The sequence below is a fragment of the Sphingobacterium ginsenosidimutans genome (assembly GCF_039536865.1).
In the GTDB taxonomy this organism is placed as follows: domain Bacteria; phylum Bacteroidota; class Bacteroidia; order Sphingobacteriales; family Sphingobacteriaceae; genus Sphingobacterium; species Sphingobacterium detergens.
The window spans coordinates 197,325-312,667 of record NZ_BAAAZK010000008.1; the positions used below are offsets into that span (position 1 = coordinate 197,325).

The 115,343-nt window shown below is 40.8% G+C and carries 81 protein-coding genes and 1 tRNA gene (1 of these 82 only partly in view); 40 read left to right on the top strand and 42 right to left on the bottom strand.

The window, feature by feature from the left end:
* Window positions 1-18 precede the first annotated feature (18 nt).
* A tRNA-Met gene (locus ABFX33_RS21295) sits at window positions 19-91 on the bottom strand.
* 115 nt (window positions 92-206) lie between these two features.
* On the opposite strand from ABFX33_RS21295, the gene era reads away from it, so the two are divergent.
* Window positions 207-1,085 (top strand): GTPase Era, encoded by an 879-nt coding sequence (gene era / locus ABFX33_RS21300; protein WP_223581911.1) that lies wholly within the window; start codon window positions 207-209, stop codon window positions 1,083-1,085.
* A gap of 51 nt (window positions 1,086-1,136) precedes the next feature.
* On the opposite strand, the gene uvrC is transcribed toward era, so the two are convergent.
* The 4 genes from uvrC to ABFX33_RS21320 all read right to left on the bottom strand — a co-directional run bounded on the left by uvrC (window position 1,137) and on the right by ABFX33_RS21320 (window position 7,467).
* A complete protein-coding gene (gene uvrC / locus ABFX33_RS21305) occupies window positions 1,137-2,993 on the bottom strand; it encodes an excinuclease ABC subunit UvrC (RefSeq protein ID WP_346088104.1) in 1,857 nt (618 codons plus the stop codon).
* A 173-nt stretch (window positions 2,994-3,166) separates the two neighbouring features.
* Window positions 3,167-5,437 carry a transglycosylase domain-containing protein gene (locus ABFX33_RS21310; RefSeq protein WP_346088106.1) on the bottom strand — a complete coding sequence of 757 codons (2,271 nt, stop codon included), beginning with the start codon at window positions 5,435-5,437 and terminating at the stop codon, window positions 3,167-3,169.
* A gap of 286 nt (window positions 5,438-5,723) precedes the next feature.
* Window positions 5,724-6,203, bottom strand: coding sequence for a 2-C-methyl-D-erythritol 2,4-cyclodiphosphate synthase (ispF, locus tag ABFX33_RS21315; protein ID WP_223581907.1), 480 nt, complete (start codon window positions 6,201-6,203; stop codon window positions 5,724-5,726).
* A 445-nt stretch (window positions 6,204-6,648) separates the two neighbouring features.
* The gene (locus ABFX33_RS21320) at window positions 6,649-7,467 is read right to left on the bottom strand and encodes a glycogen/starch synthase (protein ID WP_120260175.1); all 819 of its coding nucleotides are present in this window, start codon (window positions 7,465-7,467) and stop codon (window positions 6,649-6,651) included.
* 148 nt (window positions 7,468-7,615) lie between these two features.
* On the opposite strand from ABFX33_RS21320, the gene panC reads away from it, so the two are divergent.
* The 7 genes from panC (at window position 7,616) to ABFX33_RS21355 (ending at window position 14,161) form a co-directional block, all read left to right on the top strand.
* Window positions 7,616-8,464 carry a pantoate--beta-alanine ligase gene (panC, locus tag ABFX33_RS21325; protein ID WP_346088108.1) on the top strand — a complete coding sequence of 283 codons (849 nt, stop codon included), beginning with the start codon at window positions 7,616-7,618 and terminating at the stop codon, window positions 8,462-8,464.
* A 24-nt stretch (window positions 8,465-8,488) separates the two neighbouring features.
* Entirely contained in the window at window positions 8,489-8,839 is a 351-nt protein-coding gene (panD, locus tag ABFX33_RS21330) for an aspartate 1-decarboxylase (protein ID WP_104383850.1), read from the top strand.
* A 109-nt stretch (window positions 8,840-8,948) separates the two neighbouring features.
* Complete coding sequence (locus tag ABFX33_RS21335) at window positions 8,949-9,311, top strand: hypothetical protein (protein ID WP_346088111.1); 363 nt, start codon at window positions 8,949-8,951, stop codon at window positions 9,309-9,311.
* A gap of 363 nt (window positions 9,312-9,674) precedes the next feature.
* Window positions 9,675-12,011, top strand: a complete 2,337-nt coding sequence (locus tag ABFX33_RS21340) for a TonB-dependent receptor plug domain-containing protein (protein ID WP_346088113.1) — start codon at window positions 9,675-9,677, stop codon at window positions 12,009-12,011.
* Between the two features lie 44 nt (window positions 12,012-12,055).
* On the top strand, window positions 12,056-12,523 hold the full coding sequence (locus ABFX33_RS21345) for a thioredoxin family protein (RefSeq protein ID WP_346088115.1): 468 nt from the start codon (window positions 12,056-12,058) through the stop codon (window positions 12,521-12,523).
* 75 nt (window positions 12,524-12,598) lie between these two features.
* On the top strand, window positions 12,599-13,276 hold the full coding sequence (locus ABFX33_RS21350) for an FKBP-type peptidyl-prolyl cis-trans isomerase (protein WP_346088117.1): 678 nt from the start codon (window positions 12,599-12,601) through the stop codon (window positions 13,274-13,276).
* Between the two features lie 204 nt (window positions 13,277-13,480).
* Window positions 13,481-14,161 (top strand): FKBP-type peptidyl-prolyl cis-trans isomerase, encoded by a 681-nt coding sequence (locus ABFX33_RS21355; RefSeq protein ID WP_346088119.1) that lies wholly within the window; start codon window positions 13,481-13,483, stop codon window positions 14,159-14,161.
* A 127-nt stretch (window positions 14,162-14,288) separates the two neighbouring features.
* On the opposite strand, the gene ABFX33_RS21360 is transcribed toward ABFX33_RS21355, so the two are convergent.
* From ABFX33_RS21360 to ABFX33_RS21375, 4 genes are all read right to left on the bottom strand, one after another.
* Window positions 14,289-14,954 (bottom strand): hypothetical protein, encoded by a 666-nt coding sequence (locus tag ABFX33_RS21360; protein WP_346088121.1) that lies wholly within the window; start codon window positions 14,952-14,954, stop codon window positions 14,289-14,291.
* Between the two features lie 39 nt (window positions 14,955-14,993).
* Complete coding sequence (locus ABFX33_RS21365) at window positions 14,994-17,339, bottom strand: porin family protein (RefSeq protein WP_346088123.1); 2,346 nt, start codon at window positions 17,337-17,339, stop codon at window positions 14,994-14,996.
* Window positions 17,340-17,631: 292 nt separating this feature from the next.
* Entirely contained in the window at window positions 17,632-18,312 is a 681-nt protein-coding gene (locus tag ABFX33_RS21370) for a hypothetical protein (protein WP_346088125.1), read from the bottom strand.
* Window positions 18,313-18,567: 255 nt separating this feature from the next.
* On the bottom strand, window positions 18,568-19,326 hold the full coding sequence (locus ABFX33_RS21375) for a hypothetical protein (protein WP_346088127.1): 759 nt from the start codon (window positions 19,324-19,326) through the stop codon (window positions 18,568-18,570).
* Between the two features lie 840 nt (window positions 19,327-20,166).
* Here ABFX33_RS21375 and ABFX33_RS21380 point away from each other — a divergent pair.
* Both ABFX33_RS21380 and ABFX33_RS21385 read left to right on the top strand, forming a co-directional pair.
* Complete coding sequence (locus ABFX33_RS21380; RefSeq protein ID WP_346088129.1) at window positions 20,167-21,810, top strand: NAD+ synthase; 1,644 nt, start codon at window positions 20,167-20,169, stop codon at window positions 21,808-21,810.
* Between the two features lie 261 nt (window positions 21,811-22,071).
* Window positions 22,072-22,644 carry a DUF4136 domain-containing protein gene (locus ABFX33_RS21385; protein WP_346088131.1) on the top strand — a complete coding sequence of 191 codons (573 nt, stop codon included), beginning with the start codon at window positions 22,072-22,074 and terminating at the stop codon, window positions 22,642-22,644.
* An 85-nt stretch (window positions 22,645-22,729) separates the two neighbouring features.
* On the opposite strand, the gene ABFX33_RS21390 is transcribed toward ABFX33_RS21385, so the two are convergent.
* Window positions 22,730-23,773 carry a GntR family transcriptional regulator gene (locus ABFX33_RS21390; RefSeq protein WP_310446392.1) on the bottom strand — a complete coding sequence of 348 codons (1,044 nt, stop codon included), beginning with the start codon at window positions 23,771-23,773 and terminating at the stop codon, window positions 22,730-22,732.
* Window positions 23,774-24,044: 271 nt separating this feature from the next.
* On the opposite strand from ABFX33_RS21390, the gene rbsK reads away from it, so the two are divergent.
* The 4 genes from rbsK to ABFX33_RS21410 are packed head-to-tail and all read left to right on the top strand — an operon-like array spanning window position 24,045 to window position 29,220.
* The gene (gene rbsK / locus ABFX33_RS21395) at window positions 24,045-24,962 is read left to right on the top strand and encodes a ribokinase (RefSeq protein WP_346088133.1); all 918 of its coding nucleotides are present in this window, start codon (window positions 24,045-24,047) and stop codon (window positions 24,960-24,962) included.
* Window positions 24,963-25,001: 39 nt separating this feature from the next.
* A complete protein-coding gene (locus tag ABFX33_RS21400) occupies window positions 25,002-26,858 on the top strand; it encodes a beta-L-arabinofuranosidase domain-containing protein (RefSeq protein WP_346088135.1) in 1,857 nt (618 codons plus the stop codon).
* Window positions 26,859-26,899: 41 nt separating this feature from the next.
* Window positions 26,900-27,901 carry a GRP family sugar transporter gene (locus ABFX33_RS21405; RefSeq protein WP_346088136.1) on the top strand — a complete coding sequence of 334 codons (1,002 nt, stop codon included), beginning with the start codon at window positions 26,900-26,902 and terminating at the stop codon, window positions 27,899-27,901.
* Between the two features lie 20 nt (window positions 27,902-27,921).
* A complete protein-coding gene (locus ABFX33_RS21410) occupies window positions 27,922-29,220 on the top strand; it encodes an acetylxylan esterase (protein ID WP_346088138.1) in 1,299 nt (432 codons plus the stop codon).
* Window positions 29,221-29,497: 277 nt separating this feature from the next.
* On the opposite strand, the gene ABFX33_RS21415 is transcribed toward ABFX33_RS21410, so the two are convergent.
* The 15 genes from ABFX33_RS21415 to rhaT form a co-directional block, all read right to left on the bottom strand.
* Window positions 29,498-31,615: a right-handed parallel beta-helix repeat-containing protein gene (locus tag ABFX33_RS21415; protein WP_346088139.1), complete on the bottom strand. Its 2,118-nt coding sequence runs from the start codon at window positions 31,613-31,615 to the stop codon at window positions 29,498-29,500.
* A gap of 50 nt (window positions 31,616-31,665) precedes the next feature.
* Window positions 31,666-32,940, bottom strand: coding sequence for a M28 family metallopeptidase (locus tag ABFX33_RS21420; protein ID WP_346088140.1), 1,275 nt, complete (start codon window positions 32,938-32,940; stop codon window positions 31,666-31,668).
* The gene (locus tag ABFX33_RS21425; RefSeq protein WP_346088142.1) at window positions 32,930-34,741 is read right to left on the bottom strand and encodes a CocE/NonD family hydrolase; all 1,812 of its coding nucleotides are present in this window, start codon (window positions 34,739-34,741) and stop codon (window positions 32,930-32,932) included. The genes ABFX33_RS21420 and ABFX33_RS21425 overlap by 11 nt, the downstream gene beginning before the upstream one ends.
* A 68-nt stretch (window positions 34,742-34,809) precedes the next feature.
* The gene (locus ABFX33_RS21430; RefSeq protein ID WP_346088143.1) at window positions 34,810-36,279 is read right to left on the bottom strand and encodes a glycoside hydrolase family 28 protein; all 1,470 of its coding nucleotides are present in this window, start codon (window positions 36,277-36,279) and stop codon (window positions 34,810-34,812) included.
* A 13-nt stretch (window positions 36,280-36,292) separates the two neighbouring features.
* The gene (locus tag ABFX33_RS21435; RefSeq protein WP_346088144.1) at window positions 36,293-37,018 is read right to left on the bottom strand and encodes a glycosyl hydrolase family 28 protein; all 726 of its coding nucleotides are present in this window, start codon (window positions 37,016-37,018) and stop codon (window positions 36,293-36,295) included.
* Between the two features lie 10 nt (window positions 37,019-37,028).
* On the bottom strand, window positions 37,029-38,513 hold the full coding sequence (locus ABFX33_RS21440) for a glycoside hydrolase family 28 protein (protein ID WP_346088146.1): 1,485 nt from the start codon (window positions 38,511-38,513) through the stop codon (window positions 37,029-37,031).
* Window positions 38,514-38,516: 3 nt separating this feature from the next.
* Window positions 38,517-41,381, bottom strand: coding sequence for a glycosyl hydrolase (locus ABFX33_RS21445; RefSeq protein ID WP_346088147.1), 2,865 nt, complete (start codon window positions 41,379-41,381; stop codon window positions 38,517-38,519).
* A gap of 10 nt (window positions 41,382-41,391) precedes the next feature.
* Window positions 41,392-42,222 carry a sugar phosphate isomerase/epimerase family protein gene (locus ABFX33_RS21450; RefSeq protein WP_346088149.1) on the bottom strand — a complete coding sequence of 277 codons (831 nt, stop codon included), beginning with the start codon at window positions 42,220-42,222 and terminating at the stop codon, window positions 41,392-41,394.
* The gene (locus ABFX33_RS21455; RefSeq protein WP_346088151.1) at window positions 42,216-43,037 is read right to left on the bottom strand and encodes a phytanoyl-CoA dioxygenase family protein; all 822 of its coding nucleotides are present in this window, start codon (window positions 43,035-43,037) and stop codon (window positions 42,216-42,218) included. Before ABFX33_RS21455 ends, ABFX33_RS21450 begins: the two co-directional genes overlap by 7 nt.
* Before the next feature lie 174 nt (window positions 43,038-43,211).
* Window positions 43,212-44,798, bottom strand: coding sequence for a RagB/SusD family nutrient uptake outer membrane protein (locus ABFX33_RS21460; protein ID WP_346088153.1), 1,587 nt, complete (start codon window positions 44,796-44,798; stop codon window positions 43,212-43,214).
* A 136-nt stretch (window positions 44,799-44,934) separates the two neighbouring features.
* Window positions 44,935-48,411: a SusC/RagA family TonB-linked outer membrane protein gene (locus ABFX33_RS21465; RefSeq protein WP_346088155.1), complete on the bottom strand. Its 3,477-nt coding sequence runs from the start codon at window positions 48,409-48,411 to the stop codon at window positions 44,935-44,937.
* Between the two features lie 108 nt (window positions 48,412-48,519).
* Window positions 48,520-49,884, bottom strand: coding sequence for an FGGY-family carbohydrate kinase (locus ABFX33_RS21470; protein ID WP_346088157.1), 1,365 nt, complete (start codon window positions 49,882-49,884; stop codon window positions 48,520-48,522).
* 12 nt (window positions 49,885-49,896) lie between these two features.
* Window positions 49,897-51,171, bottom strand: a complete 1,275-nt coding sequence (locus tag ABFX33_RS21475) for a sugar isomerase (protein ID WP_346088158.1) — start codon at window positions 51,169-51,171, stop codon at window positions 49,897-49,899.
* Between the two features lie 80 nt (window positions 51,172-51,251).
* Window positions 51,252-53,369: a bifunctional aldolase/short-chain dehydrogenase gene (locus ABFX33_RS21480; RefSeq protein WP_346088160.1), complete on the bottom strand. Its 2,118-nt coding sequence runs from the start codon at window positions 53,367-53,369 to the stop codon at window positions 51,252-51,254.
* Window positions 53,370-53,384: 15 nt separating this feature from the next.
* Entirely contained in the window at window positions 53,385-54,461 is a 1,077-nt protein-coding gene (gene rhaT / locus ABFX33_RS21485) for an L-rhamnose/proton symporter RhaT (protein WP_346088162.1), read from the bottom strand.
* Window positions 54,462-54,612: 151 nt separating this feature from the next.
* Here rhaT and ABFX33_RS21490 point away from each other — a divergent pair, with 151 nt between their 5' ends.
* The 18 genes from ABFX33_RS21490 to ABFX33_RS21575 all read left to right on the top strand — a co-directional run bounded on the left by ABFX33_RS21490 (window position 54,613) and on the right by ABFX33_RS21575 (window position 76,180).
* The gene (locus ABFX33_RS21490; protein WP_346088163.1) at window positions 54,613-55,236 is read left to right on the top strand and encodes a 3'-5' exonuclease; all 624 of its coding nucleotides are present in this window, start codon (window positions 54,613-54,615) and stop codon (window positions 55,234-55,236) included.
* Window positions 55,233-57,158 carry a DUF294 nucleotidyltransferase-like domain-containing protein gene (locus ABFX33_RS21495; RefSeq protein WP_346088165.1) on the top strand — a complete coding sequence of 642 codons (1,926 nt, stop codon included), beginning with the start codon at window positions 55,233-55,235 and terminating at the stop codon, window positions 57,156-57,158. Before ABFX33_RS21490 ends, ABFX33_RS21495 begins: the two co-directional genes overlap by 4 nt.
* Before the next feature lie 189 nt (window positions 57,159-57,347).
* Window positions 57,348-57,998, top strand: coding sequence for a hypothetical protein (locus tag ABFX33_RS21500; protein WP_223581846.1), 651 nt, complete (start codon window positions 57,348-57,350; stop codon window positions 57,996-57,998).
* Window positions 57,999-58,365: 367 nt separating this feature from the next.
* Entirely contained in the window at window positions 58,366-59,868 is a 1,503-nt protein-coding gene (gene atpD, locus ABFX33_RS21505; protein WP_108634878.1) for a F0F1 ATP synthase subunit beta, read from the top strand.
* A 109-nt stretch (window positions 59,869-59,977) separates the two neighbouring features.
* Window positions 59,978-60,226, top strand: a complete 249-nt coding sequence (gene atpC / locus ABFX33_RS21510) for an ATP synthase F1 subunit epsilon (protein WP_028071934.1) — start codon at window positions 59,978-59,980, stop codon at window positions 60,224-60,226.
* Between the two features lie 395 nt (window positions 60,227-60,621).
* A complete protein-coding gene (locus ABFX33_RS21515; RefSeq protein WP_346088168.1) occupies window positions 60,622-61,512 on the top strand; it encodes a branched-chain amino acid transaminase in 891 nt (296 codons plus the stop codon).
* On the top strand, window positions 61,496-63,196 hold the full coding sequence (gene ilvD / locus ABFX33_RS21520) for a dihydroxy-acid dehydratase (protein ID WP_346088169.1): 1,701 nt from the start codon (window positions 61,496-61,498) through the stop codon (window positions 63,194-63,196). Before ABFX33_RS21515 ends, ilvD begins: the two co-directional genes overlap by 17 nt.
* 103 nt (window positions 63,197-63,299) lie before the next feature.
* Window positions 63,300-65,042 (top strand): biosynthetic-type acetolactate synthase large subunit, encoded by a 1,743-nt coding sequence (ilvB, locus tag ABFX33_RS21525; protein WP_120260206.1) that lies wholly within the window; start codon window positions 63,300-63,302, stop codon window positions 65,040-65,042.
* Window positions 65,043-65,050: 8 nt separating this feature from the next.
* The gene (ilvN, locus tag ABFX33_RS21530) at window positions 65,051-65,641 is read left to right on the top strand and encodes an acetolactate synthase small subunit (protein WP_070570155.1); all 591 of its coding nucleotides are present in this window, start codon (window positions 65,051-65,053) and stop codon (window positions 65,639-65,641) included.
* 4 nt (window positions 65,642-65,645) lie between these two features.
* Window positions 65,646-66,107 carry a DinB family protein gene (locus ABFX33_RS21535; protein ID WP_257087126.1) on the top strand — a complete coding sequence of 154 codons (462 nt, stop codon included), beginning with the start codon at window positions 65,646-65,648 and terminating at the stop codon, window positions 66,105-66,107.
* 116 nt (window positions 66,108-66,223) lie between these two features.
* The gene (ilvC, locus tag ABFX33_RS21540; RefSeq protein WP_257087125.1) at window positions 66,224-67,705 is read left to right on the top strand and encodes a ketol-acid reductoisomerase; all 1,482 of its coding nucleotides are present in this window, start codon (window positions 66,224-66,226) and stop codon (window positions 67,703-67,705) included.
* 179 nt (window positions 67,706-67,884) lie between these two features.
* Window positions 67,885-69,282: a 3-isopropylmalate dehydratase large subunit gene (leuC, locus tag ABFX33_RS21545; RefSeq protein WP_346088171.1), complete on the top strand. Its 1,398-nt coding sequence runs from the start codon at window positions 67,885-67,887 to the stop codon at window positions 69,280-69,282.
* 105 nt (window positions 69,283-69,387) lie between these two features.
* Window positions 69,388-69,978, top strand: a complete 591-nt coding sequence (leuD, locus tag ABFX33_RS21550) for a 3-isopropylmalate dehydratase small subunit (RefSeq protein ID WP_223581826.1) — start codon at window positions 69,388-69,390, stop codon at window positions 69,976-69,978.
* Window positions 69,972-71,450 carry an ATP-binding cassette domain-containing protein gene (locus ABFX33_RS21555; RefSeq protein WP_346088173.1) on the top strand — a complete coding sequence of 493 codons (1,479 nt, stop codon included), beginning with the start codon at window positions 69,972-69,974 and terminating at the stop codon, window positions 71,448-71,450. Before leuD ends, ABFX33_RS21555 begins: the two co-directional genes overlap by 7 nt.
* Before the next feature lie 122 nt (window positions 71,451-71,572).
* Window positions 71,573-72,646: a 3-isopropylmalate dehydrogenase gene (gene leuB / locus ABFX33_RS21560; RefSeq protein WP_120260213.1), complete on the top strand. Its 1,074-nt coding sequence runs from the start codon at window positions 71,573-71,575 to the stop codon at window positions 72,644-72,646.
* Window positions 72,647-72,712: 66 nt separating this feature from the next.
* The gene (locus ABFX33_RS21565) at window positions 72,713-73,876 is read left to right on the top strand and encodes a 2-isopropylmalate synthase (protein ID WP_223581820.1); all 1,164 of its coding nucleotides are present in this window, start codon (window positions 72,713-72,715) and stop codon (window positions 73,874-73,876) included.
* A gap of 224 nt (window positions 73,877-74,100) precedes the next feature.
* Complete coding sequence (ilvA, locus tag ABFX33_RS21570; RefSeq protein ID WP_346088175.1) at window positions 74,101-75,348, top strand: threonine ammonia-lyase IlvA; 1,248 nt, start codon at window positions 74,101-74,103, stop codon at window positions 75,346-75,348.
* Between the two features lie 316 nt (window positions 75,349-75,664).
* Window positions 75,665-76,180, top strand: coding sequence for a DUF2911 domain-containing protein (locus tag ABFX33_RS21575; RefSeq protein WP_120260216.1), 516 nt, complete (start codon window positions 75,665-75,667; stop codon window positions 76,178-76,180).
* A gap of 118 nt (window positions 76,181-76,298) precedes the next feature.
* Here the strand turns inward: ABFX33_RS21575 and ABFX33_RS21580 are convergent, their stop codons facing one another.
* The 8 genes from ABFX33_RS21580 to ABFX33_RS21615 form a co-directional block, all read right to left on the bottom strand.
* Window positions 76,299-78,203 (bottom strand): sodium:solute symporter family protein, encoded by a 1,905-nt coding sequence (locus ABFX33_RS21580; protein ID WP_346088177.1) that lies wholly within the window; start codon window positions 78,201-78,203, stop codon window positions 76,299-76,301.
* 42 nt (window positions 78,204-78,245) lie between these two features.
* Entirely contained in the window at window positions 78,246-79,151 is a 906-nt protein-coding gene (locus ABFX33_RS21585) for an endonuclease/exonuclease/phosphatase family protein (protein ID WP_346088179.1), read from the bottom strand.
* Window positions 79,152-79,297: 146 nt separating this feature from the next.
* Window positions 79,298-80,509 carry a glycoside hydrolase family 130 protein gene (locus tag ABFX33_RS21590; protein ID WP_346088606.1) on the bottom strand — a complete coding sequence of 404 codons (1,212 nt, stop codon included), beginning with the start codon at window positions 80,507-80,509 and terminating at the stop codon, window positions 79,298-79,300.
* A 29-nt stretch (window positions 80,510-80,538) separates the two neighbouring features.
* The gene (locus ABFX33_RS21595; protein ID WP_346088181.1) at window positions 80,539-82,350 is read right to left on the bottom strand and encodes an aryl-sulfate sulfotransferase; all 1,812 of its coding nucleotides are present in this window, start codon (window positions 82,348-82,350) and stop codon (window positions 80,539-80,541) included.
* A gap of 189 nt (window positions 82,351-82,539) precedes the next feature.
* A complete protein-coding gene (locus tag ABFX33_RS21600) occupies window positions 82,540-84,165 on the bottom strand; it encodes a RagB/SusD family nutrient uptake outer membrane protein (protein ID WP_346088183.1) in 1,626 nt (541 codons plus the stop codon).
* Between the two features lie 52 nt (window positions 84,166-84,217).
* Window positions 84,218-87,232, bottom strand: a complete 3,015-nt coding sequence (locus ABFX33_RS21605) for a SusC/RagA family TonB-linked outer membrane protein (RefSeq protein WP_346088184.1) — start codon at window positions 87,230-87,232, stop codon at window positions 84,218-84,220.
* 482 nt (window positions 87,233-87,714) lie between these two features.
* A complete protein-coding gene (locus tag ABFX33_RS21610) occupies window positions 87,715-88,584 on the bottom strand; it encodes an AraC family transcriptional regulator (RefSeq protein WP_120260223.1) in 870 nt (289 codons plus the stop codon).
* A gap of 426 nt (window positions 88,585-89,010) precedes the next feature.
* Window positions 89,011-91,413 (bottom strand): S9 family peptidase, encoded by a 2,403-nt coding sequence (locus tag ABFX33_RS21615; RefSeq protein ID WP_346088186.1) that lies wholly within the window; start codon window positions 91,411-91,413, stop codon window positions 89,011-89,013.
* A 357-nt stretch (window positions 91,414-91,770) separates the two neighbouring features.
* Here ABFX33_RS21615 and ABFX33_RS21620 point away from each other — a divergent pair, with 357 nt between their 5' ends.
* From ABFX33_RS21620 to nrdF, 4 genes are all read left to right on the top strand, one after another.
* Window positions 91,771-92,004, top strand: coding sequence for a thioredoxin family protein (locus ABFX33_RS21620; protein WP_257087106.1), 234 nt, complete (start codon window positions 91,771-91,773; stop codon window positions 92,002-92,004).
* 35 nt (window positions 92,005-92,039) lie between these two features.
* Window positions 92,040-92,447, top strand: a complete 408-nt coding sequence (gene nrdI / locus ABFX33_RS21625; protein WP_120260225.1) for a class Ib ribonucleoside-diphosphate reductase assembly flavoprotein NrdI — start codon at window positions 92,040-92,042, stop codon at window positions 92,445-92,447.
* On the top strand, window positions 92,407-94,512 hold the full coding sequence (gene nrdE / locus ABFX33_RS21630; RefSeq protein ID WP_346088188.1) for a class 1b ribonucleoside-diphosphate reductase subunit alpha: 2,106 nt from the start codon (window positions 92,407-92,409) through the stop codon (window positions 94,510-94,512). The genes nrdI and nrdE overlap by 41 nt, the downstream gene beginning before the upstream one ends.
* Before the next feature lie 133 nt (window positions 94,513-94,645).
* Window positions 94,646-95,632 carry a class 1b ribonucleoside-diphosphate reductase subunit beta gene (nrdF, locus tag ABFX33_RS21635; protein ID WP_257087099.1) on the top strand — a complete coding sequence of 329 codons (987 nt, stop codon included), beginning with the start codon at window positions 94,646-94,648 and terminating at the stop codon, window positions 95,630-95,632.
* 203 nt (window positions 95,633-95,835) lie between these two features.
* On the opposite strand, the gene ABFX33_RS21640 is transcribed toward nrdF, so the two are convergent.
* The 9 genes from ABFX33_RS21640 to ABFX33_RS21680 form a co-directional block, all read right to left on the bottom strand.
* Window positions 95,836-96,729 carry an alkaline phosphatase family protein gene (locus ABFX33_RS21640; protein ID WP_346088190.1) on the bottom strand — a complete coding sequence of 298 codons (894 nt, stop codon included), beginning with the start codon at window positions 96,727-96,729 and terminating at the stop codon, window positions 95,836-95,838.
* Between the two features lie 212 nt (window positions 96,730-96,941).
* Window positions 96,942-98,582, bottom strand: a complete 1,641-nt coding sequence (locus ABFX33_RS21645; RefSeq protein ID WP_346088192.1) for a RagB/SusD family nutrient uptake outer membrane protein — start codon at window positions 98,580-98,582, stop codon at window positions 96,942-96,944.
* A 19-nt stretch (window positions 98,583-98,601) separates the two neighbouring features.
* Entirely contained in the window at window positions 98,602-101,670 is a 3,069-nt protein-coding gene (locus ABFX33_RS21650; RefSeq protein ID WP_346088194.1) for a SusC/RagA family TonB-linked outer membrane protein, read from the bottom strand.
* Window positions 101,671-102,171: 501 nt separating this feature from the next.
* Window positions 102,172-103,734 (bottom strand): RagB/SusD family nutrient uptake outer membrane protein, encoded by a 1,563-nt coding sequence (locus ABFX33_RS21655; protein ID WP_346088195.1) that lies wholly within the window; start codon window positions 103,732-103,734, stop codon window positions 102,172-102,174.
* A 17-nt stretch (window positions 103,735-103,751) separates the two neighbouring features.
* Window positions 103,752-106,928 (bottom strand): SusC/RagA family TonB-linked outer membrane protein, encoded by a 3,177-nt coding sequence (locus ABFX33_RS21660; protein ID WP_346088196.1) that lies wholly within the window; start codon window positions 106,926-106,928, stop codon window positions 103,752-103,754.
* 391 nt (window positions 106,929-107,319) lie between these two features.
* Window positions 107,320-109,035 (bottom strand): GMC oxidoreductase, encoded by a 1,716-nt coding sequence (locus tag ABFX33_RS21665; RefSeq protein ID WP_346088198.1) that lies wholly within the window; start codon window positions 109,033-109,035, stop codon window positions 107,320-107,322.
* Between the two features lie 7 nt (window positions 109,036-109,042).
* Window positions 109,043-109,531 (bottom strand): gluconate 2-dehydrogenase subunit 3 family protein, encoded by a 489-nt coding sequence (locus ABFX33_RS21670; RefSeq protein ID WP_346088199.1) that lies wholly within the window; start codon window positions 109,529-109,531, stop codon window positions 109,043-109,045.
* A gap of 87 nt (window positions 109,532-109,618) precedes the next feature.
* Window positions 109,619-110,278 carry an HAD family hydrolase gene (locus tag ABFX33_RS21675; RefSeq protein WP_346088200.1) on the bottom strand — a complete coding sequence of 220 codons (660 nt, stop codon included), beginning with the start codon at window positions 110,276-110,278 and terminating at the stop codon, window positions 109,619-109,621.
* 36 nt (window positions 110,279-110,314) lie between these two features.
* Entirely contained in the window at window positions 110,315-110,950 is a 636-nt protein-coding gene (locus tag ABFX33_RS21680; RefSeq protein WP_346088202.1) for a hypothetical protein, read from the bottom strand.
* A 360-nt stretch (window positions 110,951-111,310) separates the two neighbouring features.
* Here ABFX33_RS21680 and ABFX33_RS21685 point away from each other — a divergent pair, with 360 nt between their 5' ends.
* The 4 genes from ABFX33_RS21685 to ABFX33_RS21700 form a co-directional block, all read left to right on the top strand.
* A complete protein-coding gene (locus ABFX33_RS21685; RefSeq protein WP_257097262.1) occupies window positions 111,311-111,922 on the top strand; it encodes a fumarylacetoacetate hydrolase family protein in 612 nt (203 codons plus the stop codon).
* A gap of 9 nt (window positions 111,923-111,931) precedes the next feature.
* Window positions 111,932-113,656 carry a M23 family metallopeptidase gene (locus tag ABFX33_RS21690; RefSeq protein ID WP_346088204.1) on the top strand — a complete coding sequence of 575 codons (1,725 nt, stop codon included), beginning with the start codon at window positions 111,932-111,934 and terminating at the stop codon, window positions 113,654-113,656.
* Between the two features lie 129 nt (window positions 113,657-113,785).
* On the top strand, window positions 113,786-114,253 hold the full coding sequence (bcp, locus tag ABFX33_RS21695; protein ID WP_120260235.1) for a thioredoxin-dependent thiol peroxidase: 468 nt from the start codon (window positions 113,786-113,788) through the stop codon (window positions 114,251-114,253).
* 90 nt (window positions 114,254-114,343) lie between these two features.
* A protein-coding gene (locus ABFX33_RS21700; RefSeq protein ID WP_346088206.1) for a glycine--tRNA ligase crosses the window boundary here: on the top strand, window positions 114,344-115,343 show its 5' portion. It continues 470 nt past the right edge of the window; 1,000 of the gene's 1,470 nt are visible here — the first part of the coding sequence; its start codon is at window positions 114,344-114,346; its stop codon lies beyond the right edge, outside the window.

Consider the following 115,343-nt stretch of genomic DNA (forward strand, 5'->3'; position numbering starts at 1 on the left):
ACCGGCTCTTTCCTTTAGTAGCGGGGACCAGACTCGAACTAGTGACCTTCGGGTTATGAGCCCGACGAGCTACCAACTGCTCCACCCCGCAATATATTTTTGAACAAAATTGCTTTTTTCTTTTGAAAAAACAAGATTATGATCCTTCCGAATTGGAGTACAAAGATATATTTTGTTTCTTTGTAATCCTAATAAAATTTAGAAAAATGTCACATAAAGCAGGATTCGTAAGTATCATCGGAAAGCCAAATGCTGGTAAGTCCACCCTAATGAACGCTTTAGTAGGTGAAAAGATGTCTATCATCACACCTAAAGCGCAAACGACAAGACACCGCATTATCGGTATTGTAAACGATGAAGACCATCAAATTGTGTTTTCCGACACACCGGGCGTCATCAAACCAAACTATTCTCTACAGGAATCAATGATGAACTTTGTCCAGGGATCGCTTATTGATGCGGACATTATTTTATTTGTGACTGATATCCACGAGAAATACGATGAGAATGACGTATTGGAAAAACTGCGTAAGACGAACTCTCCAGTAGCTGTCCTGATCAACAAAATAGATAAATCTTCTGAAGAAGAAGTAAAAGCCAAAATCGAGTTCTGGCAAGAGAAACTAAATCCAGATACGATCTTTGCTATTTCAGCCAAATTGGATCATAATGTAGCGGCTGTCATGCAGTACATCAAAGATAAGTTGCCGATCCATGAAGCTTACTACGAAAAAGATGAACTGACAGACAAGTCCATGCGCTTCTTTGTTTCTGAGATGATCCGGGAGAAAGTATTCAAATTATACGACAAGGAGATTCCTTACAGTACCGAAGTCATTGTTACATCCTACAAAGAGGAAGCAAATATCACCCGCATCGCCGCAGAGATTATTGTCGAACGTGATTCACAAAAAAACATTATTATAGGCAAAGCTGGTGCAATGATTAAGAAAGTAGGTACCTATGCCCGTCAGGATATCGAAGAATTTATTGACGGAAAGGTTTTCTTGGAACTCTTCGTTAAGGTAATCCCTGATTGGAGAAGCAAAAAGAACTACCTTAAACGTTTTGGCTATGACGATTAATTGAGTATTGAGATAGTAGAATTGAGTATTGAGATTTTGGTTGTGCAAGTCTTAGCTCGATAAGCTCGTTTCACTAAAATATACACGAAGTGCTTTAATCTGTTTCAGATTAAGCACTTTTTTTAGGTCCTCATCTGAAGCTTCTTTCACCCTTTTTACCGATTTAAATTCAGTCAATACTTTTTCCACGGTTGTCTTTCCGATTCCAGGAATATTTTCCAGTTCAGAGACAAAGGTCTTCCGACTACGCTGATTACGGTGAAAAGTGATCCCAAAGCGGTGAGCCTCATCACGCAGATGCTGGATTATTTTTAAGGTTTCCGACTTTTTATCTAAATACAGCGGATATTGGTCTCCGGGATAGAAAAGTTCTTCCAGTCGCTTGGCGATACCGATAACTGTTACTTTACGTTCTATCCCCAATAAACGCAAACTCTTCAATGCCGCACCTAATTGCCCTTTACCGCCGTCGATAATAATCAATTGAGGCAATGGCTGATCTTCGTCCAATAATCTCCTGTAACGCCTAAAAACTGCCTCCTCCATGGTCGCAAAATCGTTTGGCCCCTCCACTGTTTTCACATTAAAATGTCTATAATCTTTTTTTGAAGGCTTTGCATCTTTAAATACCACGATAGCCGATACAGGATAATTTCCCTGGATATTGGAGTTATCAAAACATTCGATATGCTGTGGCAACACATTCATGCGAAGATCTTTCTGCATCTGTTTTAAAATACGTTCCGTACGAATATCCGGATTCAGCTTTTCATATTGCAACAGGCGTTCTTTTCTGAAAAAAGCCACATTTTTCTGAGACAGTTCCAACAACTTTTTCTTCTCGCCCAGTTTGGGAATCGTAAAACGTATCCGCTCATTTTCCTCGATATCCAATTCAAACGGAACAATAATCTCCCGCGACAGGCTTTTGAACCGTTCCCGTATTTCAGGTATCGCCAGTGACAGCAATTCCTGCTCGCTCTCGTCCAAACGGCGCTTCATTTCCAGCGTCTGTGTCTGAATAATAACACCATTCATTACCTTTAGATAATTTACAAAGGCATATCCGTCGTCTGAGGCGATACTAAATACATCCACATTGGTAATCGAAGAATTAACTACGGTCGATTTACTCTGATAATTATCCAGTTTATCGAGTTTCGCTTTAATCAATTGTGCTCGTTCAAAATCCAGTGAAGCTGCTGCTGCTGCGATACCTTCCTTTAACCTATTGGTGACGACAGAAATCTTACCATTTAAAATATCCTTAATATCGCTCAAATTTTGATCATAATCTTCCTCAGACTGATAGCCTTCACAAGGCCCTTTACAATTCCCAATCTGATATTCAAGACAAATCTTAAATTTTCCCTTTCGGATATTCTCCTGCGTAAGCGCAAGGTTACATGTCCGAAGCGGAAATAACTCACGGATCAGATCCAGTACGATATGCATCATACTTACAGAAGGATACGGCCCATAATAACGGGAGCCGTCCTTAATGTATTGCCTGGTCCAAAAAACACGAGGAAAGGGTTCGTTCTTGATGACAATCCATGGATAGGTCTTGTCATCTTTGAGCATAACATTATATTTTGGCTTATGTTTCTTGATTAGTGAATTCTCAAGCAACCAAGCATCAATTTCGGTATCTACTATAGTAAAAGAAATACGATTGATCTTACGAACCAAAACACGGGTCTTACCATTCAACTGATTTTCATTGACAAAATATGACCCTACTCGGTTACGAAGGTCTTTCGCCTTACCGATATAGATCAATTCATCATGTTTATCAAAATATTGATAGACTCCCGGTCGATGAGGTATCTTCTTTAATTCTTCTCTATAGTCAAATGTCAAAACTTTAAAATTAAAAGTAAAAAACGAACACAGCCTATAAGCCATAGGCTTATCGAACTAGCGCCCTTATGCTTTAATCTTTGAAAAACAAGCTTGTATAACCAAAGTCTCCATACTCAGATCTGAAAAGTCAAAACAAGAAAGTGAAAACAGCTTGTAAGTCTCAGGTTTGTCCAACCAAAATCTCAATACTCAATTCTACTATCTCCATACTAAAATTAAAATCCCAAACGATCATCCTTGAGTTTCGGATCCTCCTTGCTACTTGAGTCTGTAGATCCATCTTCGACATCAGAGCCACCACCGCCCCAATACTGGTTACAGTCAATGACACGGGTCAGTCCACCCTGAGGTTGTTCGAAATCACCTTTTGTATATTTTAAATTTGAATCTTTATAGACTTTTTGCATAAAGAAAGCAAACACCGGCATCGCTGCAGCAGCCCCCTGCCCATATTCCATTCGGTCAAAACTGATTCCCCGATCTTCTGCCCCTGTCCAAACACCGGTGACCAGTTCTGGTGTGATACCAATAAACCAGGCATCGGAGTTATCATTGGTTGTACCCGTTTTACCGCCAATCGGATTGGTGAGGTTATATTTCCATTGAATACGTCGAGCCGTACCCTGAGATACCACTTTTTTCAGCATATCCACAATAATATAAGCAGATTCGCTATTCAGGGCTTTCACTACTTTCGGCGCCTTATCATAGATAGGTGTGCCATTTTTATCTTCAATACGTAAAATCGCTGTTGGTTCGATCCAGGTTCCCTGGTTAACGAAAGCAGAATAAGCACCAACCATATCAAAAACAGATGCTTCGTACGCCCCTAAAGAGATGGAAGGATAATTCGGCACGTCACTCGTTATACCCATACGTTTAGTCAATGCAGCTACCTCTGCCGCTCCTACTTCATGTACCAGGTAAGCTGTCGCAAAATTTTGTGAATAAGCTAATGCCTTCGCTAAAGTAATCGGATTTCCTCCCTGTGCATTTCCTCTTGGCGTCCAACCATTGTAAGTTTGTTGGTAATTCGGAATACTATAACAAGGTGAATAACCATTATCGATAGCGACCGCATAAGTAAACGGCTTAGCTGTGGATCCAACTTGTCGTGTCCCCATTTTAACCTGATCGTATTTGAAATGGTCAAAATCAATACCGCCGACCCAAGCTTTAATATGCCCTGTTTTTGGCTCCATGGACATCATTGCATTCCTTAGCATCAACTTGTTGTACTTAATAGAATCCATTGGGGTCATCATCGTATCCTTACTGCCCTTCCAGGTAAAGATATTCATCGGAACCTTCACATTAAAGGCTTTTTTGATCTCATCATCGTTCAATCCCTCCTCGCGCAAAATGCGGTAACGATCAGAACGTTTCATTCCACTGATCAACAACTTCGCTTTATCACCTTTGAACGGATCTCTATTTTTCCACTGCGCCGAAAACTTTGATTGTAGCTGCTTCATCCATTCCTTTTGGGCATCCTCAGCATACTGTTGCATCGACATATTGATGGTCGTATAGATCTTTAATCCATCACGATCTAAGTCATAAGGTGTACCGTCAGCTCTGACGATCTTAAGATTAGCAAATTCTTTCTTAATCTGATCTTTTAATACCGCCCTGAAATAAGGGCCTAATCCCTCACCATAGTTTGCGATCTTGAGTTCTAGTCCGAGTGGTTTCTCCTTTGCATTAGATGCTTCTTCCGCTGAAATAAAATTGGCGGCAACCATATTATTTAATACCGTATTACGACGTGTTTTTGATTTCTCAGGAAATCTCACCGGCGAATAGGCACCAGGGCCTTTCAGCATCCCGACCAAGAGTGCAGCCTGGTCAGCAGTCAGCTTATCTGGCGTAGTATTGAAATAGGTCCGCGCAGCAGATTTTATCCCAAACGTATTGTATGCACCAAAATCCACTGTATTAAAGTACATCGTAACGATTTCGTCCTTAGTATAATTTCTTTCCAGGCGAACCGCTGTCACCCACTCTTGAAATTTCTGAATGATACGTTTTAGAAAGTTTTTCTGACGGCCATCAGAAAAAAGATTAAGCGCCAACTGTTGTGTTATCGTACTTCCCCCTTGCTTATTGCCCGTCAGCGTATGGAAAATAACCGTAAACGTACGGGAATAATCTATCCCTGAATGATCATAAAACCGTTTATCCTCTGTAGATACGAGCGCTTTAACCAGATACGGCGATAATTCACTGTATTTAACATTCGACCGGTTCTGTACATAATAAGTCCCTAATACTTTATGATCATCCGTAATGACTTCAGACGCTAAATTGCTTTTTGGATTTTCCAAATCGCTAAACGAAGGTAATTTTCCGAATAACCCAAGACGTATACTCAATATAAATAGGAATCCAAGGGCTACAATGCCAATGATGATCTTCCAAAAATTGAACGTATATCGTTTAATATCGCCTTCAGTAAGTTGATTTTTTTTTGATACTCGTTTCATCTATTTACTAAATTTCATGTGCAAATATTATTCACCTATGCTTGTTTTCATTGGCATTTATGAATGTGCTGCATTTTGTATTTAAAGGCTACATGGAATATCCAATCTTTTGATCCGTATGTATCTTTTTTAATTGGATATTTCGCTATTCCCTCTTACATAGACCTCAATATGATTTTAATGTCCACTCTATCAGATAGTGTGCCAAAGAATGCTTCATGGCAAAGGTATTACTAATTCATTCAAAAGTGTACATTAAACCATGAAAATGTTTGCCTATCCGACATTAAACACGTTCAATTAAGCAGACAGCGTAGGCGACAACCCCCTCTTGCCGACCAATGAAACCCATTGTTTCGTTGGTCGTTGCCTTAATGGAGATATCATCTATATCTAGACCGGTCACTTCCGCTAATTTGATCTTCATTTGAGGAATATAAGGTTTGATCTTGGGTGCTTCAAGGCAAAGCATGGCATCAATGTTACCGAGTTGGTATCCTTTGGCCTGAATCAACCCCATACACTCTTTCAACAACAGCAAGCTACTAATCCCTTTCCAACGCATATCTGTATTGGGAAAATGATACCCGATATCTTCCAAGTTTGCTGCGCCCAAAATGGCATCACAGATAGCATGCACCAACACATCAGCATCCGAATGACCAAAAGCTCCAGCATGATGCTCCAATTGTACACCACCAACAATAAATGGGTGTCCTTCTTTTATCTGATGAACATCAAACCCAAATCCTACCTTAATTTTCATTGTTATAATTATATTATGAGCATACGTTTTTCAACGTAATAAATAAACTCGTTCTATGCCGTTTATCCTGTAATAGCATACTAGCATACTTTCCATCTTAAGCTGGTTATTTGCCCCAAGGGCCTATCTACGCTTATGACGCTTCGTTGCTACGAAGATACCATTTTAGTGCCGATATTTTGAACTGGAGTTTTATTATCGGGCATTGTGTCCCTGTAAGAATACGAAGCGTTAAGAAATGTATTAAAATCACCAAAGACCAGGAAAATCGACCATAAGTTCTTTCCGACCAATAAACCAAGCCTAGCAAGCTCATGGATATCTCAATAATAAAATGCAATAAAAACAGACAATTCAGAAAAAGCAAAAGGACTATTTCATCGGAAATAGCCCTTTTTAATAATTTATTGTCTGTTTGTTTTACGCAGATCCTCAAGAAAAGGGTCTATGCTTCCACTTCTTCAGGCGCGAACTGATCATACACCTCTCCGAAAGCATCATAGTCCTGATCACCGTTAGGCTCAAAAACCTGAATATCTTTGGATCTCGCGAAATCAACAATCTCAGTATTGACATTTTCATCAGCTACGACAACCATATCCGTAAAATGTAATGCACCTTTATAGATTGCTTCATAACTACCATCGCCGTACACTTGTGCATCTGCAGCTTTAAAAGCACCCTCTGGTGCCATTTCAGCATACTTTGAACCCAATGTGCCTTTAAATTCTTCGTTAAACAAAGAATACATCACTTTTGCATCCTTAAATGTAGGATCATCTTTATACGTTGTTTTCACGTAAGCAGGTACCAAAGCAGAGAACCAGCCATGACAGTGTACTACATCGGGCGACCAGCCTAATTTCTTAACAGTTTCTAACGCTCCTTTACAGAAGAACACCGAACGCTCATTATTGTCTGCAAAGAATTCGCCATGCTCATCACTAAAAACTTTTTTACGCTGAAAGTAGTCCTCGTTATCCAAGAAATACACCTGCATCCGAGCTGCAGGCAGTGAAGCTACTTTAATAATTAGCGGATTATCATTATTATCCACAACAATGTTCAAGCCTGAAAGACGAATCACCTCATGCAATCTATTTCTACGCTCATTGATATTCCCAAAACGAGGCATCAAGATACGGATTTCAAAACCCTTCTCTTGCATCGCTTGAGGCAGTTGACGTGTAATTTCAGAAATTTTGGTTAATTCGAGGAAAGGCGACATCTCGTGAGTAATAAACAATATCTTCGTTTTTGCCATCTCCAGTTATTTTTATTTATTATTTTCGAACAGTAAAATCGGTCTACAAAGGTACAAAAAAAATACTTACCATGCAATTTACTATCAATCATCGTTTTATATTCCCAAAATAATATGCAACTTTGCGAACAAAAAACTATTCAGCAAAGTGGAAATTTTCAAAACGAAAGCATCCCTCCAAGCACATCTCCAAAAAGCACGCTCGGCAGGTAAAAAGATAGCCTTGATCCCCACCATGGGAGCACTTCATGAAGGACATTTATCGTTATTAGATTATGCGAAACCCATTAGTGATATTCGTGTTTGTAGCATTTTTGTTAATCCTACACAGTTTAATGACCCCAAAGACCTAGAAAAATATCCGCGTCCAATTGAAAATGACATCAAGCTTTTGGAATCCGTCGATTGTGACATTTTATTTATGCCAAGTGTAGAAGAAATGTATCCCGACCAAGATGAAAATTGGCATATTGATCTTGGTGAATTGGATCAAATCTGGGAAGGTGAAAAACGTCCGGGTCATTTTCAGGGTGTAACACAAGTGGTCTATAAATTGTTCACCTTAGTACAGCCCGATATCGCCTGTTTTGGACAGAAAGACTTCCAACAAGTGATGGTCATCAAACGCATGATCGAGATCAAAGATCTTCCGATCCAGTTGGCAATCTGTCCCATCATCAGGGATCAACATGGCTTAGCACTGAGTTCACGGAATATGCGCCTGAGCGAAGAAGGAAAAACAAAAGCTCTGGCACTTTCCCGTTCATTACAATATGTGAAAGATCATATTTCGGACAATGCCGGATTACAAGAAATTAAGAATAATGCTTTAGCGATTTTGACAGATACGGCGGGAGTAACCGTCGAATATTTTGCAATCTGCGAAAGCAGTTCCTTACAAGAAGTCCAACAGATTGATCCAAGCAAGCAACATGTTGCGCTGGTCACAGCATGGGTAGAAGGTGTCCGTCTTATTGATAATATGATATTAGCTTAATAAAAAAAATTCTACCTTTGCGCCATGGTAATAGAAGTAATGAAATCCAAGATTCACCGCGTGAAAGTCACACAGGCGGAATTGAATTACGTGGGTAGTATCACGATAGATGAAGATTTGATGGACGCTGCAAATATCATCGCTAACGAGAAAGTTCAAATCGTAAATAATAACAATGGGGCCCGTCTGGAAACCTATGTCATTCCAGGACAACGCGGATCGGGCACGATCTGTCTAAACGGAGCTGCAGCACGTCTAGTGCAGGTTGGTGATATTGTTATTATTATTTCATATGCTACAATGGATTTTGAGGAAGCGAAGCAGTTTAAACCATCTTTAGTATTCCCGGATGACAACAATCATTTGATCAGATAGTATTGAGCCACATGCGCAATACTTAATAATAATTTTATCAAGTATACTTATATACTGCTAAATAAAAATTGTATTTTTGAAGCGTTACTCTAACAAGTAGCGCTTTTTTATGCAATCGAAAATAACAAGAAATCTGCGTCAGCTTATCGCATCATTCCAATTGGCTTTGATGTCGCTGATTATTCTTTCGGGTGTTATTTTTATGCACAAAGAGGTAAAATCAAATGGGGAAATCGTGATGCACACGCACCCTTATGATTTTACAAAAAAAGAAAAACCACAAGAGACCGACGATCAGATCGATTATCTGAATGTCATTTATCAAAACAATTACGTACAGACCGATTTCATTATTCTCGAGCTTCCTATACCAAAGGAAATTCAGCTAACGGATTATTGTTCGATCTGCCCAGAAGTTACCAACATCACAAGCAGTCCCTATTACCTCCGGGGGCCTCCTAGCTTAGCATAACACAATTCATTTTTATTCTGACGTACATCCAGTAAAATAGGTTAAGACAACGCTTTTAGCACTTGTCGTTGTATCTATTTTCAGGTTCGCCGGAACGGAATTAAAGGCTTTGGTTTCAATAGACCATAAGTACAAAAACCGATGTCTTCATTTTAAAAAAGAAAGTGGAAGAATTCCGCTCATATACTTATATCATAGCATCTTAGCAAGTTTCAAGACGAAGGCATGCCCTAGCGATACAATACACCTAATGGACTAGATATGAAAGACTAGTATCTACACCTAAGGCAAAAAAGTATACCCTATGGGAGCTACAAGCTTGTGCAGCCAAGATCTCAATACGAAATACTCAATACGATAAAAATGCTAAAGCAATACACGTTACTGGCTACACTATTGGCCGGAACATCCTCAATATATGCACAGTCACCACTAGAAGGATATTTAATCAATAAAAACCGGGAAGCCATTGCTTCGGGGACATTAGCTATAAAAAATAGCAAATCAGCCACCACATCGGACGCTGATGGACACTTTAAATTCAACACCGTTGTTACCCCAAAAGTAACGTTAAATATCTCCGCCGTGGGCTATCGTTCGCTGACGAAGGTAGTCGCTTTGGATACCTTAAAATCACCATTACAGATCCAGCTCGAAGAAGACAACCTTAATCTCGATGAGGTGGTGGTCTCCGCAACCCGTTACGGTGTAAAACGCAAGGATGCACCTGTTGTAGTCAATGTCATCGGCCCCAAACTATTTAATGCTACACAGTCTGTAGCGATGTCTGAGACCCTGAATTACCAGCCCGGCGTGCGCGTGGAAAACAATTGTCAAAACTGTGGTTTTTCACAAGTTAGGCTCAATGGTCTGGAAGGCCCATATTCACAGATATTGATTAACAGCAGAGCTGTATTTTCGGCGTTAAACAGTGTCTACGGATTGGATCAGATCCCCACCAGTATGATCGACAGGATCGAGGTCGTACGTAGTGGCGGTTCAGCACTTTTTGGAGCCAATGCCATTGCCGGAACCATTAATATCATTACAAAAGATCCCGTCGAAAGTGATTGGCAGGTAAAGTCCACCAATTCACTGATTGGAGGCAAAAGCTGGGATAATACCGTAGACTTCAATACATCCCTTGTTGCTGAGGACCTAAATACCGGTGCAACATTTTATGGTATGCACCGTAATAGAGAATCCTATGATGCCAATGGGGATGGGTTTTCGGAGATCACCAAGCTTCGAAACACCACCTTTGGCACCAAATTATTTTACAAACCAAGCGACCTCGATAAAATTACGGTAGATTTTAGCACCGTCAATGAATTTCGTCGTGGCGGAGACCAACTCGATAAAGCTCCGCACCTGACCCAGATTACCGAACAGTTGCAAACCAGTTCTATCGTTGGTGGAATTACTTATGACCGTTATTCCGAAGACTTTAAACACAAGATTTCGGCGTATGGTTCCGTCCAGAAAACCGTTCGTGATAGTTATTATGGCGGACTTGGTGGCGGGACAACACTAGCAGACAGTACGCTAGCATCCAATTCATATGGAAAGACAAACGATATTGCACTGGTTGTAGGAAGTCAGTATACCTACAATTTTGAAAAAGATGTGTTTACTGCAGGTGTGGAGTTCTCCTACAATGACACACAGGATGAAATCCCCGGTTATAAGCGGACAATTGATCAGCAGAATAAAGGATTGGGAACCTATGCTCAATACGAATGGAAGCCCTTTGAGACATTTAAAACCCTGATCGGTGCACGATACGATTATACCTATGTCGATGGCAAATACAGCTTGGCTGGGATAAACCGCAGTTCGGATCAACGTTTCGGAACATTCAGCCCACGGTTAACGATCCTATATGATCTGACAAAAGATCTACAGTTTAGAGGTGGCTACGCACGTGGTTTCAGGGCCCCACAGGCATTTAACGAAGACATGCACGTGACTTCCATTGGTGGCAACCAGGTATTTGTCCTGATCGGTGAAAACTTGAAAACAGAATATTCCAATGCCTATACCGGGTCGTTTAGTTACAATAAGAATTTTGGAAATGTACAAACGAGTTTTCTAGTTGAAGGTTTCTACACCGACCTCAATAATCAGTTTGTCAATGTCATGGCCTCAGAAAAAGATGGCCTAATCATTCAGGAGATGCAAAATGGCGAAGGTGCACGTGTATATGGTTCCAACATTGAAATCAATGTTGCTCCGTCATCGTGGTTATCGTTTCAAGCTGGTGGAACAATCCAACGCTCGCGTTATAAAAAAGACCAGCTGATCTACGAAGGTAAAGACGATTCGCACGATATCTGGACAAAGCAATATGTGCGTACGCCCAATGTTTACGGCTATATGAATACAAATCTGAAAGCGACGAAGCGGTTCGCTGTCGACCTGACAGGAGTATATACAGGCAAAATGATTGTACCACATATCCAGCAAGATATCATGACGCTCAAAAACGCACGTGATTTTGTTGAATTAAATCTTCGTCTGGGCTATACACTACCTGTGCACAAGGATTTTAGTATCGAATTTTTTGGTGGCGTACAGAATATGTTCAACGCCTTTCAAAAGGATTTTGACAAAGGTGCATTACGGGATTCAGACTACATCTATGGTCCTACACGTCCACGAACATATACCTTTGGTCTTCGGGTAGGACATTTTCATTAGGACATGCGTACTGGGACAAATTTCCCATAAACAAAAGGAGAACAATGAAATATTTTAGGAAAATAAGCACCCTGATGATCAGCTTACTTTATCCGCTCTTCCATTTTGGGCAAGAGCGGATAAATTGGGTCAGCTTTGAACAGCTCGACTCCCTGCTGGCTGTAGCACCACGGGAGACCCTAATTTTTATCCATACCGATTGGTGCAGCTATTGCCGAAAAATGGAACGGGAAATATTTACAAAGCCGGATCTTGTTACAGTAATCAATAAAAGTTACTACGCGGTCCAACTGGATGCAGAATCTGTGCAGGAAATTACCTTTGATCAGAGCATTTGGAAAGCAAAATCCGCAAAAAAAAGAACTGGACAATATCATGCGCTGGCCTTACAGCTATTAAGTGGAAAACGAATAATTTTCCCGAGTATTCTTCGATTTGACAAGGAATTTCGCTTAAAAAATATACAACAAAAATACCTGAACTCAAAAGAGTTAAATGATTTTTTAGAATAATTTAACATATTTGTGTAGCGAAACCAAGCGATAGTGCGTTTTGAGTTTTATAATTAATACACACTTTAAGAAATTATGAAAAATATCACGAAATTTTTAATGGCATTTTTGTGTCTGGGAATGATCTTCGCGTCTTGTAACAAAGATAACATCGATTATGATGAGTTGAATAGACAACAAATAGAAGCTGCCAGAAAAGAAAAAGCGCGTAGAGATTCACTTTTAAGAATTCAAGCTCCTCAATTAGAGCAATATGCTAAAACCAAATGGGGTTCAGACGCAAAATATTCTGATTCTACAGGCATTTGGTACAAGGTCGAACTTGCAACGGGCAATACAACCCCTTATACTTATACTGGAAGTATGGGTTACTATGGACCTCAAATAAATACATGGTCTGCAACTTTAAATTTTAGAGGCGAATTAATGAACGGAACTCTATTTGACAAGAATACAGATGGCATTCCTAAAGTCTACAATAATATTAGTCAAGCTATTTCTATCTACAAACAAGCTTGGGTTCAAGCATTTGCTCCTACGATTATTAATATTCAAGGCCAGGATAGAAGATTTGAAGGCTTATTACCTAAAGGATTACAAAAAGGTGATAAGATTAGTTTTATTTCCCCTTCTTACTACACTTTTGATCAAACAGAATACACTGCTGGAAGCGAAAAAGTAACTGTTCCTAAAAACACGCCAGTGGTATATACAATCGATTTGGTAGCTATTGGAGCTGCAACTTCTAATTAATAAAATAGATAATTTATGAAAACCATTCTCATGTTGAGAATGGTTTTTTTTTGAACACCTCGATGCTATAGTACAAATGCTGTTGCTATCAAAAATTTAGTTGAAGTACTAAGTAATGATCACAGCACAATTTTGTCTAATATTTCGATCTGCCAACGAATGTTAATTACTGTATCAAAATGTTAATTATTGAAGTAACAGCACATGAAAACAAAAAATAATATACATTTGCTAGAGACCATTTTTAAAATCAAAATGTTTTTTTTAAAACCATCAAATAACACTATGAAAAAATTCTTATCGCCATTATTTCTAGGAATCGCAGCTCTTGCTTTATTTACTGTTAGTTGTAGTAAAAGCGAAGATGCTCCTGTTTATGACGCAGAGGGGCAATTTAAGACGGATTCTACATTGCTTAAAAATTATGTTGACAGCAAATATCCTAATGCACAATACGATTCAGAAAAGGGAATTTGGTATGAAATTTTAGCCGAAGGCGAAGGAAATTATCAATATAAAATCGTGGACACTCTAAATGCCAAACTCTTTAAAGTTCAGCCAACTGTAAAATATACTGGTAGACTATTAAATGGCAGTATTTTCGACCAAACCGAAACTGATAAAACAGCGAGCTTTGAGATCCTCACCAATACCGGTTATTATTATCCTTTTGAGAGCACGATTATACCTGCTTGGACATTTGCCTTTGCACCAAAGAAAATTGGCGACTTGAAACTAGGGGGACTTACCGAAAAAGGACTTCAAAAGGGTTCCAAGATTCATATTATGGTTCCTTCTAAATGGGGTTATGCAAACCGTGCAATGGGAAAAATTCCAGCTAATTCTCCTTTAGATTTTGTTATCGAAGTTGTAGATATAAAATAATCTACTCACTAATAACTACAGAGTCCAATTACCAATGGCCTCTGTAGTTTCTTATTCATATCGATATAAACGATAACCTATTCTTTTATTACACCTAGCAGATAATAAAAAAATTCTCGTACTTCTACTAAATAGGCTTTCTTATCTTCAAATTGACTTTTAACCCTTCACCTACATAACTAGCACCTCCACCTTTAAAAGCCCCCCATTTTACGTAGTAAAAATCTAACTTTCCTCCCTTCATATATACTATTGGGTAAATGAAGTCAAAGCTATTGCCAGCATTTGTTACAGGCCCATTGAAATATGGCCCAACTCCAACTTCAGTACTGCTCTCGTAATTTGCTTTTATCCAAATAAAATTACCATCTTCCCCTGTTGGAATATACCTAATAAAAGCCTTAAACTCTATTAAAGAATTTCTACTAGGATCATTGGGATCATAATAATAACCAGTCTGTGTATTTGAATACAAATCCGCAGGAGCAAAGACCCCGCCTTGAAGTTCATTACTGCTACGGAACAAGGTAATGTTACCTGGGAGAACATTTGACATTCCAGAAACAGGCTTTCTACTTGAATCGAAAGATAATATATCAAATTTAACCAGACAATACCAATTACCATCTGCTCCCTTTCGTGCTTCCATGATCTTTGAAGCCACAACCCGATCTGAACTATTTGCCAAATATAAAGGTTTGTTAGTTGGGGTTCCTTCGAGCGGTAATTGGTTTTGTTGAGAGAAGCTCTTAAATGAGATCAAAACAAACAAAAAAAATACAAAATTTTTCATTAATTAAAATTTAAATTGTTATTAATACTATTTTATAAACTAGGATTTCAAATTTTGAAACTTATAAGTGATATTCAATAGAAAATATCTTCCAATCAGATTTGACCTAGATTCCCTCCTAATCAAGAAATCATTTTTCAAAATCTTGTTTTGTCTCATCTGATTAAACAGGTCAAAAATATTTAAACTGGCCTCTAGCTTGCCTTTAAAATACTTCTGAGATAGCGTTACATCTGTACGGTTATTTTCAAATGAAATTCCGGACGAGTTGATGACATTATAGTTATTACTAATCTCCAAATTAAAAAGAGCAAAATAATTCAGCTTAGCTGTTGTTGAAATGGATTGACTCAGCGTCCGAAAAGTACTAGAAAGTTGATTTTCCTCTGCGCTTATAAAGCTATTGTGATTTAAAGAAAGGTTGTACAAGATATTTGCAGAGAATCCTTCTCGATAATAAAAGGTATTTATATTAGCAGAATACGTAGTTGATTTATCTGAAAAACTCTTATCATTTATGTACCTATCTGTTGCGCTAATAGAATAAGATAATCCGTTTTGCAGGTTTAAATTCGGTATAAAAAGATTGTTTTTAACATAAGTTAATACTAGATTGGAATTTGGACTATTCGTGTTTTTAGAATTAGCATATGATAATAATCTAATCCCTTTAATAAAATCTACTCCCGAAATAGTAGTATCGTTCTTCAAAACAGATAGGTTTTCTATAATCTTATTTCTATTTAATGAAGTTGAAAAGCCTAGATTTAAATTATCAGCGTTTTTAAGTTGATAGTTGGAACTCCAGTTAAAATTAAATACAGATTGATTTTTCAGATCGGGGTTACCAATACTAGAATAATTGTCAGACAATGTTACATTTGTCGGATTTTTTTGGGAAAGCGTAGGATAAATAATTACTTTTCCAAAAGTAAACGTGTTATTTAAACGGGACTTTAAACCTCTAACTATCAAAGAAGAATTATACAATAGGCCTTTGTTCCGCATTGTTGATTTGTGTTCTAAATCATTTTCAAATTTATTGTTCGATCTTTCATAATAAATATTTGTATTAAAATCAAACTTAGATTTTGACCACCTAAATGTTGTCCCAATATTTTGAATTTGATTTTTCAGTTTAACCTCTACCGATTCTGCGGAATTTATTTGATTTGTTGATACAGCATTTGAGCGATTAAGATTATAATATACGTCTCCCAAAAAAACCTTGCTAAAATTAAATTTCAAAGATATTTTACTTTGAATATAATCGCTTTTACTGCGACCGGATAAGCTATTGAAAATACTGTCATTTTGATAATTATTCTCATTGACGGATTTGTTTTGTCCAAACGAAGTGCTTGTAACCAAAAAGAGCTGATTTTTATAAAGCTTATAACCAACATTTATTCCTCCATTGTAACCCTCTATTTCAGACGAATCATTCGAAAGAAAATCGTTAGCGGTATCATTTAAATTACTATTACTACTCTTGAATCTATCTTTTTGAGCACTCAATGTTACATCAAAATAAAACTTATCGAACACCTGGTTTAATGTAGAATTAACGTTAAAGCTTCGATTGAAACTTTTCTGCACTCTTTCAATACCTCCGCCATTTATCGACGCTTGCAATACGGCTAAACTATCAATATAGTAATCTTTGGAAAGCATATTATTATGAGCATAACCAGCCTTTATAGAAAGGTCTCCATTTTTAAACTTCGTTGTATTTTGAACTGAAATCTTACTATTGACCACTTTATTCAAATTTTCCCCAACATCCGCTCCCCAATCCCAAGAATTGTTATTCAAGTTCAAATCAAACAAAGTGGTTGTATTATTTTTGAAATAAATCGTATTGCCAAGAAAGTCGTATTTCTTCCGAAAATTATATTTCATTGCCATATTTCCTAGCACACCAGATATTTTTCCATTAGGCGTACGAAGATCAATTGAATTAATAACAAGATTCTCATTCCCCCAAAACTTATTCAATGGATCTGTATATGGGTCCAAATTAAAAGAAGAGAGGATACTTGAAGGGAACATTTTCAATAATTCAACCGGAGAAGTGAAATTAAAAACTTGTCCATTGACTTTTATAGTTGTCAGTAATTTCCCTTGATAATAAACACCATCATCTTCAAATTTAAAATTAGGATCGTTTTTTAACAGATCATATGCTGTGGAGAAATTTTTTCTTTTTATATCATCTATAGTTATTGTCCTATAATTCCGAGTAATATTGACAGTATCTAAAATATTTTCCTTCAAACTATCTTGTACACTCGAAATCACTCGTGATAAAATACGAGATTCATTTTGACCAAAACTTGATGCGAGAAAAAGAAAAAAGAAAAAAACAAAGAAAACAGCTTTCATATAAAAACGCATCACTACATAATAGATCAGAATCTAATTATTTTTCAAAGAAACAATGCAAGAGGTCACCTTTATCCCAAATCATTCACAATATCTAGAAATTTGTCATCAAGTTACGAAACAGCCCACATTTCGTAATAATAATCACCTTTTTGTTATAACTATTGCAAATATAAATCTCAAAAAAATAAAAGGAATTGCTAAAATGTTGTATCTCATTCGATACAAAATCTATTTCGCATATTAAAAACAGAAGCCATATTATCCAAATATGACTTCTGTTTTCTCAAAATTAATTGCTAGGTCGACTTATTACCAAATCAATTTTCAAAGGTTCTTGGCGCGGCCCTAAATAACCGTTAGGATAAGTTTCCATTCTAACATACCAATTCACAAAGCGACCTTTATATGCAGAGATGGAATATATTATATCATATTCATTACCTCCCATATAATTCGGCAAAGGTATACTGTTAGCTCCAGGATTTGGAACTATCCCAATTTGGGTAGCAGTACCATAATTTGCTTTTAACCATATAAAAAAACCATTTTCACCGGTTGGACCATATTGATTATAACATTTATATTTTGACACCTCATTTCTCCCCGAGATATTTGGGTCATAACTTGTGTAGTGGAAACAACGATAATATTGTTTGTTTGCTGGGTCTGAGGACAAGCCGCTATTATCCAAAATGTAAACTGTGTTATAAAACGATGGAGCCTCATCATAATTAGTAATATCAGGTCTATTATTTTTAACATTTAGCGCTTCTAATTTCACAAGACAATACCAATTCCCATCATTGCCTTTTTTAGCTTCAACAATCTTAGTTGCCCTGAAATTATCAGGGGAGCTGTAATTAAACGTGGGATTATCAGTCGGAGCTGGACCAATAGGAGCAGAGGTTTGAGCAAATGTTGTAATAGAAAACAACATTAAAAAATAAATAAATAAAGTGTTTTTTTTCATAATTAACAAAATTTAAAATTATAGCTAGCTATCGCAAATATAGTTCTCTATTATTAAAAAAACAAAACAACATGAAAAAAAAGAAAACAAAAACCAAGACATAGCTATTAAAACGAAATAAAAACAGTAAAAACCACTTAAACAATATTTTTATTAAAAAAAAGAATACATAAAAAACAAAACAAATAATCAAACAACAACCATTTAAACAGAACAACAATAAAATCAGATTATTAGAAATCAACACTTAAAACATTAACAAAATATTCTAACAAACGAAACTGCATTATACTTCCCCTTCACTACTGGAAAATAGGAGCCTGCAATCTGCTCAAAATAACACACTCCAACTAAAACAATAAGTGCATTCCCCAACTTAGGAATCCAGCCGAACGAAATCTTTATACCCGGAATAGGCCGAACATTGGATAAGGCATGATGATCGGATCGCCAGACTATTGGCTCTATCTGCGCTGGAATGGCCGCACCAAATTCTATCACGGCAAACACCAATTGCACATGTGTACTCGTTTCATAACGTCGAATTCGTTGAGCGGGAATAAATGCTGGTATCGCAACGATACCCTCTCCTTTTGTGACATCAAATGATACATAAATATCAGTCAAAACCTGGTCTTTAAACTTGAAATTCCGATTGGTTTCCAATCCACCTAATAATTCTAGCCCCCGCCCAGTGACAATACGCGCTCCTCTCCGATGTACTGGATCTGATTTCAAAACCATAGACATGCGGCTCACAAGCCTATTAAAAAAACTTTTATCTGTACATTGAAACAGAATATCCTGTAATCGCTGCTTTAACAGTTTGCAATTCTTCATCGTTCGTCCAAATTCTTGCGCATTTTCTTTCGTCCGCTGAAAACGGGGATCCGTCTCAATTTGTTTTTTTGTTGCGCCAGTCTTTTTACGTACCAACTGTACTCCTGCACTTTCATAAAAGCTAAGATCTCCGATACTTCCTTTTATTTTAATTATTCCAATTTGTCTTGCCATAGCATAAATATCAGACAAGATCCCATAAGCAATGTCCCAAATGTCCCTAAATGGGGTCAAATGTCCCTAAATGTCCCTAAATGTCCACTTGGAATGTAACATAAGAAAAACACCCAACAACCAAACAGTCAACATATTATAAAACATTTTCAGAAAAGAAACAGCACTAACCACAATGTACAGGTAAAAGCAGGTTTCAGTATACGTACAGTATGGATTAAGTATTCATAAAGTATCACTATGGTACCTATGTAATGATAGGACAGCAATCCTATAACACTAGTTCTAACCTGTGATAAATCTAAATGACGATCGAAATGAGTGAATAAGAAAGGTTTTTAAATAACAAAAGCTCGAAGTGGGGAACTCCGAGCTTTACCTAACCAATTATTAACCTAAATTATGAAAAGTTCTTTATATATTATTTTGTATATATCTTTCTGTTTTGATATATCAAAGGTAAGACACATTTCCGTTCATGTCAAGAAATTTAACAGCATTTAACGTTGTTAAAATTATGTTAAAACAATTTAGCACTATATTACAAGCAAACATGATCTTTTCCATCTGCAATATTTTTAATCATTATGCAAGGGAATCGACAGATTAGCATCATCCGTGCGGATCTGGTGCAAAAGAGATAAATAAACACACTAATGGCATGCATGGATTCTTTAAAAAACAGTGATCAATAAAAGAAACACTTTCAATAAAAAGGAATAAATTTGTAGATAGACACTGCAATGTATTAGGATCTACTATCCCGATAATGAGAACCGGAAACCATCCTGTTTTTTCAAACAACCTTGCGGATCTAATAAAAAGAAAAAATAAATACGGATGAAAATAGCTTTAGCACAATTGAATTACCATATCGGTAATTTTGAAGCAAATACAGCGGAAATAATTCAAGCAATCAACCAAGCCAAAGAAGCATCGGCAGACCTTATCATCTTTTCGGAGCTTGCTATTGGCGGCTATCCCGCCAAAGACTTATTGCGAAGTAAAGTATTTAAGCAACAGTGTAATGAGGCTATTCACCAGATTGCCGCTCACTGTAAGGAAATTGCCTGTATTATTGGAGCTCCGGTCACAAACAGTGATCCCGAAGGAAAGGAACTTTACAATACCGCAGTATTTATCGAACAGGGTGCTGTTCGAAATATCGTAAAAAAAGGCCTGCTACCCGATTATGATGTATTTGATGAATACCGTTATTTCGAACCCAACAAGCGTTTCGACTGCATCATATTGAATGGTGTAAAAATTGCCCTGACAGTTTGTGAGGATCTCTGGGACGACGATGAGGGTGGCAACTCCTACGTGGGTGATCCCATGGCCGAACTCCGAAAAGAGGACCCGGATCTTTTGATCAATATTGCTGCCTCACCATTTTCCTACACGCACTTTGATGAACGTGTCAAAGTACTCTCCCGGCAAGTCAAAAAATCCAACCGTCCACTAATCTATGTGAACCAGGTGGGGGCACATATGGATATTATCTTTGATGGCAGATCACTTGCACTTAGTAATGACGGAACAAAGGTTGCCGAATTAAAACGATTTGATAGTGATCTGCAATATGTCACCTATCATCAAAAAAATATTACCTCAACCACGGCATCCATCAAAGATCCGGTAGCTGAAATTGCATTGATCCATGATGCGTTGATCCTAGGCTTGCGTGATTATTTCCGAAAATCAGGTTTCAAAAGAGCGATCCTCGGTTTATCTGGTGGATTGGACTCTGCCTTAGTAGCGGCTCTGGCCTGTGAAGCCCTCGGCGCTGACAATGTGCTCTCCATTTTAATGCCTTCCGTGTACTCCTCAGACCATTCGATCAAAGATGCCCTAGATCTGGTGAACAATACGGGATGCAAACACCATATTGTCCCCATAAAAGATATCGCTTCGGCTTACGAGAACACACTTGCCCCTATTTTTGAGGGCTTAAAGCCTGATACCGCAGAGGAAAACATACAAGCTCGTGCGCGTGCGGTTATCTTGATGGCCATATCCAACAAGTTTGGTCATATCCTATTAAATACTTCAAATAAAAGCGAAGCTGCCGTTGGCTATGGCACCTTATATGGCGACATGGCTGGCTCCATTTCGGTTATTGGTGATGTCTATAAATCTAAAGCGTACGACCTGGCACGTTATATCAACCGCGAGCGTGAGATTATCCCCGTCAATACCATCGAAAAAGCGCCTTCTGCTGAATTACGACCTGATCAGAAAGACTCGGATTCACTACCAGAGTACGACCTGCTGGACAAGATCTTATTTGAGTTGATTGAAAATGAAAAGAGCGGTTCCGAAGTTGTAGCAATGGGATTCGAAAAAACGTTAGTAGAGAGAGTAAGTAAATTGGTTAATAATGCTGAATTTAAACGCTTTCAGGCACCGCCAATCCTCCGGATCAGCCCAAAAGCTTTTGGCTCAGGAAGACAGATTCCATTGGTGGCAAAATATCCATATTAATTTTACAATTAGGATTAAACCATATTTATAGTTTTTTGTCTAACATTAGAGAATAATTCCAGTGCATACAGCACAGACAACAAATTGCCATAATGCTTTGAGTCATAGAAAGGCAGTAAAAGCAGATAGATGAGAAATTAAAACAAGTTAAATAAATATAAAAGTTCCATATAGGCCATGAAACCATCATGAGTATAATGCTTAAAAGCAAAACAGTATATTCATGGTAGATTCATCACAGTTAATAAACAAATTACTACGATGAAAAAGATTCTATTATTTTTGGTGCTTTGCATCGCGCTTGCATCATGTTCGTCTTATCAATATAATACCACTCGGGTAGAAAAGATGGATTTCACTCCTTTCAAAACGTATGCCTGGCTACCGCCGGTAGACTCGCTTTCGAAATCTTATTTTGACAATGACATTGCCAAAACTAATATTTTGGATGCTGCAAATACGGCTTTAGAGGCAAAGGGACTCCAATATTCAAAAGATAATCCAGATTTATTATTCCGTTATATTACCATCGTCAACAACAAAAGCCGTTTGGTCTATGGCGGTGGCGGATATTATGGCTGGGGTGGTCCTTGGGGCTGGTACAGACCATGGTTCTCACCTTACTTTTATGGTGGTGGATATTACCCTGTTGCAAAAGAGCGTTATCGTTATGGTCACCTGATCATCGAGGCTATCGACCGCAAAACAAATGCGGTGATCTGGCAAGCACGCGGTTCGGGTGATGTGGATAATCCTGAAAAGGCGATCAACAACATCAGTAAAGTAGCGAAAGGTGTGATTGATTTGTTCCCCGTAAAAACAGTAAAAAAATAAAACAGCACGCCAGCAAAATGGGTGCTAGCTGGCAATAAAAGTAAAAGCCTGATTTCTGATGAAATCAGGCTTTTACTTTTATTCACTAGATCGATGGTCGAAGTTTCAAATAAAATGGAACTTCCACACGGTCCTTTGATTTATTTTTGATCAATTCCGCAGCCAATCGCCCCATCATCTCAAAATCGGTCGATATTGTGGTAATACCGTTAAGGATAAACTTCTTTAATGGCGTTTCATTATAAGAGATCACGCCGACATCAGTACCTATGACCAATTTCTTTTGGATAATCTTGTTCAATAACTTGACAAGATCGTCTTCAATGATATTAATGTAGCAGGTCTCTTTGATCACCTTCTCCCGATGCAGATCGGCAACCAATTCATGCTCAAAGGCGTATTGCTGACAAAACTTATAAAAGCCCTTGATAATGGCTTTTGGAAAATCACTATGATCTGGGAAGACAAGCTTAAGCATTTGGTATTTACTCAAGGATTCATTTGCTTCCTCTAACGCATTATAGATATCCTGTTCATAATTTTCATAGACCGCAGGAAACTCCCCCGGAACATCTTCAATAAACTTACCCAACAACATCAATTTCTCCGTGGGGATCTTACGGATAACATCTGGCGCTTTATCCCGTCCTTCTTTAAAATGTGGGAATAGTACATAATGATCATATGTTTTGGTCAGACTTCCCAACAGGGTATTCAAATAGGACAGGTCGGAGTTGTAGACAAAGAGATCCAAATTGGCATAATCCCCCAGCTCGCGTGCAAAGGAGTCATAAACAATCTTTTTATGTGTGCTGAGCTTATTTAAAAAAAGGGCAATTTTGAGTTTAGACTGCACATCAATTTTATTGATGTAATATCCCTTTCCAGGATTGGAGGCAATGATCTCCTGATGTTTAAGATAGCGATAGGCTTTTTCGACTGTGTCCCGTGATATATCCAAATAGGTACTTAGTTCATTGATCGATGGCAACATATCATCTTTCGACAAGATTTCATTTTTAACAGCATCGACAATCGTATTCGCTAATTGTAAGTATTTGGGTGTGGCCGAAAAATCACTAATTTCCAGTGTTTTTAAAAACTGAGCTATTGCATTGGTCATATTCATGGCTTGGATATCTACATTATAAGCACGATAAGAAACTTTTAGGTTTCAATTGGTATATCCTCCGGTTGAAATTACACACAAAGGAGCCTCTCGTCTCCTCAGTCAGAAGAATACACTAAGATACCTTATATACATCAAAAAAATAGGAAATATCTTCCCTCAACTATCCTGCCCTTACCTGAACGAAAAAAATGGTAACAATAATTAACCAAGACATGAATTCTGTACTTTTGACTAGTAATCAAGTAATAACGCGTAAACCTGATATTTTATGAGCAGAACAAATATTGTCGTGCTAGGCAGTTCCAATACAGATATGGTTATCAAAGCCTCTCATCTTCCTGTACCAGGGGAAACAGTGCTAGGTGGGCAGTTTTTCATGGCCCCTGGTGGAAAAGGAGCCAATCAGGCTGTTGCCGCAGCCAGAGCTGGTGCACAGGTCTCTTTTATTGCCAAAGTTGGGAACGACATCTTTGGTCAACAAGCCATTACCCATTACCGACAGGAAGGCATTCAGGTTGACACAATCTTTCAGGATCCGACAAATCCCTCCGGTATCGCACTTATATCTGTAGATGCCCAAGGCGAAAACTGTATTCTCGTTGCCCCCGGATCAAATGCGGCGCTGCTACCACAAGAAGTGCAGGCGGTTCAGAACGTCATCTGCGAAGCTGCAGTACTACTCATACAGCTGGAAATCCCCATAGCTACAATAGAAGAAGCCAGTACGATTGCAACGCAGCACGATACCAAAATTATCTTAAATACCGCTCCTGCACAGCCACTTCCAGACAGTATTTTAAACCGAATTGATATACTGATATTAAACACGTCGGAAGCCCAATATTACACCGAAGTCATGGTTGAAAATTGGGCGACAGCTCGTCTGGCTGCCGATGCGATCAGTCAGAAATGTCCAGGCACTATTATCATTACTATGGGCGCAAAAGGATCACTTATCAAGGAAGAAAACAACTATTTCCAAGTCCCCGCCGAAAAAGTCAATGCAGTTGACAGTACAGCCGCCGGCGATACCTTCTGTGGCGTTTTGGCCAGTGCCATCGCTAGGAATATGCCTGTCCTAGATGCCGTTAGACTGGCTTCAAATGCTGCTGCAATCTCCGTTACACGCCTAGGAGCACAGACCTCTATTCCGTACTGGCGGGAATACAGTACAGCATCCAATTAAAACCTTTTATAATCAATTATTCATCCTATTTAAATCAACATGTCTATTCGTATTTTTTTATCAACAACCGTCTTGCTTCTGACGACCATCCAACTGAGTATAGCACAGCTGATCACAACAGCGGCGATACCGAAAGTAGATTACGTTGTGCCTTCTCAATATGATCTCGCGATTCCTCAAACGGATATACTGAGCGGTTACCTAGGTAATCGTTACCAGCTCAACCTGGAAAAGAGGCTCCTCCAAGTCGATGAAGAGGGCTTATTGGAAGGTTTTCACAGCCGACCAGGAAAGCAACGCTGGATCGGTGAACATATTGGCAAATACCTCGAAGCAGCGGCCAATACCTGGCTTGTCACCAAAGATAGCCGGCTGAAACAACAGATGGACCGGATGTTTCATCGCTTGCTTGAAACACAAGGTGAAGATGGCTATCTCGGCACCTACCTACCCGAAAACCGCTGGACGTCATGGGATGTTTGGGTGCACAAATACGACCTCTTCGGGTTGCTTGCTTACTATGGTGCTGTAGGTGATCCAAAAGCACTAAAAGCCGCAACACAAATCGGAGATTTGCTCTACAACACCTTCGGCGATACCCCCGGCAAAAAAAATATCCTCAAATCTGGATCACACGTGGGTATGGCAGCCACCTCTGTCATTGATCCCATGTTGGATTTATACCGATGGACCGGAGACAAAAAATACCTTGATTTTTGCCGCTATATCATCCGTGCTTACGACTTCGAAGGTGGCCCAGCCATCGTCACCTCCATTTTAAAACATAAACGCGTGGACAAAGTCGCCAATGCCAAAGCCTACGAGATGCTTTCCAATATCGTGGGATTGGTAAAAATGTATCGTTTAACCGGCGATAAAGATCTTTTGAATGTAATCAATTACACTTTCGATGATATCAGTGCCAACCGTTTGTTTGTAACCGGTACGTCAAGCGACCACGAACGTTTTCAGGATGATCATTATTTACTGGCAGATACTTCAGCACACATGGGTGAAGGCTGCGTCACCACAACCTGGTTACAGTTCAATACACAACTATTCTCCATTACAGGCGATTTAAAATATTACAATGAAATCGAGAAGACAATTTACAACCATCTACTGGGTGCCGAAAACCCGCAAACAGGTTGTGTGAGCTATTATACGCCACTGATTGGCGAAAAACCTTACCGCTGTAATATCACCTGTTGTCTGAGCAGTGTCCCTCGGGGGATCGCACTTATTCCTTACCTGAATTTTGGTCAATTAAACCATATTCCAACCATATTGCTCTACGAGCCGGCACAGATCAAGGAAAAGATTAAAACTTCATCACAACAAACAATTCCGTTGGAGTTGACCCTGACGACTGAGTTTCCGAGAAAAGGCACCGCAACTTTGCAGGTAAACCTCCCACAATCAGCACAGTTCCCACTACAATTACGGGTTCCGGAATGGGCGACAAACTATACCGCAACAGTAAATGGAAAAACCTACAAATCTGAACCCAACCAACTCCTAAAAATAGTGCGTCAGTGGAAGGACAACGATAAAATCAGCATATCTTTTGATATTCGAACAGAAATCGTCAACGGTGGAAAGACCTATCCCGGAAGCTTTACCTTAAAAAGAGGACCACAGATCTTTGCCCTAGATCAGTCGTTAAACCCACAAGTAGATTTCGAAACCGCCAAATTGGTTTACCCCGAAAAGGCGGCGATCAAGCTCACCGAAGCACAGGATAAATTGCCTAAAAATTGGGTGGGTACTTTGGCTTATTCAACCGACATCAGTACGGGTGACAATAAGAAACAATCTATTCTCCTGGTACCCTATGCGGACGCAAGTCAAACCGGTGGTTTTTCTAAGGTATGGATACCAACAACAGGACGATAATAAGCGATAACTTAATAAATTAACGGATCAAATATCACCCTATGTTTATTGTAAGCAGCTATGCACAGGCCATATTTTTCTGCATCATCACAATGCTTTGCTGGGGTTCCTGGGCAAACACTCAAAAATTAGCGAACAAAAACTGGCGCTACGAACTTTTCTATTGGGATTACATACTAGGTATTTTTCTGCTTTCGCTGATCTTTGCCTTTACATTGGGTAGCCATGGCGAGCTCGGCAGGCCTTTTGTCGCGGATTTGAAACAGGCGGAATCCCAGCATATTTTCAATGCCCTATTGGGGGGAATTATTTTTAATGCCGCCAATATCCTTCTTTCTTCGGCCATCGCGCTAGCGGGGATGGCTGTGGCATTCCCCGTCGGTATCGGGACTGCATTGATTTTAGGTGTACTGATCAACTATATTGCTGCAACCAAAGGAAACCCTACTCTCCTATTCATAGGGGTCATCTGTATCGCTATTGCCATTATCATCAATGCCATTGCATACAAAAAAGTAACAAAAACACAGAACAACCGCTCTTCCAAAGGGCTATTATTAAGCCTCCTGGCTGGGCTTCTGATGTCGCTTTTTTATCGCTTTATTGCTTCTGCCATGGACCTTGATAATTTTGAGGCACCTGCAAGCGGAAAGATGACCCCATATACCGCCGTATTTATCTTTTCGGCGGGTATTTTATTGAGCAATTTTATTTTTAACACTTTGCTGATGAAAAAACCATTAAATGGCCCACCTTTGAGCTATAAAGAATATTTCAACGGAAATTTTAGCGTACATACTGTCGGTCTCCTAGGGGGTATCATCTGGGGGATTGGCAACTCGCTCAACCTTATTGCGGCCGGTAAAGCCGGACCAGCCATTTCCTATGGACTGGGGCAGGGTGCGACATTGGTCGCTGCACTCTGGGGTGTATTTATCTGGCGGGAATTTAAAGGTGCCTCCAGGCAGGTCGTTATATTGCTGACGCTCATGTTTATCTTATTTATTATCGGACTTCTGCTTCTTATTGAAGCGGGTAAATAATCTCTTTAGAATCGCTTATCATGCAACAGATCAACAAATTTTTCCTCTCAATACTATTCTTGCTTTGTGTCTTCAGTAGCAGAGGCCAGTCCGAAAAACTAGCTATTGAAATTAAGACTGCCTATGCTGACTGGCTTGCGAAACCAGGAGATCAAGTCATTTTTGATATCAGTATCCAAGCTAACGGGCAACCCTTCAAAGGTGATAGTGTTTCCTATGAGATTGGGCCCGAAATGGTAAATCCCTTTGTCAAAGAACAGATTCGAGATTTTTCAGGACATTTTAAAAGTGACGCTTTTACCTTAAAAAAGCCGGGATTTTTACGCTGTACAGTCGTCGTAACCCAAAATGGAAAGCAGACAAAAAAACTCTGCACCATCGGTTTCTCACCCGAAAAGATTGTGGCAACACAGCATACACCTAATGACTTTGATTCTTTTTGGGATAAGGCTATTTCGGAACTCAAATCTGTTCCCATGCTGGCAACGAAGACCTTATTGCCAGACAAAAGCACAGTGGAAGTTGATGTCTTCCGAGTATCTTTCAACAACATCGGAAACAGTAAAATCTATGGAATACTTAGTGTCCCTTCCGATCCGGGCAAATATCCCGCCGTCTTACGTGTACCTGGAGCTGGGGTCCGTCCCTATGGTCCGGAGATTGAACTGGCCTCCAAAGGGATGATTGTGTTGAGCATCGGAATACATGGCATTCCGGTGGATTTGGATTCCGTCGTTTACAAAGATCTCGCTGCCGGGGCCCTGCGTGCATATTATAACAATAACCTCCAGGATAAAGATCAATTTTACTATAAACGGGTTTATTTAGGTTGTATACGGGCCAATGACTATCTATCCTCCCTGCCAGAATGGGATGGAAAAAACCTGATCGTCATGGGGGGAAGCCAAGGCGGTGCCCTAAGCATCGTAACCACCGCATTGGATAAACGTGTTACAGCGGTAGCTGCACTTTATCCTGCACTATCAGATGTCACAGGTTATCTGCATCATCGTGCGGGTGGATGGCCCCATTATTTTGCCCCCAACAACTACAGCGTTTTGAAGAAGATCAATGGTCTTGAAAATACACTCTCCTATTATGATGTGGTCAACTTCGCTAAACGTATTCGTGTACCGGGCTTCTATTCCTGGGGATTCAATGATGTCGTATGTCCGCCAACTTCCATGTATGCCAGCTACAATGGGATCAGTGCACCAAAAGCATTACGTATCTATAAGGAAACCGGACATTGGACGCATCCCGATCAAAAAAATGAATGGTTCGACTGGATAAGAAAGCAAACCGAAAAAATGAAATAATAACAAAAAACGGAATCTAGTATCATTAGATTCCGTTTTTCCTTAAAGTACCCCCCAGCAGATATCGATAGTTCTTTTCTATCTTTTTCTAAGTATCAATACATTGGTTTCAATCCCATTTGTCCTTTAACACATCCGTTTTTACCGCTAGAAATATACTCATCTTGCGCAATTTTTAAGCTTCTCCGGCAAGATCTATTGCTCTTGACGGCCAAGTGCAATCCCAACTGTCCTGATAAGGAATTCGTTTATTTCACAAACAGTTAGCACGCTATCGCTATTGTGGCCCAATATGCTCAATGGGAATATGCTGCTGTGTCGCTTGGCTTTGTAAGGTTTTCTTTAAATCTTTTAAATTCATCCTCTGGTAATCTTGCACGAGACTAGGCAGATATTTCGCCGCATTACTTTGATCCCAGGCCAACCATTTTCTTTTTCCTTTTAAAGTTCGTTTGCAATTATAAAAGCGGTTATCCTGAAAAACATTTCCACTTGGTCTCCCGCCACGATCGAATTGTAATGCCAGTTCTGGATAGGCACTGCGATAGGGATCCATTAGATAACGTACACCGACCAGGCGATCATAAAACAGATTGCCCGATCCATATACATTGAGCTTCTTCAACCAGTTTTCCAAACGATTGTCTACACGAACGGCCCACCTTCCCGCAGCAACAAATAAGTTATTGACATACCTGTTATCTGATCCGCCCCCGATAAATGCGGATCGCTCGCCCGCATTCACAAAAATATTCCCAACGACTGTTGTTCCACTGGAAGCATCGTCGTGGTATATCCCTGAAGTTCTTAGTTTTTTCGGGATGTTTACCAGCAAATTATACTGGATAAGATTATTTCGCTCCGAAGGATCCCGTCCAATATAAATCGCGCCCTGATCGTCAACTTCCTGTGCCACACGATGGATGTAATTGTATTCAATGGTATGTTCATTACCGTGGATAAGAATGGCCATACTTGGCAGATCGGCGATCTCACAATTTTTGACCACATTCCCTACCCCATAGAGTGCAATTGCTGGGCGGTAGGATTTTTCCAAGCGATTCAAATCCGAGAAAACACAATGTTCAATGCGATTGTTACCTTTGCTGAGTTCCAAACGATTTCCTCCTGATAAGGAAACACCACCGGCGCCCAAGCGATAAAAATGACACCGACGGATCACATTGGACTCTCCACCCTGATGATCAAATGTGGGATGACTATAGATATGTTGATGAAGGTCTCCGATACTGTTATCTTGTGGTTCACCTGAACCTTCATGTTGCATCTGCTCAAAGGGCTTGATTCCAAATCCGACGGCAATACCCAAACTGCCTAAATTACGGAATGTACAGTCTTCGATGAGCACCTGTTTCGTATCGCGCATATAAACCCCCATTCCCCTGGATTCTTCAAATTGAATACCTTTGATTTTTACAAATTCAGTTCCGATCAGACTAAAAAAAGGTTCTTCCAACACCGAATAGCTCAATTTTGTAATTGGCTTATCCTGCGCGAATGAGAGTGTCCCTAGCTTTCTATCTACATAAAACTCACCCACAGTATCCAGTTCAACCAATAGGTTGACACCATACCATTGTCTATATTTTTTCTTGTAATCAAAGCCATATAAGGTCGGTTCAAGCGTTGTAATGGTCCGTTTCTCCCGGTCAATACTCTTCACACGAACCATATCATCAGCATATCCCCATTTGAAATAACCAGCAACCCAAGGATCATCCTCTTGTGCCCACCGATCAATGCGCGAGTCCTTATACCGAAAAACTCCGCCCCGATGACTCAGATCTTTATTTCGTGGAATAGAACCCGCATCGATAACCTTACCCATGGCAACCATCCCTTGATTGGGCCAACGCGCAAGATGGAAGGCTGTGCCATTGACAAACAACTCGCCTGCGGCATTGCCACTTGCACGGGAGAAACCAACGTTACGCAATTTACCAAGATCCCTTACTCCATGTTGTAGCAGATTTATCTCGTAATAACTGATACCGTCACTTTCCCGTAGCTTATTCAAAGCTGTAGGAGCCAAATCCACTGAACCTTTAAAAGTGACGGATTCTTTACCATAGGCCTGAATCAGGGTGTTATTATCCTTGCTGTCCAGTGAAATTCCATGTACAAAAGCGTACGTTCCTTCCCGTACCTGTATAATTGCCATCCCCTCATGATCCGTAGTTCTCCGCTCCCGAAGCAACTCGATTGCACGCTCCAGGCTTGCTACCGGACGATCCATACTGCCTGTGGATTTATCATCACCGTTCATGGAAACAAACACTTCCAGTTGTGCATAGGCAGCCACGGTAATCAAACTCAGCAAACAATAGACAAATGCGATACGGATGAATCTCAAATAATTATGATGTTGTGTCATAACAGGTCATTTAGTTACCGGGCAAAAGGATCATTGCGATCCATAAGCGACTATATGGTTTTGATAAAGTCAATCATCAACCGCACATACTCATTAAATCGTGTAAAAGGTAATGTTTCATAGCGATCATAAATATCGTGATAGGCAGCGATGCCCCCTAGCGTATAGATAAAAAATGACGGAACTCCCTTCGCATAAAAAGGATAGTGGTCACTTCGGTTCATCGGGCCACGTACTTTGACTTCAGGTAGATATTTTTTCTCCTTATTAATGGCTACCAATTGTTCAAATTGGTCTTTAAAGATCGTACCATTGACGACCTGAATTCCATCGTCCCCTGTTCCGGCCATATCAAAATTGAGTAAAAACTTAATTTTCCGCAGATCGATGAGCGGATTATCCGCAAAAAAAGTGGAACCGAGCAAACCGCTTTCTTCGCCTGAAAAAGCCAAGAATACGGTATTATATTTTGGTGGATACTGCCGATAGTGGGTCGTCAGATATAAAAGTAGGGCCGTACCACTGGCATTATCATTTGCACCTGTAAATACCACTCGTTTACCGATGGCACCAACATGATCATAATGTGCTGTGATCACAATCAGAGAATCAGATTCGCTCGTGCCCTTTATCATCCCACAGACATTATTGGTCAGGTAATTTTCCTGAAAAACCGCATGTACCTTGAGCTGTATAACCTTTCCCTCCAGTGGAATAACACTATTATTTTTCACATAGACAATTGGTCGATTAAGTTGGTTTATCGCTCCGCGCCAAAGCAATTTTTGATCGGTCTGCACCAAAATTCCTTTATAGTACCCCCCGGAAGCAAGGCGCAGCAAGGTCATTCGAAACTGATCGGCCTTCATCGTTGCTAAGGCGGCACGCTCATCTACGACCAGAAATTTATCCTTGAATAGCGGGTTATGAATCAACTGATCCAAAGCGACAGGATCTGTAGGAACCGTAATTTCGGTCAGCATAAATTTACCGTTGACGGAAGGACTTGCGGCCTCAATCAGTGCCTGCTCGCCCAGCTTGAGTTTTCGGCCATCCACCACTATTTTTACGTCTTTGGGAAAAACATTTGCGGGCATGGAAAAAGGTTGATAATAGTTAGTACCCAAAGGTAAAAGTCCATTTTTTTGATATTCAGCAGCAATAAAAGCTGCTGCCTTTCGGTCACCGTCAAATACATAGCCCCTTCCAGCATAAGCCTTGGAGGCTAAAACCTTTACCACGGACCGCGCATAATCAACCTGCGCACACAGCGGGAAGATGCCACTGAGCAAAAGAATAAACAAATAAAAAATCTTAGTTTTCATGAGAATTAACAATCGGTAATAAAATAAAGGATGCATATTTACCCTGACAATAAATCCGTTGTTCCTGCTTTTTGAAGTCGGCATCCGACGCCTCATAAATATTCATAAACTGCTGTGGATTTCGATCCACCAACGGAAACCAGGAGCTCTGCACCTGCACCATAATCTTGTGCCCTTTTTTGAACACATGTGCTGCATCCTGCATATCAAAGCGAATTTCGTGAATCCGGTTGGGTTTCATCGGCTCCGGATGGGAAAAACTTTTTCTATACTTGGCCCGCATCACCTCGGCGCGAATCAGACATTGACAATCGGAGAGCTTATCGCCTTTTGCATGGGGGTACACATCAATCAATTTAACGACGAAATCAGCATCCGTACCGCTACTACTGACAAACAAATTTGCCTGTATATTACCCATTAATTTAAGGTCCTCAGTCAAAACATCGGTTTCGAAAACCAGTACATCCGGTCGCTGCCCAGCAAAATATTGATCTTCATACATATACTTATACCCTCTTAAAACCGTTTTCTCCCTTGTGTAGGGAACGGGCTTATTGGGATCCGAATAATAGGATACATATGACGAGGGTGCCTTGGCAGCTTGCTGAAAACTCAATTTCATCTCCGTTGTAAAAAATAACGGTTGTACCTTGGTACTGACAGTAGGCCAAGTCTCGTGTGTGGACCATTTATTCTCACCGGTCACAAATATGGTAGCTGCAGCCAGCGTATCTCTTCCTTTTGCTTTAAGGTGGTTGACAAAAAAGGGTAGTTCGACTTCCTTACGATAATAAACAGCCGTATTCTGGCCAAAGTCCAGGCTATCCAAATTTCGACCCGTACCCTTGGTCCAGGAGCCGTGATACCAGGGGCCCATCACCAGTTTGACACGATCAGGTGCTATCTTCCGCAAAGCCGCATATGTTTTCAGCGGACCGTATAAATCCTCTTGATCAAACCAACCTCCGACCACAAGTACCTGTGGTTTTACTTCACGGATATGGGACAAATAAGCCCGGTCTTGCCAATAGTCGTTGTAATCGGCATTGATCATCATGTCGTTCCACAGTATGCTCTCCCCCTTCAAAAAACGCGTATTCAGATTTTTGAGCGCTCCAGCTTTGAGAAAAAACGAATAGGCATTGTCTGTTCCATAACCCGAAAAACCTGCTGGTCCTCTGATTCCGATGGAATCTCGTTTCTTTCCGAAAGAGGAAAGGAAGGAAAAACTCCCCATCAACATAAAAGCACCATTGTGATGCCGATCATCTCCAAGAAACCAATCGGTCACGGGCGCTTGCGGAGAGACGGCCGCCAACGCGGGATGGGAATCAATCAATGACATGGAAGCATACATTCCTGGGGAAGAAATGCCCCAAATACCCACTTTCCCATTGGACTTCAACTGTCTGACGAGCCAGTCAATGCTATCGTACGTATCCGTGGATTCATTGGTCTGTGCTGGACTACCTTTGACGGTATAGGGCCTATTGGCAACAAAATCACCTTCAGATTTATACTTACCCCGCACATCTTGGTATACAAAGATGAATTTTTCTTTTGCAAACTCCATACTGGGACCAATTGGGATACGAAAGGACTGCTCACCATAGGGCGCGATGCTATACGGCGTACGTGTCATCAAAATCGGATAGCTTATCGAGGTATCCTTTGGCATATAAATGGCCGTATAGAGCTTGACCCCATCCCGCATTGGGATGTAGACCTCCTTTTTGGTATAATGTGCATAGACATATACGGAATCTTGCGCTGTATTCTGCGCGGAGACTCTTGTCATTGACAATAAAAAAATCAGTACCCAATAGCATCGCATATTATTTCTTTTTAGCGGATTATAGAATCAGCTCAGGGTTTTATTTTTTTGGAATCCACCGCAACGAGCTCCTTTTTACCTTTTGCCCCCAACTGCTTCACCTGTGACAGTGAGTAACCATTTACATCATCAAAGACCAGCATCGGTCGATACTCCTTGTCTTTTAATCTTAACACGACCCGGTCAAAATGTATATTTTCCGCATGCCGCACATAGAATCCCCATGCTGGAAGTTCTTTAAATTGCGAAAACTCCGGATAAGCTGCCTCCATCTCCGGAATGCTGTCCAGTTCAGCTTTACTTGTCCCCCGATAGGCATAATTTGGATTTGATCCCCCAGGATAAGTGATTTCTATATTACGGAATATCACATTGCGAATGGGTGCATCTTTTAGCCCGACAATACTTGATGGGGAGGTATTTCTCGGATTATCCTCAATAGGCCCCTCATAAGAGTAACCGCTATCCGGTTTATCTTTTGCGACTTCCACCTTTACATTCTGAATCAGAATATTATTGATAGACCCTATTCTTCCCTTATTCCAACGAGCGCCAATACGCAGATAAAAGGGATTTCCGGTATTAAATGCAGATAAGCTGTCGACAACAATATCTTCCACAAGTCCTCCATCGGGTGTGGCAATTGTCAATGCCGAACGAAAGGTGTCATATACCTTATTATTAATGATCTTGATATTCTTATAGCCCCCAGCAGATACAGTTCCAAATTTGATTCCATTAGCACTAGAACGTGCCGTACAGTTTCGGATTTCTACGTCTTCACAGATCTTGGCAGCATCGTGGGATTTTAGGCAGATGGCATCATCCGATGCATCGATAAATGAATTCAACAACTTAAAATTTCGGCAGTCTACAATATCGATACCGTCATTATTCCAAAAGGCCTTGCTATCAACTGTAATGCTGTCAACAACCGTATTGACACATTGATCATAAACCTGCACCCAATCAGCTGAATTTCGGATCGTAATACCATGAATACGCACATTTTCACAAGACCGCATATAAATTGCTTTTGGTCTTCTATTCCGTGGACGATCATAATCCAGCGGATCTTTCAGCACACCACTCTGAATCTGTGCCAACAGATTATAGGCGACCTCCCGACCTTGCCCATCGATGACACCCTTGCCTTTTATCGTCACATTATTCGCCCCATTGGCATAGATCAATGCACAATTGGGCACATCAATATTATAATCGTAAATATTGGTTGAGCCCACCAAAATAGCTCCTTCTTCCAATTGGATATGTACATTTTCTTTCATCACAAGTGTACCTGTAAGATAGCGTCCCACATAAAACCGTAAGGTTCCACCACCTTGCTCGTGAATAAAATCGATCGCCCGTTGAATGGACGTTGTATTGAGTGTTGTTCCATTCGATTTGATGCCAAACAGAGAGGCATTATATTCTTTGGCATTTAAGGTCACCATCCCCCCACATAGGAAGATCATGACCATGATGATATTGATTTTCATATTCTTTCCCATTTTAGATAGATTTTCCATTAGCCAGGCGACTGTTTTCTTTCGTCAGCCCCTGGTTTCCTTCGCTTTCGACCAACGCGCTCTCGATGGCCCTAAAAAAGATATTGGACAGGATTACTTTATTGGAATTTCTAACGTATACGCCAATACCACCCGGACAATTAATATCCAGACCCTGGAATGTCACATCTTCACATCGATCGACAAACTGCGCTGCCCCCGGCAGATTCAGTTCCATGATACCTTTTACCTGAATCTGTTTGGAGTCCTGCAAATAAATCAGACTGATATCTTCAGGTTGATCTGATAATGAGATGTATCCTTTTTGACGTAATGCTGTTAAGTGGGTTTGCAGCAATTGTTGCTGCCCGTCAATAACGCCTTTTCCTTTGATCTGAATATTGGATTGGCCAACAGCAGTGATCAGCGCTCTTTTTCCATTCAGGCTACTGTAGTCGAAAACATTGCTGCTCCCCAACAATACAGCCCCTTCATGTAATTCAATGGAAACGTTGGATTTTAAGCTAAAAGAGCCAGTTAGGTAACGCCCTACATAAAAATGTAATGTTCCGCCGCCTTTTTTGGCGATATAGTCTATGGCATATTGAATGGAGCCCGTGTTATTGGTTATTCCATCGGACTTACATCCAAAAAGAGATGCATTGTAATCCTGGGCGAATAACCTAAAACAGCTCGCCCATAAAAAAATTAAAAATAGATACTTTTTCATGATGCGCGATCTAATTGGTTTTGATTTCTTTTGACTGATGTAAATGGAAACTATCCTTCAATACTTGTCCATTTAGATAGGATTTAAAATCCCAGACTCCCCCCTCCAGGTCATCGGCGACAATGGTGGGACGATAATCCGTACTCTTTATGCGAAAGGAAACGTTTTTCAGATTGATCTGTTTTGCATGGCGTATATATAGTCCCCAGGCCGGCAGTTCCTTGAATTGCGAAAACTCAGGATAGGCATTTGCCATCTCTGGGATCCCATCCAAGGATTTCGCATCCGTACCACGATAAGCGTAAAGGGCATTTCCACCTCCGGGATAGACCATTTCAATATTTTCAAGGGTAACGTTTTCAATCTTATGATCAGGCAGCCCTATAATGCTTGCCGGCGAAATGTTCCGTGGCATATCTTCGACAGGACCTTCATAGCTATAGCCCAGGTCAGGTTTATTTGCTGGAACCTCAGCATATACATTCCGGATGGTGATATTCTTCATAAAAGGCTTCTTGCCTTTGCTCCAGCGGTCACCGATACGCAGGAAAATAACATTTCCAGTATTGATGCTGCGTACGCCATCCACCAGAATGTTTTCAACAAAACCGCCATCCACCGCAGCAAAGGTAATGGCGGATCGATAGGTATCGTACACCACCAGATTTTTGACAACAAAATTTCGAAAGCCCCCACGGGACACTGTCCCAAATTTTAAAGCACTGGCACTTGAGCGGGCGGTGCAGTTTTCGACAAGTACATTTTCACAGACGGCATTCGCATCATGAGATTTAAAACAGATGGCGTCATCTGCCGCATCAAAAAAGCAGTTCCGGATCACCACATTCTTACAGTCCACCACATCGATACCATCATTGTTCCAATACGATTTACTATCTACGTAAATGCCTTCGACATGAAGATCTTCACATTGATCATAAGTCTGGTTCCAGCTTCCTGGATCCCGTAGCGTAATATCCTTTATCACAACATGCTTACACTCGCGGAAGTAAATATTTTCCGGGCGGTTCCACTCGCGCAGGCGATCGAGTTTCAGTTCATCCTGTACAATTCCTTTATGCACGTTCTGAAGCGCATTCATAGCCGTTTGAAATCCACGACCATTGATCGTCCCCTTCCCTACGATGCCAATATTGTGTTGCCGGATGGCATAGATCATCGATTGCCAGTTGACCACTGTATCTTTATGATAATCGAAGGGATTGTTTGACCCCAGTAGGTTTGCGCCCTGCTCGAGATGCAAAGTCACATTGGATTTTAAATAAAACGATCCGGTAACATAATTGCCGGGGGTAAAGCGCAATGTTCCCCCGCCTTTGTCCGTAATGTAGTCAATGGCAGCCTGAATAGAACGTGTATTAAGCGCCTGGCCGTCGCCATTGATACCAAAATCCATGGCTTTATAATCCTGGGCAACCGCCAATCGAAACGTCAGCGCCTGGATGATAATCAAAAAAATAGGTAATATCTTCATAAGTTAGCTTGTATATAAAGTAACTGGACCGATCAAGCCCATCGATTGCATTTCTTGTTCTCTCCCCTTGCGGTTGACCCAATACTGGGCATTTTCATTGTCCTTGAGTGTTTTCATATAATTCCCCATGGTTGTGGTAATGCGGATTTCGATTTGATTATCGCCCTGCTTGAGGCTCCCTATGAGATTATAGATCCGTCTTCCATACCATTTTACCCCAAGTGATTTTCCATTGACAAAAACTTCAGAGACACCCGCTACACGACCTAAATTCAACAGAACATTGTCCCCCGCTGACCAGGAAAACGAACGCCGATAAATGGCCGTTCCCGAAAACCACATCAAACGCTCATCGTCTTTAAAATCAACTAGACGAGATAGGAGAATTTGTTTTGAACCGCCCTCCTGTTTATGCAGCAGCTCAACATTCCACTGGGTAGTCAAATCCAGGGTATTGTTTCCCGTAGTGGACAGCGGTTGCCAAGTATCGCCCCCACGGTGCTGATCAAATACAAAAAGATAGGCATCTGTTGGGCCGAGATCTAACAACAAACTATTCTCCTTGTCTAGTTCTACGCGAAAGCGTTTACCACTATCTAAATCCCATAACCAACAATTCTGCTTTCGAATTTCAGGTGCCGTAAACGAAATATTTATAGTGGTACTGTTCAGTCGATGCGCATTTTGGATAAAATAACATTCACTTCCATCATCGCGCATATAACGCATCTGCATGACATAACGGTCTGGCTGATCCATCCTTAAATAATGCGGAAGCTGATACTTCCGCATGAGGAGACGGTACCAGTCCATAAAATTATTGTCCTGCGGCTTTTTGACCGCTGTAAAACGATCGGGATAAGATTGTAATCGTTTTAATAGTTGGCGTACTTCTTCATCCTTTTTTATGTAATCTTGTAGGCCTAAACTCTGCTGCGGGAGCGTTTCTATCGCGATAACACGTCCTCCAGCTATTACAAATTCCACCAACCGCGACATCGCAGCGGGTGACATACGTTTGATCCCCGGTAGAAACAGCACGCTGTATCGTCTTTTACCATAACAAAGTTTTCCTTTTTCTACTGTGCAGTCCTGTAAAATGATTTCGGTGATATAGTCCGCATTCCCCCCATTTTTACTGATGGCTTCCCAAAGCAATGAGGTATAAGGAACATTCAGTTTCTCAGGGAAAGGATCGGTCTGTACACCGTTTTCCGTCCACAGGTCATAGTTTGCTGGTAGAATCGCCATGTCGGCATAATAATCTCCCTGCTGAAGCTGCGAAGAAAGACGGGCTTTATAATCATTTAAATATTTAAAATACGGCCACCAGTTGTTGCGTTCGTTGTAAAAGGAGCCATATTGAATCCAGCCTGGAAAAGGCGCTTCCAGTGGCGAATAATTGAATCCATGCCAGACGGAATGTGTAATACCCGACAAAGCACTCTGATCGGAGCCCAACTTGAGTAGCTCCAGTTGTGTATTAAAAACAAGGTAGGTATTGGTCATTTCCTCACAGCTGACAAGCCGCTTTCCTTTGAGATGTGCTGCCGAAGAAACATACTTATCGATCATGGTATAGCCACGCCCCCGACGGTAATCCTCGTCAGACATCTCCTCCCCCAGCTTGTGCCGCAAGTAGTTTGTCGTCCATGATTCTCCTTCTGGAATATCATACTCCAGGCTGCTCTCCAGTGGAAAAAATCCCCGCCCATAGGCTTGCGCCCTTGACTTAACCCCAAGTGAACGACACCAATTGACATAGGTATCGGTAAAACGTTCTTTTAATAAGCATGCTTTGGTAAATTCATAATCAAAACGTACACGGCTCAAGAGCTCGCTGAGCTCTTTGCTTTTCTTGGCACCATAGTTTTCATCCACAACAGCACCCAACCTTCCTACTTTGAATAAGATAAAGGGTAAATAAGGCATCAGATCATATCCTCGCCGGCGCTCAAATTCGACAGCAAAATCATCACACCAATTACATCCCTCCAGCTCCATACTGTCAGTAAACAGCGCCCGCACATAATCTTTTAGTGGGCCGATCTGCTCCTGCATACGGGTAGACATCCGATCCAAATAACGGGTTACAGTCTGCTTATCCATATGATTTAGGATGGATCCAGCTGCTCCTGGTGCGCCATTGATAACTGACGCAAATGCTTTAAATTTCACCAGTACATACAGCACGTAATTACCTGGGGGAACATCAATCTCAATTTTATCCGCACTGATCCTGTCCGTATAATCGATCACTTCGGTCATCGATTCCATGGGATCTTTGACCAGTTTGACCGACAGGATCTCTGGGTTTCGCAACGGATTCTTATCCGTGACCGCGGGATCGATCATATTGAAAATATGGTAGGGTCTGACCGCATAACGTGTGGGCCCTTCAATGGATTCACAATGAACCAGTACAACTTGGGCGGTCTCTTCTTCTTTCAGGTCTTCGGAACCAAAAGGCCAACCGGATCCGACAATAAGGTCGGCAGTCAGTCCGATTTTCTTGCTCTCCGTAGCTGCATACTGCACCATATCAATCCATTCTGGACTCAGCCATTTCAGCGAGGGAATCCCTAGATCATCTGTTCGCTTGGGAAAAGAAATCGGATTGATCTCCACCCCACCTATCCCCGCCTCTTTGAGTAACATCAGTTCACGACGCAGTTCATTCTTGTTGACCTTATTTCCATTCCACCACCAGCGTACAAAAGGCCTATTACCCGTTGAGGGAGCCTGAAACAAATTAAAATAAGGGTCTGTATCCGCATGGCTATTGCTACCGAAGGCCTTTAAATTCTTGGCAAGAAAAAAGGAGGCTCCAAGTAGACTGCTCTGCTGTAAAAATAGTCTTCGCTTCATAATATAGAATTTAGGTGATGAGATGCCTCGATAAGTATCTCTTCATCCAAAGGTTTTGCTGCCATTGCCGTTCATTGTCCCTTTCGCGGTTTCCAGACGAAATAAGATAAGGCGGCGGACCGAATTCGGTCGTTATGGTCAAGCAGGATTTGCTTTTATTCAGGTTTATCCATTGTTGCCAAAGGGTCAGGTGGACAGCAACAATATCGCGGTACATCTTCTTTCTGACATCGGGGACCTGCGGTCCCTGTGTATAACCGACCCGTGCATGTATATGTCTCACCTGCGGCAAGATGCGGGCTAGTTCCTCCTGCCGATCTTCCAGCAAACTTTCCGAAACACAAAACCAATGGGAAATATCCAAGGTAAGCTTCAGATCCGGATAGCTTTCCAACATTGGTATCACGGTATGCAAGCCATAACTCCACTTATTACGGTGGGTTTCCTGAAAGATTTCGATTCCATACTGCTTTTCGATTCTTTCACATAGGCGCAAACCTTGTAGGACATCGACAGGAGAAAAGTATTCTCGTCCCATCTGTACCGAAATAAATTCAGGTGCAGCATATGCTTTCGCCAACTTCCCATAATAGGCAAGTTGTTCCTCCAATAGTTTAAAATAAGCCGCCGTTGTGTCAAAGCCTTGCAGCACACAAGTGACGATGCTATATTTTAATTTATACTTACTTAGCAACTGCAGCACCGATATTGGGTCTATGTTTTCTCCGAAAGGAAACCACTCCACCCCAGAATAACCCGCTGCCCGAACACGTTCGAGGAAATCTGCCCAAGGAATATGTTCACTTCCCCATCTTGGATAAAAGAAATCCAGTTTTACCATGCTGTATGGTAGATTAGCGGATTTTGTTCATCATTGTTCAATAAGTCACCCACCTGTAATGTCCCCCGATAATCATCCGGTAGGATGTTTGCCTGTCCATTGTAGACATTCCCATCAGGCATATATGCACAGGTCATAGCCCGTCTAAATCCATTGGTCATATTAGGGCCAGCACCATGGATTGTCAATCCATTGTGAAAGGTACAACTGCCCGCTTTAAGCGGTGTTGCCACAGGATTTACCTTTGCCATTTGCGGGTAATGTTCAAAAATTGTCCCCATATTTTTTCCGATACCCAGATTTTCAAATCCCGTATGTTTATACGACTGGGGAACGAAATACATACATCCATTTTCTAGGGTAGAATCGTCCAGAGCAATCCATATCGAGAGCGCTTTACGGTCGAAAAAGGACCAAAAAGGTGTATCGAGGTGCCAAGCTGTAGGATTCGCAAAGGGGCGCTTAAAGAGCGCTTGATCGTGCCAGATGCGGATACCATCAACGCCAGCAAGTTTCGCCGCCATCTCACCGATACGCTTATCCACCATCAGTTCCTTTACCTGATCGCTCGTCTGCCAGAGATTCAATAACTGGTCAAATACTTTTCCGAAATAGTCGGCATCTTTATTAATACCATCATCTTCCCCTACTTTTGCCTCCTTTCCGGGCATCTTCTTTCCGGCACGCTGCTCCACCGCATCGAAAACAATTCTTTGCCATGTTGCTAACTCTTCCGCGTCCAGAAAATCTGCTATAACGATGTAACCATTCTCTTGGTAAAATGCAATCTGTTCTTCGGTCAATTGGTTCTTCATATCATTAAATTTTAGGTTTTATGGAGTTATATTCAGCTACTTCAAATTACGCAAGATCGAACGAAATTGTATCCTGAACTATCCTGCAAATAATCAGCACAGCTTGCATGCCCCAAATGATAAGATCATGCAAGTGTCTGATTATGTAAGCATCATTGTCCCATTTTGATTTGGTTAGTTTTGCACCATTTTATTGTTGTACAACATTTCATCCAATGGAATCTGTAAGGTCATTTTATTAACAGGATAGCTAGATTTATCCACGTGCGTAGGTGATGCGGCACGGTTGATAGCGATATTCCAGCGTTTGTTGTTATAAAATTCGCGTCCTCCTTCGCCCCAGAGTTCTAACCTTGTTTGAAACTGTACCATCTCCAAGGCCGAAAGACCTTGCATGGAAGTATAGTTATCGCAGGTCAATGGCGTTGTCCCAGATTTTGTGCGTGCAGCCAACAAAGTATTGAGTGTTTGTTTCGCACCCTGATCATCCTTATTCTGCGCTTGGGCCTCCGCTTTCATCAGCAGGATTTCCGAACTGCGCATATAGTAACAACTCACACGGCCGACATTCTTTTTGTCATCACTGCCCAGACCGTGGGTAGCAGCAAATTTGAGATTCGTATACAAAGGTATTGTCCTTTTATCGCCATTTGTTGGATAAGTATAATCCCCCCAATCTGAAGCCATAAAACAATTTACACGGTAGTCACGATTATCTATTTGGGCATATAAACGGTTGTCTATACGTTGGAACCCTTGACCAATCCCACCATTGCCTTCAGCAAAACAGTTCATCCACCAATTATGCACTGTTACTGCCTCGCCCAGAGCAAAACCAAAAAGTACTTCGGGATTGATGCTGATGTTGAGAAAACCATTTTGCTCCGGCCTCATTTCAGGAGTGGCCTGTGTTCCCTTATTGGTCGCACCGTACATGGCTTGGCTCATCAAGGTTGGGTACTTGCTCAGAATTTCATTGCTGGCACTGATGGTAGTATTCCAATCGCCTGTCCATAACGACACCTTAGCCAACATAAAATTGGCTACACCAAGATCAAAGTCAGAGGGATCTGCTGTAAAACCAATTCCTGCTTCTTTAAATAGTCGAATAGCCTCGTTGATGTCATTTTTAATGAAAGCATACGTTTCGTCCGCTGTGGATCGGGCCTTGCTTTCCTGAACTGGAGAATAAGTATCATAGAGTGGCATGCCCAATTTGCTCTTCCCCCCCTGTAGGTAGGCATTCTGATAGTTTTCCATCAGATAGTTGTACGCATAGGCACGTAAGATCAACCCGCGGCCTTTGTATTCCTGCAGTTTTTTATTGGTGCCAACCGTTGTTGGATTAAGATAATTCAGCATTTTATTGGCTGTATTAACCATATTCCAAGCATAGTTCCAGTAAGGTGTGTTTTTGTCGGAAGCATCAGAAATAAAATCCAGCAGATTGTATTCATCCGAACCGAAAATATTTAATAATCTATTTCCAAGAACAATATCATTCCCTTCCAGATTACGCATCACATCAAATCCCTGGTTGCTGCCATAACGTGATTCGGAGGACAGTGCCCCAAAATTGATCAATTTAGGCATATTGTTGGCCATACCACCAAGCACCGCCTGGATCTTCTTTTCGTCACCACTTTCGAGCAGCTTCCGAATCTGTTCATCCGTAATACTATTTGGCGGAGCAATATCCAGATCCTTGCTACAAGAAAACAATAATGTCACTGCCAATGCACATAAAAATATCTTTTTCATCTGTATAATTTTTTATTCAGTTATGATGAAGCTATCAGATTTATTCATCGAGTGTATGTTTTAAGCGGCATTCATGTACTCGCTTTGCTCGGTTTGAATAAATCATGATGGTTTCATAGTCGAATTCATTTTAACATTAAAACTCCAGACTGACACCACCCGAGAATGTCCGCATAGTAGGATAAGAATAGGCCGCCACTTCAAATCCACCCACCAGTGATTGACGTGGATCGATTCCCGAATGGGCCGTTTTCATAAAAAGATTATCCCCTGAAGCGAATATTCTGAGTTTCTTGATCTTCATTTTTGCCAGTACATTTTCCGGCAAAGTGTACCCAATAGTGATATTCTTAAAATTAAGGTACGAAGCACTAAACAGGCCGAGATCACTGTACAACCAGCTCCCTGTGGTAGCACCATTACCATAAGTATTACCATACATCACCATCGGGAATTTTGCACCTGTATTATTTGGTGTCCATGTGTTACCAATAAGTTCGGAAGAGAGCGCTTTACCGGGATCCTCGCTGACATACAGGTTGTTTCCATATTCTGTGCTGAAAAACTTTCCTCCCAGCTGATAAGCCAAAGCAAGATATAGGTCAAAGTTCTTATAGCGTAAAGAAGTGCTAAATCCGCCAATCCATTTAGGAAGCGCACTTCCCATTTCATATCGGCTTGCTTTTGAATAGTCTGTAGTTGTCAGACTCTCGCCCTCCTTATATCCAGGATAAGTACCCGCATCGACATCGGCTTTGGTGACCTGATGGTAAAATAGCGGTAAGCCTGTAGCCTGATCTACGCCACCGTATTTTAACATATAGAGGTTAAAGAAATCTTTATTTACCCCACGTAAGTAAGTAATATTGGTCACAGCACTGGTTCCCGCAGCTGCCCAGGCATCTGTACCTGCAGTCCAATTCCCACCCAACGCATCTGACCCTACACCATTGGGTACTGCTTTTAATTTTGTTGTATAATGTGTTCCGTTGGTGGATACTGTCCAATTGAAATCCGGCTTCTTAATGATATCAACAGAGAGATCAATTTCAAATCCCTTGTTACCTATTTTTGCTGAATTCGTTGCGATCGAAGACTGTCCTTTTGAAATGGCTATTGGCTGGTTCCAGATGGCATTCACCGTAACACGGTTATAATAATCAAGCGATCCACGTACCCGTCCAAGGAAACTAAAATCAATACCCGCATCCATCGTATGGATATTTTCCCAAGTCAATTGATCATTAACATAGGCATTTTGATTTAGTGTAATATTAGCAGGTATGCCAGTTCCATTTGTGGTCTGGGTGTAGGTGGCTGAATAACTCCAGGTCTGATACCCCGAATAATTGGAGATACCATTTTGGTTTCCGATCACCCCATAACTGCCCCGTATTTTCAGGAGATCAATCCAGTTTTTGGCATTTTGCATAAATGACTCGCTATCGATACGCCAACCTCCACCAACGGACCAGAAAGTGCCCCAACGTTTGTCTTTCAGTTTGAACTTCGACGATCCATCCCGACGTACGGAACCCTGGAAAAAGTACCTATCATTGTAGTTATAGTTGATTCTAGAAAAATAACTTTCCATCGTCCGTTTGTCCTCGCCGCCTCCGGGATTAGGGAAGGTACCACCATCATAACGTCCTACAAAATTGATATACGATGGAAATTCATCGATCAAGGAATAAGATGAGCGATAATTGAGTTGCTCGTTTTTGAACGAATCATACTCATGTCCCAACAGTCCCTCAAAATTATGCAAGCCAATTGTTTTTGAATAGTTAAGCAATTGTTGAAGATTCAGGATCGTTGTATTGGATGCTGTTTTGCCAAAAGCACCTATACCGGCAGCCTGTCCTGATTCGCTATTCCAATAGCGGGTACGCATTTCGTTGAACTTGTCCATCGAAACATTCGCTGTAAATGTAAAATCATTGAGAAATTTAGCCTGCCCATAAACCCGTGTTGTCCAGTCATCAGATACACGTCGATCCAGATCATTGTCTAATACTGTCAACACATTCGTCGATGAAAGCGCAGCTGAGGTCAGACCAAGTGGAGAATAGGTATCTCCCGCAAGCACATGCACTTTATTTTCTCCATTTTCATTAATCAATGCGCCATTCTGATCACGTGCATACAGCTGAACCAAGGGGTTTTGCCCGTTTATAAAACGAAATACATTTGCTGTTGAGCTACCTGGATTCCGTCCAAAGCGTGTCGCTGGCGATTGGGTGGTTCGATTGGAATAACCAATGTTAGCGCCTAGTTTCAACCAGGTATTGACCTGCGCATCAAAATTGGCACGACCGTTATAGCGCTTAAAAGAAGAGCCGCGGATATACGAAGGATCCTCAAGGTATCCGCCAGAAATAAAGTAACTTACTTTCTCATTACCACCAGAAGCTGACAGGTCGTAATCCTGCCGTAGTCTATTCTCCAGCAAGTAATCGTCATAACGATCGCTAAAAAGCAGACGCGCATTGGGATTTAATTTACCATCCGTATTCACGAGATAAGAACCACTCATGGTTGAACTCGCATCGGCACCCGTACCAGATGGCGTATAAACGGCACCGGGAACATCATATAACATCCAGTTTCCTAAGCTGTTCCGCTGAAATTTAGTAGTTGAACCGATATAATCAAACAGGTGAGCACTCGCAAATTCGGCGGCCTGTTCATGTGACATATTGGGATTCTGCACATTGGTGGTATATCTTTTTGAGATTCCCGTTCCATCCACTCCGTAGCGTGCTGAATTATAAATCGAAAGCCAGGCAAATTCATAAATATCTTTTGGATCAGAGATTTTGTCAAACTGGTAGGGACCTACCTGATTGACGCCTAATTTGCCTTCAAATGAAATCCGTGTTTTGCCGGACATCCCTTTCTTTGTTGTCACCAAAACCACACCGTTTGCTCCCCGTGCACCATATAGTGCTGTGGATGCAGCATCTTTCAAGACAGATATACTTTGGATATCCTTTGGATTTAGTGTTGCTAGTGGGTTATCATTTTGCGCGGGCACACCATCGATCACAACGAGTGCATTTGACGTATTCTGACTAGCGGAACCGATACCACGCACCCGAATCCCCATGTCTATCCCCGGTTGACCATCTACCGCTGAAACCTGTATACCCGGAGCGGCCCCTTCCAGCGCCCGGCTGACGGTAGAATTGGATTGCATGTTTAATGCCCTATTATCGATCGTCGATACAGATCCCGTCAGGTCTTTCTTTTTAGCTTCCCCATAAGCTACCACCACAACTTCATCCAGTATCGTATTATCCTCCTGTAGTTCGACACGAAGCGGGGTACCGACAATACCTTCAACACTTTTGGTCATGTACCCCACATATTGGACTGAAAGAACAACCTTGTTGTTACTTACGGACAGGGTAAAATCACCATTTTCATTGGTTGAACTGGCATTTTTACCGCCGACTTCTTTAACCGAGACACCGGCAATGGGCTGGCCATTCTTGCTATTGACCACATGACCTTGAATAGTTTTCGCGATCTGGGCAATTAACGTGAACGGCATCCCCATCAGCATTGTCACGCAAAGAACTAATGAGTAATGTTTTAATTTACTTTCCATTCTGATTAGAGGTTTAATTAATTTTGGTTTAATTTGTTCGTAATTCTATATCGAAGTAATAGAAAACAAACTGAATAGCCGTACCGTACTATCCTGTTCTAAAATGATTTACGAAATATTGTGCGACGTAAATAATTTCAATTCCAATAAATTGGCTGGTATGGTAGATGTATTCCAATGTTGATGCATAAGTAGTGCGGCACCCAAGGCTGTCGCTTGGGGCATCGTTGCCGCAAACACCTCAATATCCAGAAACTCGCGAGCCATTAGGCTCATGTATATGGGGTTTTTACTAAATCCACCATCAACGAATATCCGTGATACAGCTGTGCCCTGCAATACTAATTTGGTCGCTGCAACTTGTGCTTTCACCAAATGAAATAACAGGCTATGATAGGCTATTTCATAATTGTCATAACGCTTTAAGTCTATTTTTTCAAAAGACTTTAATTCAGTGGTATGATCTTCAGCTTCCAAACAGGCAATAATGCCCCAGTCAATTTCCATTAATCTGAATTTGGCTGTTGTCACCTGATAGAAATCCGCAATACGTTTTGATTGTATTTCATGTTCATATCCGGCAAATAAGCGCGATGCCTTTACCGGCTTACCCAAATAAGACAAATAGAATAAACAGTCCTGTTGAAGTTCGCTCATCGTCAATCTGGTTTCATTAAAGGGATTCAGGGAAATACACCAGGTCCCGGTAGAAATTAAGACAAAAGGTTCCTGAAAGAACAGAAGATAAGGGATCAATGCTGCAGAGCTGTCATGTAAGCCCACACCTACCAGATAAGATTTCCCTAAGAACGTACTTTCAAATGCCGTATCGCCAGGAAATATCTTCGGAAAGACATTGACCAGTCCTTCATCCTCCACCCATTGGTGGTAGTTATTTTTATTGAAGTCCCAAAGTGCAGTATGACAACCTATGCTGGTCAAGTCCGCACAAAGTTGGCCCGAAACCAAGAAGCTTAAATACTGGGGCAGGTGCATCGCATGGGCAATATGCCGAAACAAATCAGGTCGCTCGCGCTTAAGGCGCAAAAGCTGTAAACCGGAATTAAGACTTCCTAATGGCGGGGATGCAGTCTCTAAGGCAAAAACGGTCTCTCCGCCATAAGTATTGTAGAGTTGTTGTTGAATAGCAAATGGAAATTCCTTAAGGTAATTATACAGGGGAGTTAAAGGTTTCCCATCGACATCAACATACACCAGACTGGCGCCATACGACGCAAAATTAATTGCACGGATATCAAATTCATGCTTACGCAGCACCTCATGTAGGGCATCAAATATAGATAGACGCAGGCTCTCCAAATTTTCGCAGGGATCCCCATCTTCGTCTACAGTTTCCATAAATCGAGCAGAACGCTCCCAGACTACTTGATAATTTTGATCAAATAAGAGCAGTTTTTTATTTGTTTTTCCAACATCAAATACGGCAACGACAGGTATAGGTTTATTTTCCATGTCGGTTGTCATTTAAAGGCCTGTCGCTACACTATTACGTCCTCTTTCTTCTACCAGTTTTTCCCGTATACACAACGTTCTAAATAAACTTATCGGATCGAGTGCAGCACCAGTGCGCAAGCGGGCTTCGGCTAGCAGCGGCCTCACATCTGTACGAAAAGCCTGTTGTAAAATCTCCTGGGCGGCAACAACATCATTTTGGTTTTGAGCCTCCCGAAGGGACTTCCGATCGATCAATAAGGCCTGTGCATAGGCGATTTTAATGGCTTCCACAGATTGTAATAAATCCACCAAAGGATCCTTCAGGTTATGCGAGGCATCAATCATCCATCCCAACCCCGAATCGTGGGCTATTCCTTTTTCATCCATGCCATCAATCAGTTCGCTGAAAATCAAAAACAGCTGGTAAGGTTTCATACATCCTGCCGTGAGGTCATCATCGCCATACTTGCTATCATTGAAATGAAAACCACCCAATTTACCTTCCATCAACAAGAGGGAGACAATCTGTTCAATATTTGCATTGGGAAGATGATGTCCCAGATCAACCAGCGTGAATGCTTTGGGGCCGAGCTTATTTGTCAACAAGAGGGATTGTCCCCAATCGCCAATGGTTGTCGAATAAAAGTAAGGTTCGAAAGCCTTGTATTCGACAAATAACTTCCAATCCGCTGGCAGATGACGATAGATTTCCTGCAGGCTGGAAAGTGTATGTTGAAATGCCTGACGAAAATTCAACTGTCCGGGAAATGATGAACCATCAGCTAGCCATACCGATAAACATTTGGATCCAAGCTCTTCACCATAACGTATCACTTCGATATTATGGTCAATAGCCTGCTGGCGAACAGCTGGGGCAACATGGTGCAATGATCCAAACTTATAGCTGTGTTGCTGCCCCTGTTGATCTTGAAAAGTATTTGAATTCATCGCGTCAAAGTGGATACCCAAACCACTCGCGAATTGTTTTAATCTATTTGCATCCTTGGGGATATCCCAGGGGATGTGCAAAGAAATTGCATCACTCGACCTATTCAATGCATGGAGCAAGCCCACGTCTTCAATTTTTTGTTCTAATGTGGCGGGCTCACCAGCGCCAGAGAAACGTCCAAAACGTGTACCTCCAGTACCTAGTGCCCAACTGGGAATCGCGATCTGAAATTTTTGTAGCTTTTCTAAGATGTCTTCAATGTGTGAAATTTCATGAGAAACAAAGTCAAAGGCACGCCGATGTTTCCCCCGGAGCCGGTCATTATGTACTTCAATAGCACATGGGTCTAAAATCATAATAATTGCGTTTTCGGTTTATTTAAAATAGGGTACTGAGTTTCCTTTAGTACAGAAACTCAGTACCGAAGATAGCTAAATTAGCGGACAAATGCCATGGCAACACCACCATCCACATTGAGAACATTCCCCGTGGATTTTGATAGTAGACCGCCTACAAAAGAGAAGCAAGCATTTGCTATATCCTCCGGTAAAATAACTTCATTCAACAATGTCCGCTTGGCATAATAGGCCGGCAGCTCTTCTACACGGATCCCATAAGCTTTGGCTCGACCTTCTGCCCATCCCCCGGCCCAAATATTACTATCCGAGATGACCGCATCTGGATTCACGACATTAACACGAATCTTAAAAGGTCCTAACTCTGCTGCACAGAGCCTGCTCAAGTGCAATTGTGCTCCCTTAGCACTCCCGTAGCCGGCATTGTTGGGCCCACTGACCAATGCATTTTTACTGACAATATTAATAATATCACCACCGACACCCTGTTGTTTCAGTATCGGAACCGTGGCCTGTGTCACCAAAAACTGCCCTTTAACCAATACATCAAATAGGAGATCCCAATCCGCCTGACTATGCTCTTCTATAGATTTTGAAATGGACAGCCCGGCATTATTGACGATAATATCAATTCCGCCAAAAGCCAGTAATGTACGTTGTAGTGCCTGCAGGATCTGCTGTTCATCTTTCACGTCCATCGCTACCGAGATAACCGAATCTCTTCCAAATTCGCCGACGAACTCCTGCTCACAGCCCGCAAGACGCTCCGTATTGACATCGGTCAGGACAATGACTGCCCCTTCTTGCACCATTTTTCGCGCGATGGCTTTACCTATCCCGCCGCCGCTACCGGTCACGAAGGCAATTTTACCCGAAAGCGCCTTGGGTTTAGGCATGCGTTGTAGTTTTGCTTCTTCCAATAGCCAGTACTCGATGTCGAACGCTTCCTGTCTCGGCAAGGCCGTGTACGCGCTTATGGCTTCGGCTCCTTTCATCACGTTTATGGCATTCATATAGAATTCGGCAGCGACCCTGGCTGTCTGCTTGTCTTTGGCGAAGGAAAACAAACCAACACCGGGATACAGTACAATCACCGGATTTTGATCTCTGATGGCAGGACTATCGGCGTGTTTACACTGCTCATAATAGGCCGTATACATGGCGCGATAAGCAGTAAACAGTGGTTCAAGTTTCGTGGTGAGTGCTGCGCTATCGTCCAGATTCTCGGATCTATCCAGATTTAATACCAGCGGTTGAATTTTGGTTCGTAAGAAATGATCCGGACAGCTTGTCCCCAAAGGTGCCAATCGTTCCAAATCATTTGAATTGATAAACTCCAAAACGCGTACATCATCTGTAAAATGACCGATCATATGACGTTCGCTAGAACAGAATCCACGCAATATTGGCATCAATTTCACCGCTTGAGATTCCCGTCCGGCCTGATCCAGACTGTCATTCTTTTGACCACCAAACACGGGACCTTTCTTTCCATAATTTTGTTCGAGGTAAGCGGCGCAACGTTCGATCACATCCAACGAATTCACATAACAGGCATAGGCTGTATCACCCCAGGTAAATAAACCGTGCGAACCAAGCATAATACCCCTTATCCCTGGGTTTTCTTCGAGACAGGCCCGTAATTGCAGCCCTAGATCGAAGCCCGGCCGTTGCCAGTCGACCCAGCCGATGGTCCCTTCAAATAACTGCTGGGTAATTTCTTTTCCATCTTTGGCTGCGGCAATCGCAATCGCAGCGTCCGGATGCAAATGATCAATATGTTTGAACGGCAAAAAAGCGTGTAAAGGCGTATCTATTGAAGGCGCCTTGGAAGCGAGGTCGAAAATACAATGATTGAACAGCTCGACCATTTCATCTTCCTGCTGTATCCCCTTATATACTCTTTCAAGATTATGCAGGCGCTCCAGATACAAAGCAGCAAGTCCCGATTTTTTCAGGGTCCCAATATCACCGCCGGAACCTTTTATCCACATCACCTCGACATCTTCACCAGTCAGTGGATCCACCATATTGACTTTACAGGAAGTATTTCCACCACCATAGTTGGTGATGCGAAGGTCTGCGCCCAAAATATTGGAACGGTACAACAGCAATGCAACCTCATCCTCGCCAAGCGATTTTGCTTTTTGTTCATCCCATAAATTGTTTACGTATTTGTATGTTTTCACTTCTTCCATATTTATATTTTTACACTAATTTTCCAATGTTTTTGCAAAGCCCACGACACAGATGGACAAGATGATGGTGATTATACCAGCGATAATAGATCGGTGGGTAACCCGGTCGACCCCTTTCCACTCTTTCAATAAAATACCCCAGGCATTTGAAATGAGAATAATAAAGGCCATATGTAAAATCCACGAGCTTGCGCCATTTCCAAGGCGGCTTTCCCCCATTCCATAGAAAAAGAACTGCAGATACCAGGTTGTACCAGCCAAGGCGCAAAGCAGGAGATTCCGCATTTTGGGAACTTCTTTTTTTGTATACTCCGAAAAGGTTTTATTTTTAAGTAAGAGGTAAAGGCACCAGAGAAAGTTGGTTGTAAAACCGCCCCAAAGGATGACGATATAGGTTACGTTATTTTGATATAAAAATTCTCCTTGTTCCGGATGGTTAGCTTTCCATAGCACATTGGCCACGTCAGCCATCGGCTTTCCCGCCTCAATGCCAAAATTAAAACAGGCGCTCAGAATGCCCGATATAATCGCCACGGTAATACCCAAGCCGAAATTGTAATCGGAGCTCCCTGTTTTCGAAAACGAAGCAAGATGTCTTTCTTTCGATACCCCTGCCTTTCCGCAGAGATAAACACCCAGCACACATAAGGCGAGCCCCAAGAGAATACATAACCCAGCATTACTGGTGAAAAAGTAGTCTATTCCGTGCTTACCCGTTGTTGGATAAATGAAATAATAAATGCTTGGCATTAATGAGCCGAAAACCATGCTTAGACCCAAAATAATGCTGCTTCCCAACGAGACACCTAGATAGCGTACGCCCAGTCCATAGGTCAGCCCACCTATTCCCCAGAGGAGACCAAAAAGAAATGTATAGCCAATAATGCTGTTACTGCTTCCCTTTATAATGTCCATAAAATTGGGTATGGTCAGCATCGCCGCTACAGGAGGAATGATGATCCAAGAAAAAAGACCGCCAAGAATCCACATGGTTTCCCAGGACCACCCTTTAACCTTCTTATAGGGTACATAAAAACTTCCTGAGGCAAAACCGCCTATAAAATGAAATAAAACTCCAAAAACAGCATTCATAATAATCGTTTAGGTATTACGAAAACTAAAATATATCATTCCATCGGCTCAACTGTTATGAACTGTTATGGGCTTCTGAGAATACCTTTCTTGTCATTGCATATAAAAAGGATTTTAACTAAGTTTAGCTAGAATTAATACACTGAAATTTTTGAAGAAATATCTTTTATTCCTGGATACCGAAACCTCTGGCTTGCCAAAAAAATGGGATCGAAAATATACGGATAGTGAAAACTGGCCGCATGTACTCCAATTGGCCTGGATTATTTTTGATGAAGAACAGCAAGAGGTCAAACGTAGCAATAAATATATCTATGAGCCATTGATTCCGATCAGTCCGGCTTCTGAACAGATCCATGGTCTTACACCCTCTTTTTTGATGAAACATGGTCAAAAGAAGAAGGATGTACTCCGCAAGCTCGCTCACGATATCAAAAAATACCAGCCTCAGCTGATTGGCCATTTTCTTTCTTTCGACCTCCAGGTGCTCTGCGCGGAATATCATCGGGTGAACTTACCGATTCCGTTTTATGGGTTGAATTACTTTTGCACCTTGTTACACAGCAAAAAATATGTGCGCAACCCCAACATGGTACACCTTCCATTGGCCTTACTACACGAAGCACTGTTCTCCGAAGCCCCTACAGCAATACACAATGCCGAAAAAGATGCTGCGATTACAGCAAAATGCTATTTTGAAATGATGCAGCGGGCAGAGCTCAGTGAAGAGGATATCAGCAAGCAGCAAGGAGAATTCAATAACATCTTATCATGATATCTACTATGAAAAATGCGGAAGACATCCTCGCCTTGCTAAAGTCAACCCACCCCTTTAAAGTACTACCCGAAACTGTTCAGATCAGTCTGATTGAACTGATGTATCCCCACCGTTTCACAAAAGACACTTTGGTCTATCGGCAGAATATTACCGACATGGAAGGCGTCGACCTTATACAGAAAGGTGAGTATGAAACTTTTTTCTTAGATAGTTCGGACAACAAAAGGCTGATTGAAATCCATCATACCCCCTACTGTTTTGGTGGAATCTCGGTATTATTGAATAGAACAAAAGCACTCAAATCTGTTATTGCAAAAAAAGGAACGGTCATTTATCGGTTACCACGGAAGAATTTTATTGAACTCTGCAATGCCAATGAAGAATTCTTTCAATTCTTTACCAATTCCTTTGGAAAACGGATGTTAGATGAAGAGTTCGCCCATTTTGTTAAATCACCAGCCAGCTTCGAGGAAAGCTATTTTGCGGCAGATCAGCTCTATTCCCGCAAAATCGAACATATTGTATATAAGGATATTGTTGCTTGTACATCCGACACCCCAATTTATGAGGTTGCACGAACCATGGCTCAGCATAAAGTGAGCTGTGCGTTCATCAAAGATGAGGACCATATCATTGGCTATGTCACCGACATGACCTTGAGAGATCGTGTTATAGCACAGCAGGTCGCTGCTACAGCACCTATCGTTTCGGTCATGGACAACCCCATAGTCAGCATTTCCAATCAGGCCTACCTGTATGAAGCTGTACTTAAAATGTTTCATACTAAGTCTAGGTATCTTCTCGTTGAAAAAGAAGGTAAATACGTCGGCTTTCTAAGTCGCAATCGGCTCCTGAGCGAACAGGGACAATCTCCGCTGGTTTTTATCCAATCAGTAAAGCTTGCTGAAACAGGCGACGAGTTACGTGATAAATGGAACAATGTCCCCGAAATCATTCATCAGTTATTGGCTAGAGGAGTCAATGCCGAAATTGCCAATCAAGTCATCACCACCGTTGCAGACAGCATCGCCTTAAAGGTGATCGAGAAAGTTATCAAAGCAATGGGCGAGCCACCGGCCAAGTTTGTATTTATGGTCACAGGAAGTGAAGGACGCAAAGAGCAGACACTGATGACTGACCAGGACAACGCTATCATATATGAAGACAAGGCCAACGAACAGCGGGAATATGTAAGAGATTATTTTCTAAAATTTGCGCGTGAGGTTTCTGACCAGCTGAATACCATTGGTTTTAGCTATTGTACTGGGGGCTATATGGCTAGCAATCCAGAGTGGACACATTCCCTTTCCCATTGGAAAAACAATTATAAGATGTGGATTGAAGAAAGCATTCCGGAGAATGCGATTAAGTTCTCCACCTTTTTCGATTGTCGGAGGTTATATGGTGATCAGCACATCATAGACCAACTGAAAGACTTTCTGACAGTCGAATTGCGGAAACCCAACGAACGATTTTTTGCGTTCATCGCGAAAAATGCGCTGCAATACGAACCTCCCCTGACTTTTTTCAAAACAATAAAAACACAAACTATTGGGTCAACAGAAGTATTTAATATTAAAAAAGCAATGACACCCATCGTCGACCTCGTGCGTGTCTATGCGCTGAAAAATCAAATTTATGAAGAGAATACCGGCGGTAGGTTGAAGGCATTGTTAAATCTTGGAATATTTACTCAAGAACAATATGATGAGCTCCATCAATCGTATTATTACCTGATGTCCATTCGGCTGAAAAACCAAACAAATCAGATTCGGATTGCGAAGTTGAATCCAGACAACTATATTGCGATAGAAAACCTAACAAAAATTGAGAAAGCTACATTAAAGGAAATATTTAAAACAATAGGCAATTTCCAATTGGGCATCAAGTTGAAGTTTACAAATAATATTTTCGGATAATAGCGGAACAACCAGGGGGCCAGTCGCACATTGAATCTATTTTAGTTTTATTGTCCTTTAATGGTTTACTGAAATATATTTCACTTTCAATTTTCGTTTTTTCAATAATTCCTTATATTTATCACAGGCATATGCTAGCTTTGTAGCTGGAATATCCGAATTAAACTTATTATAATAACGATAAACAACATGAGCAAATTGAGATTAGCATTTGTATTTTTTACGATTTTATTTATTTCATCGTACACTTTATTACAGGCTCAAACTCCTGCAGCAGCGCCAGTTACTGCCACTCAGCAGGCTAATGACGCTTACAAATACAGCCCGGATGGATTAAGAAAAGGGAGTTTGGCAAATCAGTTTGATCACTTAAATTATATATCAAAAAACAATTATGATTTCAAGATGGTCCGCAAAACCAACCTTGATATTGTAAAAAAGAACGTTGTTGATACTGTAGCCAAGTTACGCAAGGAAATAAATACACTCAAATCTTCATCCAGCAACTATACCTCCAATACCAAAAACTTACAGGATTCTATTCAGATACTAAAAGATCAGCTTGCGCAGGAACAGCAAAAAACAGATAGTTTTTCATTCTTGGGCATCAATACATCCAAAGGTTTATATAGTACAGTAGTCTGGACCATCATTGGAGTCTTGGCTGTCGCGACCTTTATCTTCCTATTCTCTTATCGGAAAGCCAAGGTTGACACCGTAGAATTTCAAAAAACAGCGGAACAATCGCAAGAAGAATTTGCGACATTCCGTAAAAAGGCGATGGAAAAAGAGCAATTGCTGAAACGTCAATTGCAAGATGAATTAAATAAAAAGATATAGTCATAGTCTTTAAAAGACTATACTCGGCTATTCTTTATCGACCTGAAGCGGCGCTTAATCGTAACCTCGCTTCAGGTCGATCACATTTAGATACCATGCGAATCTAATTGTATGTCCATTCGAAAAAGGAAGGGCTGATGTTAAAAAATAGATGACCAATACCTCGGAAAAAGTATATTTGTAGCTTCAAGAATCGAAACTAACAGAATTACAAGAGATAACATTTTGACCTCCATTAATAAAATTGTAATTTAATTGCAAATTCTATTTGTTTTTAAAAACGAATAACCTTATTTTTGCTGACCAAAAAAGAGGCCTTTTATGTCTCTTATATAAAATTGATTAATAAATATTTAGTCCCTATAATATGCCCAAGATTGGTAAAATAGCGCAGATTATCGGCCCAGTTGTTGACGTCAACTTCGCCGACAGTGAAAATCTACCTAAAATTTACGATGCATTGTACATTCAAAAAGAAAATGGACAACGTGTTGTATTGGAAGTTCAACAACACTTAGGTCAGGATCGTGTACGTACAATTGCCATGGACGCAACTGAAGGTTTGGTTCGCGGAATGGAAGTTGTTGATACTGGTGCTCCTATCAAAATGCCTGTTGGTGAAGAAATCAAAGGTCGTGTATTCAATGTAGTTGGTGATGCCATCGATGGTATCCAAAATTTGAGTAAAGAGAATGGTCGTCCTATCCACAACGTCCCTCCTAAATTCGAAGATCTATCTACTGAATCAGAAGTACTTTTTACTGGTATCAAAGTTATTGACCTTCTAGAACCATATGCTAAAGGTGGTAAAATTGGTTTATTCGGTGGTGCCGGTGTAGGTAAAACTGTATTAATCCAAGAGTTGATCAACAACATCGCTAAAGGTCACGGTGGTCTTTCTGTATTTGCCGGTGTAGGTGAACGTACACGTGAAGGTAATGACTTATTGCGTGAGATGTTGGAATCAGGTATCATCAAATATGGTGAGCATTTTATGGAAGGCATGGAAAAAGGTGAATGGCCTTTGGACACTGTTGACCACGAATTAATGAAAGACTCTAAATGTACTTTCGTATTCGGTCAAATGAATGAGCCTCCAGGTGCACGTGCACGTGTTGCTTTGTCAGGTTTGACTGTTGCAGAATATTTCCGTGATGGAGATGGCGAAGGTCAAGGTCGTGACGTTCTATTCTTTATCGATAACATCTTCCGTTTTACACAAGCAGGTTCTGAAGTATCCGCACTTTTAGGCCGTATGCCTTCAGCGGTAGGTTACCAACCAACCTTAGCAACAGAGATGGGTTTGATGCAAGAGCGTATCACTTCAACTAAAAACGGATCGATCACTTCAGTACAAGCGGTATATGTACCTGCCGATGACTTAACTGACCCTGCTCCAGCGACAACATTTGCTCACTTGGATGCTACAACAGTATTGTCTCGTAAAATTGCTGAGTTAGGTATCTACCCTGCTGTGGATCCTTTGGATTCTACATCTCGTATCCTTTCTCCTGCTGTTTTAGGTGCTGAACATTATGATACTGCACAACGTGTAAAAGAAATTCTTCAACGTTATAAAGAACTACAAGATATCATCGCCATCTTAGGTATGGACGAATTATCTGAAGAAGATAAATTAACCGTTCACCGCGCTCGCCGTGTACAACGTTTCTTGTCACAACCTTTCCACGTAGCAGAGCAATTTACAGGTTTAAAAGGTGTATTGGTAGACATCAAAGATACCATCAAAGGTTTCAACATGATCATTGATGGCGAGGTTGATGAATATCCAGAGGCCGCCTTCAACTTGGTAGGTAACATTGATGATGCTATCGAAAAAGGTAAGAAATTATTAGCAGAAGCAGTTTAATTTAGATATTAGACCATAGGTATGAGATAATAGACTTTCGATTATCTCATATCTATTTGAAAACCTAAAGTTCTCAAATCTCATATCTCAAATCTTATATCTAAGAATAATGAAATTAACAATTATCACTCCCGACAAATTAGTATACGAAGGCGAAGTAACATCTGTTACTGTCCCTGGTTCTGCGGGCTCTTTCCAAATTTTGAAAGACCACGCGGCAATTGTTTCTACTTTGGAAGATGGAAAAGTAATTATTCAACAAGGTAAAGGTGGACAAGAAGTGTTCATTAAAGGTGGCGTCGTGGAAGCAAAAGACAATGTCATTACCGTGCTTGCTGAAGGAATTATCGGAGATTAAATCAATTGATTTTAAAATATTGAAAAGCTTCCGGTAGAAATATCGGAAGCTTTTTTTTTAAAGTTTTTTTGACAATTTCTTCATTTTAGGAAGAAATTTGCCCTTTGTAACAAAAAATAATTTTTTGATCATGTAGACCAATTTTAAATACGGTATACGACTAACAAAATTTAAAACCGCACAAACCGAATAATAACAGTTTAAAATTTTTTAAAACATGAAAATTTAAAATTTTATTCTAAATAGAAAATTAGCACTTTAGCTATTGCCAATTATTGTAATTCCTGCTACCTTGAGGAAATGAAAATCGAAGGTTTTTACCAAGACCTGAGATAGCATGATTTACCAGCAAAAACCAAAAAAGGGAATTATTTAAATAAGGTAAATTTTGGGTTATGAAATATTACGACAAGAACACATTGATTTATTTAGACGGAGCTTTTGTAAAAGCTTCTGAGGCTGCATTGAATCCCTTTGCACAATCGCTTCATTATGGCTATGCTGTATTCGATGGTCTACGCGCGTACAATACCCACAATGGCCCACGTATCTTTAAGGCGGACAAGCATTTTGACCGATTAAAGAAATCTTGTGAAGCGGTTGGAATTCCCTATCAATGGAGCAACCGTGAGCTAATTGACAAATGCTATGAGCTTTTGGCCGTAAACAATTTACGAGAGGCTTATATCCGCCCGCTAGTGCTCACAGGAACCAATATGCACCTGACCTCCTCTACAGAAGCCAATCTAATGATTGCCGCCTGGGAATGGGGACCTTATCTTGGTCAGAACCTGCTCCGTGTGTGTATCTCCGATATCAAAAGACCTAATCCAAAATCTTTTAAAACTGACTCGAAGATATCAGGACAGTATGTAAACTCTATTCTGGCAACAACAGAAGCTATAAACAGGGGTTTCGACGAAGCACTTATGCTTGACCATGAAGGTTTCGTTGCACAAGCTTCCAGTGAGAATATTTTTATTGAGAAAGATTTCAAAATCTATACGCCGCCAGCGAAGAATATATTTCCCGGCATTACAAGGCAGACTGTTAAAAACATCTGTAAAAAGCTGAATTTCGAAGTCATTGAAAAACAATTGACGGTAGAAGATATCTATACTGCAGATAGCGCATTCCTCTGTGGTACTGCAGCAGAAATTATCGGAATCAAACAAGTCGACGATGTGATCTATCAAGAAGAGTGGGAACACAGTATAGGTGCGTCGATCCAAAGAAGATATAAAAATTTAGTATTAGAGAACGAAAATTATGAAGTCATCATCTAACGGCGAAAATGCAATGAACAAATACAGCCGTACATTTACACAAGACGAAACGCAACCTGCTGCTAAAGCGATGCTTTATGGTATCGGTTTGACAGATGCCGATATGGACAAGGCGCAGGTCGGTATTGCCAGCATGGGATATGATGGTAATACGTGTAATATGCACCTCAATGATTTGGCACAAATCGTCAAAAAAGGTGTTTGGAACAATGACTTAGTCGGTTTGACCTTTGGCACCATCGGTGTCAGTGACGGTATGAGCAATGGTACAGATGGTATGCGTTACTCGTTGGTCAGTCGTGATGTGATCGCTGACAGTATCGAAACGATCTGTGGTGGTCAATATTACGATGGTCTGATCTCTATTCCTGGATGTGATAAAAACATGCCCGGCGCTATTATCGCAATGGCCCGTTTGGACCGCCCGTCTTTAATGGTCTATGGCGGTACAATTGCACCTGGACATTATAAAGGGGAGGAATTAAACATTGTCTCTGCCTTTGAAGCCTTAGGACAACGCATCTGTGGCAATCTCTCCGATGAAGATTACGAGGGTATTATCAAACATACCTGTCCCGGTGCTGGTGCTTGTGGCGGTATGTATACTGCAAATACAATGGCTTCCGCAATTGAGGCATTGGGAATGAGCTTGCCTTACTCTTCTTCTAATCCGGCAATCTCTGAAGCAAAGAAAAATGAATGTTTAGATGCGGGTAAATACATCCGTACCTTACTGGAAAAAGATATTAAACCTTCCGATATCATGACGCGTAAAGCATTCGAGAATGCATTACGTGCGATCGTTATCTTAGGTGGAAGCACCAATGCGGTACTTCACTTTATTGCAATCGGCAAAGCGGTAGGCGTTGACATTTCTCAGGATGATTTCCAACGTATGAGTGATGAAACACCGGTACTGGCAGATTTTAAACCTTCCGGTAAATACCTAATGCAGGATCTTCAACAATATGGTGGAACTCCTGCCGTAATGAGATATCTTCTGGATGAAGGTTTATTGCATGGCGATTGCATTACTGTAACCGGCAAAACGGTTGCTGAAAATTTAGCTGATGTAAAATCCATTATGGCGTATGATCAGCCTATTATCAAACCGTTGAGCGACCCAATCAAAGCAACAGGACATTTACAGATTCTTTATGGAAACCTAGCTGAAAAAGGTTCGGTAGCAAAAATATCAGGCAAAGAAGGCGAAAAATTCACTGGCCCGGCACGTGTATTCGACGGCGAACATGATTTAGTCGCTGGTATTGCCTCGGGTAGAATTAAACAGGGAGATGTGGTCGTTATTAAAAACGAAGGCCCAATAGGCGCTCCAGGTATGCCTGAGATGCTTAAACCAACTTCATTAATTATCGGTGCTGGTTTAGGTAAATCTGTAGCATTGATCACAGACGGTCGTTTCTCTGGTGGAACGCATGGTTTCGTCGTAGGTCACATTACACCTGAATCCTACAAAGGTGGATTAATCGGCTTGGTACATGATGACGATATCATCGAGATTGACGCTGTTAATAATACAATCAATGTGAAACTTTCTGATGAAGAGATTGCTCAACGTCGTGCGGCTTGGGTACAACCTGCGTTAAAAGTGAGCAAAGGGGTGTTATACAAATACGCTAAAACCGTGGCTGATGCTTCAGAAGGATGTGTGACAGACTTATAGAAAAGTAAACAGTTCAAATTAAAAAAATGGAAAGACTGTCAAGCGTTAGGCTTGCACAAGAATAATCTCAATACTCAATACTAATATCTCAATACTAATCAATATGAGTACACTGGAAATAACAGAAAATAAGGCCGCTAAAGAGCAGCAAACTCCGACACAGATTTCGGGATCAAAAGCTGTTTTGGAAGCCTTATTGAGCGAAGGAGTTGATACCGTATTTGGTTATCCTGGAGGCGCAATTATGCCAATCTATGATGCCCTTTATGATTATACGGATCGTCTGAAGCATATTTTAGTGCGCCATGAACAAGGTGGAATCCACGCGGCGCAAGGTTATGCAAGAACTTCAGGTCGTACTGGCGTCGTCTTCGCGACAAGTGGTCCTGGAGCAACAAACCTAGTTACAGGACTGGCTGATGCCATGATCGACAGTAACCCGATTGTCTGTATTACAGGCCAGGTCTTTGCTTCACTATTGGGGACAGATGCTTTTCAGGAAACAGATGTCATCAATATTACCGCACCGGTCACGAAATGGAACTACCAAGTCACTGACGCAACTGAAATTCCAGCTGCACTCGCAAAAGCATTTTATATCGCCAGCACCGGTCGTCCAGGCCCGGTACTGATCGATATCACCAAAAATGCGCAAATACAATTGTTCGATTACTTCGGTTACGAAAAATGCAATCACGTACGCAGTTATAGACCTGCACCACAGGTCCGCAAAGAGTATGTGGAACAAGCTGCTGAATTAATCAACAATGCAAAAAAACCATTTATACTTTTCGGTCAGGGAATTATTTTAGGTAAAGCCGAGGCGGAATTCAAAGCTTTTATCGAAAAAACGGGCATTCCTTCCGCAGCAACTGTCATGGGATTGAGCGCCCTTCCAACGGACCACAAACTTCATGTTGGTATGCTGGGTATGCATGGCAATTATGCACCAAATGTCATGACCAATGAGTGTGATGTTTTAATCGCAATCGGTATGCGCTTCGATGACCGTGTCACGGGCCGATTGGACAAATATGCCAAACAGGCGAAAGTGATCCATTTGGATATTGACCCTGCTGAGATCGACAAAAACGTACAAACTACTGTACCAGTATGGGGTGACTGTAAAGAATCACTTCCAATGCTTACCGAATTGGTAAATGCTGTGGATCATTCTGCATGGTTAGCACAATTCCGTCAGCTTGAACAGGAAGAAATCAAAGAAGTCATCCAAAATGAACTTCATCCGCAAACGGATATCATGACCATGGGTGAGGTAATCAATGTGCTGAATGAATTGACTGGTGGTGATGCCATTATCACAACAGACGTAGGTCAGCATCAGATGGTGTCCTGTCGTTATGCTAAATTTAACAACAGTAAATCCAACGTAACATCAGGAGGACTGGGAACCATGGGCTTTGGTCTTCCGGCTGCGATCGGCGCCTGGTATGGCGCACCAGAGAAAACTGTCGTAGCAATCATCGGTGACGGTGGTATCCAAATGACCATTCAGGAATTGGGAACTATCATGCAGTTTGGCGCGAAGGTGAAGATCATGATCTTGAACAACGAGTTCTTAGGTATGGTACGTCAATGGCAACAACTGTTTCATGACAAGCGCTATTCATTCGTGAATATCACCAGTCCTGACTTTGTTGCAGTTGCCAAAGGATATTATATCGATGGACAGAAAATTTCAGAACGCAAAGATCTTCGCAATGCCCTTCAGACCATGCTTGAACACGATGGTGCTTACCTATTGGAAGTTATGGTAGGAAAGGAAAACAATGTATTCCCGATGGTTGCACAAGGAACATCCGTATCAGAGATCCGCTTAAAGTAAAATTTAAAATGGAAAAACAAGAATATACCATTACCCTATATACAGAGAATTCTATCGGTCTTATCGGCAGGATCTCAACGATTTTTTCAAGAAGAAAAATCAATATCGAAAGCTTGAATACTTCCCCTTCTGAAGTAGAAGGCATACATCGGTTTACCATTGTCATTACAGAGGCTGAAGATGTTTTGCGCAAGCTTTGTCGCCAGCTGGAAAAACAGATTGATATTCTTAAAGCCTACTACAACACCAATGACGAAGTGATCTGGCAAGAACAGGCTTTATATAAAGTCCCTGCAGACGTTGTCAATGAGAAGGTATATGTTGAGCGTTTACTACGTCAATATGGAGCCAATGTAGTTGTGATACGTAACGATTATATCGTTTTCGAAACTGCAGGTCACCGCGAGGAAATCGATAAGTTGACAGAAGAATTAACCAAGTATGGTTTGATCGAATTTGTACGGGGAGCACGTATCGCTATCATTAAAGATAGCGCCGGTTTCCACTCCAAATTGGTTCAGTTTGAAGCAAAGGAACCGTCAATTGAAATCGTTGAAAATGAATATCTCGACAAACGGGATGATGTATTTACTATGTAATCAGATGCAAGAAACGTTTAAATTTATCTTACAGGCACGCCAAAAATTCATTGAATTGGTGGATAGCCTTTCCATAGAGCAACTCAACAAAATCCCTACTGGATTTAATAATAATATTATCTGGAATTTCGGACATATCGTCGTGAGTACACAGACTTTAGTTTATGTTCGCACGGGTGTCAAAGCTGACACTTCTTGGGTGAAATACAACGAAGATTACAGAAAAGATACCAAACCCACACGTTTTGTGGAGCAGGCTGAAATTGATGAATTAAAGGCAATCGCTATCCAAAGTATCGAACAGATCGCCAAAGACTACGAAAATGGTGTTTTCGGAGAGATTACTTCTTTTTCTACAGCGACCTATGGTTATCCGATGGACACAGTTGAAGAAGTTATCGCTTTGACCTCTGGCCATGATAATGTTCATTATGGCTATGCTTTGGCACAACGCAGATGCTTATAAATTAAAAAAATAGAAATTAAAAAATAAAAAGAGAAGAAAGAAAGCTGGTAAGCCATAAGCTTGAAAAACCAAAATCTCAATTCTCATATCTCATTACTCAATACTAAATCAAAACAATGGCAAATTATTTCAACACCTTACCGCTTAGAGAGCAGTTAGAACAATTAAGTCACGCTGAATTCATGGATAATACTGAATTCACCGATGGTGTAAATGCTTTAAAAGGTAAAAAAATCGTAATCGTAGGATGTGGTGCTCAAGGCTTGAACCAAGGTTTAAACTTAAGAGATAGCGGATTGGACGTATCTTATGCTTTACGTAAAGAAGCTATTGAACAAAAAAGAGATTCTTGGAAAAACGCGACGGACAATAACTTCAATGTAGGAACTTATGAAGAGTTGATTCCAACAGCAGATTTAGTCATTAATTTGACTCCAGATAAACAACATACTTCGGTTATCACTGCTGTTATGCCGTTGATGAAAGAAGGCGCAACCCTATCTTATTCACACGGTTTCAACATTGTTGAAGAAGGCATGCAAATCCGTAAAGACATCACAGTAATCATGGTCGCTCCAAAATGTCCAGGATCTGAAGTACGTGCTGAATACCTTCGTGGATTTGGTGTACCTACTTTGATCGCTGTTCACCCAGAGAATGATCCTCAAGGAAAAGGTTGGGCTGAAGCTAAAGCATACTGTGTCGGAACAGGTGGTCACAAAGCTGGTGTATTGAAATCCTCATTCGTAGCGGAAGTAAAATCAGATCTAATGGGTGAGCAAACTATTCTTTGTGGTTTGTTGCAAACAGGTTCTATTTTATCTTTCGACAAAATGATCGAAAAAGGAATTGAAGCTGGATACGCATCTAAATTGGTACAATATGGTGTTGAGGTGATTACTGAAGCCTTGAAACATGGTGGTGTAAGTGGTATGATGGACCGTTTGAGCAACCCTGCAAAAGTGAAAGCTTTCGAGATCTCTGAAGAACTGAAAGATATCATGCGTCCATTGTTCCAAAAACACCAAGACGATATCATGTCAGGTCACTTCAGCAAGACGATGATGGAAGATTGGGCAAATGGAGATGCTAACTTATTGAAATGGAGAGCTGAAACAGGTGAAACTGCATTCGAGAAAACGCCTGCTGGTGATGTTAAAATCAACGAGCAAGAATACTTCGACAATTATACCTTGATGGTCGCTTTCATTCGTGCTGGGGTAGAATTGGCATTTGAAACTATGGTTGAAGCTGGTATCAAACCAGAGTCTGCTTATTACGAATCATTGCACGAAACACCATTGATCGCAAATACGATCGCACGTAAGAAATTGTTTGAAATGAACCGTGTCATTTCTGATACAGCAGAATACGGTTGTTACCTATTTGATCAAGCTTGTAAACCTTTATTGGCTGATTTCATGAAAACTGTTGATACAGATTTAGTAGGTAAAAACTTTAACGAAAACAAAGATGCAGCAGTTGATAATGCACAATTAGTTGTTATCAACGAGATTTTACGTGATCATCCAGTAGAAATCGTTGGCCGTAAATTGCGTAAAGCAATGACTGCCATGAAAGCGATCAAAACTGTTTAAAAATTCATACGAATTATCTGTTTTTTAACGGCCGTATGGAATATCCCAGTGAATTCAATAGACATATGTGCGCTGAAATCATGAAAATTTCGTAATTTAGTATATTAAAACCAAGGTGATATTGAGACATTTACAATATCACCTTGGTTAATATAAAAATAACATAAGAGAGATTAAAAATGTCAAAAACATTAGTAGAAAAGATTTGGGATGCTCACGTCGTCAAGCGTGAAGAAGGGTTTCCGGATATCCTGTATATCGATACCCACTTGATTCACGAGGTTACTTCACCTCAAGCTTTTGATGGCTTACGCAAAAGAGGAATTCCAGTCTTTCGTCCAAAGCAAACGGTAGCTACTGCCGACCATAACGTACCGACCCTCAACCAACATTTACCGATCAAAGAAGAGCTATCGCGCTATCAAGTCGATATGCTGACCAAAAATTGTGCTGAATTTGGTATTGAATTATATGGTTTGGGACATCCTTACCAAGGAATTGTACACGTAATTGGTCCAGAGTTAGGTATCACACTGCCCGGTAAAACCATGGTCTGTGGAGATAGCCATACCTCAACACATGGTGCCTTTGGAGCTATTGCTTTTGGTATTGGAACTTCTCAGGTTGAACAGGTTTTTGCGACGCAATGTTTATTGCAGTCCAAGCCTAAAACAATGAAAATTGAAGTCAATGGCACCTTGCAAAAAGGGGTTGGCGCAAAAGATATTATCCTCTATATTATCGCCAAGATTTCTGCAGCAGGTGGTACAGGCTATTTTATCGAATATGCCGGTTCAGCAATCCGCTCTTTGAGCATGGAAGCACGTATGACCATCTGTAACATGAGTATCGAAATGGGCGCACGCGGTGGACTTATTGCACCGGATCAAATCACATTTGACTATGTAGAAGGTCGTGAATTCGCCCCAAAAGGAGAAGAATGGGACAGCGCCTTAGCCTACTGGAAAACATTGTATTCAGACGAAGATGCCATCTTTGATAAAGTATTGACCTTTGATGCAGCAGATATCGCCCCAATGATTACCTACGGTACAAATCCAGGCATGGGTATGGGTATTGCCGAACATATCCCAGCAACAAGTGCACAACCTGAATCAGAAAGGCCATCGTATCAAAAAGCCTTAGACTATATGGGCTTTAAAGACGACTCCACGGTCTTGGGTAACCGTGTTGATTATGTATTCATTGGAAGCTGTACCAACTCCCGTATCGAAGATTTACGCGAAGTAGCTTCATTCGTTAAGGGAAAACAAAAAGCACAGGATGTCGAAGTATGGATTGTACCAGGCTCCAAGCAGGTAGAAAAACAAGCCAAAGAAGAAGGTTTGGATAAAATATTTGAAGCGGCTGGATTCCAATTGCGGGAGCCTGGATGTTCAGCATGTTTAGGTATGAACGAAGACAAAATTCCTGCGGGTAAATATTGTGTTTCAACCTCAAATAGAAACTTCGAAGGACGCCAAGGCCCTAACGCGCGCACCATGTTGGTATCACCACTGACAGCAGCGGCGGCAGCAGTAACTGGTAAAGTAACAGATGTTAGAGAGTTAATATAGTATTGAGATGAGAGAATTGAGTATTGAGACCCTGATTGTCCAAGCTTTCAGCTTATAACTAGCTCCATTTTTTAATTTTTAATTCTGACTTACTAAATTTTTGATATGAAAAAATTTGAAACATTAACATCACAGGTAGTTCCATTGCCTATTGAAAATATTGATACTGACCAAATTATTCCAGCACGCTTTCTAAAAGCGACCACTCGAGAAGGCTTTGGAGACAACCTTTTCCGTGACTGGCGTTTTGATAGCGAGAATCAGCCTAAAGCAGATTTCGTATTGAATAGCCCTACCTATTCGGGAAAGATATTGGTTGCCGGTAAAAACTTTGGTTGCGGCTCTAGCCGTGAGCATGCTGCATGGGCGATTCAAGACTATGGTTTTGATGTGGTCATCAGTTCGTTTTTTGCAGATATCTTTAAAGGTAACGCCCTTAATAATGGCGTATTGCCGATACAGGTTTCGGAAGAATTTTTAGCGAAAATCTTCGAATTGGTGCACCAAAACCCAAACACAGAAATTATCGTTGATCTCGAAAAACAAACCGTTATGTTGACAGAGACAGGCGATCAATTTGAATTTGAAATCAATCCATACAAAAAATCATGCTTGATTAATGGATACGATGATATCGATTTCATCCTTAATCAAAAAGATTTAATTGAATCATTTGAAACAACAAGAAAATGGTAGACCCAGTCGTCCATATTGCCAATTTAACTATTCAACATGGTAAGGATACCGTGCTGCAAGATTTAAATTGGCAAATTTTTCCTGGTGAACAATGGATCCTGGGAGGTCCAAGTGGCACTGGAAAAACAACGCTTGCGAAAGTAATTGCGGGACAACTAAAATATCAGGGCAGCCTATCCTTCCATTTGGATATGGATAGCCCCTTACCAGCTCTTGTGCATTACGTCTCCAATTGGTTTCAATTTACCAATCTGGAGGGTGACCGCAATTTCTATTACCAACAACGCTACAATAAATTTGCAAAAAACGATACACTAACGGTTTTTGCTGAATTAAAACATTTTGCAAAGGAACAACAGCTTGCCTTTGAAGATGTAGCACCTTACCTCGCTATCTTTGGATTTGAAAACTTCAAAGATCAACAGTTGATCGAACTTTCCAGTGGCGAACATAAAAGGCTACAGTTGGTCAAAGCACTGTGGCTTCAACCTCAGCTATTGATTATCGACCAGCCTTATACCGGATTGGATGTACAATCCAGAAAAGATCTGAATCAGGTCTTTGATCAGCTTGCAGAAAAAGGTGTATCACTGCTGCTGATCAGTAATGATGACGAGCAGCCTGATTGCATCAATCGTTTTGCTGAAATCCAAGATGGGAAAATAGTCATTCGTCAAAACAGTGGTGAAATTTCAAAAGGAATACCACGAAAGCGAAAGGAATTACCTTATTTCTTGCAACAATCACCTAAAGTCTCCGCTCCCATCATGGTAAAGATGAAGCAGATTCATATTTCCTATGGCGAAAAGCAAGTCTTAAAAAACATTGACTGGGAAGTTAAAGCCGGTGAAAAATGGTTGTTGCAAGGGCATAATGGCTCCGGAAAATCGACCTTATTAAGTCTGATCAATGGAGATCATCCGCAGGCCTATGCAAATGATATCTACCTTTTTGGTAAAAAAAGAGGATCAGGAGAAAGTATCTGGGAAATTAAGGAACACCTTGGTATCATTTCTCCCGAATTACATTGGTACTACGATATGAATGCCAATGTAGGACAAACAATCGCTTCGGGGTTCTTCGACTCAATGAGTCTCTATCAGAAATTAGGGTACGAGCAACAGCAGAAACTGGAACAGGTACTTCATTTTTTCGATCTCAAAGAAGTGAAGCATAAAACATTAGGATCTTTACCTTTAGGCCAGCAACGATTAGCCTTACTAGCACGAACCATCGTAAAACATCCAGAATTGCTTATATTAGATGAACCTTGTCAGGGATTAGATCAGGAACAATCGCAATATTTCAATGATGTGATCGATGACCTGAGCAAGAATGGCCAGACCCTTATTTATGTTGGTCATTTCCAAAGCCAATTACCGACCTGTATAGATAACAAGATGGTACTGGAAAAGGGTGAAATTAAATCCGTAGAACGAGTTATCCACAAAAAAGAAGCTTTATCAACATAGAAATTGTGGAAAACGATAATTAACAATAGATATTAGACAATAGACATGAGTGGATGGATATTCAAAATTTATAAAAATAGCATCTCAATACTCATATCTCAATACGCAATACTAAGAAAACAATGAAAAAAAACATATTAATCATCCCCGGAGATGGCATTGGCCAAGAAGTAACAACATGGGGTAAAAAAGTTTTAGAAAAGATTGGTGAAAATTATGGTCATGAATTCAGTTTCGATGAAGCGATCATGGGACACACTGCGATTGAGGCTACAGGAAATCCGCTTCCGGATGAAACTTTAGCGAAAGCAAAAGCATCAGATGCGATCCTTTTTGGTGCGATCGGACATATTAAATACGACAACGATCCATCTGCTAAAGTAAGACCTGAACAAGGCTTATTGAAGATCCGTAAAGAATTGGGTTTATATGCTAATCTTCGTCCTATCCTTCTATTTGATGAATTATTGGATGCGTCGAGTTTAAAGCCTGAAATCCTGCAAGGAACAGATATTCTTTTCTTCCGCGAGTTGACGGGTGACGTTTATTTCGGGGAGAAAAACCGCAATGAGGATAATACATTCGCTTCGGATTTGATGAACTACCACCGTTATGAAGTAGAGCGTATCGCGCGTAAAGCGTATGATGCTGCCCGTACCCGTAACAAGAGATTATGCTCAGTTGATAAAGCCAATGTATTGGAAACTTCCCGTTTATGGAGAGAAGTTGTCCAAGAAATTGCAAAAGAATACCCTGATGTTGAAACAGAACACATGTTTATCGACAATGCAGCAATGCAATTGGTTAAGAATCCGAAGAAATTTGATGTTGTATTAACAGCGAATCTTTTTGGCGATATCTTGACAGATGAAGCATCGCAGATTGCCGGGTCAATGGGCATGTTGGCCTCAGCGTCAGTGGGTGATGGCACAGGTTTCTTCGAGCCTATCCACGGTTCGGCACATGATATCGCAGGCCAAAATAAAGCGAATCCGCTTGCCTCAATTCTATCGGCGGCATTAATGCTTGACATTAGCTTTGGTCTTCAGGAAGAAGCTAAAGCAGTTACCAATGCTGTTGCTGAAACACTAAAAGCAGGTTGGAGAACGGGAGATATCGCCAATGCCCACACCGAAGCTTCTAAAGTCCTGGGTACGCAGGAAATGGGTGAAAAAGTATTAGCGTTTATTAAATAGTAATGAGATATGGGTAGGGAGTTTTACTTCTTACGTTTTTTTATAAATCTTTTGAATTAAGAAATTATGTTACACGATCCTAATCATCTTTACATCTTCGACACCACATTACGTGATGGCGAACAGGTACCAGGATGCCAATTAACTACTCCAGAGAAAATTGAGATCGCGAAGGATTTAGAAAAACTAGGTGTCGATATTATCGAAGCTGGTTTTCCTGTTTCCAGCCCCGGAGATTTTCAATCTGTCGTAGCGTTATCCCAGGCGGTGAATGATGTTATTATATGTGCATTAACCCGTGCTAATCAAAACGATATTGACGTCGCTGCCGAAGCATTGAAATATGCCAAGCGCCCACGTATCCATACCGGCATCGGTTCTTCAGATATGCATATCAAATATAAATTCAATAGTACGCGTGAAGAAATTTTAGAGCGTGCGGTAGCGGCTGTAAAACATGCGAAATCCTATGTGGAAGATGTCGAGTTTTATGCAGAGGATGCGGGCCGTGCAGATCTGGAATTTTTAGCTAAAATGATTGAATCAGTGATTGCTGCTGGTGCGACAGTGGTGAATATTCCAGACACCAACGGATATTGCTTACCTGACCAATATGGTGCTAAAATAAAGTATCTCAAGGAGAATGTACGTAATATTGATCAAGCAATCATCTCTGCACACTGTCACAATGATTTGGGACTAGCTACAGCCAACTCCATTGCTGCAATACAAAACGGTGCCCGCCAGGTAGAATGTACCATCAATGGTATCGGTGAACGTGCGGGTAATACCTCCTTGGAAGAAGTTGCGATGATCCTTAAAGTACACAACCAATCTTTCGGTAGCTTAACTTCAAACATCGATAGCCGTATGTTTACCTATCTATCACGTAAAGTGAGTGAAATGATGAACATGCCTGTGCAACCCAATAAAGCGATTGTTGGCCGGAATGCCTTTGCCCATAGTTCAGGTATCCACCAAGATGGCTTCTTGAAGCACCGCGAAAATTATGAAATTATCAGACCCGAAGATGTGGGTCTTGATGAAGCAGATATCATCCTAACTGCCCGTTCAGGAAGACATGCACTTAAACACCATTTAGAGCGCTTGGGTTTCCATCTTGAAAAAGATGATCTTGCAGATTGCTATCAACGCTTTTTGGTTTTGGCCGACGAAAAGAAAAATATTTGTGATGATGACCTAAAAAGCCTCATCCAAGAAAAGATATAAAAAAGGAAAGGCTGCTGATGCAGCCTTTTTTTATCAAGAACATATTTTTTAAAAGGATTTCACAATCACATGGATAAACTTTTTTGTTCTATTCACGCGTGGTCTTTCTCATAAAAATCAACTAAATTTAAATCAACTTTTAAACACGGTATAGGTAGTATCTCCAGTATAGCGGTGGATACCCCCGCTTTCTTTACTACCTTCATTAGACATATCATCTAACTATGGATCTATCAACCCTAAACATCGATTCCGAAGCTACACTTGAGCGCATCAAATCTGTGGTCAATCGTACCCCCCTACAATATAATCGGCATTTATCCGAAAAATATGACGCAGAAGTCTATCTCAAAAGAGAAGATTTGCAAGTCGTACGTTCTTATAAATTACGTGGTGCCTACAATAAGATTATTTCGTTGACAGATGAAGAAAGGCAACGTGGTGTAGTCTGTGCAAGTGCAGGTAATCATGCCCAGGGTGTAGCCTTTTCATGTAACAAATTAGACATTAAGGGTGTTATATTTATGCCTGGACCGACCCCTCGTCAAAAAATCTCGCAGACCGAAATGTGGGGTAATGGCAATGTTGAAATTATATTGACCGGTGATACATTTGATGACTGTCAAAAAGCTGCTCTGGCGTACACGGAAGAACATGGTATGACTTTCATTCCGCCATTTGATGATCTCAAAGTTGTGGAAGGACAAGGTACCGTAGCCGTTGAAGCATTGCAGGATCTTCCGGATATGGACGCCATATTTATTCCGATCGGTGGTGGTGGACTAGCTGCCGGAGCAAGCTATTACCTGAAAAGCAAAAACAAAGCGATCAAGTGTTACGGTGTAGAGCCTGAAGGTGCCCCATCGATGCAGGCTGCACTTGAAAACGACGCACCCTTTGAATTAGAGCACATCAACAAGTTTGTGGATGGAGCTGCTGTAAAAAAAATAGGAGCGACAACATTCGCCATTGCTAAGCAACTACTCGATGATACACGCTCTATTCCTGAAGGTAAAATATGTACCTGCATTTTGGAGTTATACAATAAAGATGCAATCGTCGTTGAACCTGCAGGAGCACTTTCTGTTGCCGCATTGGAGTTCCACAAAGATGAAATTAAAGGGAAGAAAGTAGTCTGTATTATTTCAGGTGGCAACAATGATATTGACCGCATGAGTGAGATCAAAGAACTGTCTCTACTTTATGAAGGATACAAGCACTATTTTATCGTTCGCTTTCCACAGCGCCCCGGAGCATTAAAACTTTTCGTTTCCGAGGTTCTTGGTCCTAAAGACGATATCACCCGGTTTGAGTTTATCAAAAAAACAGAACGCGAAAGGGGTCCAGCCCTAGTCGGTATTGAGCTCAACAAGCCTGAAGATTACGAAACATTGATCGAACGAATGAAAGAATACAAATTCGATGTCATTGAAATCAATAAAGATCAAACATTATTCGAATATCTGGTCTAAGACATAAAAAGCTGCGATTTAAATGCAGTGAAAAAAGAAACACATTTAAAATTAGAGAATGGACCACAGCCCAAAAGTTAGACAAAAAACTTTTGGGCTGTATTATTATGAGCGAACAGACATTTGAAGATAAACTCGTCCTTTTTTCAATGGACTAGCTTGAGTAATAATAGGAAACGGGAACTGTATTTATATTTCCGACAAGATTAAAAATCGGTTTGAACAATTTTCCCAGTCATCTATATCTCTTAAAATTAATACTATTTTCATCACATAAAAATCTTATATTTAAGTGTTTAATCAAAAATAAGCACAGATGAGAGTACTAATTTTAACGATTTTGACCCTAATAGGTCAACTTAGCTTCGCCCAGACAGACAAAAGCAAACGTCCAAGTCCTCCGGACAACACCAAGGTAACAACAACCGATGGTGTTACCATCGACATCAATTACAGTCGTCCTTCACTCAAAGGTCGCAAGCTCGGTGTTGATATTGTTCCTGCCGGTGTAGTCTGGCGTACAGGCGCCAATGAAGCCACTACGATCGAATTCAATAAAGATGTATTGGTTGAAGGAAAAAAACTAGCCGCAGGGAAATATGGTCTTTATAGTATCCCTGGAGAACACGAAACAACCCTTATGTTCAGCAAAGTGTGGAATCAATGGGGTACAAAATATGATGCTAAAGACGATGCGCTACGCGTTTCAGTCAGTAATGGCAAGTCCGATAACAGTCAGGAGCAGTTCAAAATAAATGCGACTCCCGAAGGTAATATTTCACTGGAATGGGGAGAATACGTCATTCCTTTTAAGGTCAAAGCAAGTAATTAGCTGACCTATAGGTCTTTTTTATAAAAATAGGCTACCGGTCAAACTACGACGGGTAGCCTATTTTTATAGGATCGAAAGGCTTTTATATAGTCAAAAAGCAGTTCGTATGGTTAATCAATTACGTCTTTTCTATAGCGGTCTTAGTTGTTTTATTCAACCCATACTTTACCATAAAGGCATTATACTCTTCCTCATCACGATTCATTTTATCATACCAGTTCTTTTTCAGTATAAGTGTAGTAATACCTAATATCAAGATTGTTGCGAGTAAGCCTTGTCCTTGTTTGATCACAATATACATGGGCACCAAGGTCAGACAACATTGCCATACAATGCCAACGACCACATTGACCATATCCCGTTTAAAATGATCATTCTTCTTGAGATCCGGATATTTCGCTAGGGCTTTTTGATGAATTGGGGCCCACAATCCCCAAGGACGCACACGCACATAAAAGTCTACCAACACTTCCTCTTCGGTGGGTCGGGATAACCATGTTCCTGCAAAACAACCCAATAAAGATAGGACAAACAAAAAAGGAAAGAAATACAGTGGCAGTGTATCCGGAAAAACCTGCGGTAATATAATCGCTCCGAATATACCTGCTAGCATTCCCCAAAAAAATCCGGCACCATTAAAACGCCACCAATGCCATTTCAATACGTTTGCGGCAATATAACCGCCATATAAGGCGGAGACAATCCATTGTAAAACGGAATTTATATTCTGCACATATAAGCCAATAATAGTGCTACAGACGACCACAGTGATTGATACAACATAACTCAGACGGATCTGCTTTTTGGATGAAGCAGACCGGTACATAAACTTCAACAACACGTCATTTACCAGATAAGCCTGAGCAGCATTTACCGTTGAAGCAAATGAAGACATGAATGCCGCCAATAGCCCAGCTAGCAATAGCCCCGTCAACCCAACCTTGCCGAAGCGGCTGATAGCTTTCGGCAGAATAATTTCAAAATCCATCTGATTGCCCATATGTGCAAATTCATCCCGAAAAAACACAAGCGCTAATACCGTGAACCCCATAATCATTAGATACCGTGGGATAAGTAGAATGACCGACACCGAACCACTCATTAAGGCCGCCTCTTTAGGGGATCTACAGGCCAGTATCTTCTGCATGTCATAGTTGGCAGCCGGTCCTGCCATGCTCATAAATATCCCTTTAAATAACATCATCATGACAAATACCGTGAAAAGATTATATTGATCATCGGCGATCCGATCCATGATGGAGGGAAGTAAAGTACTCCAATCCAAATCCAATTGCCAGCCGAAAAAAGGTGAATCCCATCCTTCCGGTGTGTTTGCCGCCAATAGTTCAGGGCTAACCTGCTGCATGGCTATAACAGCGATGGCAATCCCCGAAATAATCATAATAGCAAACTTGACCATATCTGCCCACACAATACTGTGCATCCCACCAAGCATGACGTAAAAAGTCGTAATCGCTGTAAAGAAAATACCATACAATTGAGGAGCCATCGCTGGATCAATCGTCAATGGAATAAAGCGAGATACCTGTTCCCATGGAAAAAAAACTTCCATGAATTTCCCTATCCCGATAAAGCCGTAACACAAAAAACCCATTACCGCAACAATGGCATATAGAATGACGATGGTATAGGCCCCATCAGCTCCCCGACCATGACCAAAACGAGTACGGATCCATTCTGCTCCGGTAAGGACATTGGATCGCCGCAGCCAGACCGACAAATAGACCATCAAAAAAATCTGATTAAAAACAGGCCATAACCAAGGGATCCACATGCTTTTTAAGCCATATACAAAAGCAAGGTAGACCATCCACATGGTTCCTGAGATGTCAAACATGCCCGATGCATCAGAAATACCGAGCATGTAATAGGGAAGCGTTTTTCCGCCTAAAAAATAGGAATCAAGATTCTTGGCGGCTCGCTTTTTAAGGATCAAACCGATTACAATCATCGCAAGCAAATAACTGACGATGATAACTATATCTATTACGGAAATTTCCATGAATATTCTTTTCGTGGTCATCCGCAATCTACAATTATATTTCTATTTCTCCAATTGATCAATCACGACCGAAACAGGGTAGTGATCAGATATCCCCTCCAGTGCAGGACCATTATGAACTTGCACCTGCTTCACATGAGATGCTAAAGGGTCAGACAACAAGATATAATCAAGACGTTCGGAAACACCAGCCAACCGGGAGTCTCCCCATTTCCAATTGTAAAGCGTCGCTGCGGGGTAGCTGGCACGTCTGATTTCAGGAAAGACATACCGTCCGATACAATCGTCAAAACCGGCAGCCAGAAAAGTTGATAATACACGATAATCAAATCTACCGCCGTTCATATTGCCATACTGTGGATGCTCCTGATCCCATTTCATCAAATTTGTCTTCAATACAGATTGTGTTTCTAGCCAAATGGCGTCCAATGGGGAATAGGCATTTAGGTCTCCCATAATAATACAACTGTCCAGGCGATTATTCTTTACATATTCCACAATTTGTCTTGCCTCTCCAAGCCGATATTTCCAGGAAAAAGGGCTTAGATGTGTTACGATAAGATCTAAATTTTTGATCTTCACATGCAGCATCCCATGCCAAAACTGATCTACTTGTGCTTTTACAAGTCTGATCGGATAACGTGAGGAAATACCGACAGGGTAACCTTGCTCTTTTAACAAAACCGTGTAAGTATGCCCATATGTTTTAGCCAATTGCGCGAGATCTGTTTGCTTAAAATCGACCAGTTCCTGCAATGCCACAATATCAGGCTGCTCTTTTCGCATCCAATCACTAAATTTATCCTTTCGATCCTGTTGCTTCTCAAAACCATTCCAGATATTATAAGAGATAATTTTTAAGGTACCCGATTCTTGAGCCCGCACAGAAAACGCCAAATTGAAAAGACTGATCAAAGCGAGAATTCTAACACAAACATTCTTTAACATAGCATTGGTTTTTTCATTGCACATTTTGTTATCATATATTTCATCGCGCCTTTGCATAACGTGCGCTAAGCATACTATTTTAGGCATACAATTTACGATCATTTCCTTTAACTCGGGTACACTTTGTATTTCTTCCAGATCGAGTATTATTGTGAAAGATGACCAACCCCGCCCCGACTCTTATTGTTTATATAGTGCATATTATGATCAATCAGATTAATCACCTTACGCAATGATTCCGCTGAGCGAAGTCCGTCCGCTGGTGTATTCAGGCAATAATCCAGCAATTTCGTCACAGAAGAAACTGCAACATGTGTCCGCGTATCGCTGGAGGCGTAATAAATATACACGGTACCATCTGCATCCATAATCCAACCGTTACAAAAAAGCACATTGGAAACATCTCCCACCCTTTCCTCACCTTCGGGAGCCATGAGATAACCCGCAGGCTCTGCAATTAATTCACTTGGATCCGCTAGGCTCGTGAGATAGAGGTATAATACATAACGTAAGCCCGCTGCAGTACCCCTGACTCCGTGTGCAAGGTGCAACCAGCCTTTCTCCGTCCGTAGTGGCGCCGGTCCCTCCCCATTTTTAAGCTCCTTTATCGTATGATAGGAACGTTTATTAATAATCTTTTCCTCCTGGATAACAGCTTTGGTGATATCCTCCACCAAGGCCCATCCAATACCACCACCACTTTTTGCCAGAATAAAATCATCCTGGGGGCGTGTATAAAACGCGTATTTTCCTTGCACAAACTCAGGATGCAGCACCACATTGCGTTGCTGACTGTCCGCCTTTAAATTAGGGAGACGTTCCCAATGTATCAGATCTTTTGACCGAATGATCCCGGCAGAAGCGACGGCACTAGAAAGATCGCCTGGAGCAGCATCAGACGCACGTCGTTCACTGCAGAAAATTCCATAGACCCAGCCGTCATCATGTGCCGTAAGCCGAAGATCATAGACATTGGTTTCATCAGATTCCGAATCCGGAAGTGAGACTGGATGATCCCAGAAGCGAAATTGATCTATTCCATTGTCACTTTCGGCAATTGCAAAGAAAGACTTTCGGTCTACGCCCTCCACACGAACGAATAGCAGGTACTTTCCTTTCCAATAGATTGCTCCAGCATTCATAGTTGAGTTGAAGGCAATTCGTTCCAAAAAATGAGGATTTGTCAATGGATTGAAATCGTAACGCCAGGTAAGCGGAATATGTTCTTTGGTGACAACAGGATTAAAATAGCGTGTAACAATTCTTCCCGGACTGGATAATCCAACGTTTGCTTTTTCTAATAATAAACGTTGTGTTTCGATAATATAAGCTTTTTGGCGTTCAAAGGATTCGGACATAAAATTGCGTAAGTTCAAAAAATAGTTATTTATAAATTCGTTGGATAAAGTGGTATACGTGTTACCCTGTGAAATGCTGTTCCGCTACCGGTAGCTATTTCAAGTTCAAACAAAACTTCCTTTGTCTTCGGATCGATTTCCATCACACGGCCTCCGGTTCCTATGCTTGTTTTTACCCCCATACCTGGGAAAAACAAAATATTACCGGTCTGCGGCAGGTATTGTACCCCCGATAAAGCTTGAGAAAATGCATTTGCACCTCTTTCCTTACCATAGGACCAAAGTTGTTGCACTGTTTTCTTGGCCGCATCAATTTTATATTCGACCACTCGGCTATAATTATTTACACCCGTTCCAAAATTGGGGATCCAGCTTCGATTATAGCCATTATCAAAGACTAAAATACGATCTTCGGAAAGTGCCACTGGTGTATGAGGGCCCCAGGGCCAGTCAAATCCCGCGATGCTTGCATCACCATTGATGACAGCAGGATCGGTAATAACTGTACCATCTTCGGCAATAGGTTTCAGCAACAACGATTGATAATTGGCACCCCAGAATTTATGTGGTGAAATCATCCATTGAGTCTGTCCTGCGTGATTAAAACGCACAATACCCTGATAACGTAAGGTCGCCAACAAGTCATTTCCTATTTCGGCAATGGAGTTGTTGTGTGCCCAGTTATTTGCCGTCTGTGAAAATGCAGGAGGAGTAATACCGTCGGGTTTTACGTAACGGGTAGTATCCAGTTGCTTGGCCAGATCCCATTCATTGACTAAACTCCCTGTTTGGGGATTCAATTCAACGATAAAGTCATTGATACGGGGTTCACCATTAACCAAACGTGCGGCTGTTTTTGTGACAGTTATTAAAAAATTTCCGTTGGCAGCCTCTGTAATTTCATGATGAAATCCAAATCCTAGTTTAGCAAGATCCCATTCCCGCTTCAGATTACCGAACATATCAATTTCCACTACCCTTTGCTGCGCCTGGTCACCCGCAATAAAAGTTCCACTTTTAGTACGTTTGAGGCCAATGGAGTAAGAGAGTCGATTTAGTTCGGGAGATGATTTGAGCTGCAGAAGCCAGCGCAATTCCCCTTCCTGATCGATCATATAAGGAAGTGAAACATCGGCTTCGCTCTGACCTGGATAATGAACCAGATTGACACCCGGTTCCATTTTACCGGCTTGGGCTTTTACAATCTTCCACCTTGGAAAATCCTGCAGACTCAATGCCGCAGTCTGGATATGTATCGTCGTTTTCCCTCTTTCATTGCCTTCCCGATCGGTAAAAATCAGATCGACAACATTATCGTGATCAGGATATAAGCCCAGCACAGGCACACTTTGTCGCGGAATATCGGTATGGCACAAATGTGTAATTGCACCCGCAGCTCCATTTTTTCCTTTCACGGTCACCTTCACACGACCATAAGTAGGTAACCACACATCAACCATCGCCGCCAACGGATTATACCCTGAGGGATTGAGCTTGATCTTTTCAATAATATAATCGAGTGATGTACCTTTCGTCGGAACGACCAATTTGGAACCGTCACTGAACGTCAGATCAGTACGCCAGCGGGTCAGTTCAGGTTCTATTCTTGAAATATCCGCCAATGGAATGTTTATACTTCCTTTTTCAAAATTGAAGATATACTCATCCACTTTCTTCGTGACGTCCAGTAGCAATTCGCCATCCTTGACCTTTACATCTAGGGAAAGCTTAGCTGTTGATTCTACTGCTGTCTCCCGATCTTTCTTACAAGAAACAAACAGCAACACTAAGGTTGCTCCATATAAGAACAAATCTGTAAAAGTACTACCTATTTTTCTCATTGCTATCATACGTTTATGTCGTTAAATTCGAGCTTCTCTAATATTCCAGCAGCAGGAATGCTGCTGCTGGAGAAAAATTTAGGTTTATGTATGCAGTATTATACTATCAATTACTGCTTTTTGGGGGACATTTTTAATTAGATAACTTGCCATGTTCAGTGTCAACCGAAGCCATACGCTATCTCACACCTATCGCCACAATGGATGCTGCTGAATTTTTGAATTTGTATTGATTTCAGCTTCTGGAATCGGTAAATAGTAATGCTTAGGCTGGAAATTATTAGCACCCTGCTTTTTATTATCGACAAAGATCTGTTTCATTTGTACTGGTGTATACCAGCGTTTTAAATCGAAAAAGCGATGTCCTTCGAAGAAAAATTCCAGCTCATTTTGTTTGATCACTTCCTTCATCAACTCATCGGCATTAGCCCATGTTTTATTTGCTAGACCCGCACGATCACGAACACGCTTCAAACTAGATGCAGCTCCGGCTGTGTTTCCATTTTTTGCACAGGCTTCGGCATGCAACAACAATACTTCAGCAAAACGGAATACGCGAAGGTTATTATTCCGGTTAGCGGCGTCATACATACTATTCGCTCCGGAGACATTTCTATAAAAGTTAGTATATTTCTTAATTAGGAAACGTCCGGTTTTACCATCAATTGCCGGGAAAGTAGGTTCACCGCGTTGACGTTTAGGTCCAGCATTGCTCCACATAAGGTCGAAAGATTGATTACCAAACCAAGCTCCATCGGTAAGCCCTGTTTCATAATCAGAATATTTCCAAAAGAAACTCGTATACATTCTTTTATCAAAGCGCGTGTCAGAGCCTGCAGGACGCTCTTCGGAAATAAAATCACGAACGACAGCTGCCCCCGGCATTAATTTAAACCAAGCACCTGTACCATCTGGTCCAGCAAAATTAGGTAGAACAAACCCCATTGCACAAGAAGCACAATCTACACCCCAATTTCCATCTCCTCCAAATTTGCTATCGTAGACTATTTCCCAAACTGACTCTTTATTAAGCTTGGTTGTTTCCTTGAAATTATCTTCAAAATTAGTCGTCAAATCGTAAGTATAGGGTGCTGTCAATAAGGTTTTCAGTTCGGCTTCCGCCTCAGCATACTGCTTGGTGTATACAAGTGCCTTACCTAGATAGGCAATCGCTGCCCCCTTTGTAATTCGGCCAGCTTCGGCTGCAGATCGTGTTAGCGGTAGATTGTCCTTCGCTATTTTAAAATCTGCAATAACCTGTTTCCATACTTCGGCTTCGGCAGCGGAAGGCTTGCTCGCACCATCTGGATCATCATCTGTTGGCAACAATCTCAAAGGCACATCACCATAATTTGCGGCCAGCAGGAAATAATACATTCCTCTTAAAAAGCTCGCTTCCCCGATCAATTCCTTCTTCCTGTTTTCATCCATCGAAACACGTGGAATATTTTTCAAAAATACATTCGCTCTGTTTATCCCATTATATAAGCTACCGAAATCGCTCTCTGGTGTACCTGCCGAATTGAGAAAATTGATATATTCCCAGGTAAATGCTTCTTCACCACTGAGAAACCACATATCATCCGCCCTATTCATCGTTTGATAACCACCATATGCTCCGTAATAGCCTGACATTTGTGAGCGAATTGGCGAATAAATAGTAGCCATGGCAGATTGAGCATCGGATTCAATTCTCCAATAGGTTTCCTCAATAGGTAAATTAGGATTGGTGCGATCCAAAAAATCTGACTTGCAACCTCCTAAGAACAACAAGGACGCTGCTATAACCGTATATTTTTTTATTGAAAAGTTCATCTATATCGTATTTAAAACATAAAATTTATTTATATAACAGATCGATTATCCGTTAAAAATTAGCTTGGACACCAAACATAATGGTTCGTGCCAATGGAAAACGGCCATGATCTGTACCAGCTGTTAATACACCCGATGGTGTTCCATTATCACCATTACTTTGACCTAAATCTGGTGTATAGCCTTTATATTTTGTCACTGTAAACAAATTGTCCCCAGCCAGAAATACGCGTGCATTTTTCAAAGTAGCCTTACTTAGCCATTGGGCTGGCAATGTATATCCTACTTCAATAGTTTTTAAACGGAAGAAAGCTCCGCTCTCAATCCAACGGTCACTGACCCGGCGCTTATTGTCATTTGGATCCTGTCTAGTGTAACGAGGAATGTCGGTATTCGTATTGCTGGGTGTCCAAGACTCTAATAAACGAGCGGAATGATTATTCACTTCGTTGGTTTGTTCCATGCGAGCTCGTGTATAATTATAAATCTTATTACCGTACATACCATCAAAAAAGACAGCCATATCGAATCCTTTATAATCTAGACCTCCTCGAATACCATAGGCAAGACTTGGAAAAGGGCTACCAACATACTGGCGGTCATTATTGTCGATACGACCATCTTTGTTATAATCTACAAATTTGATGTCCCCGGCAGCAGCATTTGGTTGAATTACTTTGCCATCTGCTGATTTATAGGCTTGTGCTTCTGCATCTGACTGGAAAAGTCCATCGGTTTGAATCACCCAGAAACCGCCAATTGGATAACCAACTTTGGCCCAAGTAATTGTTCCCTCACCTTGTGGATTATAGCCACCAAATTCCTGAACATTACCTACTGTAACTGCTTTCACTTTATTTTTCACCGTAGAAGCATTCACGCCAATGTTATAGTTCAATTCTCCAACAGAATTCTTGTATGTCGCTAATAACTCAAAACCTTTATTGCTAATTGTTCCCGCATTCATTACTGGTGTTCCTTTAAGTCCAGCGGAAGGAGGTTGATTGATACCTAAAAGAATATTCTTGGTCTCACGTACGTAATAATCAGCACTGATGTTCAATTTCTTTTGCATAAATGCTAAATCCAATCCAATATTGCTTGTCGCAGTTTCTTCCCAAGTCAGGTTTCGAGGCGAAACCCAGTTAATGCCTGTACTTGCTCCCTGCCACCAGGTACCACCTTGTAAGTAATTGATACCGTAAGTAGTTATCCGTTGTGTAGTGTAATTTGCAATTTCCTGATTACCTAGTCGACCATAACTAGCACGTAGTTTAAATTCATTAACTGTACCTTTTGCTGTTTCGAAGAATTTCTCATTCATCACATTCCAGCCCAAAGCGATAGACGGGAATACCCCATATCGTGCTCCATCTGCGAATTTGGAAGAACCATCGCGACGTATTGTAGCTGTAAGTAGGTAACGGCTATCATAACTATACATTATCCGTCCAAATTGAGAGATCAATGCAGCCTCATTTAGGCTTCCAGAAGTCGTTTGTTCTGTTGGAGAAGCGGCATCAATAGCATCAGTCCCCAATGGGAGATTATTTCTTCCCACACCAAAACCTCGATTCGTATTTTCCTGTGCGGAATAACCCGCTAAAGCTGAAATAGTGTGTTTGTCAAACGTGTTATCGTAATGTAATGTATTTTCGACTAACCATTGATTGTTAAAAAATGCGCTTTCATTGAGAAAAGATTTACGCACATCGGTACCATAGGTATAGGCATCCCCTTTATTATAATTTCTGCCAGTTGTCTTGTTAACCCCAACATTTAATTTATATTTCAGTCCTTTAACAAATAAATCTACTTCAGCATATCCATTGAGCATAAGATCTGTCTGATATACATGTCGGTTAAATAGGTTCAAAACCCCCACTGGATTGTCCAAGTTCTTCATCCACGGAGCATAAGTAGCATATCCTCCAACTAAATTGGCATCATAAATAGGTACCAGCGCGTTTTGTCGTAAGATATCTGTAATGGTCAGGTCTGAAAATTTTCGGTCACCTGATTTTATCAAAAAGGTATTTCCTACCCGTAAGTGGTTGTTAAAAAAACTGAAGGTATTTTTTGTACGTAAATTGAATGCTTTATAACCGGTAGTCTTCAAAATACCTTGTTGATTTAAATAACCTCCGGACACACTATAGGTAGACTGTTCTCCCCCACCCGAAATATCTAGGTTGACCTTATTAACTGGGGCTGTATGAAATACCTCGTCTTGCCAATTTGTATTCGTATTCAGATTTTGCGCTTCCGTTGGTAGATACCCGTTATCCTGTTGAAACTGTTTCCATTGTGGGCCATCCATCAAATCCATTTTTTTAGGAAGACTTTGAATACCCGTGTATGCATTTACGCTTAAAGTCGCTGGAGTTGCTTTTCTACCGCCTTTTGTGGTAATGATAACAACACCATTGGCCGCCCGAGATCCATAGATCGCAGCCGCTGAAGCATCTTTCAAAACTTCCAGTGAAGAAATATCATTGGGATCGACCATATTGATATCGCCAAATACCCCATCAATGACATAAAGAGGTGCATTATTCCCCATAGAACTTAGGCCACGGACATTAATACTCATACCTGCTCCTGGCGTTCCGCTAGCACTAGATACCGTTACCCCTGCAACTCTTCCCTGCAAAGCACCTGCCGCGCTTTTGGCTAAGTTTGCCTGTAGATCTTTTCCTGTAACAGATGCTACAGCGCCCGTCAGATCACTTTTTTTCACTGTACCATATCCAATAACAACAACTTCATCCAAGTCGGTTCCTGATTGAAGCACAATACTATAAGTTGATGCATCATTGACAAGAATCTCCTGTTCCTTCATCCCCACATAGGTAATTTTTAAGGTTTTCCCTTTCTGAACATCAAGCGCAAACGAGCCATCAGCATCAGTTTTTGTCCCCCCGGTGCTACCTTTGATGTTTACCGTGGCCCCCGCCACGGGCTTATTATCTGCATCAAGGACTTTCCCCCTTACTTTTTGGGATTGTTGTGCCCAAGCAAATGTGCCATAAGCCGAAAGTAAAAGCAGTAGAGCTGTTTTTCTCATATTTTGTGTATTTAAGGTTTACAATAAATAGATAGATTGTATATAATATGTCTATACTTAATTGGGTATACTATTATTGGTCTATAGAACGAAATTAGAGAAAAGGAAAAGTCGGGAATAGCAAGATCAGGTCATTTGTATTGCACTTTTACTTCATATTTCAGGTAAATGGGCTTTAACAAAAACGAACGCAAACGATTGCGCGCTCCTAAAAGGAAAGGCGATTTAGGAAAATATGCGCTGGCTCAGTGAAAAATTCAATACACTGAAAAACAACACATTAAAAACAACACAACAATAATTCGTTGAACTCTGAAGTCATTTCTATTGAATTATTCCACAGTATTGAACAACACTATGCAATCGTTTATCAGGCAATATGGTCATTGTCAGACAAATTACCTTTGCTTGCCCATTGCTATCATTATGCTAAAAAAAATGTACTCAGAATCTGAGTATAAGAGTAGGTTGCGGCCAGATCGCTAGATAATCATCTGCTGCTTCCGCAGGCTATTTCTGTATTCAATCGGGGTTATTCCCTTTTTCTTCTTGAATACACGGTAGAAATAAGAAACACTATTAAAACCACATTGCTCGACAATATCAGCAATTGGAGTCTCCTCTTTTAACAGCCGAACGGCCATATTGATCCGGAAGTCAAGTAAGTAGTCTGTAAAATTCAATGTTGTAGCTGATTTCAGGAAGCGAGAGAAGGTCGATTTGCTCATGTTCATAATTGCTGCCACCATAGGCAGACTCAATTCCTTGTTGATATTCGCAACAACATATTCCTGTAAGCGTCCCATAAGCAACTCACTATTGCTCAAGACAGAATTTGTCGCTGTCGATAATACACGGATGTCCTCACCTTTTGATAATTCATAAAGCAGGACAAGCAACTTCATGACTGAATAAAACCCATCACGCTCCAAGGTCAATATGCGAAGCAAAGGAAGCACCCGGTCAACTGTATCTTTACCGAATACAACACCGCGCGATGCTTTTGACAAAAGCTGCTGTATACTTGCAAATTGCTTTTTGTCTAGATATTGATCAATAAGTGAAGGGTGAAACTGTATCGTAATTTCATGGATATCATTCGATTGACATTCACCATCTTTCCAGGCATGTTCAAGCTCCGGACTCGCAATCAGTACCAGATCCTGCTCACCGATCGTTTCTACAGAATTACCAATGATACGCTGGGCACCCGAAGCCCCCTCCACATAGTTGAGCTCATATTCAGGATGGATATGTACCGGAAAAGTGAAAGAAGATTTTCGCCTGTCAAAGACCACAAAGCAATCATCAGAGGACAATGGTGATTTTTCTCGAAATATATCAGGTCTCATAATCAGTTCTTTTTTCCCTTTGGTAAATTACCCAAACTTAACTAAAATTATATGCATAATCAATGTTTTCTTCCTGTCAAGAAACATTTCAACTCAGCAACAATACACTGGTTTTACCTATTGTCTCCCAGGAATTCAGGTATTGATCATCAACTTACAACACAGCACAAACGCACTACCCTACATTTTATACAGTCAGAAAGTACCTGATGAGACTTTATTCTCCTTATAGGATAGTTAAAAAAATAGGCTGTCTTGAGACAGCCTATTTTTTCTGAATTGTCGTTTTTTATTGATTCTATTTTTCCATTAAGGCATCAATGATCTCCCTATAGCCGATTTATGGATCAGAAAGAACCTTCAGTCAATTTTCATAATGGCTGGTACTCGCCAAAGCATGCAGGTTTTATCATTCAAATACAACGACTAGTTCTTTAAGTATTTTTCAAGGAATTGATCCTGCTCCCATAGGAGGTGAAAGATATTCTCCTTCGCGACATAACCATGGGCCTCACGCGGCAAAATCACCATGCGCACAGGAGCACCCAAATTCTTTAGGGCCTGAAAATAACGTTCCGTTTGTAGGGTAAATGTTCCTGGATTATTGTCCGCTCCACCATGAATGAGCAGCAATGGCGTCTTCATCCGATCAGCACTGACAAATGGAGACATCGTCATGTACAGCGCTGGGTCATCCCAAAAGTTACGTTGCTCACTTTGGAAACCAAATGGTGTTAATGTCCTATTATAAGCTCCCGAACGCGCTATCCCAGCTGCAAATAATTTTGAATTAGACAATAAGTGTGCAGTCATAAAGGCTCCATACGAATGCCCGCCCACAGCAACCTTTTTTCGATCAATATAGCCCAGTTTATCTACGGCATTAATTGCCGCTTCTGCATTAGCCACCAATTGCTCAATAAAGCTATCATTCGGTTCTTTCTTTCCTTCCCCTACAATCGGAAATGCGGCATTATCCAAGACCGCATAGCCTTTTGATACCCAATAAATAAATGATCCATAGCTTGGAAAAGTAAATTCCTTTGGGTTCGCCGTGCTTTGACCAGCTGTATTTTTGTCTTTATATTCCCTTGGATAAGCCCAAATCAATAAGGGTAATTTCTCCTTTTTATTCAGATCATAGCCAGCCGGCAGATATAATGTACCCGAAAGCGCTACCCCATCCTTACGTTTATAGTTTAAGATTTCTTTATGAACTTTTTCAAGTGATTTAAATGGATTTTCCAATGTTGTCAATGCAACCTGTTTGCCTGATTTCATGTTTTTCAGGTAATAATTTGGATAGACTGATGCCGATTGAAGCGAGATCAACAATTCGCCGGTTTTTGGATTGACAATCTCTCCAATCCGTTCCTGTAGCTCCGAGGCCGCTGCCGTATATAAACGTTTTTTCTTTAACGTTTGCAAATCCAACTCTTCCACAAAAGGAAACTCACCTTCTTTGGTAAAACCCTTACCCACAAACAAAGTTTTGTCCTTTTCAATATACATACTGTATGTTCCGAGCGCATTTTTTTGCTGATATACTGTACCCGGATCATTATAGACATCTTGGCTATTGCGATCATGCAACAACTTGGATTCACCTGTGGAAGGATTGACAACAAAGGTTTTCGCATTACGGGTATCATACCATTGCGAATAAACCAATGCATATTTATCGTTACCCCAAACAACCCCAGCATAGCGATCCTTAGTTTTGAAAATCAGCTTCCCCGCACCTGTATAAGGGAAGTCCAATGTATAAAGTGCATCGCGAAATTCTGCAGGTTTGTTGGCATCACCACCATCCAGCGCTTCAACATAAGCTAAGGTTGCCGGCTGGTCATCACGCCATTGCAAAGAACGTCTGCCCGGACGTGTAGAAGAGAATCCTTTAGGCATGACCTCCGTTAGTGGTACTTCATTAACCAGTGCAATCTCTTTTCCAGATAGATCATAGACCCGCGTCTGCTGTGGAAAACGTGAGGCTGGTACCACATAAGAATAAGGCTTTGTGATTGTTGTTACCATGACATAAGCACCATTCGGCGAAAAAGATACTCCTGTATAAATACCTTTATCTTTAAAATTGGAAATTGTACCCTCCAAATCCACAAACTGTAAATTGGACTGTACCAATGTTTCAAAATTCCGTTCGTCCTGTGGATTCTTCAATAAATCTTGGTATGTCCTAAGTTGGGATACTTTACCATCGCTTGTGGACACCACCGGTCCTGTTGGCAGATCCTTGGCAGGATCTAATAAAGCATTTTTTTCCTTTGGCAGCGCCGTTATAATCAATCGTGTTGAACTGCCCAACCATTGAAAAGGAGCATCCAATGTTGCATTCAGATTATAAGCTGTCAACTGTTTCGCTGTCCGTGTTGTTAAATCCAATACAAACAGTGCAGTTCCAGATTCATTTGTATTGGTAAATGCCAAGCGGTTATTATCTGGGGAGAATGCAAAATTTGACAAAGAGGGGTTTTCTGGCATTCCAACAAACACCGTTTCTTCTAATTGTTCTCCGATTTTCTTCAGGCCAATCTTATTGTAAAAGACTGTTGAACTTTCCATATTTGTACGCGGATTGATACGCAATCCGGCCAATTTCATTTCTTCCTGTCCCAGTTCCTCCAAGCTCTTATAGGTCGAACGGTAAGTGAATAACATCCACTTGTTGTCACTTGACATTTTTATTTGGGGCGGTCGAATAAAATCGGCCAAAGCCAAAATTTCGGAAGTCGGTTTTTGGAACGTGATATTCTCTTGCGCTTGTGCTTTTAGAGACAATAATAGCAAGAGACCATAGCATAGCTTCTTCATAAATATATTTTGCAAATTAGGGCAATAAAATGTAATAAATTTATGAAAAAAAACCAAGTATTGTAGCCGTTTTATGACACTAAAATTAAACTTAAATTGTTTCGTAAAAAACAGGTAAAATTTCTTGATTTAAAGTTATCCACATTCATATCTACCACTACACCAAGTACTTAACACAACCAACAAGCAGTAAACGCATCCTATGACAAACTTTTACCCAAAATGTGGAAAAGTCAAACTACCGCTTCGCAAGAAAATATATGATATTTGTTAAGCTAATGAAAGAATTGGCAATTCAACGAAGTAACAACCTTTCTTTTTCTACGAAGATTGGATAAAAAAAATAAACATACAAACATGGCAAGAATTATCAAATTTGAGAAAAACGATTGTGCTCCTTGTGCACAAGTATCGGCTTATTTGGATCAAAAAGGTATCCAATATGAAACGGTTAATCCTTTTGATGAACCTGACTTGGCCGCAAAATTCAAAATCCGTACGGTACCAACAGTAATCGTAGTGGAAGATGAAGAAATTCAACACCGTATCATTGGCTTTAAACCAGAAGAATTGGCTGCCATTGCACTTTAATAAATCGAGGGTATCATTAAATTAAAGACAGCAGTATGATACACATTTATTACGATTCCAGAACGGGTAACGTACAGCGTTTTATGGATAAAGTCGCACAGATCACTGGCTGGCAGATCCATAAAATTAGCGCTGACCTTGAGGTAAATCAGCCGGGCCATTTGGTCACATTTACCACGAATTTTGGACAGGTGCCCGAAAACACAAAAGAATTCATGAAACGAGAAGCTAAAAATATCTATTCCGTAACTTCCAGTGGCAACCGCAACTGGGGACCAAATTTCGGTCTGGCAGCTGATCGTATTTCACAGGATTTCGACATTCCATTGGCATTCAAATTTGAACTGTCCGGAACAATGGAAGACATAAACCAATTTATTGACATCTTAAAGAACTTTTGCGATGGTAGCAAACGAAGTAGCAAAAAACTGGATATTGCTTAATAATGAAATCATGATTAAGCATGATGACGAGTTCAGCTTACATAAAGATAAAGAAGCTGTTCGCGCATATTTCCTGGAATATGTAAATAAGAACACGGTGTTCTTTTATACATTGAAAGAAAAAATAGACTATTTGATAGAGAACAACTATTATATTGATTTTTACCAATGGTTTACATTTGAAGAAATAGAAGAGGTATTCAATTATGTGTATGCCAAAAAATTCCGTTTCGAATCCTTTATGGCAGCCTTTAAATTTTTCCAGAGCTATGCGCTTCGCGACGACTCTGGTGAAAAATTCTTGGAGCGCTATGAAGACCGTGTGGTCGCAGTATCCCTATTCTTAGCACGCGAAGAAGGTGTGAAAAAAGCGATAGAATACGCCGAGATCATGATCAACCAAGAGTACCAACCTGCTACACCAACATTCTTGAATGCAGGTAAAAAACGCTCTGGGGAATTGGTATCCTGCTTCTTGGATGAAATTGGTGACAACCTGAACGGTATCGGTTATGCGGTTGATTCAGCCATGAAATTATCCTCTATCGGTGGCGGGGTTTCATTCAATATCTCTAAAATCCGTGCACGTGGCGAAGCGATCAAAGGTGTTGAAGGCCGTGCAGGTGGTGTACTTCCGATCATGAAAATCATGGAAGATACCTTCTCTTATGCAAATCAATTAGGACAACGTCCTGGTGCTGGAGCAGTATACTTAAATATCTTCCACTCTGATATTGAAGAGTTCCTTGATTGTAAAAAAATCAATGTGGACGAAAAAGTACGTATCAAGTCACTTTCAATCGGTATTATCGTTCCGGATAAGTTCATGGAACTAGCGGAGAAAGATGAGCCTTGCTATTTGATCTACCCACATACGGTGATGCAAGAGTATGGACAATTCTTGGATGAAATGGATATGGACAAGATGTACGATGAGTTGATCACCAATCCAAATGTCAAAAAGAAAAAAATCAACGCACGTCACCTGTTGGTTAAGATCGCACAAACACAAAAAGAATCAGGTTACCCTTATATCTTCTTCAAAGAAAACACCAATCGTGTACATGCTTTGAATGAAATTGGTCAGGTGAAATTCTCCAATCTATGTACTGAGATCATGCAGGTATCACAAGTATCCGATATCGAGATCTACGGTAAACAAGATACGATCCGTTACGGCATCTCCTGTAATCTTGGTTCGTTGAATATCGCTACGGTGATGGACAACAAACGCATCAAAGAAACAGTGAAAACAGCAATGCGTGCGCTAACAGTGGTCACTGATGTAACCAACATCGATATGGTACCTTCAATTGCAAAAGCAAACCGCGAATTGCACTCTGTAGGACTTGGTGCGATGAACCTACACGGTTACCTTGCGAAAAGCTTTATCATGTACGAATCTAATGAAGCCTTGGATTTTGCCAATACGTTCTTCATGATGATGAACTACTATTCATTGGAAGCATCCATGGAAATTGCCAAAGAACGTGGAAAAACATTTGTTGGATTTGAGAAATCAGCCTATGCAGATGGCACTTATTTCAATAATTACATAAACCGTGATTACATTCCAAAAACAGCTAAGGTAACAGAGTTGTTTGAAGGTATACACATTCCAACTGTTGAAGATTGGTTAGAATTAAAAGCAAAAATCAAAGAATATGGTATCTACCATGCATACCGTTTGGCGATTGCTCCAAATCAATCAACTTCCTATATCATGAATGCGACAGCGTCGGTCATGCCAATTGTGGATATTATTGAAGTGCGTGAATATGGTGATAGTACAACTTACTACCCAATGCCATATTTGACAAACGATAACTATTTCTACTTCAAATCGGCTTATGATATGGATCAGTTCAAAGTATTGAAATTGATTTCGGTCATCCAACGTCATATCGACCAAGGGGTATCTACAATTTTGCATACCAATTCGAAAGACTCCACAAGAGATTTGTCTAGATATTACATCTATGCACATAAATTGGGATTAAAATCCCTTTATTACACACGGACAAGAAAATCGACCATCGACGAATGTGTCTCTTGTTCAGCCTAATCTTGAGATTTTTGTATTTGGATATATAATGTGAATAGGTCAAAAGTTGCCAAATTATCGGCAACTTTTGGCTTAATCAACAGATCAGAAATTCAAATACATGATAATAAATGCCTAATACTTTAAAATAAAAATGAGTAAAACATATAAAGCTGTCAATTGGAATACTCCTGAGAACGATTATGTATTGATGTTCTGGGAACAAAACATTCGTCAATTCTGGATTGACACTGAATACATTCCATCAAAAGATATCGATAGTTGGAAACGTATCAGCCCAGAAATGAAAGATGCCTATAAAAAAGCATTAGGTGGTTTGACCCTGTTAGATACCTTACAGAGTCATACAGGTATGCCAAAAATCATCGACCACATAGATACTTTACAGAATAAAGCTGTATTATCCTATATGTGTATGATGGAGGCCATTCACGCGAAATCATATTCTACTATTTTCACAACGGTTTCAACGACAGCTGAAATCAATGATATCTTCGAGTGGGTTCAACAAAATAAATACCTACAGTACAAAGCGCAGATGATTGACGGTTATTACCGTGCTATCGATAAAGAAGATGCCTCCGATGAGGAGATCTACATGGCTATGGCTGCTTCCGTATTATTGGAATCTTTCTTGTTCTATTCGGGATTCTTCCTACCATTGTGGTTATGTGGTCAAGGTGAAATGGTTGCTTCTGCCGATATCATCAAGAAAATCGTTGCTGACGAATCTATTCACGGTGTATTCGTAGGATTGATGGCACAGGATCAATTCAAAAAATTAAAAAATCAAGATCAGGTAAAAGCACGTTTCTTGGCTTTACTTTATAACTTGTATGAAAACGAGTTGAAGTATACAGAAGAGATCTACACTGAGGTAGGCTTGACTGCTGAGGTGAAAGAATATGTTCGTTACAATGCAAACAAAGCATTGATGAACTTAGGTTTTGATCCGATCTTTGAAGTAAAACAAGTCAACCCAATTGTATTGAATGGCTTGAATACAGAAACGACACAACACGACTTCTTCTCTAAGAAATCGACAAACTACGAAAAAGCGACAGAGATCGTCCATCTAAAAGATGATGACTTCAAAATGGATGTAGTTGTTGATATATAACGATTATCAATAGTTCCAATAAAAAATCCCCAGAAGCGAAAACTTCTGGGGATTTTTTATTTCTGCATTGTCTGCTTTTTATTTTTCACCAAGGTATCAATGCGCTTGCTACGTTCAGTTTATTCGCAGAAAGAACCTTCAGTCGACTTTCATAGCTATTGAGGTTTGTGAAAACTAAAGGTTTTTTATTGGGCAAATGTATGTTATTGCTGAAAAGCTTTAATTGCCTGACCACGCCAAGCAGCATCAAGCGGTGCGCCAAGCAACCAGGTCAATGTAGGTGCGATATCATAAATCATGACCGTCCCTTTGATCTCTTTACCTTTGGGTACGCCCGGCCCCGTCATCACCCAAGGAATCTCAACTTCTGCCAAGGATTTACCGCCATGGCCTTTACCCGTTCCACCATGGTCTGCAGCAACAACAAAGATGGTTTCATCAGCGATACCTGCATCCTTGACGGCTTGTTGTAAAGTTCCGATCCGTCGGTCAACATTTTTTAGTTCAGCGTAGTATTCTGGCGTATCATGCCCTATATTATGACCAACGCCATCGGGTTGGTCGAAATGTACAAAAGTAATCGTCGGTTTCTCTTTTTTGATGATATCGACAGTGGTATTCAATGCTGCTTCATCATCATCCTTGGTATTAATGATTTTTTGAACGACTTTATTGTCAATCAAATATCCTATCCCAGGCCAGCTATGTACCACAGCAAATTGAGCTTTAGGATTTTTCTGGGCTACAGCATTAAACAAAGAAGGAAACATTCCATTTTCAGTTTTCACAGTTGAAGGGATTTCAGGCGTCTTACTATCCCATTCGGTATAACCATGTGTTGTCGGCCCAGCCCCCATCAACATGGAAGCCCAGTTCACCGCACTTGACGAAGGTAAAACGGTACGCACATGTGTACTATAGGTTCCGTCTTGCATCATCTTTTTAAGATTTGGCATTTCAGCTTTAGGCAAGGCATAAGCACCGAATCCATCGAATCCCACTAAAACGACATGTTTGATTTTTTTACTTTGTGCCATCACACCCGAGGTAGATAGACCTATCAAAAGGAATGGCAATAATAAATTTCTAATTTTCATAATTGTTGAGCTTTCAAAGACTTAATAATTCAAAAATAAAAACTTTATTTTATCTATTATGTTAAGTAAACATTATTTAATATACCTAACCAACATGTTACAGAGGATTCCCGGTGCAAAAAAAACCGCTAGAAAAAAATCCTAGCGGCTTTCTCAAAGACATTGTAGCCAATAATAGGCTAATTTCCGTGGTTTATTATTTTATTTAAATACTAATAACCCGGATTTTGCTTTAAGTTGGGATTTAAATCCAATTGCCTTTGTGGGATTGGATACAGCACTTTGCTTTCATTTGAAGGCTTATGATCCCACCATGATTCCGAATAGAACTTGCCAAACCGAATCAGATCATCTCTTCTAAACCCTTCAAATATAAATTCCCTTCCCCTTTCAGCCAAAAGCTCCGTTAGGGTCAATGTCGCTGTTGTATAGCTGAATAAAGGCCAATCGGCTTCAGAAAAAGCTCTCTTTTTACAGCTGTTAATTAAATCAACTGCTTCCTGTGGAGCTGTCCCGCCATTCTTACGGATCAGCGCTTCCGCCTTCGCAAAATAAATCCAGGTCAACCGGTAAATATTCCAATCTGTATTATTGTAATTGGGATCTACCGCTGTGCCATCAAATCCTTTTACTTGATTTCCAAGTTTATATTTATTGAATCGCACACCACTATTTTCTTCCCCTTCGCTCATATTTGAAACAGTAGAGCCTTTAGAATTACGCTGAATATTGTCGACAAAGACCAATTGTTTTCCTGCGTATTCTTCGGATCCGGTAACTGGTGCATTTGTTTCGAAATTAACCATTGGACCTTCCCAAAACCATTGTTTTTTACGCAAATCAGCGTCCTCATATTTGCTGAATACCCCTGGAATCAATACGATTCCGTCATTACCATTCCGTCCACCACCATAAATTTCACGCTGCTTGAAATGATAAAATTCACCTGTCCAAGAGGGCTCAAATTTAGCTGTTGTGTAATCGTAGGCTATTGAAAAGATAACTTCTTTAGAGAGATCATTTGTTGTTATAAATTGATCGCTAATATTTTTATCTAATGCCATTGTTCCATTTTGTGCGCCCCCCTCACCATTGATAAGTTTGTTTGCTGCATTAATACAGTCATCCCAACGTGCTTTTCCTGTCCATACTTCGGCATTTAAATACAACTCCACGAGCATTGCATACGCTCCGGCCTGCGACATCCGCCCCATCATCGCCTTCGATAGCTTGGGTGCGTTATTTATATTATCCAAAATTTCTTTCTCAATAAAATTGAACACTTCAGTTCTGGACAATGTTTCGGGCTGTAAAGGCTCACCAACCTTTGTCACCACAGGTATATTGCCAAACAAGTCCATCAATTTAAGATAATGAAATGCTCTTAGAAGTCTCAATTCCGCGATAAACGATGCTTTCTCCGTTTCTGAAATTCCCATTTTCGAGGCTTCCCGCTTTTCAATATTCTCGATGGGATCGGTGCAGAGTCCCATTCCCCAATACATCAGAGACCATGCGTTGTTGAGCCCCCCTTCATCAACAGTCCAGGTATGATAATGGAATCGTTTCCACTTCCCACCGTCTTCGCCATGACGGCCTTTTGTTGGCCAAGCCAATTGATCACCTGAGAGCTCGGCGGCCCGCCACCACCCATCTTGGCCAGAAGGCGTAACCCAAGCATTCGCATGCGTATAAGGTCTTAATACAGCTGAAAGTACCTCATTTTTATTATTATAAAAATCATCTGTCAACATTTCATCATATGCTTTCTCTTTAAGATCAGTACAACCATAGAAAGAAATAGCCCCTAAAGCGAATATCAGTTTAGTATATTTTAGAAATTTTATTTTCATTTTTTTTATTCCTTAATGTTTAAAAATTTAAGTTTAAGCCCAATAAGAATGATCTTGTACTCGGATAAGCTCCCCTATTGTCAATTCCCAAGGCTCGGCCATTTGCATCGGTATTCCCCATACCTGTATCAGATATAAAATCAGGGTCACTGCCTGAATACTTCGTAATGGTAATCAGATTTTGGCCCGTAAAATAAACACGTAGATTTCTGATTGCCTTGTTTGCAAATCGGAAATTATACCCCAAAGTAATTTCATCAATTTTCCAATGACTACCATTTTCCAAATAATAATCTGAATACATATATGTATCATTAATACCTGCATATTTTGTAAAGGTGTCTTTTAAAAGGTTACCGCTCCAGGTTTTATTTCCATAAGTCAATGCCGCAGTATTTAAAATCTTATAATCAAATTTACCCCTCATAAAAACACGTAGATCAAAGGCTTTGTACTGGAAATTATTGGTGAAACTTAAATAATACTTTGGAACGGCATTACCCAATACTTGATAATCTGACTGCGACAAATCATTTCGCGACACATTGATATCGGCATTTAAGACCTTGTTACCATCCCGATCATAAAACAGCCATTTACCATCATCATTAAATCCGGCGAATTTCTTTCCAAAAAACTCACCTATTTTATGTCCTTCATAGGTCGTATAAGCATCACCGAGGTCACCGGCACCACCAATGCCACCAAATGTCTTATATTTTACCTTATAAATATCATTGGAGTAGGAATCCAGTGTATTTTTATTGGTACTAGCCGCAATATCAAAGTTCCATCTAAAATCAGGTCCAGTTATTGCCTTGTAATTAAATGCCAGCTCGATCCCTTTGGATGTTATCTGGCCAACATTCGCATAGATTGTGCTTTGGATATAAGGTGGTTGCGGCGTGGTATAGGTATCCAACAAATCTTTTGTAGTCCGGTTGTACAAATCCAACGCACCCGTCAATTTATTGTTGAATAAAGTAAAATCCAATCCAATATTTGTTTCACGCTTTGTTTCCCATCTCAAGTTTGGATTTGGATTTCGCGTTGGTCCATAGGTTTCCCGGTACTGGCCATCAGGATATAAATACCTTCCTCCGCCGCCAAGCGTCACCCGCGAAGCATTGTTTGCAAAACCTGAATTTCCTGTCACACCATAACCTACCCTGAGCTTTAAGAAATTAATAAAAGTTAGATCTTTCATAAAATCCTCGTTGGAAATATTCCAACCTGCGGATACCGCTGGGAAACTACCCCATTTATTATTATCTCCAAACCTGGAAGACCCTTCTCTTCGTAAAATAAACTGTAACAGGTATTTATCTGCAAAACTATAATTTAACCGACCAAAAAAGGCAATGGTTTTATTATCATTCTTAAAACTTGACAATCCTGATTTACCTGTTATCAAGGCGGTTCCTTCACCCAGATTATCCTCATGGAAGATATCGTTGATGAATCCTCTATTTTCACCTCCCATTCCCTCTTCGATATAATAACGGTAACTGTAACCAGCGATTGCTGTGATATTATGATTGGTATTGATCAGTTTATTATATTGTAAGGTCGGTTCGAAAGCATAGGATTGAGATAAAAAATCACTCTTAGCCGCCCAGCCTCCTTCAGGAAAATCTGTATTTTCCACCGAATTCTCACTCAATTGGCTTGCATATTGGCTATCATTATATGAATTTCGCTGAAAAGAGCCGAAAATGCTTCCCCGTAAACCCGAAATAATATCAATATCAGCTTTTATATCGCCTGAAGAAGTTTGCTGTTTCCTTTTAGAGGTTTCCTGTTGTAATCGAGCATATTCGTTCGTACTTGTTAAATCGAAACGATATGTTCCATCCGGATTGAAATTTGATAAGGTCGGGTTTTTGTAGGCTTCGCTTTCCCAACCACCTCCACCGAGTAAATTTGCGTTATTGATATTGGTCGCCAAATTCAATTGTATGTTTAGCCGGTTATTGAGTCCCCTTTGATTAACGTTTATCCGTCCACCATATTCTTTTCGCCCATTCTCCAAAGCGATTCCCTGAAGATTACGATAAAATGCACTCGCTCGATAACTACTATTTTCACCACCTCCCATCATCGAAAAATTTTGGTAGTTCGAAATATTATCATCGTTAATTAAATCTCCAAAAAAATCAGTACTCGATCCAAAATCAGTTTGGTTAATTTCACCACCGTTAATTTTATCTCTAAATTCCTGCGGCGTCATTACATCGGGTTTTCTTGCCAAAAATTCCTTCCGAACATAACTATTGTAAGAGAATTGCGAGACACCACGTTTTCCTTTTTTTGTAGTAATTAAAATCACACCCGCATTGGCACTAGATCCGTAAATTGCCGCCCCTGAACCATCTTTAAGGACGTCGATGGATTCAATATCATCTTGTTGGAGCAGATCCATATTACCGCCGGGAATTCCATCTATAACATACAGTGGAGATTGCGATCCTGTTACTGATACAACTCCCCGCAGTTGAACCGCCGGACTTGAATTAGGATTAGCCCCACCCGTCCTGGTAACCTGCAGACCGGCGACTTTTCCTGCAATTAAATCCAAAGGATTTCTAGCTCCACCTTGATTAAATTGCGTAGAGTCAACATGCGCGACTGCTGAGGTGACTTCTTTGGATTTTAATGTTCCATAACCGACCACAACAACCTCTTCGAGTTGATCTGATTCAGCTGAAATTTTCACCACCATACCCGACACAGTGGTTATTGGCACTTCCATCGGCTTATATCCAATCGAAGAAATGGTAAGTATCGCGCCAACTTTAGCATCAATGTTGAAATCTCCCTGCGCGTTAGTTTGAGTCGCCAGCGTTGTCCCTTTGACACGGATGGAGACACCTGAAACAGGTTTTCCTGTTGATTCGTCTACTATTCGGCCTTTGATTTCTTGCTGAAGTTTGTTCAGCGTCTTGGAAGTTCTTTTCATCGAAATTCTACTGTTCGAATAAGTAACAGCAGCAGCCTGATGAATTGTTCCTGCGATAACGACTAAAGAGAAAAATAATTTTGTCTGTTTTCCTAGTCGCGCAACTGTTTTTAATTCAATTTTGCTCATATAAATTAGTGATTTGGGTTTATAAAACGATTTAGCATTAGTAATAAAACGTTTTATCAATTAGTGTTTCATTCATAATTATTGGATCGAATGTTGCTAATTATACACCTTGCGGCATAGCTTACATTTCGAGTGGCAATTATTTTTCAAAAAATCATAAAAATTTACCTTGAATATAGACAACCGATACACCACCGATTTAAGTGTTGCAAAAACGGTTTTGCTACCTAAATAAAAAAACGAAAAGTTCATTAGGTGTCGTGTCGATTTTTCTCCTTTGGTTTATTTTTTAGTTTAAGTGTCTGATTATGATGTTAAGGTAGGTATTTTTAAACTTAAATCAAAAAGGCATTTTAAAATAAATATTATACGTATTTCGAATTGATCCAAAGGAAAATACTTCATATTTGAGCTAAATAAAAATGGATTCATCGAGAAGAGGCAAACCTCTAATCAATGAACCCAATTCTATTCGCTAAGGAAGCTAACGCTTACTTTTTTCTATTGATACCCTGGATTCTGGGTCAATTTATTGTTACGTTGGATCTCATCAGGCGAGATAGGCCACAATAAATCAGATTCTTTAAAAGTTGCTCCAGAGGCGTTTTTCGCGCCCACTAAAGGAACGAAATCTATTTTACCAGCTTCTGTCGTAGAAATTACAGGGAACATCTTCGTCCGTAGGATATCATCCCACATCTTGAATTCCAATGGGAACTCCCGCAACCGTTCTCTCCAACATTCTTTGACAAAATCATCTGCGGATAAGGCCTGTAATTCTGTTGTCCATGTGGCAACTGTTTTTCCTTCGGTATTTGCACGAGCCTTTACCTGAGCTAGATAACCAGCTGCTTCTGCACTAACGCCAGTTGATTTGGCAATACCTTCTGCTGCGGTCAACAAGGCTTCAGGGAAACGGTAGAAATTCCAGTCTTTGGTTCCGCGACCCGTTACGGTTGCCGCTTGCTCGTCAAAGTAATACCAAATGCCCGGTACATCCGAAGTCCAGGTTTTACCATTTACCGGATTGGTGTATTTATAATGGAAAAACTGATTCGGTTGAATACGTAAATCTTTCGTATTATAGGCATTCAAGAACTGATTAGTCGGGCCATAAATTCGTTCAAAAATTGAATATTTGTCAAAAACCGAAGTAGCCGAAGAACTAAAAGCATAAGTTGTCCACCAACCACTATTGTTGATTGTCGCATCATACTCTTGTGCGTAAATTACTTCTTCAAGATCATCGGTAGTGCGCAACTTATTGTACGCGCTATTGAATTGCAGATCCACATTGGCTGTCATCTTATGTGGTGAATTGATGACGATCTTAGCCGCAGCTGCCGCATCAGCATATTTACCTTGTTGCAAATAAACACTCGCCAGGGTCATTGCGGCGACATACTTCCCAATACGGTGTCCCCTTGCAGCAAAGGTAGCCGCAGGCAAATCAGCGACAGCATCTTTCAGATCCGTTTCAATCAGCTCATAAACTTTAGCAACATCTGTTCTATCTAAATAAAGCTCGTCTGCCAGCGTCTCATTTGGTTTCACTGATAGCGGAATTGCACCAAATGTTTTAACCAGATAAAAATAATTGTACGCTCTGAAGAACTTTGTTTCGGCCAATAAGGTCTTTTTCCGGGATTCATCCATATTGATCCCAGGTATATATTTGACACCCGCATTGGCGATATTGATCGCTTTATAGCTTTCATCCCAAATCGTATTCATCGTGCTCGATACCACACTGGTATTTTGTTGTCTTGTCAGCTGTCTCGCAAACAAACAGATTTGCTCCTGACCTTCATAGGTATTGATAAAATAACCAGTGAGCATCGTGTTAATTGAAGCTGTAGGCCCCACATAAGCACTTGCGGCAACAGAGTAGCGTGATGGAGCCCCACGGCGGTAAAGCGAATTCACCGTTGCCATTGCTTGGCCATCATTTGCATAATACTGTTCCAAGGATAAATTGGACCTTGGCTCCTCTTCCAAAAATTTATTGCAAGATGTTGTCAAAGCCATGCCGGCTAGCAACAACAGAAATAATTTATTTTTCATTTTTGATAAGTTCTAGATTAAAATGTAACATTTACCCCCAACGAGAAAGTTTTCGCTCTTGGATATGCGAAAAAGGTCATATTTTGTCCAAATTTACCTTCCCCTTGCGAAGTACTCTCTGGATCATACCCTTTGAAATCGTTCGAAGTAAATAAGAACGGATTGTTCGCATTTGCATAGATTCTTAATCGCTGTAGACCAATACGTTTCAGCGCATCAGGTTTAAAGGTATACCCAAGCTGAATTAAATTGACACGCAGGTAAGATCCATCTGCAATCCAAGCATCGTCAACATTAGAGTCCTGTCCACGGTGTCCGCCATTGGTTAGATAAATCGCTTGCTCCTTTGTATTCGGATTTGAACCATTATAAGCGTCTGTCAAGATCTCTTTCAAGCCGTTGGTAATACCAAAACGGTCATAAGTGGAGTGGAAGAATTGCTGCATAATCTCTACGCCTTTCACAAATTGAAGATCGAGTGTAAAGTCAAAATTCTTGTATCTTAAATTATTCACGAAGCTTCCCGTCCAATCTGGTAATCCTTTACCAATAATTTCCTTCTCTTTGGTGCGTTTCGCTCGGCCAATATCTTCCAGTTTCGCTTCTCCGGCATCCACGTCAGCCTGTGTATAAACACCTAACCTTCTATAACCATAAAAGCTATTTAAGTTTTCACCCACGCGAATAATACTATTCGCACCGCCTACCCAGCTATTCATCAGGATGTCCGCATTATTCTCACCCAATGTCAATACTTTATTTTTATTGTAGTTGGCATTCACGGACGCTTTCCAATTGAAGTCTTCGTTGTCTATAATCGTTCCGTTAACCATAATATCCAAACCCTGGTTTTGGACAGAACCGATATTTTTCATGACAGTACTAAATCCAGAAGCCGTTGGTAACGGTGCATCCAACAATAGATCTGTGGTTTTTTTACGATAATAAGAAACGTCAAAATTCAACCGGTTCTGCCATAATCCCAATTCTACACCAACATCAAACTGCGCTGTTTTCTCCCATTTTAGATCGGGATTGGCAATGGTATTGACAAAAGAATATGGTGCCCGATTATTATCTAACAAGATGGTTCCAGCATCCACAATAGCCAGTGATTTGTACGGATCGATCTCAGAGTTACCCGTCATACCAAAACTGGTATGCAATTTCATATTGCTGACAGATTCACTTCCTTTCAAGAAGTCTTCATTGGAGACATTCCATGCTAAACCTACGGATGGGAAAAAGGCATATTTGTTGTTTTTACCAAATTTGGACGAACCATCGTAACGGCCTGTAACGGTCGCTGAATAACGGTCATCGTATGAATAGGCCGCACGCAGGAAATAGGAGTTCATCGCCCATCTGTTCCAGGCTGATGCTGGTGGATCAGGTGTAATACCGATGCCTAAGTTATTATATTCGTAAAAATCATCAAAGAAACCTGTTGTCCTTGAACGGTCATTATCGTAAGTTCTTGCCTGCCATGACAAACCGGCCATTGCATTGATCCGATGTTTGTCGAATTGCTTATTATAGGTCAAATAAGTTTCTTCTTGCCAGTAAAGCGTATTGGTATTATTGATTTCAGCCCATCCATTTGGTCTGGAAATATTGTTCAAGGATATCGAAGAGTACCCCTTATAGATTTTTCGGTGGCTATCTATCCCCAATTGGGTCTTCAGATCCAAGCCATCTGCCAAGTGGAAGGTCAATGCGGCATTTCCAAAGATTTGTGTATTGTAACGCATTCTCTTTTGTAGATCCAAGATGGACACCGGATTCGCCATTCCTTCAAACCCTAATTTCTCGGAAACCGTAGAAGAGGAGGAATTGGTATATTGACCATTCTGATCATATACAGGATACCAAGGCAGCATTTCGATCATCGTCCGACGCGCTTCCTGACCGCCTCCATCTTCAGGGGTATACCGTCCCCAAGTATGATTAACCGTCATATTAATAGCTGTAGACAACCAAGAGGTAGGCTTGGCATCATAAGATAGCTTCCCATTCACACGTTTGTTCCAGGTATTGTTTACTACACCCTGTTGATCCGTATAGTTTAAGAAAGCGCCTACCGACGACTTCTCATCACCTTGCTGTACATTTAACTGGTGATTATGTGAAATGGCCGTTCTTGTTGCTTCCCGCTGCCAATCTGTATCATATAATGGATTTCCATTGCCATCAAAGTAGTTTGGATCATTGAACCAGTCTTTTTTATTTAATGACCAAGGGGTCCAGTTTTTATCTCTATCTTTTAAAAATTGTGCAGCATATTTATTTTCATTTTCCAGACCGATCATGAAGGCATCAACCCATTCCTGTGCATTCAATACATCCATATAGCGCTGTACAGAACTTACACCAGCCGATCCTTGATAACTGATTGTACGTGTTCCGTCTTTACTTCCACGTTTTGTTGTTACTAAGATAACACCGTTCGCTCCACGAGCACCGTAGATGGCTGCTGAAGAGGCATCTTTTAAGACTTCGATGTTTTCAATATCATTCGGATTCAGCAAATGGAAATCCTCCATCACAACACCATCCACTACATATAGTGGGTTTGAAGAGGAGTTGATTGTCGCAACACCACGAATCACCACCCTATTCGCATAAGCGCCAGGCTGGCTCGAATTAGAGAAAATGTTTACCCCTGATGCTTTACCTCTCAAAGCATCCAAAGGGCTAAAACTTTGATCTTTAATCATGTCAGCACCTTTGACCATCGCAATGGAACCGGTTACATCCGATTTGCGCATTGTACCGTAACCAACAACAACGACTTCATCCAATTGGCCCTGATCCTCTTCCAATTGTACGGTGATGGTAGTACCGGCCACTGTCACCTCTTTCGATTTATAACCGACAGAAGTAACAACCAGCACGTCACCAGATTTTGCTTCCACAGAGAAATTCCCCTGTGCGTCTGATTGGGTACCATTCGAGGTTCCCTTAACTGCTACAGTGGCTCCTACAAGAGGTTTTCCGGTAGCATCCAGTACTTTTCCCTTCAATTGTTGCTGCAGATTACGAACTTCTTTTACGAAGGATTTACCTTCGTAATTTGCTGAAGTTGCTACAGCGGCATTGACTTGTTGAAATGTACCAGCAATGACAGCTAATGAAAAAAATAACTTTGATTTTTTCCCAAGCTGCACAAATGATTTTACGTCAACTGTGCTCATATTAATAGTGATTTGGTTTATAAAAACGTTTTAGCAAATAATACTAGAAACGTTTAGTTTAATTTAGTTTTCCCTTATAATCGATTACAATAAAAGGTTTTAGCTCATAATCCCTTCCATTATAATTTTTTCGATTTAATATCCCTTCCCTCAAAGCATCAATTTTATCTCAGTTTAATTGATCGCCATAAGTACAGAAAAAATGCTAAATCGCTTTTGCTTTTTTTGTAAAAAAATTTGGTTTGTTCGTTTGGTTTATACTGTTTAGTTTCTGTTTTTCTTTTCTTACTTGGTTATGTTTTTCTGGTGTTAATATCTTAATTAAGGCTGTAATTTAGTGTTTTAATTTCAACTGGGAAAGATTTATTTCCAAAATCTTTCCCAGTTGAAGCTATATATTTCCCTTCTTCATTTCACTGATGGCATAATCCACGGAACGTGCTGAGAACGCCATGTAGGTCAATGAAGGATTTTGCGTTGATGTTGAAGTCATACAGGCACCATCCGTAACGAAAACATTTTTTACCGCATGCATCTGGTTCCATTTGTTCAATACAGATGTTTTCGGATCGTGCCCCATGCGTGCGCCGCCCATCTCATGGATGTCCAGCCCCGGAGCTTGCCAATGTGTATCCGGTCGAATATTCGTGAAACCGGCATCGGTAAACATTTCGGTCATGACCGAAATATAATCTTTTTTCATTTTTTCGTCATTGTCATCATAATCGACGGCAATCTTCAACAATGGAATTCCCCAATCATCTGTTTTACTAGCATCTAAAGACACCATGCCTGATTCTTTTGGTATGGTCTCACCCATCATATGTGAACCAACCTGCCAAATCCCCAATTTCGGGTTTAACAAATTCTCTTTAAGTCCTAATCCTAAGCCAGAGCGGTCTGATTCTTTACTACGCGATGCACCAAAACCTGCCGCATAGCCGCGTAAAAAATCTGTTTCCTGTTTATGTAGGTTGCGGAAGCGAGGGATATATCCACCGCCGGCAGGATTTCTCCCTTCTGCGGTGTAATCCAACAGTCCTTCGTATTCGGCATAAATACGTGCACTATAGTTGTGGAAAGCGACAAATTTACCCAATACTCCACTGTCATTTCCTAAACCATTTGGAAAGCGGTTAGATTTGGAATTCAACAAGATCAGATTGGTATTGATGGCAGCTGCATTGACAAAAATCAATTTTGCATAGAAATCAATCTCCTCTTTGGAATCTGTATCAATGACCCGAACACCTACAGCTTTTCCTTTCTGTTCATCGTACAGGATAGAATGAACCACCGAATGTGGACGAAGAGTCATATTTCCGGTTTTAGCAGCCCAAGGAATTGTCGTTGCATTGGAACTGAAATACCCTCCAAAAGGACATCCTCTCTGACAGAGTACACGATTTTGGCATTGTACACGGCCTTGATCGATGTGAATCTGGTTGGGCTTGGAAAGGTGTGCACAACGTGCAGAGATCACCTTACGTTCCGGGAATTTTTTCTGAACTTTCTCTTTAAAATACTTCTCTACAATATTTAACGGATAACCGGGCAAAAATTCACCATCTGGCAGTTCTGGCAGTCCATCATGATCTCCGGCGATACCGGCAAACTTCTCTGCATAAGCATACCAAGGCGCTAAATCAGCATAGCGTATAGGCCAATCTACGGCAAAACCATCACGCGCGGGACCTTCAAAGTCAAAGTCTGACCAACGTTGCGTCTGTCTCGCCCATAGCAAAGATTTTCCGCCAACCTGATATCCTCGGATCCAATCAAAAGGTTTTTCCTGTATATAGGGGTGCTCCTTATCTTTCACAAAGAAATGTGCGGCATCTTCATGAAAAGCATAACATTTGCTGACAATCGGATTCTCCTCTTTCACCTTATAAGGCATCTCATTTCGATGTTCAAACTCCCAAGGCATCATATTCGTGGTTGGATAATCCTTAATATGCTGCACATCACGTCCACGTTCCAATACCAGGGTCTTTAGTCCTTTCTCACATAATTCCTTTGCAGACCAGCCGCCACTAATTCCCGAACCTATCACGATAGCATCATAGGTCCTATTTTTTTCACTGTCAATATTTAGATTTGCCATATTGGATTTATCCATTAATTTTCACCGCACCATTGTACGGTCCCGGAATAAGCTTATAGATCACCTTATTCTTCATCACATATTCTGAATTCATATAGCCCTGGATCGCACGTGATTTAAAGATGTCAAAAAAAGTCTTTTCATCCGTTTTATCGCTCAGGTTGGCTAATTTATTCTCTGTCTCTTTGCCATTGGCCAAATTCAGCTGTTTTCTGAGTTTGTTAAAACCAGAGACAAATTTCTCCTGGTTTTCCGGCGACTCACAATCATCCACCATCTTGATCACAAACAGGTGCAGGTTTAGATCCTTCCCTCCCGGAGTATCCGTTTTTGGGATAAGGACATCCACCAGATCAGCTAAAAACTGCTCATCTTCTGCTGATAATTTCAGCTTATTTAATACAATAGACGCACCACCATCATTCAGGCAGGATGACAAAATAGTCAGTCCGCCTGCGATAATGAAAAATTGCTTTATTGCGGTTCTACGGTTCATAATCAGAGTTCCCTTTACAATTCGGTAATATTACATATATCCGAATAAAATTACAAATGCTAAAACGATTAAATTATACGATTACCCTTAAATCCAGTCGGATAATAGCTGCTTTGCCTGCTGCAAGTTTTCCACAATGTTATCCACAGCTGTTAGTCTAGCACGCTCCACCTGTTGTTTTGTGACAGCAATCAACTGTAAACCAGCCCCCAAAGCAGATTTACTTCCTGTTATCGTATCTTCAATTGCGACACAGGACGCTCCCGGTAAATCCAATTTCGACAGTGCCAAACGATAAGGCTCCGGATTAGGCTTCGGGAACTCCACACATTCCCTTGTCACAAAAAATTCAAAGTAATCCAACAATCCATGTTTTCCCAAAACTGTATCCACTGTACTGCGGTAACTCGAGGTCACCAGTCCAATCCGGATGTTATTTTCCTTGAGGTAGACCAAGATATCTTTGGCAAAAGGCATCAATTCGATACCGCTCATATTAGAATCAGCATAGGCTGCACGCGTCCTTTTCCACATGTGCTCTTCGGTCGTATCGTACCCATAGTCTTCAACTAAACGTTTTACATTATGTGCTAAAGTATGCCCGGCAAAATCCCGAATCCAATCTTCATAATTTATTTCTAGATCAAATTCTTGTTTTAAGATAGGTGCCCAATTTTTAAAATAGAAATATTCTGAATCAATTAAGGTACCATCCAAATCAAACAATACGGCTTGTAGTTTATTCATAGTGTTAAAGATACACAAGTCCCCTGAAAAATCCTATTACACAAGGCCACAATAGGTAGAATTTGAAAACTCGCCTAATAAGGTATCCCATACACAAACATACACGTGATAATCAAATTTTTTCAGGCTCAAGCCAGGGATCCTGAGTGAACTAGACCCCTTATTTACCTCGGCTATCGCAGTTTTCATATCACCGGGTGCATCGAGATTGATCAGCGCCAGATTGACCTTAAATAGATGATCGTCATAGATCGGGTCAACTGTCCATTTCAGATGAAGCATATCGTCCTCTTTCTCAATCTGACAATCGGCTAACGGTGGCAAGTTACCTGCAAACACAAGGAGTTTCTCTGGGTTGACAAACGGCTTATTCTCCGCGTCGAGTTCCAGTGTTTCGGTAAAAACATGCCGTTGTGCAAGCTGGAAAGCTCCAATCCGATCACCCTTTTTGACTTGGTATTGATAGCCAAAATCCAATATAGGACGATTATATTTAGCAAATTCGCCAGCGACTTTCTGTTTCCTGCGGTTCAACAATTCTTTTTCTGTCGGTGGAGAAGTACGTCTCTTACGCGGTCCCCGCGCAACATTCTGGCCATTTAGCATATATGCATTGACTGATCCAAATTTACCTGTGATTGGACCATTTGGCCCATGATGTAAGATTGCCATATAATTACATTTATTGTATTCAACAATTCGTTCTAACACAGAAACACCTCCATCGCAACAAGGTTTTATCTAAAACTGTTGTAACTACATTTTTACAGGGTATTTACTTAGGGTTAACAGTGATTTACCCCTGTTATACCCTTATTATCCCCCTATTAACCCCCTGTTATTCCCATATTATTTTCAATGATGATATTAACCAGGAGTTAAGAAAACAGGAGGGCATTGCCTTACTTTTTGGATAAACATGGTACATTTGCTAAGTTTGTTGATTCAAAGGGTAAACAGAATGGTATCCGAAACATGCTACTTCGCCGTTCAGCCCTTGAGATTCGACACAGTCATTATATATTTATATCCATGAAAATAATTGCTATAGGTCGCAATTACATCGACCACGCGAAAGAGCTCAATAATCCAGTACCCGAAAATCCCATCATATTTTTAAAACCTGATACTGCGGTTTTAAAGGACAATAAAGATTTCTATTACCCAGAATTTTCCAAAAACATTCAGTTTGAGACTGAAGTTGTTCTCCGGATCTGCAAGGAAGGTAAACATGTAACGCCCAAGTTCGCCTCAACCTATTATGACGCGATCGGTCTGGGAATCGACTTCACGGCAAGAGATCTACAGCAGGAACTTAAAGCGAAAAGTCTTCCCTGGGAACTGGCAAAAGCCTTTGACCATTCCGCTGTGATCAGCAATTTAATCCCGAAAGAAGAAATCGGTGCTGTCGATGCCATTGATTTCTCTCTGCAACAAAATGGACAAACTGTCCAACAGGGCAATACTAAGGATATGATTTTCTCCTTTGAAGACCTAATTGTCTATACGTCCAAATTTATTACCTTACGCAAAGGGGACCTGATCTATACCGGTACCCCGGTTGGTGTTGGGTCGGTCGCAATCGGTGATCTCTTGGAAGGATTTATTGGGGAACAAAAGATGTTTAGCTGTAAAATCAAATAGGGAGGAGAGATGATAAAAAAAACAGCAATTTTACTTGGTGTACTGACCTTGGCCTTTAGCCTCGCCCAAGCACAGGATATTATCAAAAGTCGCAATTATCCGCAGAATTATTTTGTACGGCCAATGGATATCGCTCCCCAAGCATCGGGCTCATTTGGTGAGTTGCGGGCAACACATTTCCATGGTGGCGACGATTATCGCACCCAACAGCGCATCAATATTCCTGTACACGCGGCGGCGGAAGGTTTTGTGTCCCGTGTACGTGTACAGATCGGTGGCGGCGGCAATTACGTGTATATTGACCATCCAAATGGATTTACCTCCGTGTATATGCACTTGGAGAGCTTCAATGCTGATCTGGCAAAAATTATAAAAGACGAGCAGTACAAACAAAAACGCTTTGATGTTGATGTCTTTCTCAAGCCAAATCAAGTACCCGTCAAAAAAGGTGAGTTTATTGCCAACTCGGGAAATACTGGTGGTTCAGCGGGACCACACCTGCATTTTGAGATCCGCGATACCAAAGCACAACTGCCATTGAATCCCCAATTGTTTGGGCTGTTATTTCCGGATGGAGTAAAACCATTGATCAGAGGTATAACAGTTTATGACCTTGGCCGTGAAATCTTTGATGAGAACACCCCGCGCAGGCACCAGACGATCAGATCCATCGGTGATGGAAATTATAGTTTGACATCAGGTGCCCCTATTCCGGTCAATGGCACCTTTGGTCTTGGTATCAATACTGTAGACAGACGTGGTGGCATTTCCTTTACCTATGGTGTTTATTCGATTGAATTATTCCTTGACAATAAAAATATCAGCACCGTACTCTTCGAATCCATCCCCTTTGACCAGACCCGTGCGATTCAATCGTATATAGACTACCCTTATCTAAAGAAATCTGGCGTCCGTGTACAGAAGAGTTTTAAAGACCCTAATAATCCGATCAATATCTATAAACATCTGGACAACCTGGGTATGATCGAATTAAAGGACAATGAGGTGCATGATGTAAAATACGTCGTCAAAGATGTGCAGGGCAACAAAAGCGAACTTAATTTTAAGGTACAGAACAACCCTTCTTTAGCGATCAGCCGTAAGTCAGCCGAAGGGCTCAAAATGTTTCATTATGCTGATGAAAACAAATATGAGGCTGAAAACGCCCGCGTTTATATGGGTAAAAACATCCTCTATAACGACCTTTATTTCAATTATTCCCAAGGTGCTAAACCAGCCAAAGGCTACTCAGCGGCGCATTACATCCACAACTCTTATACACCTGTATTCGGCTATTACAAACTGATGATCAAACCAGATTATAGCTTACCAGAGAGCTTATATAGCAAGGCGCTGATCGTCTCCACGGATGGTGGAGCGCAGGGTGGGAAATACGAAAATGGCTGGGTTGTTGCCAATGTGCGCGAATTTGGCGGCTTTTATGTGGCTGTTGATACCATTGCCCCAACCATCAGTGCACGTAACCTGAGCGATGGCAAGAATGTTTCCAATCAACGCTCCATAGATTTTACCATCAGTGATAATCTTTCAGGAATAGATACCTTCGATGCCTATATAGATGGCAAATGGGCCTTGATGAAATATGATCCCAAAACAAGACATCTGTGGCATGACTTTGAATCCAATCTGAGCAGCGGCACCCACAGTTTCAAATTAGAGGTTAAAGACAATAAAGGAAATTTAAAAACATACGAAACCTCTTTCAGCAGATAGTTTATCTGCTGTACGTGGTACATCCTTCATGTGCTTTTATTCTTGGATCATTTTTAGAAACAAGTCTAATGCACATGCTGGATTTTCATCAAATAATATTGTATCTTAATAGGCTAAATAAAACTACATATGGCAACACTAGAAATAGGACAACAGGCACCGGATTTCAGTGCAAAAAATCAAAATGGTGAAACGGTCCATCTTTCAGATTTCAAAGGAAAAAAAGTGATTCTCTACTTCTATCCGAAAGACAATACTCCGGGCTGCACGACCGAAGCCTGCAATTTTAGAGACAACTATCAATCACTGAAAAAAGATGGCTTTGAAATTATTGGTGTTAGCGTTGACAACGAGGCTTCGCATCAAAAGTTTATCAACAAACACGAGCTACCATTTCAACTTCTTGTGGATGAAGACAAAAGCCTTGTAGAGGCCTATGGTGTATGGGTTGAGAAGAACATGTACGGGAAAAAATATATGGGTACAGCACGCACTACCTTTGTGATCGATGAGCAGGGCATCATTCAGCACATCATCAAAAAAGTGGACAACAAGAATGCATCCCAACAGATACGTGATTTAGGGATAACTAAATAAGTCTCAGGCTTGAATAAAGAATAGGGAGAAAATCTAAATACTCAATACGCAATACTAAAATCTAAATACTAATATCTATATTTGCCACTTATGAGCAAACAGACAGACGATTTTTTCAAAAGTGTAGTATCACACGCGAAGGAATACGGTTTTGTATTCCAATCGAGCGAAATATATGACGGATTAAGTGCCGTTTACGATTACGGTCAATTAGGTTCTGAACTTAAAAACAACCTAAAGACTTATTGGTGGAAATCCATGGTGCAATTGCACGAAAATATTGTCGGTATCGACGCGGCAATTTTCATGCATCCAACCACATGGAAAGCATCTGGTCACGTGGATGGGTTCAATGATCCAATGATTGATAATAAAGATTCCAAAAAGCGTTACCGTGCCGACCAATTGATCGAAGACAAAATTGCACGTTATGAAGCAGACGGAAAGGCGACAGAAGCAGCAGCGCTTTTAGAAGCGTTAAACACGGCATTGAACGCGGACGATCTGGCTGGTTTAAAATCAATCATTGAAGAGCATAATATCGTTTGTCCGGTTTCAGGCACCAAAAATTGGACTGAAGTACGTCAATTCAATTTGATGTTTGCCACACAGATGGGCGCCATGGCAGATGGGGCAGATCAGGTTTATCTTCGTCCGGAAACTGCCCAAGGTATTTTTGTTAACTTTCTGAACGTTCAGAAGACAGGTCGTATGAAAATTCCTTTTGGTATTGCTCAGATCGGAAAAGCTTTCCGTAACGAAGTCATTGCACGCCAGTTTATCATGCGTATGCGTGAGTTTGAACAAATGGAAATGCAATTCTTCTGCCGTCCGGGCACTGAACTGGAGTGGTACAACAAATGGAAAGAAACACGTTTAAAATGGCATTTAGCGCTAGGATTTGATCCGGCTAACTACCGTTACCACGACCACGATAAATTGGCGCATTATGCCAATGCAGCTGTGGATATCGAGTTTAACTTCCCATTCGGATTTAAAGAAGTGGAAGGTATCCACTCCCGTACGGATTTTGACTTGAAACAGCATCAGGAATTTTCGAAAAAGAAAATGCAATATTTTGATCCGGAGA

What these genes read in the sequence shown, in the direction of transcription:
- uvrC (WP_346088104.1), bottom strand. Translation starts at nt 2,993, where the DNA reads ATGGCTTATAGGCTGTGTTCGTTTTTTACTTTTAATTTTAAAGTTTTG.
- ABFX33_RS21310 (WP_346088106.1), bottom strand. Translation starts at nt 5,437, where the DNA reads ATGAAACGAGTATCAAAAAAAAATCAACTTACTGAAGGCGATATTAAA.
- atpD (WP_108634878.1), top strand. Translation starts at nt 58,366, where the DNA reads ATGCCCAAGATTGGTAAAATAGCGCAGATTATCGGCCCAGTTGTTGAC.
- ABFX33_RS21595 (WP_346088181.1), bottom strand. Translation starts at nt 82,350, where the DNA reads ATGAGAAAAATAGGTAGTACTTTTACAGATTTGTTCTTATATGGAGCA.
- ABFX33_RS21405 (WP_346088136.1), top strand. Translation starts at nt 26,900, where the DNA reads ATGTTTATTGTAAGCAGCTATGCACAGGCCATATTTTTCTGCATCATC.
- ABFX33_RS21445 (WP_346088147.1), bottom strand. Translation starts at nt 41,381, where the DNA reads ATGAAGCGAAGACTATTTTTACAGCAGAGCAGTCTACTTGGAGCCTCC.
- ABFX33_RS21580 (WP_346088177.1), bottom strand. Translation starts at nt 78,203, where the DNA reads ATGGAAATTTCCGTAATAGATATAGTTATCATCGTCAGTTATTTGCTT.
- ABFX33_RS21385 (WP_346088131.1), top strand. Translation starts at nt 22,072, where the DNA reads ATGAAAAAGATTCTATTATTTTTGGTGCTTTGCATCGCGCTTGCATCA.
- ilvN (WP_070570155.1), top strand. Translation starts at nt 65,051, where the DNA reads ATGGAAAAACAAGAATATACCATTACCCTATATACAGAGAATTCTATC.
- bcp (WP_120260235.1), top strand. Translation starts at nt 113,786, where the DNA reads ATGGCAACACTAGAAATAGGACAACAGGCACCGGATTTCAGTGCAAAA.
- ABFX33_RS21460 (WP_346088153.1), bottom strand. Translation starts at nt 44,798, where the DNA reads ATGAAAAAGATATTTTTATGTGCATTGGCAGTGACATTATTGTTTTCT.
- ABFX33_RS21470 (WP_346088157.1), bottom strand. Translation starts at nt 49,884, where the DNA reads ATGGAAAATAAACCTATACCTGTCGTTGCCGTATTTGATGTTGGAAAA.
- ABFX33_RS21620 (WP_257087106.1), top strand. Translation starts at nt 91,771, where the DNA reads ATGGCAAGAATTATCAAATTTGAGAAAAACGATTGTGCTCCTTGTGCA.
- ABFX33_RS21420 (WP_346088140.1), bottom strand. Translation starts at nt 32,940, where the DNA reads ATGAAAACTAAGATTTTTTATTTGTTTATTCTTTTGCTCAGTGGCATC.
- nrdF (WP_257087099.1), top strand. Translation starts at nt 94,646, where the DNA reads ATGAGTAAAACATATAAAGCTGTCAATTGGAATACTCCTGAGAACGAT.
- ABFX33_RS21500 (WP_223581846.1), top strand. Translation starts at nt 57,348, where the DNA reads ATGAGCAAATTGAGATTAGCATTTGTATTTTTTACGATTTTATTTATT.
- ABFX33_RS21690 (WP_346088204.1), top strand. Translation starts at nt 111,932, where the DNA reads ATGATAAAAAAAACAGCAATTTTACTTGGTGTACTGACCTTGGCCTTT.
- ABFX33_RS21360 (WP_346088121.1), bottom strand. Translation starts at nt 14,954, where the DNA reads ATGAAAAATTTTGTATTTTTTTTGTTTGTTTTGATCTCATTTAAGAGC.
- nrdE (WP_346088188.1), top strand. Translation starts at nt 92,407, where the DNA reads ATGGTAGCAAACGAAGTAGCAAAAAACTGGATATTGCTTAATAATGAA.
- ABFX33_RS21535 (WP_257087126.1), top strand. Translation starts at nt 65,646, where the DNA reads ATGCAAGAAACGTTTAAATTTATCTTACAGGCACGCCAAAAATTCATT.
- ABFX33_RS21600 (WP_346088183.1), bottom strand. Translation starts at nt 84,165, where the DNA reads ATGAACTTTTCAATAAAAAAATATACGGTTATAGCAGCGTCCTTGTTG.
- ABFX33_RS21465 (WP_346088155.1), bottom strand. Translation starts at nt 48,411, where the DNA reads ATGGAAAGTAAATTAAAACATTACTCATTAGTTCTTTGCGTGACAATG.
- ABFX33_RS21615 (WP_346088186.1), bottom strand. Translation starts at nt 91,413, where the DNA reads ATGAAGAAGCTATGCTATGGTCTCTTGCTATTATTGTCTCTAAAAGCA.
- ABFX33_RS21345 (WP_346088115.1), top strand. Translation starts at nt 12,056, where the DNA reads ATGAAATATTTTAGGAAAATAAGCACCCTGATGATCAGCTTACTTTAT.
- ABFX33_RS21610 (WP_120260223.1), bottom strand. Translation starts at nt 88,584, where the DNA reads ATGAGACCTGATATATTTCGAGAAAAATCACCATTGTCCTCTGATGAT.
- ABFX33_RS21555 (WP_346088173.1), top strand. Translation starts at nt 69,972, where the DNA reads ATGGTAGACCCAGTCGTCCATATTGCCAATTTAACTATTCAACATGGT.
- ABFX33_RS21665 (WP_346088198.1), bottom strand. Translation starts at nt 109,035, where the DNA reads ATGGCAAATCTAAATATTGACAGTGAAAAAAATAGGACCTATGATGCT.
- ABFX33_RS21370 (WP_346088125.1), bottom strand. Translation starts at nt 18,312, where the DNA reads ATGAAAAAAAACACTTTATTTATTTATTTTTTAATGTTGTTTTCTATT.
- ilvD (WP_346088169.1), top strand. Translation starts at nt 61,496, where the DNA reads ATGAAGTCATCATCTAACGGCGAAAATGCAATGAACAAATACAGCCGT.
- ABFX33_RS21565 (WP_223581820.1), top strand. Translation starts at nt 72,713, where the DNA reads ATGTTACACGATCCTAATCATCTTTACATCTTCGACACCACATTACGT.
- ABFX33_RS21590 (WP_346088606.1), bottom strand. Translation starts at nt 80,509, where the DNA reads ATGTCCGAATCCTTTGAACGCCAAAAAGCTTATATTATCGAAACACAA.
- leuD (WP_223581826.1), top strand. Translation starts at nt 69,388, where the DNA reads ATGAAAAAATTTGAAACATTAACATCACAGGTAGTTCCATTGCCTATT.
- era (WP_223581911.1), top strand. Translation starts at nt 207, where the DNA reads ATGTCACATAAAGCAGGATTCGTAAGTATCATCGGAAAGCCAAATGCT.
- ilvC (WP_257087125.1), top strand. Translation starts at nt 66,224, where the DNA reads ATGGCAAATTATTTCAACACCTTACCGCTTAGAGAGCAGTTAGAACAA.
- ABFX33_RS21670 (WP_346088199.1), bottom strand. Translation starts at nt 109,531, where the DNA reads ATGAACCGTAGAACCGCAATAAAGCAATTTTTCATTATCGCAGGCGGA.
- ABFX33_RS21435 (WP_346088144.1), bottom strand. Translation starts at nt 37,018, where the DNA reads ATGAAAAAGTATCTATTTTTAATTTTTTTATGGGCGAGCTGTTTTAGG.
- ABFX33_RS21355 (WP_346088119.1), top strand. Translation starts at nt 13,481, where the DNA reads ATGAAAACAAAAAATAATATACATTTGCTAGAGACCATTTTTAAAATC.
- ABFX33_RS21430 (WP_346088143.1), bottom strand. Translation starts at nt 36,279, where the DNA reads ATGAAAATCAATATCATCATGGTCATGATCTTCCTATGTGGGGGGATG.
- ABFX33_RS21685 (WP_257097262.1), top strand. Translation starts at nt 111,311, where the DNA reads ATGAAAATAATTGCTATAGGTCGCAATTACATCGACCACGCGAAAGAG.
- rhaT (WP_346088162.1), bottom strand. Translation starts at nt 54,461, where the DNA reads ATGAATGCTGTTTTTGGAGTTTTATTTCATTTTATAGGCGGTTTTGCC.
- ABFX33_RS21450 (WP_346088149.1), bottom strand. Translation starts at nt 42,222, where the DNA reads ATGGTAAAACTGGATTTCTTTTATCCAAGATGGGGAAGTGAACATATT.
- ABFX33_RS21585 (WP_346088179.1), bottom strand. Translation starts at nt 79,151, where the DNA reads ATGTTAAAGAATGTTTGTGTTAGAATTCTCGCTTTGATCAGTCTTTTC.
- leuB (WP_120260213.1), top strand. Translation starts at nt 71,573, where the DNA reads ATGAAAAAAAACATATTAATCATCCCCGGAGATGGCATTGGCCAAGAA.
- ABFX33_RS21475 (WP_346088158.1), bottom strand. Translation starts at nt 51,171, where the DNA reads ATGATTTTAGACCCATGTGCTATTGAAGTACATAATGACCGGCTCCGG.
- ABFX33_RS21350 (WP_346088117.1), top strand. Translation starts at nt 12,599, where the DNA reads ATGAAAAATATCACGAAATTTTTAATGGCATTTTTGTGTCTGGGAATG.
- ABFX33_RS21650 (WP_346088194.1), bottom strand. Translation starts at nt 101,670, where the DNA reads ATGAGCAAAATTGAATTAAAAACAGTTGCGCGACTAGGAAAACAGACA.
- ABFX33_RS21410 (WP_346088138.1), top strand. Translation starts at nt 27,922, where the DNA reads ATGCAACAGATCAACAAATTTTTCCTCTCAATACTATTCTTGCTTTGT.
- ABFX33_RS21680 (WP_346088202.1), bottom strand. Translation starts at nt 110,950, where the DNA reads ATGGCAATCTTACATCATGGGCCAAATGGTCCAATCACAGGTAAATTT.
- ABFX33_RS21655 (WP_346088195.1), bottom strand. Translation starts at nt 103,734, where the DNA reads ATGAAAAATAAATTATTTCTGTTGTTGCTAGCCGGCATGGCTTTGACA.
- ABFX33_RS21335 (WP_346088111.1), top strand. Translation starts at nt 8,949, where the DNA reads ATGCAATCGAAAATAACAAGAAATCTGCGTCAGCTTATCGCATCATTC.
- ilvA (WP_346088175.1), top strand. Translation starts at nt 74,101, where the DNA reads ATGGATCTATCAACCCTAAACATCGATTCCGAAGCTACACTTGAGCGC.
- ABFX33_RS21675 (WP_346088200.1), bottom strand. Translation starts at nt 110,278, where the DNA reads ATGAATAAACTACAAGCCGTATTGTTTGATTTGGATGGTACCTTAATT.
- ABFX33_RS21575 (WP_120260216.1), top strand. Translation starts at nt 75,665, where the DNA reads ATGAGAGTACTAATTTTAACGATTTTGACCCTAATAGGTCAACTTAGC.
- panD (WP_104383850.1), top strand. Translation starts at nt 8,489, where the DNA reads ATGGTAATAGAAGTAATGAAATCCAAGATTCACCGCGTGAAAGTCACA.
- ABFX33_RS21375 (WP_346088127.1), bottom strand. Translation starts at nt 19,326, where the DNA reads ATGGCAAGACAAATTGGAATAATTAAAATAAAAGGAAGTATCGGAGAT.
- ABFX33_RS21400 (WP_346088135.1), top strand. Translation starts at nt 25,002, where the DNA reads ATGTCTATTCGTATTTTTTTATCAACAACCGTCTTGCTTCTGACGACC.
- ABFX33_RS21480 (WP_346088160.1), bottom strand. Translation starts at nt 53,369, where the DNA reads ATGGAAGAAGTGAAAACATACAAATACGTAAACAATTTATGGGATGAA.
- ABFX33_RS21320 (WP_120260175.1), bottom strand. Translation starts at nt 7,467, where the DNA reads ATGGCAAAAACGAAGATATTGTTTATTACTCACGAGATGTCGCCTTTC.
- ABFX33_RS21425 (WP_346088142.1), bottom strand. Translation starts at nt 34,741, where the DNA reads ATGACAAGAGTCTCCGCGCAGAATACAGCGCAAGATTCCGTATATGTC.
- rbsK (WP_346088133.1), top strand. Translation starts at nt 24,045, where the DNA reads ATGAGCAGAACAAATATTGTCGTGCTAGGCAGTTCCAATACAGATATG.
- ABFX33_RS21645 (WP_346088192.1), bottom strand. Translation starts at nt 98,582, where the DNA reads ATGAAAATAAAATTTCTAAAATATACTAAACTGATATTCGCTTTAGGG.
- ABFX33_RS21455 (WP_346088151.1), bottom strand. Translation starts at nt 43,037, where the DNA reads ATGAAGAACCAATTGACCGAAGAACAGATTGCATTTTACCAAGAGAAT.
- ABFX33_RS21340 (WP_346088113.1), top strand. Translation starts at nt 9,675, where the DNA reads ATGCTAAAGCAATACACGTTACTGGCTACACTATTGGCCGGAACATCC.
- atpC (WP_028071934.1), top strand. Translation starts at nt 59,978, where the DNA reads ATGAAATTAACAATTATCACTCCCGACAAATTAGTATACGAAGGCGAA.
- ABFX33_RS21390 (WP_310446392.1), bottom strand. Translation starts at nt 23,773, where the DNA reads ATGAATATGACCAATGCAATAGCTCAGTTTTTAAAAACACTGGAAATT.
- ABFX33_RS21660 (WP_346088196.1), bottom strand. Translation starts at nt 106,928, where the DNA reads ATGAGCACAGTTGACGTAAAATCATTTGTGCAGCTTGGGAAAAAATCA.
- leuC (WP_346088171.1), top strand. Translation starts at nt 67,885, where the DNA reads ATGTCAAAAACATTAGTAGAAAAGATTTGGGATGCTCACGTCGTCAAG.
- ABFX33_RS21605 (WP_346088184.1), bottom strand. Translation starts at nt 87,232, where the DNA reads ATGAGAAAAACAGCTCTACTGCTTTTACTTTCGGCTTATGGCACATTT.
- nrdI (WP_120260225.1), top strand. Translation starts at nt 92,040, where the DNA reads ATGATACACATTTATTACGATTCCAGAACGGGTAACGTACAGCGTTTT.
- ilvB (WP_120260206.1), top strand. Translation starts at nt 63,300, where the DNA reads ATGAGTACACTGGAAATAACAGAAAATAAGGCCGCTAAAGAGCAGCAA.
- ABFX33_RS21415 (WP_346088139.1), bottom strand. Translation starts at nt 31,615, where the DNA reads ATGACACAACATCATAATTATTTGAGATTCATCCGTATCGCATTTGTC.
- ABFX33_RS21640 (WP_346088190.1), bottom strand. Translation starts at nt 96,729, where the DNA reads ATGAAAATTAGAAATTTATTATTGCCATTCCTTTTGATAGGTCTATCT.
- ABFX33_RS21380 (WP_346088129.1), top strand. Translation starts at nt 20,167, where the DNA reads ATGAAAATAGCTTTAGCACAATTGAATTACCATATCGGTAATTTTGAA.
- ABFX33_RS21515 (WP_346088168.1), top strand. Translation starts at nt 60,622, where the DNA reads ATGAAATATTACGACAAGAACACATTGATTTATTTAGACGGAGCTTTT.
- ispF (WP_223581907.1), bottom strand. Translation starts at nt 6,203, where the DNA reads ATGAAAATTAAGGTAGGATTTGGGTTTGATGTTCATCAGATAAAAGAA.
- ABFX33_RS21365 (WP_346088123.1), bottom strand. Translation starts at nt 17,339, where the DNA reads ATGAAAGCTGTTTTCTTTGTTTTTTTCTTTTTTCTTTTTCTCGCATCA.
- ABFX33_RS21440 (WP_346088146.1), bottom strand. Translation starts at nt 38,513, where the DNA reads ATGAAGATATTACCTATTTTTTTGATTATCATCCAGGCGCTGACGTTT.
- ABFX33_RS21495 (WP_346088165.1), top strand. Translation starts at nt 55,233, where the DNA reads ATGATATCTACTATGAAAAATGCGGAAGACATCCTCGCCTTGCTAAAG.